Raw genomic sequence first — 115,343 nt, 5'->3', positions numbered from 1 at the left:
GATCCTGGTACATGGGCAATAACAACCGATCCCTCAGAAGGAAATGTTATTATCGACGGACAAAATGTTGTGGATTTCAGCGGGCTTGCAGTCGGGAATTATGAGTTTGCTTATACCACTAATACGGCGGTTCCACCATGTGTAGACCAGACGGTTACAGTAACCATAACGGTAACGGATTGTATTAATGATATTTCTATTGGGGCTGGCGTGACTCTTCTTGAGGGCAATAATGGTACTACGGTCTTTGGTTTTAGTCTAAGCCGTACGGGTGATATATCTGTGGCAGCTACGGTTGACTATGCTGTTACAGGTAGCGGTCAAAATCCTGCAGATGAAGAGGACTTTGTAGGAGGCACATTACCCAGTGGCACTGCAAATTTTATTGCAGGCTCCTCTGTAGGGACTTTGAATATAAATGTAAATGGCGATCTAACTGTAGAACCTGATGAAACTTTTACCGTTACTTTAAGCAATCCCAGCGGTGGAGCAACCCTTGCTACAGCAACCTCACTGGGAACAATAATTAATGATGATGGCACAGGCACGGGTATTGATCTTGAAATTACCAAAAGCGTAGACGTTCAAATTGTCCAGGTTGGGCAGGAAGTTATCTTTACCGTTACTGTAAACAATCTTGCAGACAGCACTGTATCGGATGTACTCATAAGCGATGTATTGCAAAGTGGCTTTGAATATGTATCCGAGACCGCTTCTCTGGGAACATATGACAATACAACCGGAGAATGGGTTATTGATGAATTGCAGCCTTTGGCCAGTGCAACCCTCAATATTACAGCAATAGTTTTAGATCAGGGGATTTATTCCAATACTGCGACACTTATAAGTTCCTTACCAGTGGATAACAATGATGCCAATAACGAGGATACTGTAACGCTAAGTATTGGCGCGCCTGAAGAGGTAAACCTGTTAATTGAAAAAACTGTAGAGAGCGCAAACCCATTAGTGGGAGAAGAAGTTGTATTTACAATTCTAGTTACTAACCAATCCTTAGAGGGAACGGTATCTCAAATTGTGGTTGAAGATATAATACCGGACACTCCGGATACTGAGTTCGAGTATATCTCTCATATTGCTGACATAGGCGCTTACACCCGTGCTAGTGGTTTATGGGAAATACCCAGCTTACAGCTAAACCAGCAGGCGACACTACAGATTACCGTAAGGGTTCCCAGATCAGGTATTTGGGGCAATACCGCAACCATACTTAGTCCTCCTCTGGTGCCAGGAGCGAATCCGGAAGCATTTGTCCGGGTTAATGTAAACGAACCAACCAGCACGGAACCCGGCTTCCTCTTTAATCAGTTTTCGCCCAATGGTGATGGAACAAACGACCTGCTTAAGATTAATAACCTGGAAAATTATCCAAACAATTCCCTTGAGATTTTTAACAGATATGGAAATAAGGTATTTGAAGCTCAGGGCATGACAGATGGGAATACCTGGGATGGAACAAGAAACGGTGAACAGTTATCTGCAGGCACCTATTATTATGTACTGGATTTAGGAGATGGTTCAGAAATTAGAAAAGGCTGGATTCAGCTCATAAGATGATAAAAATAATGACTTGTACCTCAAGCAGATCTTTATATAGCAATGTCTTTCTACTACTTGGCTTTTTACTAGCCATGTGTAGTACGGGGTATTCCCAACAGGAACCTCAGTACACCCAATATATGTATAATATTGGCAGTTTTAATCCTGCCTATGTGGGAACTGTAGAAAATATAGATATTACAGGCCTGTACAGGGCACAATGGATAGATATTGAGGGTGCCCCCAGGACCATTAGGTTTGGCGTTAATTATCCATTGGACAATGACAAAATGGGGCTTGGTTTTAATGTTCAAAGTGATCAGCTGGGACCAACAACAAATACTTTTGTAGATATTTCCTATTCGTACCAACTATCTCTTTCTGCAAATACAAAATTGTCTTTTGGTATGGATGTAGGGGGGTCATTTTTAAATGTCGATTTTTCCAAAGGAGATTTTGAAAACCCTGGAGAGCCTATTTTGGGTAGGCAACAAATCAACGAGTTTTATCCCACTGTTGGGGCGGGGTTATTTTTATATCAGGACAAATGGTACATAGGGGCATCGGCACCTAACTTTTTGCCTGGCGGTCTTTACAACGATGATGTAGCCCAGGTAGTAGATGATGGACTTCAGTTTAATTTTATAGGGGGTTATGTTTTTGATTTATCTGAAAATCTTAAATTTAAACCTGCTTTTTTAGCAAATTTTATTTCGGGAGCACCGGCAACTGCAAATTTATCAGCTAACTTTCTAATTAATGATGTGTTAACTGCCGGGGCCTCTTATAGGTTTGATAATGCAATAAGTGGGTTGGTAGGATTTCAGATATCCAACAGCATGTTTGCTGGATATTCTTACGATTATAACACGAATCCAATAGGTCAATATAATAGTGGTTCACACGAAATAATACTCAAGTTTTATGTTGGAAGAGGCGCTAAAACTAAAGTAGATAAAAACGAAAATCTAAAGGGCAAACCAAAACAAATAGATTCACCAAGGTTTTTCTAAACGTAAAGGCAATGAAATATAAATTCTTAATTCTGATAGCTTTTTTGTTGGTTAGCAGCTTTTCTTTTGCCCAGGATAAAAAATCAAAAGGCGATGACTTCTTTTTTGAGTACAAATATCCCCAGGCAATTATTGAATATAAAAAGGAAAAAAACGAAAAACCCTTAAGTAAAAGACAAATACTCAATTTAGCAGATTCTTATTTGCGCACGAACAATTATAAAAATGCAATGGATACGTATCTTTCAATATATAAGGAGGATACTGAAATATCTACCTATCACTTTAATAATATGTTGCAGGCCATGGCAAAAACTTCCGGCCAGGACAGAGTGAAGGCGTTTCTTGCAACAAAGACAGATGTTTTATCCAACGAGCTACTGGAAAACGCGGAATTTAATTATGAACTTCAGGATTCTGAAATTGCCAATGACCTCAATTATCAAATTTTTAATATCAATTCCAATGGTCCGGCCTCTGATTTTTCACCATCTTTTTACAAGGATGATAAATTACTTTTTACCAGTACCAGAAGTCTTAAAGCCAATACTAAAAAAGGAAACAAGGAAAAAGAATACCTGGAAATATTTGTAGCCAAAGTTGGGGTTGATGGTCAGATTCTCAATCCCAATCCGTTTTTAGGTGTCCCTGAGTCAGATTTTCATCAGGCAACACCGTTCTATTCAGAAACCAAGGATGCTGTTTTTTATGTGAGTTCAAATACTCAGGAGGGTCAGCTGATTTTTGATGAAAACGGAAAAAATAGCCTGGCCGTTATGATGGCTGCCGGGGAAGAATCTGCACAATATCTCTTAAGAGATCCAAGTACATCTTTTTATTATCCGTTCTATGATGCAAACACCAGCAGACTTTACTTTGCAGCTAATTTCCCTGAAGGATTTGGGGGCACAGATCTTTATTATGTAGATACTAACGAAGGAAAGATCATGTCTGCACCCATAAATTTGGGGTCAAGGATAAATACTCCGGGCAATGAGGTCTCACCTTTTGTCTTTGAAAATAGCCTTTATTTTGCATCGGATATCTTTTATGGCCTGGGAGGCATGGATATTTATAAATCAGAAATGCAAGGCGATGAATCTTTTAGCATCCCGGTTAATTTGGGTTTAGGTCTTAATTCTGCGGAGGATGATTTTGGGTTCATTATTAAAAATAATAAAACCGAGGGGCTTACGGGTTATTTTTCATCAAACAGGGCTGAAGGTAAAGGCAAAGATGATATTTATGGATTTAATGTAGATGAGAAACCAGGTCTTAAAACATTGGTGTTAAGGGGACAGGTAACTAATTCTGGCTCTAAAGAAGGAGTTTCTAAGGCAGCAGTTAGAATTTACGATACAGAGCAAAACTTAATTAAAGAAATTTATTCCAATGAAGATGGCACCTACAGATTGGAAATTCCCTGGAGAGATTCTGTTGTACTTGAGGTTTCCAAAGAACGATATTCTTCACAAATCAAGTCTTTTGATGAAGCTGCAATCGAAAACCTTGAGGAGAATGGTTCCGTTGATATGGACCTTCTTTTTCTGGATGACCTTGTAGAAGAAAAGGAGGATCAGACGGTACTCAAATTGAAGAAGTTCTATTTTCAAAAAGGCAGGTCCGTTATAACTCCTGAGGTTGCTGCTGAGCTGGACAAAGCCGTACTCGTGGTTAAAAGTTTTCCTCAATTACAATTACGAATAGAATCTCATACCGATAGTCGTGGTGGAGGTGCTACAAATTTTAGATTATCACAGCAGCGGGCAGATGCCATAAAGGACTATTTAGAACAGCATGGTGTTTCAACTTCAAATATTCTGTACGCAATTGGTTACGGAGAGGATAAAATAATCAATTCTTGTAAGAATGGAGTATTCTGTCTGGAGCAATTACATAACCAGAATGAGCGGCAATTGATAGTTGTCTTAAATTATGACCTCATTTATTAGGTTCTGACGATTCCTACAGGGAATCTCCTTAACATTCCACAATGATTCCATAAAAGCATATGTCGCCATAATCGGTAAAATAGCTCCATGCGGGCAAACCAAAATTTTGCTCCGGCATACCTTTTAATTATTTGGAATACTTATATTTAAAGAAATAAATTTTATATGAGTCGCGATTCTAGAGCTAAGGGATATTGGAAAAAAAACCTGCAATACCTTTCTATTTTGTTAGGTATTTGGTTTTTAGTATCCTATGGTTTTGGAATTCTGTTCAAGGAAACCTTGGATACTATTTCCCTGGGGGGATTTAAGCTCGGTTTTTGGTTTGCACAGCAGGGATCCATTTATGTCTTTGTTGTGCTCATATTCATATATGTCATATTGATGAACCGCCTTGATAAGAAATACGGGTTCGACGAATAAATTAAACCAACCAAACTTTTACAGTGCATGGATGTACAAACCTGGACACTAACCATTGTTGTCTTTACTTTTTTACTTTATATAGGAATAGCCATCTGGTCCAGGGCCAGTTCTACCAAAGATTTTTATGTTGCCGGGGGCCACGTTCCTGCCTGGGCGAATGGATTAGCTACAGCCGCAGACTGGATGTCGGCTGCGTCTTTTTTGGGAATGGCCGGATTAATATCATTTGACGGTTATGACGGTTCTGTATATTTAATGGGATGGACCGGCGGATATGTGCTTCTGGCACTTCTGCTGGCACCCTATCTTAGAAAATTTGGACAATTTACCGTGCCAGATTTTATAGGCGATCGCTACTATTCCAATATAGCGCGTTCAGTGGCTGTTGTATGTGCCCTTATGGTTTCATTTACCTATGTGGCAGGTCAAATGCGGGGGGTAGGCCTCGTTTTTTCCAGATTTCTGGAAGTTCCTATAAATACAGGTGTAATTATTGGTATGATCATCGTATTGTTTTATGCCGTTTTGGGGGGCATGAAGGGTATTACCTATACCCAGGTGGCCCAGTATTGCGTATTGATTTTTGCTTTTATGGTGCCTGCTATATTTATTTCCATTCAGATGACCGGTAATTCAATTCCTCAATTAGGAATGGGTAGTAATGTAATTGGTGAAAGTGTTTCCTTGCTGGACAAGTTAGACGGATTATCGACGGAGCTTGGATTTGATGAATACACTAAGGGCTCCAAGCCTATGATTGACGTATTTTTTATTACTGCGGCTTTAATGGTAGGAACTGCAGGATTACCTCATGTCATTGTCAGGTTTTTTACGGTACCTAAAGTAAAGGATGCCCGAAAATCTGCGGGTTATGCCCTGTTTTTTATAGCCATCTTGTATACCACGGCCCCTGCGATTGCCGTTTTTGCCAGAACAAATTTAATTGAGACCGTAAGCAATAAAAATTATGCTGAGATGCCCGCGTGGTTCTCTAAATGGGAATCCACCGGCCTCTTAAAATTTGATGATAAAAATTCCGATGGGATTATTCAGTATGTAGCGGACCCCATGATTAATGAATTGGAAGTAGATAAGGATATTATTGTACTCGCTAACCCTGAGATAGCTAATTTGCCCAATTGGGTAATTGCATTGGTAGCGGCCGGAGGATTGGCAGCTGCACTTTCTACTGCGGCAGGTTTGTTATTGGTTATCTCCACGTCAATCTCACATGATCTGATTAAAAAACAATTCAAACCAGATATTTCAGATAAAAATGAATTGGTAATTGCAAGGATGTCGGCCGTTGTAGCAGTTTGTATCGCTGGGTATTTCGGGATAAACCCTCCGGATTTTGTTGCGGCTACGGTTGCCCTTGCATTTGGTTTAGCCGCTGCCTCTTTTTTCCCTGCCATAGTAATGGGTATTTTTTATAAAAAAATGAATAAAGAGGGCGCGGTGGCCGGTATGATTGCCGGTATGGTAGCCATGTTGTTTTATATGTTAAAATTTAAATTCGATATGTTTGGAGGTGGGACATCGAAAGATTGGTGGTTTGGAATTTCTCCCGAAGGCTTTGGAACTGTAGCTATGTTGCTTAACTTTATGGTATCTATAATTATATCCTTATTTACACCCGATCCTCCAAAGGAGGTGCAGGAAATTGTGGAGAATATTCGAATACCTAGCGGTGTTATGGAAGCAAATTCGCATTAAAAAAATAGTTGGCATGAGTAATTATCACATTAAACATTTAGAAGAATATTTTCAGGTATATCGTAAGTCTGTTCAAAATCCTGAAGCTTTTTGGGAAGAAATAGCAGAAGAGCATTTTGTTTGGCGTTCAAAATGGGATAGAGTGCTAAGTTGGGATTTTACAAAACCCGAAATTAAATGGTTTGAAGGTGCGGAGCTTAACATAACGGAAAACTGTCTTGACAGGCACCTGCCAACTAAACGCAATAATACTGCAATCATTTTCGAACCTAATGATCCTAAAGAAGAAGCACAGCATATTACCTATGGACAATTGCATGAAAGCGTATGCAGAATGGCTAATGTACTCAAGGAAAACGGAATAAAAAAAGGGGACCGTGTTTGTGTATACCTCCCCATGATTCCAGAATTGGCCTATACAGTATTAGCCTGCGCCAGGGTTGGTGCCATACATTCTGTTGTTTTTGCAGGATTTTCTTCAAATGCACTGGCTACCAGGATAAATGATTGTGATTGTAAAATGGTGGTAACTTCTGATGGATCCTTCAGGGGTAATAAAACCATAGACCTAAAAGGTATTGTTGATGTGGCTCTGGAAGAATGCCCGGGCGTGGAGAAGGTTTTGGTGGTTGAGCGTACCGGAGGAAAGGTAAAGATGAAGAAGAACCGGGATTTGTGGTTAAAACCATTATTGGAAAATGCCTATGCAGATAGTGATGCCGAACGTATGAATTCTGAAGACCCCCTTTTTATTCTCTATACATCGGGGTCAACAGGCAAGCCAAAGGGTATGGTACATACCTGTGCAGGCTATATGGTATATACAGCTTATACCTTTAAAAATATATTTCAATACAGGGATGGTGATGTGTATTGGTGTACCGCTGATATTGGTTGGATTACAGGTCATTCCTATATTATTTATGGACCCCTGGCAAACGGGGCAACTACGGTTATGTTTGAAGGGGTGCCCTCATATCCGGATTATGGACGATTTTGGGAGGTTGTTGAAAAGCATAAAGTAAATCAGTTTTATACTGCTCCTACTGCAATAAGGGCATTGGCAAAGGAAAACCTGGATTATGTTGAAAAATATGATCTCTCTTCCCTTAAAGTTTTAGGATCTGTTGGCGAGCCAATTAACGAAGAAGCCTGGCATTGGTATAATAATAATATTGGACACGGTAAAAGCCCCATTGTAGACACCTGGTGGCAGACAGAGACCGGCGGAATAATGATATCGCCTATACCCTATGTTACCCCAACAACCCCAACATATGCAACCTTACCCTTTATAGGAATACAACCTGCACTCATGGACGAAGAAGGTCATGAAATTATGGGAATTCAGGTAGACGGACGGTTGTGTATCAAGTTTCCGTGGCCTTCAATGGCCAGAACCATATGGGGAGATCATGACAGGTACAGGGATACTTATTTTACTGCCTATAAAAACAAATATTTTACAGGTGATGGTGCCCTCAGGGACGAAGTAGGATATTACAGGATAACCGGTCGGGTTGATGATGTGATCATTGTTTCAGGTCATAATCTGGGGACTGCTCCAATTGAAGATGCAATAAACGAACATCCCGCTGTGGCTGAATCTGCCATTGTTGGTTTCCCGCATGATATTAAAGGGAATGCACTTTATGGCTTTGTGATTCTAAAGGAAATTGGGGAAGCCAGGGACAGAGATAACCTTAGGAAAGAAATAAACCAGCAAATCACCGAACATATTGGTCCAATTGCTAAGTTAGACAAGATACAGTTTGTTTCCGGTTTACCTAAAACACGAAGTGGCAAGATCATGAGACGTATTTTACGAAAGATCGCTTCTAAAGACACTGAAAATCTTGGAGACATTAGTACGCTATTAAATCCTGAAGTGGTAAAAGAGGTTATGGATAACGCTTTATAGGCTTGAGTTGCTATCTTAAAAAAGGACCATCCAGCAATAATAAATTGCAAATAGCGACAGAAATATTATTCCGGCGAAAGTCAGGACTTGTAACCCCTTACTGGGATGAAAATGGTTAGGAAGGTCATGACTCATTACATTTTTTAGATTCATATAACCGACTATCGGAGCTAGAACAAAAGAGACAAAAGTTGCAAGAGCTACCAGGGCCCCCATATTTGCTCCAAAGGCTGTGATTACGATAAAATTAACGAGGGCTAAAAGTATAACCCCTGAGGCGTAATACTTTCTACCTGAAAAATCTTTATTCTTAGGGGTAAGCAAACCAACTATGTCAATACTTACCCTTGATATAGCGTCATGAGCCGTCATACAAGTGCTAAACATGGTGGCAAAGGCAGATACTGCAATAAAGATATATGCCCATTCACCAATATGTGTAGTAAACAATTGCACCACCTGATCTGCAAAAGTGATAGCATTACCACTCAATTCTGTATTTGTACCATAAAGGGTCAACCATCCGATGACTAAAAAGAAAATAGCCAAGACGGCGGTCATCAAATACCCGGAATTAAATTCCTGTAATGCTTCTTTTAATGTAGGTTTTGCCTTATTTAATTTATATTTTTCCAGACTCCAAAGGCTGATCCAACTCGAAGCTTCAACGGCTGTGGGCATCCAACCAATTAACCCAATTAAAAACAGGATACCCACCTCATTAAATATTGGAGGTCTTACAAAACCGGAAACCGGTTCTACCTGCCCTTTATAAATCACTAATAATGTGGTAACAAGTAAAGCCACAAATAAAATGGAGATGACGAATTTTAAGGAGGTCTCCAGAAAGCGGTAGCGTCCAATGATTAACAGGGTACTAATAAATACAAATAAACCAAGGGCAACCATGGCAACAGAAAGCTTCTCAACATTAAACAGGTTTATAAACAATCCGGCAGTAACTACATAAAGTGCAGCCAGGATTGTAAAGGTGGTTACTAAGGTAATAAACGCATAAAGCCATAAATAACCTTTACCCCGATTGAGATACCCTTCGATCAGGGTTTTGTTGGTTACGTTGGTATATCGTATTCCGAATTCGAAAAAAGGGTATTTTAAAATATTGGCAAGGATGATGGGTATCACCATAACCCAGCCGTACTGCGCACCTGCTTTGGTTGACAATACCAAATGTGATGTGCCTATCGCCATACTTGCAAACAACAACCCCGGACCAAGGTTTTTAAGTAGTGTTTTAAACTTTGACATGTGTGGTTGGCTTAACTTTCAGTGACTAAAATAGGTTATTTTATACAAAAAGAGGAGACTCCTATTTTATCTCAATTTTTTCGCCGTAAAAGCGGGGTTGTGTATTTAAAAGTAAATCTATAAATACTTTTACTCTTGCAAAATATTCACGAAACTGAACTTTAATGCCTTCTTTCCCGGAAATCCCCTTTGCATTAAAACCTATAGCCATAAGGCCTTTTTTCTCAGCCAGATAAATTGCGCGTTCATTGTGAAATTGCTGAGAGATTACGGTAACACTATCAAGGCCAAAAATAAATTTAGCTCTTACCATAGAGTCTAAAGTGCGGAAACCGGCATAATCAAGAAAAATTTTATCGCCCGGGATACCTCTTTTTACCAGATCTTTTTTAATCGTAGTAGGTTCATTGTAGTATATGCTCCCATTATCTCCACTTACCAGAACATATTCTATTTTACCTGCTTTATAAAGGTTAATGGTTGCATTGATACGATGGGCATAATATGGATTTACACCGCCCTCTACAAGCATTCTTGAAGTGCCAAGTACCAAGCCGACTTTATTTTTTGGAATAACTGCCGGATCATTAAAGGTTTTGCCTCTGGCTGAAATTTCAATAGTAAAATTGGAAATCACTACTACGAGAAGCGATAAGAGCAGCAGTATAGCCGCTAAAAAACGATATTTCCTTTTAATGGATATTTTCATTTCAATTTTAAAGGTAAGGAAACGGTGGCTATCTTTTTGGGCATAGAGACAAAAACAAAAAAAATCGATTTGAAGCTAAAAAAATAGACTTATATATTATCAATTAGTTAATTTTAATACTCCAATCATTACCAATTGATTGACATTTTAATACTCATTTCCTGAGTATTAGGATTTTTTAGTAGTTCACATACTTAAATTCAATTATGACATTATTTATAGACATGGATGAGGTAATAGCGGATACCTACAGGGCACATATTTCACTTTATAACAAAGAGTTCGGAGAAAACCTTAGCGTAGAGGATTGTAGAGGAGGCGAAGTATGGCAAAGTGTCCCTGAAAATCGAAGAAGCCATATTCACGGGCACTGTCACGAAGAAGGTTTTTTTCGTGCCCTGCCTCCTATTGAAGGCAGTAAAGAGGTAATCAGGGAATTAACCAAAGTTTACGACGTTTTTATTGCTTCAGCGGCTATGCAATTTCCAAATTCATTAATTGAAAAACACTATTGGTTAGATGAGCACTTTCCTTTTATTGATTGGAAACGGCGAATATTATGCGGGGATAAGCACATTCTTAGGGGAGATATCCTTATAGACGACCGGAAATACAACCTCGAAAATTTTACGGGGAGGTCAATTATGTTTAGCTCTCCTCATAATGTAAATACAAATGGGTTTGAGCGGGTAAATTCCTGGCAGGATGTACGACAAATATTATTGTAATACCAAATAGATGTTCATGCCCTTATATTTGCTTTTGAATGAATTCAAAAATCAGTAAAATGCCTTGGTTCAATGATTGTATACTGCAAATTTTCGGGAGATGCTAGCTGCAGGTATTCCTCCTTTTAATACACTAAAGTAATTACCATTCCCAGCCAAACGCCAGTTTCCAGTAATAATCCGAATCACTTGCCCCGGCCGTGGGCTGATTATCATAATTCAGTGTAATACCGGTTTTTACATAAAAGTCAAGTGGCAGGTCATATTTCATATCAAAATTCCAATCTACACGCCAACGACCGCTCTCGCTAAGACTGGGGTATGTTATTAAACGTGTAATTATACTTAGATCTTCAATGTCAAACATATTGAGTTCAGTCCCTATTATTCCTTCCAAACTCGACCTGTCTTGTGCGTCATTGGAAAATTGTTCATTGTTATAGGACAAGCCCGTTAATACGCCCCAATACATTTTATTGGTATTTACTATGTAATTTCCAATCCCCATGGAAACTATAGTTCGCAAATCTAAAAGTTGTTCTGTATTAGACAGCAAGGATACCTGAGGAGAAAGATACCAGTCTTTCGGGAGAAAGTAATTAAAGACAAAAGAGGCATCTTCCCTTCTGATATCCTCTGCATTGTCCTGAGAAGAACGCAACATATTTGCATTGATAAGTGCTGACCATTTATCCTCAGTATACTTTAGGTTGGTTCCAAAGGTGAACTGTTTTAAGTTATTGGCTTTAGTAAAACTTATTCCAAAATCAACAGCGGCATCAAGCCTGCTCCAAAAGCCTTTATTAAGTGGCTGAAGAAAAACTATTTCAGGTATCTGTACTTCTCTTTCAATAACCCCTTCCCTATTGGTAATAATAAGGGTGTTATCCTCACTGGATTTTAGACTACCCACAATACGGCTCCCGTCTGTTAAGCTTGTCAAAAAAACTGATTGGGTATAGATTTTTTTTATCTTAAGCCATTCAATGGTAAAATCAGAGTCACTGTAATTGGTTTCTATGGTAAGGACTCCCCTGGTCATAGATTTAACTTCCCCCACAATGATAGTATTCGTATCCAGGAGTAGTGTGTCTATTTGAGAAAAGCCGGTCGCATAGGCTATGATCATAAATACTAAACTAATTCTAAGTCTTTGAAGCATACCATATTATTTTAAGGGGATAAAAATAGCAAAAATTTTATTTTAAGTTATTTACCGGTCATTAGTTATGAATAAAACCTGATTTAAGGTTTAAAAAGATGAGGATTTAGTGGTTCTAATTCGAGTTTTTTGACTTTTTTTTCTTAACCGGTTTTTCTTCTTTTTCGGTTTTCACAGACTCGTGTTTCCCGGTAGGGACCAGGGCATTTACTATTCCTGATTGTATGGATTTCCATAAGTAATTGCCAATTCCTTTATAGGGAACCCTTTCAAAATGCATAGTAGAAACTGTAGTCTTTCCACTTTTAGATGGGTTGGAACTTTTTACCAGTGTATTGGCTATCCATGACAAGGCTTTATTTTCTGAATTATCCTTTTTAAATAATTCAACCTCCAAATCTGTGTATAACATTGTAAAACTGCCGTCCATTGCTGTAGAATTGCCAATTGCTTCCCAGCTTAACCCATTTAAACGCCCACCTACGAGTTTTACGCCTATGGCTGGTAAAATAGTTGAGTTGAAAAAGGTGAAATTTGTAGCACCAAGGGAATTGCCGGAAAAATAAAACCGGCCATCAGACGAATTATAGGGCATTTTAATATAGGTTTCAATTGGCGTGGATAATAATTTCGCCTTAAAATCAATGGTTAAATCTTTATCGATCGAAACATAGTCTTTTAGAGAAGATATATTAAGGATGGTTGCATTTATCTCAGACATATCTAAATTCAAAAGGTCTTTTGGTGCTTTATCCTGTTCAGAGTAATTCAAAAAAGAATTGGTAATACTAATTGAATTTATCTGCAGGGGCTGGTTAGTCTTTTTAAGCCCTTGAACAGGCAATAAGACACGTTTGTCTTCATAAAATGGCTTGCTTTTATCTTTGGCAATAAGGGTGGTCATGCTATCAATAGCTATCTGATCAATGTATAGTACCCCGGAATGAATGAAGGGGTCTAAATCAAAACCAGCTATGGAAATGTTTTTAATGGCAATATCATATACTTCAGAAGAATATTTAGAGGTACTCATCACCTCAGCATTACTTAACCGGGGCTTAAAATTTAGTCCATCTATGGAAATATGTTCATCTCCAAAAGTATAGAGAAAATTTTCAAAACTTAGGACATATAATCCGCCGGAAAGGTTGAATTCTTGTTTTTGAAGTTGAATTTCCAATGCACTATTGTCCAAATGAAAATAACCTATTTTGTCTTCAACTGGCTCCAAATCTATACCATCAATAATCAGCTCATTACCTTTGTAAGCCGATATGGTGTCCATGTTGGAGGCATCAATTATATGAAATCCATAATTTTCAATTTTCACTTCAGTCAAAGAGATCTTTTTTACTCCGGATATATAAATGGAGTCTATAGAAAAAGAAGATTCCTTTTCTTTGTCCACCATCTTTACCTGGTAATTTTTTTGTGGCCTGTATAGATTGAAGTTAAGTTGGTCAATAATTATTTTCTTAACATCTATTTGTTTTTTGGTAAGATAACTTAGGAAAGTCCAACCGGAAAAAGTGACTTTAGAAGCTGATATAGCCTTTAATGTACGCTCTTTTGTAGTGCCATTTACTAAGCTGTCAAGAAATTCCTCCTTTGGTTTTATACTTAGGCCTTCAATGTTAATTCGACCTAGAAAAATATTTATGTTAAAATCTTCTACACTAAGGATGTATTCTTTTTCCTCATTAATTTTGGTAATTTCCTGATTGAGGTAAGGGCTGGCAATAGATTTAAGGATGACATTTGCAAAAATGACTAGTAATACCCCCAATAAAAGTATGCCCAACACAATTCGAATGGACTTTTTTATTTTCATGAATTAAAGATTGGCTCTGTTTGATGTTAAATGATACATTTAATAAAAAAAGCCTGTTGGATAATAACAAGCTTTTTTTATTAAAGAAAATATTTTAACTGAAGGTGTTTAATCTACTTTTTTAAACCCTCCTTCTTTAAAACGAAATCTTGCCATTATTCCCCAATTGTTGGTGTAAAAATCAAAATCATTGGTAACCGCAAAACCAGGTCTCCAATCAAATCCAATGGTCAAGGGAAATTTAAATGAATATTCTACTCCAAAATTCCCGGCAATATTAAAATCAAAATCGTTTTCGAAGAAAAATTCAGGTCCGACACCGGGGTAAAATTTTAGTCCTGATGGTCCGTCAGTAAGCGCAAACATCCAGTCAAAATAAGTACCTATACCAAAATTTTCCAAATATACAGTAGGGTGAAGTCTTGGTGAGATGCCGAGTGGTATGGTAGCATCTATACCGGTATTATCACCAAATCGAACACCAGCTTCAATATTGGCTTGACTATACATAGTTGTACTAAATGCTAAACATAAAATGATAATTGCGAATAGAGTTTTTAGTTTTTTCATTACTTATGGTTTTAGTTATAAGTATTAAATTAATAATAGTTAAAATTAGTTAAAAAACCCTTATAAATAAAGGTATTTTAAAGAACTTTTTGTGTTTTGAATTTTCTTTTAGGAGGTGTATAATTTCGTTTTAATTGATAATTATTAATCAATTCCGGTATCTGTGTTCTGTTCGGGAATTAGGATTTTTAAACGTTAACAAAAACCTTTGATGCATTGAGAAAAAACAAAGGCAAACCAGCTATCCAATATGCTCAAACTACACAAGAGGAGGTACAGTTTAATTATTGATATAATTCTGTAATTCTGCAATTTTCTCAGGAGAATTAAAAGCTCCTCCGTAAAATGAGGTAACAGTAGCCGATGTATTATCTTTAATCCCTCTCGAGGAAACACATAAATGTTTTGCGTCAATAATTACTGCCACATCATGGGTATTAAGTGTGGTTTGCAATTCCACTGCTATTTGGTTGGTTAGTCGCTCCTGTACCTGTGGTCTCTTGGCATAATATTGAACTATTCGGTTTAATTTTGAGAGGCCAATAACTTTCCCTGAAGATATATACGCCACATGTGCTTTACCAATAATAGGCACAAAATGATGTTCGCAATTGGAATAGAAGGTAATATCTTTTTCTACCAACATCTGATTGTACTGATACTTATTATCAAATAGGGCCACTTTGGGTTTGTTTTGTGGATTTAACCCGGAAAAGATTTCATCTATATACATTTTAGCCACACGTTTGGGAGTACCTCTAAGTGAATCATCATTCAGGTCCAGACCCATAACATCCATAATTTGAGCAAATAATTGTGCAATACGTTCCTTTTTTGCTTCATCACTGATTGCAAAGGCGTTTGGCTTCATTGGAGTTTCTAACCCGGTGAAGAGGTGATCATCGCCTATTTCTTCATGCGAATACCCGTTTAATAATTCTTCTGATTCAATTAGTGTATTTAATAGCAAATCCTGATCTTTCATTTGGTGGTATTATTAAATAATTTCATTATCCGTTTTTTAAACGAAAATTTAGTTCTAAATGAGGGATTTATTTTTTCAGAAACACCTTCACTTCAGAAGGGTAAAGATAGAATTAATGTTTAATAAAAAATGTTAAAGAATAAACAAAAAAATATCTCGAATAGAAGAGGAAGTTTAGAATAAGAGATCTAAACAATAAATTACCGGATTGATAAGTTAATATGTTTAATAAACTCGCACAAAACATAAACATATAATGCTTTTGTGCTACTAGAGCAACAGTATCCAGTAATTGTTGTTTTTTCAAAAAATCCATGCTATGTTCGGAATCTTTAAAAAGAAAACTCAAAAGCAATTACTTCAGGAAAAATATCTAAAATTGATGGAAGATGCACATCGCATATCAAAATCGAATCGTAAGTTGAGTGATGACAAGGTTTTCGAGGCAGAAGAAGTAATGAAGGAAATAGAGAAGCTATTAGGATAATTTGATACTTCTTTTATTAATGCAGCCAAATTAATCATATTTAGCTCGCAGAATGTATCACAGAACAAATTGGGCCACTATCTTTTTCTTTTTACCTTTTTAAAAAGGTATTTATTCAATGTAAAGATATAATATAATCAGCCCCTAGCGCTTCAAGATAAATCCGCTTTGAGTTTCTTTGGAGATGTTCTGAAATAAGATTTAAAAGTTAGACCCTCTTTGCTTTTTTATTTCTTTTAGCTTCTTTTTTTTCTTTTGCAGTTAAGAGCGGTTCCTTTTTGACGTTTTTCTTTGAGTCTTTACCTTTTGACATAATTAAAGTTTCTTTTAATTATAAAGTTAGGGATAATTATCAAGCAGAGTCAAACTTTATTTTGCGTCTATGCAGGTTCTATTTTCCTCCATACAATTTGTATACTTCTGAACCGGCACTTAAAAACGCTCCGGTTCCATATACTTCAGTCTTATCTGCCCAGGCCTTGCCGGGAGCTGCTCCAATGGGTTGGACAAAGCCTAGCATCCCATCTTTTGTTACATAGCTAACCATAGCTTCCCATCCTTTTTTTACGGCTGAGCCATAAGTCTCTCTATCTAAAATTCCCTTGTTTATACCCCACGCCAGACCATAGGTATAAAATGAAGAACCGCTTGTTTCAGGTGTAGGATAAAACTCCTGCCCCAATAAACTCATTGCCCAATGACCTGCCGGTGTTTGAATTTGGAGTATCTTTTTTGCCATTTTTCTATAAATCCCAAGGAAATACTTGTACTCCTCACTGTTAGGATTCAACTCATTCATTATATTCGTTAGTCCGGCAAATACCCAGCCATTACCTCGAGACCAAAATATTTTGGTACCATTGTCCAATTTGCCCATATAACTTTCATCCCGGTAGTACAAGTTCTCCTTTTTATCAAATAGAAAGTCCGTTGTGGCTTTATATTCAGCCATCATAAAATCGAGATATTTTTGTTCTCCGGTAATCTTGAAAAGCTTTGCCCATACCGGAGGTGCCATAAACAAGGCATCGCACCAATTCCAGCGATCCTGGTGATACGGGGTATTCCACTTTAATGAAGTTTTTGCGGGATGAAGCATAATAAAGTTGAACTGTTCTTTTGTTGGTTCAATCATATTTGGATCCTTATACTTGCGATAGAGTTCAAGATACATCTGACCCACAGTATGGTCATCAGCAAAGTATTTGCGAAAGTGCAATTTCCACTCATATTTTTCCCCGATATCCACAAGCCAATTGTAATACTTTTCATTTTCAGCCATTGCGGCCCATTTTACCATCCCAACGTATAATGCACCGTTCGTCCAATCCAATGGGTGATGGGGTTCTTCAGATCCGCTGTATAAATCGGTGAAATGTGCTATTTGCCAATCGGCTACCTGTTCCATGATTTTTTTTACCTCATCGGGCTTTATTTCCTGAGCCTGACACAGGTAGGTCATTGTAAACAAAGCAAGGATTACAAATTTTTTTAATGTTTTCATTTATCATTATTTTTCTCTTCTTTAATTCTTTGAACTTCTTTTAACAGTAGCGGAAATGCCGGTTCGGTCATGCTATGCCCATAACCATCTAACTCATATAGTGTGGTCTCTTTATGCCCTGCAATTTTCATCATGCGCATCAGGTAGGCATTTTCCTCATACCTCCCTAAAAGTTCTAACTCCCTGTCTCCTGTAATTAGCAATAAGGGAGGTGCATCAGGACGAACGTGATAGAGGGGTGCTAAACTGTCAACTATAGGCTGGGTTCCGGGGATACCTCTTTCTTCCCTGATAGTAAAATGCGTGATGGTGTGTCCGCTAAAAGGGATTAGGCCGGCAATTTTATCTGCATCAATATCATATTTGTTTAACCAGGACTTATCCAACCCAATCATACTGGCCAAATAACCTCCCGCAGAATGACCGGATACAAAAATCAGTGAAGGGTCCCCGCCCAAATCAGCTACATTCTTAAAGACCCAACTTACAGCCGCGGCCGCATCATCAATATATATGGGGGCCTTCACTTTTGGAGACAATCGATAATTGACAGCTACTATACAAACGCCTTTGCCCATAAGCTGTTCAGGAATTTCTTTCTCACCACCGGTTAATCCGCCTCCATGGAACCATACGATTGTTGGAAAATCCTTTGTATTCTTCGGGTAATAAATATCTAAGACACAACGCTCATTTATGTACTCATCAGCCAGGTTTATCGAAGCATTGTAATAAGGAATGTTCTGCTTGGTTTCATATTGAATTTCCTGTGAATAAGTGGTCAGAACTAATCCGAAAGCTAAAATTGATACTAACTTTAACTTTTTTTTAATGGCTGTTTTAACAAAATGAAACATTTTAAACTTTTATAATAACGATCCTTCTAAGATAAAAAATCTTAGGTGTCTTTAGTATTTTTAATAATTCTAAGATTAAATGTCACGATTTTATCCATAATAGATATGGAAATCTACCGGACTTTTAATTTAAAAAATTTATATCAGGACGAATATTAGATAAATAAATATACCCATTGGGACAAGAAATTAGAGGTTCCGTCACTTTCTGCTTGGTTTTTACTCAAATTAAAACTAGAATAGCATACTGCTGAATATATCTTTCTGATTTAAAATAATTCACTATATTCAGTTGATCCTGGAGTATGTTCTATGTGTGTGATATCTTACTAAAACTCACGCCAATCTAAAATTACATTTCAATGAATCTGGTAGTTCTTAATTATGTAAACGTTTTAGTAAAAACCTTTTATACTTTACAAACTAACGAGGCTCCAATTGAGCGTTATTTCAATTATGAAGGACTTAGTGAATTGGTAACTTTACTACTGCTTTTATGTATTACACTGATTGTTGTAGTTACTCCCCTGTTCTTAATATTATGCTGGATTTACTATTCTAAGGAATATGTGAAAAAATTCAGGTACGACAAAGATTTAAGCGGGTCTTTAACCAATAATAAACTTCCTAATAATAATGAATTAATAAAATCTTATAAAGTTGCGTATAGCAAAACATATAGTAGAATGTTTGGGTTTGGTTTGAGTATTATAGCCTATGGAATTTCCAGCAATGTCTATATGTTCCTTACATTTAGTGAATTCAAGGATGCTCTGATTAATTATTTTAGTTTTCCTTTTAGAGTTTTCAGAAGCTTAAAGATCTTGGAAAAAATTCCTGCGAACAATATACCACTTACTGAGGTGTGGAGTGCAATGCTGCTTATTGTAGGCATATCTGCTGCTGTATTTGTCATTGGATATTTTATTGGTAAAATAATTGTAACCATACGATTTGGTAAGGAAGCACAGGTAGTTTAATACTTTTCCGTTCAATTTAAGGGTTCCTCTGCATCACTCTATTTTTTCGTAGCTATTTGAGTTAACCAAAACATTCAAAAACCCCATTCCAGTTATCTTTTTTCCTTCTTTCAACTTTGCTCACAGTACATGGTTACTTAGTTGCTTCAATTTCGGAGGGGGACTAATTTTGTAATCAGGTATAATTCATTCCTGATGACCTTTATCATTTTAAACTTCTGACATCCGGGAGATATTTGTATTTAAATACGTATTGGTAATAGCCGTCCTGAAAAGTTGTAATTAAAAGCGTTTCTCAGCTTTATAAGATCAGTGTTATTTGGGAAAAGAAGATTACCACAACTATATAGATCACTACCATGAAAAAGCAGGAAAGTTTTTCAAACTCCTTATCTGATGAGCCCCAAATTCCGTTGGCTTTTTTAAGGAATAAAAAAAGCGCTTATAGCAACGGTGTAATTTTAGCGGCAGATATTGGAGCAACAAAAACAAATCTGGCACTTTTTGAAATCCATAAAGGACTACTTACATTAATAAAGGAGAAATCGTATCACACAAAGAATTACAATGCTTTTACGGAGATGGTGCGTTCGTTTCACAGCGATAAGTTACCTATCATAAATGGAATCTGCCTGGGCGTAGCCGGCCCTGTAACCAGGGGCAAAGTAAAAGGGACAAATTTTCCGTGGGAAATAGATAGTGAAGAAATTAGCAGGGAACTCCAGGTTCATTCGGTTACCCTCATCAATGATATGGAAGCCAATGCCTTTGGCCTGGTGGCGCTTCGGAACAAGGACTTTGAAATTCTAAAAGAAGGATCAAATATCCCCGGGAACGCTGTCATCATTTCGCCGGGCACAGGTCTTGGAGAGGCCGGACTGTATTGGGATGGGACCCATTATCATCCCTATGCTACAGAAGGGGGACATTGCGATTTTAGTCCTCGTAACGATCTGGATTGGGAATTATGGAAATACCTGCATCAAAAGTTTGGACATGTGAGTTGGGAACGAGTCGTATCCGGCCCCGGAATTTGTAGTATTTATAAATTTTTAAGAGGTTTCAGGGGAAACGCGGAACCCAAATGGCTAGAAGATAAAATCCAACAGGAAGATGCGGCAGCTGTGATTACCGCTGTTGCCCACGAAAAAAGCGACCCTGTTTGTATAGAAACCCTGGATTTATTTGTGCGCTATCTGGCTATAGAAGCTGCCCAGTTTGCCTTAAAGACCAAGGCTACAGGAGGGGTTTATTTAGGAGGTGGGATTGTTCCAAAAATCATCGGGATAATAAACCGGGAGATTTTTACTGAAAACTTTGTTGCGGCTGGCCGTATGAAACCCCTGCTTCAACTAATGCCGGTACAGGTAGTTCTAAATGATAAAACGCCTCTCTTGGGAGCCGCTTATTACGGGGCAACTCATTTAGGATGATTAATCAATTCCATAGGATTTTCTTTCGAAACAGTTCTAAGTACTGAACAAATAGGTAAAAAAAGCCAGGCTCATCTCTTGATTATTCAGCAGGCACCAAACTTATAGCAGCTCCACCTCCCGGTGCCAGTTGGAGTGTTAGTGTAGTTGTATGATCTACCTCCTGCTCCTCAATTTCCAGTTCCAGGGGATTATCGTTCCAGTGTGCATTTTCCCCATCGGTGTACAAAATGGCTTTATACTTCTTAGATGGTGATAAAAAATCCAGATTGATAGTTACCTCACGCGCATTTTCATCGGTAATGGATCCGACAAACCATTTTTCGGTTCCCCTTTCCTGACGGGCTATGGTCACAAAGTCACCTATTTCCCCATCCAATACCTTGCTCTGTTCCCAGTCCACGCCTACATCCCGTATGAACTGAAAGGCAGCCTGCCCTTCATAATTTTCAGGGAGATCTGCAGCCATCTGTACAGGGCCATAGATGACCACATATAAGGCGAGTTGTTGTGCCAGGGTAGTGTTTATTTGGTTATCCGGTTTATCCGGCGCCAGTTTTATTTTAAAAATACCGGGGGTAAAGTCAACTGGTCCTGCAAGCATGCGCGTAAAAGCGACTATAGGTAAATGTTCCGGTGGATTCCCCCCATCTGTTGCCCAGGCATTAAATTCCTGGCCCCGCAAGCCCTCGCGCGCAATGGCATTAGGGTAGGTTCTCCGTATCCCGGTAGCCTTAATAGGCTCATGTGCGTTGATGGCCACCTGGTGTTCTGCTCCCTTTAATATTGCCCTTCTGTAATGGTTCACCATCCATTGCCCGTGGTGGTATTCCCCTTTCGGGATCAGTTTACCCACATAGCCGGTTTTGACGGCATGGATGCCTAATGATTCCATTAACTTATATGCTTCATCCATTTGCTGATCATAAGTTCTTGGCGCTGCGGATGTTTCATGATGCATGATTAAATCAACTCCCTTTTCTTTTCCGTAACGTACTACCTCTTTTAAGTCATAGTCCGGATATTGGGTGACAAAATCAAATACGCCTTCTCTGTCTTCAAACCCTATCCAATGCTCCCATCCCGTATTCCAGCCTTCTACCAACAGTCCTTTAAGCCCATTAGCGGCAGCAAAATCAATATATCTTTTGGCGTTGGCGGTAGTTGCCCCGTGTTTACCTGTGGGTTTCGCATTTGCAAGATTTTCCCAGCTATTCATATCCTGTGTCCCGGCGTAATCCCATGTACTCCTGCCAAGGTGCATATCCCACCAGATACCCACATATTTCATGGGTTTTATCCAGGAAACATCACCCAATGCATTGGGTTCATTCAGATTTACAATCAATTTTGACTCAATGAGGTCACCGGCTCTGTCGGCAATTTGAATGGTGCGCCAGGGGGTACTGAATGGGGTTTCCCTTTTTACCTTGTATCCGGTGATGTCCGATCCTACCAGTTCACTTTGCATCGAAAGATTCAAGGTATCAACTTTTAACGTCATACCGGCATAATCAGTAAGGTTGGCTTCATGAAAACTCAGGTATAATCCATTTTCCGTTTTCATGGTTACAGGTGTATTCACCGCATTTTCAGGAATATAGGTGGCCGCCAGATTGGGATGATTCCGTTTACTGGTTGCATCAATCTTATTGAATGGCGTGGTGCTATACAGTTGCTCATAAATGTCCCAATCTCCGGGTATCCACCAAACCATAGGATTACCGGTAAGCTGAAACTGCGTATTTTCATCTGTAATGATGACTTCTGAGAGTGTTTCCTGCTTCGGAAAATGATACCGGAAGCCAAGCCCATCATCATAGACTTTGAAAATCAGATCAAATTTTCTTTTTGGTGCTTCTTTTTCTTCAAGATGAATCGTCACCTGGTTATAATTGTTTACCACTTCACGTTGCTCACCCCAGGGCATCTCCCATGTTTCATTTTGAGAAGTGCTTTCTGAACTAACTATCTTAAGTCCTTTAGCTAAGGCAGGCTGCTCTTTAAAGTCGAAGCCCATATATGAAGTATCAATTATGAACTCACCATTGTGAAGAACCTGATAATACATACTGCCCTGGTCGTCCAAAACTATCTGAACTTCATTGTTATCTGAGGGTGATGTTACTGATATTAATGTTGTTGATTGTTGGCATCCATAAATGGCAGCCAGTAAAAGCAAAATGCTTACGAAGTTGATTTTTCTGGTCATACCGCAAGTTAATATTTTATAGTTTTCAATCAAAGTGTCCCAATTTCCTTTCGAAATATATAGAGAAGCCGAATTTCCATACACTATTCTAGCTATACGCTTTTAGAAAGAAGAATTTCATGAATATTTCAATGTATTCTCCTTGTATCCACTAACTTTTTTGCTAGTTTAGGGTAATTAAACCTTATTCCTATGACAAAGCTTTTCTCAATATTTTTATTGGTATTCCTTAACTTCAATCTTTGGGCACAGGACCGGCTCACAGGGGAAACCTTTACCACCCGTTCTGAAATCCTCGCCCGCAACGGCATGGCCGCCACGAGTCAGCCTTTAGCAACACAGGTTGCCCTGGATATTCTTAAAAAAGGTGGAAGTGCCATGGATGCCGCAATTGCAGCGAATGCAATGCTTGGTTTGGTAGAGCCTGCCAGTTGCGGAATCGGTGGCGATATCTTTGCGATTGTCTGGGACGCAAAGGAAGAAAAACTCTATGGCTTTAACGGTAGTGGCCGTGTACCAAAGTCCCTCTCTATCGAATACTTTATGGATCGGGGAATGAAATATGTTCCCTTACACGGACCCCTTCCGGTATCTGTGCCGGGTTGCGTAGATGGCTGGTTTGCCTTGCATCAGAAATTTGGAAAATTACCTATAACAGAATTATTACAACCGGCTATTAACTATGGCCGGGAAGGTTTCCCCGTATCGGAAGTCATTGCTTATGAAATGGGCTACGGTTCTGAAGGTATGGAAGACTTGCCGGGATTTGCCACTACCTATTTGCCCAATGGTCGGGCACCAAAAAAAGGCGAAGTTTTTAAAAACGAGGACCTCTCCAATACGTACGAAATGATTGCCAAAGGTGGGAGGGATGCTTTTTATAAGGGCGACATTGCCCGCACTATTGATGCCTATATGAAAAAACACAGTGGCTTCCTTTCTTATGAAGACCTGGCCTCCCACAACTCAAATTGGGTGGAACCGGTAAGCATTAACTACCGGGGTTACGACATCTGGGAACTGCCCCCTAACGGACAAGGCACAGCAGCCCTGCAGATGCTGAATATTTTAGAGGGTTATGACATTGCATCCATGGGTTTTGGAAGTGCAGCTTACCTGCATGTACTTACTGAGGCTAAAAAGCTGGCCTTTGAAGACCGGGCTAAATTCTACGCAGACCCCGACTTTAATAAAATCCCTCTAGACCAACTTTTGTCTAAGGAATACGCTGCCCGGAGGCGCGAGCTAATCAATCCGGATAAAGCAGCAAGTACTTACCCGGCAGGAGACCTTGAGATCGAGACCGGGAATACTACCTATTTAACCGTTGCAGATAAAGATGGGAACATGGTGTCACTCATCCAGAGTATCTATTCGGAGTTTGCCTCCGGGATGGTGCCTGACGGACTGGGTTTTGTCTTGCAGAACCGCGGACAGATGTTTAATGTACAAGATAAGAACCATGCCAATGCTCTGGAACCGGGGAAGCGGCCTTTTCATACCATAATTCCTGCCTTTATTACAAAGGATGGAAAACCCTTTTTAAGCTTCGGGCTTATGGGCGGAGCAGTGCAACCCCAGGGGCATACTCAGATAGTAGTGAATCTGATCGACTTTGGGATGAATCTTCAGGAAGCCGGTGATGCCCCCCGGATGAGGCATCAGGGGAGCTCTCAGCCTACCGGCTCGGTAATGAGCAATGGTGGCACCCTGAATCTGGAGAGCGACTTTGATTATAAGACCATTCGGGAATTACGAAAAAAAGATCATCGGATCTCTTTTAGTGTTGGGATTTATGGTGGTTATCAGGCCATTGGGGTAGATTTGGAAAACAAGGTCTATACCGGGGCTTCGGAATCCCGTAAGGACGGGCAGGCAGCTGGTTACTAAGCGTGGTTTACTGATTAATAATTTTAAAACTTCAATGAAGACCATCTTACGGGAACAATTTGGTATAAATGCCCTAAAAGTTGAAAGACTAAGTGGATTGGATAATGCCAACTACCTTGTTGAAACGAAAAATGAGCGTTATATTTTCAAAACTTACCCATATACCCGGGATATACTGACATTGGTAGAAGCTGAAAATGATGCGCTACTATTTCTTCAGAATGAGGATCAGAAGGGTACACAAAGACCCATTCCGTTGAAAGATCGAAATTACACGGTACTGGATATCAATGGACAAAAATGTATCTGCAGAATGTTATCCTATCTGGATGGAGTGTTTCTGGCAGATGTTCCTCATACGGAAAAATTGTTTCAATCTCTCGGCAGGTTTCTGGCACATTTAGACCTGAAACTTCAAAGTTTTGTGAATTACAGGATAGAAGCCAGGAAACTCAAATGGGACATTCTGCACCTGGATATGAGCAAACAATACCTTGAACATATTCCCGATAAAAAAGACAGAAGTATTGTTTACCATTATTTTAAGCAATATGTGGAAAATATAGTGCCTTCTCTCCCGGAGTTAAGAACGTCCATAATTCACAACGATGCCAATGAATGGAATGTCCTCGTTGCCGACGAAGAAGTTTCGGGAATTATAGATTTTGGTGATATGGCACATACATTACTGATTAATGAATTGGCAATTGCCATTACCTATTCGTGCTATGACAAAGAAAATTCATTGGAATGGGCTTCAATACTTATAAAAGCCTATCATGAAATATTGCCTTTACAGAAGAAAGAACTAGAGGTGCTTTACTATCTCATTGCAGCCAGACTTTGTATAAGTGTCTGTAATTCTGCCAATGCAAGAGCTGAAAATGGTGATAATGAATATGCCTTTGTAAGCGAAAAATATGCCTGGCAGATGCTATATCGCTGGTTGGCTATAAATCCGATTGCGGCGGAAACAAGTTTTCGCACGGCAGCGGGTTTTCCTGCTAAAAACCCATTACCTGTTGAAAAGATGCTGTCAAAAAGATATGAGCATATGAGTTCCATACTTTCGGTTAGTTATGACAAGCCTATTTACATGAAAGGAGCTGCATTTCAATACATGTATGATGCCTACGGGAATACCTTTTTGGATGCTTACAATAACATTCCCCATGTAGGGCATAGCCATCCTAAAGTAGTGGAGGCGGGACAACGGCAGATGGCAAAACTGAATACGAACACCAGATATCTTTACGATTCTTTAAATGAATATGCTGAAAAGCTATTGGCAAAATTTCCCGACTCGTTAAACAAGGTGTTTTTTGTAAACTCAGGAAGTGCGGCTACAGATCTGGCACTCCGTATGGCTGGTATCCATAGCGGTCATGAAAATATAATGGTCATGGAACACGGTTATCATGGTAACACACGGGCAGCCATAGACGTGAGCTACTATAAGTTTAGTAATCCGAAAGGACGAGGAAAAAAAGAACACATCTTAGTAGCGCCTATTCCTGATACTTATAGGGGTAAGTATACGAATGATAATGGAAGTGCCGGAAAAAGTTATGCGGAAGAAGCCATTGACTTGATTGAAAATTCGGAGACACCCATAGGGGCATTTATAGGTGAGCCTGTAATAGGTTGCGGAGGTCAGGTGCCTTTGGCAAAAGGGTATTTAAAACACCTGTATCCCGTAATAAGAAAGCAGGGAGGTGTTTGTATAGATGATGAGGTACAAACAGGATTTGGTCGTTTGGGGGATCATTTTTGGGGATATGAAGCTCAGGAAGTTGTTCCGGATATGGTAATTCTTGGAAAACCCATGGCGAACGGCCATCCTATGGGAGCCGTAGTCTGCACTTCAGAAATTGCCGCATCTTTTGAAAAAGGCGTGGAATTCTTCAGTTCATTTGGAGGGAATCCTGTGTCGTGTGCTATTGCTTTGTCGGTTCTTGAAGTTATTGAAGAAGAAAATTTACAGGAAAATGCAAAAATTACAGGCGATTATTACAAATCATTACTCGCGGCGCTTCAAAAAAAGTATCCTTGTATTGGGGATGTGAGAGGTTCCGGCTTATATCTTGGGGTAGAAATTGTAAAGGATAATACGAAGGAGCACGATACAGAGTTGGCACATCATATTAAAAACAAACTGAGGAACAGACACATCCTTATCAGTACAGATGGTCCGCATGACAGTGTTTTGAAAACAAAGCCTCCTTTATGTTTTTCCAAAGAAGATGCGTTTAAAACTGTAGAACAAATAGATGACATATTGAAAACACACTATAAAACTAAGTTATTATGAAAGTAGCAGTTTCAGGGGCAATGGGCCGTTTGGGCAGTGTAATTGCACATGGTATTTCAAACACAAACGAACTGCAGCTTAGCGGGGCTTATGCGCCGGGTCATGCCGGTAAAACTGTGGCTGGGGTAGGGGTAGATGATGTTATAGAAAATATAGATGCTCAAATACTAGTAGAATGTGCCCATCCCGGGGTAGTGATGGAAAACCTTAAAAAGTGGCATGCAAAAGGGATGAGTGTTGTTGTGGGAACCTCCGGTTTTACAGAAGATAGGATAGCAGAGTTAAAATCTTTCTGGGGCGAAGATGATCCCGGTTGTTTGATAGTTCCTAATTTCTCAATAGGAGCAGTACTGATGATGCGTTTTGCGGAAATGGCTTCACCTTATTTTGATTCTGCCGAGGTCATTGAGCGGCATGAAGATACCAAACCAGATGCTCCTTCAGGTACGGCATTGGCCACAGCCATGCGAATGGGAAAGCACAGAAGTCCATCAGAACAGAAAGACAGCACGGAGGTAGTTAGAGGAGCACGAGGCGGATTAATCTCAGGGGTTCGTGTGCACTCACTGAGAATGAAGGGTATGCTGTCTGACCAGGAAGTTGCATTTAGCAATAATGGAGAGATTTTTTCAATACATCACAGCAGTACTTCCTATGAGTCTTTTGTCAATGGTGCCTTACTAGCCATTCGTTATGTAAAAACAATAAAAGGGGTGGAAATAGGGTTGGATACTGCTCTGGATTTTGACGCAAAAAATATTTAAGGCACTTTGATTGGAATTGGAAAAACACAGGTGGATACTCCACCATTCCTTAAATTTCCTTCATACTTCCCGGATTAGCTCCAATGCCAAACAGTTTTCTGACGAAACAGCGCGAGAATCTGCATCATTCCTAATCTCAAAGGATAATACCCACTCTAAAATCAAGGAAATTAGCTACATGACCGTGTGCTTTCAGATTGATACCTGCGTTTAGGGTTTTGTTGATTCTGAAAACCAGCCCGTATCTTTGATACACATCTGAGTGCATGGGATTAGGATTATTGAGATAGACTCCAAATTGCTGGCTGAAAAAAAACTTCCCTAATAAGAATTCATGACCAATAGCCATTCCGGCCTTCACTGGACTAGCTTCATCTCCGTTCTGTTCAAGTACGTAGCCGGTACCATTATCATAGATAACCTCCCCTCCAAGGGTGTAGGCATTTACCCTGGCAAACTGCCTGCTCCATTTGATTTCTAGTCCGGGGGAAATCAGGAATAGATTATCTCTCGGTTCTTCATAGGCAATAAAAAAAGTAAAATCCAACCTTTTTTGGGGCGGGGCAATATCTCTCCAGTTGTTTACAGCTCTTTTCTTAAACTCAAACTCTTTTAAATAATATGCGAGACCAACTCCAATCGAGGGCCAGTTAATACCCTTATTTGGTTGCCTGATACCCCCATTTGAAAAGTGGTTATACATCAGACTTCCATTCAATAACCACCGGGATTTTATTCTGAAATGTACTGTTCCTCCCAGTTGCAAGGGAAATGCCAGAGAGGTACTGTAACTTAAGTTGTCGGGATTTAATATGGAATCATACGGAGTGTTCTGATAAGATAAACCTAAACCCGCCCGAATGGAATAGTTCACTCTTCCCTTAGTGTTAAAAACGGGTTCGATGTAAAAGAGTCCTGTTATTCCCTGGCCGAGCACTTCCTTATTATCGTATTCCCAGTAGGTGAGTGCAATACCGAGTTTCGGATAACACATGCATGACTCCCAGGCGTTTTGGGATATTTTGTGCCAGGCCAAATCAAATTCGATTCCGGCAGGGTAGGAATCTTTAATAGGTCTGAGCTCACGGCTATGAATAAGTACAGATCCTTTGTGAACTTTGAGCCCAACCAGCTTCACTGAATTAAGTGAGTCACTTGTATTCTGAGAGAAAGAAAATTCTGTTGAGGAAAGGAAAACTCCAATAAGTAAACAACAAATTCTCAAACTTAATCTCATCCGAAATTAATAATTGGTGTCTGAATGTATCTTCAGCTAATTTACGATCCAATTACCTTTTTTTGGATGATAATCTTATGAATTTGCAACTATTCTTTGCAGCTTCCTTAGTTATTAGTTCATCCTGAATGCCTATTTTTAGTGACGTCAACAATCAATCAAAGCTATTGTTTAATGATTTCCTACGGGTTTTCGGAAATAACAATGCCTGCAGTGGAAGTGCGTTTCTCCAGGCGAAAAAGAGCCTGTAACGATATTTGCAACTGCCTTTTTTGGTCAGAGCAAAAAAATTCTAACTAGACAAATTCCTTTATTTCTCTAATGCTTCTACTTTAGAGATGTAATCCCGTATTAACTTTTCCCAGTTCACCAGGGGTGTCATGGTATCACGGTGCATGTGTGTCGATAATCCCGGGAGGGGGGAAAAACACACCGAACTGGTCCGGAAACCAAAACCTAATTTTCCGAATAACCTTCTACTGATCTTTCGATCGGCATTGCCCATACTTCCTTCTCTGGCTTTAAATGAGGCTTTTTTGAATAGTGCGTTATGTTTTCTAATTGTGGAAGATTTTGTAAGAAATGTGAGGGTAATATTGCTCACCTCCCTCCAATGGCAATCACTTGAAAATAAAATTAAAGAGGATTTTCGGTTTCCCGGGTCATAACGATCCGGATAATCCGGTGGAAAAATAAAAAGGTCTTTATCTTTTAAATTAACTTCGCGGAATAGGTTAAAGAACTTCTTTTTTTGTTTAAAAAGTGTTTCTCGTTCATCCAGAAAATGATCTATAAATTCAAAGGCATGAGGAACATGCAGGTAATCATCTTCACAGAAGTAGATCCATTCATCATTCGGTATTGTACTTGCTATTTTTAGTGTTTCTCTGAAGGAGGCATCATTTCCAAAGTTTCCAAGATACAATTCAACTTCGAAACGGTTAAAAAAGGCGATCATTTCTTCAGAGAGCTTATCACCCAGAACGATAATCTTAAAATCTAAATCTTTTAAGGATTCAACCAAACTAAGAAAACATAGTTTTATCAACTGCGCCTTTTCCAAATTAAAAGGTCTGGGGTTCTTGTTTACGGCATTGACAATATCGCAAGCCCTAAAGATGATGTTGTATTTTCTTTCAGAGTTCATGACTGATTGAATTATAGTAACATTTAGCAGTTTTTATAAAAATAGAGTTTTAGGAGTTATAATTTCGATTTTTTCATTCGTTTTGCATCGAGATAAAATGAAGAGAAGTAATTCTTAGAATTATTACTGCGTGCAGGAAATTTTAATGGCGGGAATTCCTCGGCACAGTACCTTGCGAGTCCCGACCGAACATTTTGAGAATGGAAATGTGACATTTTTTCATATAGGATCCCGGATTAACAGCCAGGAAAAATCCTTTTTCCGTGGTGTAGAGCAGCTTGGTGTAAAGAATTATCCGAGTTCATATTCATTTTTAATGGGTTGGTAGTTCCGGTTACACTGCCACTCCAATTCTTAAAAACATATTCGCCTGATGCTTTAGCAGTTATAGAAACTTCTTCTCCCGAAACATAAGAGCCACTAGATGGACTTACACTTCCTCCTTCTGTAGGTCTGGCATAAGTTGTTAATTCGTATATTTTAATATCCTCTTTAGAACATGAATCAATTAGGATGAATAAAAGAAATACAAATACTACAGCTAATCTTTTTTTCATTTCAAATAATTGAGGTCAAACTACAATCATCGCTTAGTAAGTAAAGTAGATATGGAGAAAAAACAGTTGCGGGAATCCCCAAAAAACTTATTACAATGATTTCCTTGGGGAACTCTTAATAATCCGCTAACAATAGTAGGTAGTATGAGTTTAAAGTAAAACGAATATTTTTTGATTTATGTAACGAGTCTTACGATTTCAACCAAAACGAATTAGCAATATTTAATAATTCATTACCTTAGAAAGGACAACCAACCACTAACCAATGATAAAATTATTTAGAAAAATTAGACAGCGATTACTGACCGAAAACAAGTTCAGTAAATATTTAATGTATGCTATTGGAGAAATAATTCTTGTCGTTATTGGGATTTTAATTGCACTTCAGATTAATAATTGGAACGAACAGAGGAAAGAACGCATTCAAGAAAAAATATTCCTTAAGCGTTTTGAAGTTGAGTTAAACACCAATCTAGAAAACATTTTGACCGCTATTTCTTTAAATAAAAGCCGTATTCATCGTGCTGAATTTTTGTTGAGGACGATAGATAAACCACAGCTGGCCATAGATTCTTCCAGTTACTTTATGAAAAGTATCGAACATGCTAATTATACCAACATACCACTTATTTCCGACAATGCATTTGAAGAACTTAAATCCAGTGGAAATCTTTCTCTAATTAGTAATGAGGCTCTCAGGGCAGCACTTCAAAAATACTACTCTTGGACATCATCCGAAGGGCAATATAATTTTATCCAACAAGACATTCAGCTTAATTATGCTCACCTTAAACAGGGCATTTTTACAACAAGTCAAGTTATAGACATGGGCGATTATTATATTACCAAAAATTATAGTGCGATTGAGGCAAAAGAAACATTTGAACGCATGTTGAACAAACCCAAATTTTTGGAGTTCATACCCTATGTTATTCAAAACAAGTTGGGGGCTGAAAACAGTTATGACAATATCTATAATCAGGCCAAAGCCTTAAAAATATTGCTTAAAGCAGAATTAGACAAACTAAATGATGATTAAAATCTTCAGCAAAAGCCAATGATAAAATTCTTTAGAAAAATTCGCTACGACCTTATGGAAAAAAATAAAACAGGCAAATACCTAAAATATGCTATTGGTGAAATAATTTTGGTCATGATTGGAATTTTGTTGGCACTTCAAGTTAATAACTGGAACGAAACGCGCAAACAGAAAGCAACGCTGTCTGATTATACAGAATCCTTAATTAAGGATTTAGAACAAGACACAATAATTTTGAATGAACAGATTAGGTTTACCAATGAGGACAATAGAATACTAGAAAATTTAATAGGAAGATTATCTCATCCCAATGCTAATAATGATACTCTAATTAAGATAACAAGATATGAATTACCTTCTCTTTACTTATATCAAAGACCTCTAAACACTAATACATTACTTGCTATTCAATCCAACGGAACGTTAGAATACTTTGATGATAAGACTTATAATTATTTAATTGAGTTACAAACAATTCAAAATATTAAAGGTACTATTCTAAATGGGCAAATAGAGGGTCATACTATTCAATATCGGGCAATAAATTCAAAATATACCATAGGTGAATATAAAGCACTCAGTGGTCCATTAACAGAAGAAGCATGGACAAATGTAGATACTGATGATTTGTACCGAACAGTAGAGGGTTTTATTGCGTCAAGGAAATGGATGAATGTCAAGGGAGGTATTAATAGAAATGAAATTCTGACTGCAACCGAAAAAGTACTCAATCGATTAATTGCCATTCAAAAAGACATGACTGGCAAAAAGTAATTTAGGCTTTATGATTTAGAACTAAACCAGTAATTAACGAAAGCACAACAACGCATAAAATAAATACAAGTACTAATTTTTTACGAAACCGTTAGCCTTCATTATGACCCTCTACGAATACAAAATGCTTTCAGAAGATGAGCAGTACGACACCGTATTTAGAAAAGGTAAGTCCTTCTTTTGTCCTTAACTCAACGAATATATTCCAGAATACTATTCTATTAACAAAAGTTCTATGCTTTCCGCTATTTCATATAAAACACCAAATTCAACATCAATAGGTGTAGATTCATAATCATTATATCCTTCATTGGTTATTTTTAGAACATACGAATTTGTCATCAGTCCTTGAAATGAAAAATCTCCATTTATATCCGTAGTTGTTTTGGTTATCACATTGACGAGGTCGTTAGAAGCAAATATTTCAATAGTCACATTTTCCAATGCGATAGGGTTTTCATCATCCACCGTTAATTTCCCTACAACATTCCCTTTTATAGAATCAGATAGCAATAGTTCAATGCTTTCTCCTAATACATTAACTACACCAACTTCAACAACAATTGGAGTATCTTGAGGAGTTTCATAGTCTTGATATCCTAAATTCATAATTTTAAAGATATAAGAACCTCCTGCAAGACCTAAAAATGTAAAGTCTCCATTTACATCCGTTTGAGTGGAACTAACAGAATTATCTAAATCATTAACAGAAAAAACACCTACTGTAACATTTTCAAGAGCAACGGCATCAGCTTCGCTAATACTCAACTTTCCAATAACGTTTCCTTTAACCGTTCCAGAATTAACTTCAGCAATCACATTAATAACAGGTTTTAAATTATATTTACCTGAATTGCCTGCTTTCACAATTGATTTATCAACATCCCAGTCTAGTATAAAAGTATATGAAAAACCAGGTTCTAACTCTGTGTCTAATTTTAATTTCAAACCAGACTGTTGTGCGCTAGGAGTGTCAAGGTCAATAGGTTCAGGCTCTCCCTCAATAACAATATTGTTGTTATCGCTTAAGACTAATCTTATTTGTTTTAACATACCTGAAGGAATAATTTCATCTGACAATAAAAGGGTATTATCAGCAATTAGTTCTGTTAGATCAACATTAATAGGATATTCACGGTCAAAACTTTTCCACCCTCCATCATCTTCTGAACTATTATATTGAATATCTACAATCTCAACATTTACCTCCATATAGTCTCCAGGAGCATCAACTAAGACTAATCGAACTCTTGAAGTTTGGCTTTCTGAACTTAATTCCTCTGTAGGAGAAATACTTTCACTACAACTTTGAATGCTTGCTAATGAAAAAATAGCAAAACAAATGAGCACTAAGGTTCTTAAACTCTTTAAAGTCATTTTATTTTATTAAATGGTTATTAAAATAATATAATATTAATCCAAGGATTAATATTATATACATGTTGTTATATATAACAGTTTCATAAACAAAAACCCTACCTTAAGTTTAATAAATATAAAGACTGTCTTATCTATACATTCTTTTTTATTTAATATTTACTACAATATTAGAGATTTTAAACTCTGATCTAAACAAAGCGTTAAATATTAGATTATGTGTAGATTAATGAGGATTAAAGGTTATTTAGGGTATTAACCAGTATTTAATACCACTACTATAACTTAGAGTTGTTTATCTTATTCTTTCTTAAGCTATCCTCTAAAGGTTATTTTTTGACATAAATAAGACCTCTATTTTCTGACCGTACATATTTACCTATTGGAAAATCTTGAAATTTGATATCAGGCCCTTATACCTTCCTTGGAGGTAAGCTCCTAAACACTCCCCTATATTATTTAAATTGCTTGGCACCCCTGCCAAAATCTATAGAAATAGAAGGTAATTCTAAATATGTCCTTTATGATATAAATAAGTTCTTTGTTGAGGTAATTTGGGATATAGAACAGGATGAGATCATAGGTAAAGGACAGTTTATCGAAGGAAAAAGTCTGGATAAGTACACTAATGTTCCTAAGGAGATTTGATTAATCAAGTTTTTTCAATCTTGAATAATCAAGATTTTTTCAAGAAATCTACCTATTCTTGTTACTATAATAATAAAACCCTCAAAATCAAATGATTAAGAGGGTTTATAAGTACTCGAGGCGGGAGGTTATTCTTTGAAACGCGTTAAACTTCGTTGATTCGAAAATCATAATAAATATAGGCTTTTCTAGCAAATGTCATTCAATGATGTTCATATAAATTTATTAATATTTAGGATATGTTGGCTAAATGTTGGCTAGAATTGTTAAATTTAAAATCTACGAGTGATTTCTATGGCATCAATAAAATATCTTCTTCAAAGTGGTGCCGAGCAAGCAAATATATATCTCCGGCTTTCATTAGGAAGGGGAAAGGATTTTAAACGTAAAACCGGGTTAACAATTAACCCAAAGAATTGGAGTAATTCAAAAGGTTTACCAATTGGCAAAGATGCTGACTTAAAAAATCTAAAATCATCTTTACAAGAACTTTCATTTAAACTTGAAAAGAGATTAAACGAAGCTGTTATAAACGGGGTAGGCATAGACGGTGTTTGGTTAGAAAATGAAGTTGATCTGTACAATAATAAAAAACCGGTATTTAGACTTGACTGGTTGACAAACTACATTCAACATATTATTGAAACAGCAGATAAAAGATCAAATCAAAAGGGTAGCCTTGGACTTTCTATAAGAAGGATTAAAGGATACATTACTTTTAAAGGAATGATACTTAAGTATGAAAAAGAAAGCCGAAAAGGGAAATCTATATTAATTAAAGAAGTGGATTTGAGTTTTGCTGAGGATTTTAAATCTTGGCTTTTTTCAAAAAATTATTCTATTAATTATGCAGGAAAAAATATTGATAATTTAAAGGCAGTATGTAATGATGCCAGGATGAATGGCATTGAAACCTCATCTACATTACAGAATATTAGAAGTTTTTCTGAACAGAAGTCAAATGAAGCTATAATCTATTTATCAGTACAGGAGCAGCAAACCATATCAGAGTTATCATTAAAGCGGGAGGCTTTAATAAACGCCCGTAAATGGCTTTTACTTGGTTGTTTGATTGGACAAAGAGGCAGTGATCTGTTAGCCATTTCAAATAATAATATTAAACAATTAGAAGGAACTAGAATTGTCGAGATTAGGCAAAACAAAACCGGAAAATTAGTTGCTGTTCCATTACTTCCTCAAGCGGAGGAAATATTACAAGATGGTTTTCCATATCAAATATCTTTGCAAAATTTTAATGCATATTTAAAGGAGATTTGCAAATTAGGGGGATTGGATACTCCGACTCCTGGACTTAAAAGGTCAAGCGGAAAAGGGATCATGCCAAGTGTGAAAGGGATATATCCTAAATATGAATTAATAGGATCACATGTCTGCAGGCGTTCATTCGCAACAAATTTCTATGGTAAGATTCCTACGCCTATACTAATTAACATTACCGGTCACGGCACTGAAAAGATGTTCCTAAAATATATTGGAAAAACAACCTATGATAATGCCTATCAAATGATAGAATATTTTGAAAAACTAAAATCTTAATTAACCGAACACCGTAAACATGGAACTACCCTACAAGGAAGATATAATCATTACGCATTATGGTTGTGCCGATTTTGAGAATGAAAAACATGAAATTTATTGGATAGGAGCAATTTATTTCAAAGACAATGTTAAGGAATATTATTTTGCTGATAAGGATGAAATCGATGTGATTAAATCTTTTGAAACCTTAATAAATGCTAACCCTTCTAAAACTGTTGTTCATTGGTCCATGAATAGTCCTAAGTTTGGTTTCAAGGCAATAACGAATCGTTATTTGAAGTTAGCGGAGGAAGGTATCAATATAATTCCAAAGAATGAATTAGATCTTTCTGAATACTTAAAAGAAAAGTACGGAATAAACTATATATCAAGAAAAGGCGGCCGATTAAATAATTTGGCAACTTTAAATGGGTTCTCAGGATATAAAGATTCAAATATGGTTCGCGACTTAAATATGGGTTCAGATAGACTTGAACTTTTGTTTTCCATAGTACAAGCAGAATGGCAAGGAGAATTGAAGATCGACAAACTAGAAGCCAGGGATTACGGGACTTTTGATAAAAACCATTTTAGTGAAAAAGGGTTCCGTCTTTACTCATTTCTTCATGAAAACTACAATTATCAATTTAAGACAAAGTATCATAATTTATACTATTTCTTAAAAAAAGATAACCCTGATAGTCAGTTGTATAGATTTAATTTCACAAAGAAACAATATACGGAGTTTGTAAAAACAAACTTTAATGTTCAACTAACTACTTTCAAAACTTCAACATATAAGTATGAAGATTCTGAAAGGATAAAATTGCAGGAATTGGCAAACAGTTATAAGGAAAAATAAAGCTAGATTCAAAAACCCTATAAAAACCCTTTTTTAACCCTTTTAGTACTTTTTTTAAACCTCTTTCAATTAGGTACTTGCGGCCATATAAAACAAAAAGATATGGACGAAAAACTTATTATTTTACAAGGTGTCTCAGAAAAAAGCCTTGTAAGTAAAATCACTGATTCTATTAATGAGATATTAACTGCAAATTCAGAAAAATCGAATTTCTCAGAACAATTGCTTACAATAAATGAGGTTTGCGATTTGCTAAAAATAACCAAAACGACACTATGGTCTTATACTAAAAAGGGAAAACTACAAAGCTATGGAATAGGCAATCGTGTTCTTTACAAAAGGTCAGAAGTTGAAAATTCCTTAACACCCCTAAAAAAATAAGGCCATGGATTCTAACAGAAAACAAAGCCTTAAACCGTTGGAGAGCGGACAGGGCAAAGATAAGCATAAAGGCACGGAGTTAAAAATCATTTGCACTTTGTTAGGGGGGGTATTGCCTATTTACGAATTACAGTATCAGAATAGGAGAATTACCGGAGTGTTTTGTCGATCAATTTGGGGAGATAAAAATGGCATAATAAAAATGGCAAGGCAAGTACTTGAGGAAGCGAATATCCATAAACCGTTTGTGATAGTATGAAATATATTGCAGGATATAGGTCCATAATTGAGGACTGGAAAGATGATTTTACATCGCGTATAAGGAGTGTTTCACAAAAAGGAAAAGGTAGTTTTACATTTAAGGATGCAGTGAATAGTTTAGAGAATTACACTAATTCGTACGATAAATCATTTCTGATATATCATAGGTTTATAGAGGGGAATCCATTAAGGCATAACGACTACTACAAATATGTTGATTCTTATATCAATGGCAAGGAGTTGAATATTAAGTTTTTTCGTCATGATATTGATAAATTAAAACGGTATTATAAGAATGCTGACGAGGCCGGATATGATCCCTTTAATATGGAATCCTATAAGAGATATGTTCTGTTTATGATATTGAAACTAAATGGACATTACAAAGAGGAATTTAACCCTTTATTCAATGTAAAGAAGCAAGGGCATAGAGAATACAATCCTTTAACCGGAATACCCAGCGTCCTTCGAGGTGAATTGCCTATAGAGGTTAAAGAATATGACATTAAGAGGGCTTATCCCACATTTATCGATTCACAGCTAGGTATTGAGCGAATCAATGATGTATATGACATTATTGACAAAAAGAAGTTTAATACCCTAATAAATACTCATTCTGGTGTAGGGGGGGGGTCTATTGAGGCCATAAGGAGGGAATTGAAGGTGGTTTATGGTGAAAGGGTGGATGAGGTTATTACAGAGGAACGTTTTAACACTAAGGGAGGTGTTTTTAGAGATTTAGTATCATTAGAAGAAAATGCTATAAAGGGTTTCGTAGAAAACAATGGATTAAAGAATTACGCGCGTCTACATGATGGTGTGTTTGTTCTTAAAAATGTTGAATGTTCTAACCTCAATATTGATGGCGTTCAGTTTGCAATTAAAGAATGTATTAAGCCTGTAGTTCTAAACGAAAAAGAGAACTTTTACAAATTCAATTCTGAGGGCAAATTACAGACAAGTCCGAAGCAGTATGCTGATTTCTTATCGGATGAAAACTTTATAAGAGTTACCGAAAAGGATAATGATAAAGTTACCATCTTTAAGGATTCAAACAATGTAGTAGCACCATTTAATCATAGAACAGATACCGTTCCCTTTTTTAAAGAAAATATTAATGAAAATTATGTTGATGAGGTAGAAAACAGAATAGCCAGGGAGGTGAATACGGCGATTAATCAAGCTTTCTTTTTAATGGATCCGAAACCATTAAAATATTACTCTGATACTCGTGATTGCTTTGGATTGCCCTTTAAAAATGGATTTTATAAATATACAAAAGGGGCAGAGGCACTTGAGAGATTGGAGTATAGTGCAGTAGATGGTTTCTTTCCTCCGCATGATATACAGGGTCGTATATTCGATTATAAGGAAAGTGATCCAGGTATGTTTGAACAATTTCTAATCATGGCCTCTACAGGAAAAGACCCAAGAAAGTATGATTTAAGTGAGAAGGAAGTGATGGATTTTGATGCTTTTTGCTGTATGATAGGCTATTTATGTCACTCGTACAAGAGGTTCTCATTCTCCCCTGCTATTATTCTATCTGACACGGGGGCTAATGACCTCAACCGTATGGGTGGTAGAGGAAAGACTATAATTGCTAGGGCAATAGGGCATGCCCAAAAGACCATGCTAAAAGGAGGGGACGAGTTCAAACCGAGTTATATCCACAATTTTGCCGACCTTACGAAAGATGTGAATGTTTACGTTATTGATGATGTTCCGGCAGGATTTAATTATGATGCTCTTTATACAAACATTTTGGGAGACATAAGCTGTCAAAGGAAAGGAACGGCTGCGCAAACAATCTCGTTTATAGAAGCTCCTAAATTTCTTATCACAACAAATTGGGCGGTAAGGTACGATGAAACCAATGTATCTACTAATCGACGCTTTATAGAGTTTAAACTGACTGATTTTTTTAACATGAAGAACAAGGTTGATGAACTCTTTGGTTGCACATTTTTTGAGGAATGGGATAAACGGGAGTGGGATAAGTTCTATTCTTTTATTTTTTCTTGTGTAGGACTTTATTTAGAATTCGGTATTACACCTATTAACTACGACAAAGATGAGGATAACTTTCTTGCAAATTTTAACGGCGATTCCGTTCTTGACGAATTTGAGAGAATTTTTGAGAAAGTTAAGCTTGAAGACTTTACTGTGAAAAGATTTCTTGAAATATATCAGGCCTATGATAATCCTATGAAAGTGGAGAAATATTTTCACAAGAATAATGTCAAAAAGATGATAAATATTTATATAAAACATAAAAAACTACCTTTTGAATATGTACAGCGTGAAAGGAAATGGAAGTGCTTAGATGTTGAGCCTACTGATTTTTAAGGTTTAGTTGTAACGGTTGTAACGGATGCACAACCGTGTTACAACCAATCGATGTCTAGGAAGCCTTTATTTTATAGATGTTTTGGTTAGTTGTTACAACCATTACGGTTAATATAAAGTATCGCGGGGGAAAGGAAAAAATGTAAATAATAATAGTCAATATATAAAATTACTTAAAATAGGTTGTAACAACCGTAACAGAGATTGTAACTATATGATTACCAATAAAATAAGTCTATAAATGGGTGTAAAAGAGGTTGTAACGGGGTTGTAACAGTAATAACCAACTTAAAAAATAGTACTACAGAGAATTAAAAGAAGTAATTAAAAAACCTTTATAGACGTGTTTTTGTCGTTTTAAATTCTCAAAATTTCTCATAATTTAAAAAGCACGCAAAAAGAATGAATTTGTCATATGTACAATCACAATCAAGTATGTGCTATAATATTCATTATGTCAAGTAGAGCCATAAATAATTGATAATCAGTATGCATAATATAGGATAGAAGCCTTAAATTGCGGAATAGTTGTTAAATTTAGGTTACTCACTGATAATAATGTAATTGGAACCAGCAAAAATTAGACCCCACCCCCTCAGAGGAGAATACTCACTTTAGACTATGTATTCCATCTAAATAATTTTTCTGAAATGAAAGCTGAAAAAAGTCTGATTTAGTAATACAGATTCACTCCTCTCCAAAAAAACCAGGACAGTTTTCGCAATCTTCGGTAAATCGGTATTAGCTTGTACAAACCGCAAGGTATCCTGACAACGATGTACGGGAAATAGTCGTATCCCTTTTCTAAAAAACGGGTTGCTTTGAACGATTTTATAATGCATAAATTTTTAAAGGTTTATGCAACAGAATTTAAATATGGACGGAATGGAATTATTTATTTTGACTGAATGTCCACATACGAAACCACCGTGGCTTTTTTGCTCGGTTGGTACGCTCAATAGCGTTCCTGATGCATTACAAATATAGAAAATACTTTTTGAATTTTCAATTTGGGATTCTTAAAATCAAATAAATTCAGAATTATATTGTTGTAGGTTTATTACAAAAAATATAGACAAAAATTATTTCTATGACATATATCACAAATATTCATATTCAACTTAAGTAGATTTATGGCTTGTTTACATATAGATACACACTACAAGTAAAACCATATTTATTTTAAGGTGTTTGTTTGTTCGTATTAAATTAATTACCGGTAACTTCATTATCAAAATTTTTATTCTATTGTTTCATTAAAACCAAAAAAATATTGTCAATTATACTTTTAAATAACTACCCGGTAAATAATCTTGAAACTTCAATAACTAAAAAAGATGGGTCTCCACTTTTTGGAGAAATATGGCTCTATAATCAGTTTTTGAAGTTTAATGAATTTCAATTATTAAATGAAAATGAAACCTGGATTCTTAAACACGACTATAACCTATCAACCCATCCTGCCGGTAAAGGCAAAGTAGAAGGTCAAATAGATTTTCTATTATTATCTAAATATGGAATATTGATTATTGAAGTAAAAGGAGGTGGATTAAGAGTAGATGAGAATGATAATTATTTTTCATTTGATAAATCAGGTGAATATAAAACTCAGAACCCATTTAATCAAGCTAAAGAATATACTCATACATTAAAACAATTATTAGATGAGGGAATTTTTATTTATAGAGCCGTTGTCTTGCCTCATGAAGCTGGTTTTGAATTAAAAGGACCTCAATTAGAAGGCTATAAGAATTTATTTTTTTCTAAGAAGAGCTTTTCTAATTTAAAAGAGGGTGAAGATGATAAGACCATAAATAAAATCTTCTTTGACTTTTTAATTGATTTATCCAAATCTTCAAGGAGTAAAATTTTAAAAGAGTTGAATCCTAGTTGGACAACTGAAAAGGTAAATAATAAAAGGTTTGAAAAGTATCCTGAACTATCTTCAAAGAAGTTAAAATCTTTAAAATCCGAGTTATTTCCGGTTCAATCTTCATATGGATTTAATCCAGAGAGAATCAATTCAGAAATCATACTAAATGAAAATTATGAAACTTTAAAAGGTTTAAGTAGAAATAGAAAGGTAATTATTCAAGGAGGGCCAGGAACAGGAAAGACTGTTTTGGCTAAGAAGTTTCTAGCAGTAAATATTTTGAAGCAACAAAAAGGCATATACTATTGTGCAAATAAATTAATAAAGGCAAAAATCGAACATTCTATTACTAGAGATTACCGAGTAGACGATACATTAATTACATTCAAAGTGTACCATGAAAATTCCATAAATGAAGATTTATCTAATGAAATTGAGTTCGTAATTTTTGATGAAGCTCAGGAATATTTTAATAAAGGATTATTCGAGTTGATTGAACAATTTGAATATAACATGGAACTTCCCAAACTGCTGGTCCTATATGATCCTAAACAAACTATAATCTACAATTTTAATGACATTTCCTTTTATACAGATTTTTATATTGAAAATGGTTTTACACATTATCTATTTGACGAAACATACAGATGTGGACAAAATAAACATATAGTAACTCTCTCTAATGAACTACTTAATAGTAATGTGATTAAACATGATGCAATAGTTTTAGAATTAGTAGAAAAGTTAAAAATAATTAAAGAAATTATTGACGAAACTAAATTCATAAAAACAGAACAAATAATTTTAATTCACAGCTCATTAATTGATTATTTTAAAGAAATAGTTAAAGATTATTTTAAAAATGATTTAGAGGAATTAGTCGAAAGTAACATTAATATTCCATCTTCTAAAATTAGGTTTACAACCCCAATTAAATATAGAGGTCTAGAAAACAAATCTGTGTATTTAATTACAAATAACTTGGATGAAAAGTCTAAGATTCAAAACTATGTAGCAGTTACAAGAGCTATGGATCAGGTTAAAATAGTCTTATGGACAAAATAGAGTTTAAAAAAATCCATAATGTAATTATTGATTTTCTACAAGAAGAAAATAATAATGAATTAGCAGTCATAGGATCTTGGTATTTTCGTTTTCTAGTATCAAATCAAGAAAAGCTTTCGTTGCATTTACCCTATTGTTCTGAGGAACTATTAACGTTATCTTTTAATTATATCAGGGCTTTTACTGTAGTTTTTAATCTGTTAAAAGGGGAAAAACTAACTGAATTTGAAGGCACTTGCCTATTTGATATATTCAATGCATCATCCTGTGAAAAAATGGATGAATTGACTTTAGATTTTATCAAACTAAACGAAAACCACGTTTTATGGGGAGAAAATACGCTTACAAAAGGAGAAAATACGCTTGCAAAATTAGATGCATTTTTACCTGTTTTTAGTAAAGAAGAAATAATAAGGCTTAATAAATCAAAAACAATCAAAAACACTTTTGAATTATTTAAAAGCATCCGAAAAACAGAGGTTTTTGATTTCCCACTACTAATTGAACTAGATGAAACGATGTTATCCTTTAATAATTTAGAAAATATTGATAATGAATTTATTTCTGAAAATCTATTTTTTGTTGATAGCACTTTAGACGATGACTCGGCTATGGAATTAGAGGACCAACTTATGGCTCAAGAATTAAATAATAGTCTCTTAATAAAATATCCATATTCTAAAAAACCACACGATTATTTAATCGATATTGCTAAAAAGAAATTCAAATTAGTTTTTAATAATCGCTTTGCATACAATGACATTTTAAAAAATGATTTGGTTCTATTAAAAGACGAAGCTAATCTAACAACTAAAATAGAGTATACTATAATTGATACAAACCACAGTAAAGATTTATATGAATTGTTTAGATCTTTTAATGAGCAGTGGTTTCAATTAGAATTAAATAAATTCACAACTCCTTTCCCTAAATATTGGTTGCTGTTTTTAAATGCTTCCTTAACCAATGAGGAATGGCTTAAGCAATTTAAAAAAGACTTTCCCGCGGTTGCTGAAAAGCCAATAATAAGAACTATCGAAAAAATTATAGATGAGGTGATTGAATTAAATTGGATTGAAAGTGTATTAACAGATTCAACAATAATCCTATTTCCAGAATTAAAAAGTTTAAGAAAAAAAAGATTAGAGTTTGTATATAATAATTTTAGAAACTATGTCACTTCTCTTAACAAAAATGTTGAATTTATCGATAAAGTCGAATCTCATAATTATAAAAACGTAAAAGTATTTGACTCATTTAATATTATCTATTTAGCAAATTTAAATCAGTTTAATTGTGAGGATACTATTAATGTAATGGTACCTGATTTTTTATATTTTGGATACAAGCCTTTTATTAAATTATATTTATTCAATTATCAATTTACGCCATTATTTATTGGCTTGAGAGAAGCTTTGGATGAGAATTATATTTCTAACAAAGAGGAAATTGAAGAGTTAAAGATAGAGATAAAAAGAGGAATTAAATTGGATTTAAAAAATTATAGAAGCAAATACAAAGATGAAATAGAAGATGAAATAGAAGATGAAAATCCAAATTTGGAAGATTTAGAATTCACAAATGCTGAAGAAATTGAAAACACTGCTTCTGAAGTTAACCACGAGAATAAAATAATTATAATAAATCAATACTTAGAAAATGAACTAGCAATTTCATCAACAGAAAAAGTTCTATTACAAAAGGACACCTTGATATTTGTAAAAGCTTTTAATCTTAAAAAGGGTGATTTTTTTGTAAGAAATATTGATATATCAGAATTGTATAAATCGAATAATTTGTACGATAAATTGGTAAATATACCTCAAGATGTTTTGAAGTATCAAAATCAGTTATTTAAAAAAGAAAATGTTTATCAAACTTTAAAAAATAAAGGTATTTCTTATCAGCATCAAAATTACTTTGATAATAACTATGTCTTAGAAATAAATGAAGAGCATACATTTAGAATTTCAAGAAGAAAAAAAGATTGGGCAATAATTTGCGAGTTCTTAAACATTAACCACTCAGATCAACAACTAGCATTTATTGCATATTATGGAAGAAGCAAGCAGAATGATTTAAAAAAGATGTATAAATCAATTATTGAGTTGTTGTTAGAAAATAATTGGTTAGGCAAAATTGAAGACCCAACTATTATCAATACAGTATCTAAAATTGTTAATAAATACAACAGCATTTTCAATACTACTGATAAAACTGAAATCACAGAAATTTCTGAATCTATAATATCAACAATATTAAGTCAACTCACATTAACTGAAATAAAAACTATTAAAAAATGAATGAGTTCATAGAAAAAAGAAATGGTTTAGAGATTTTTGTTAAGGAACAAATTATAGGCCCAGGAGCATACAATAAAAAATACTTTTTTCTTAAAGATTGGGACAAATCAGAGTATTATAGAAAAGATTTATCTCAGATTCCTGCCTTACAGAACTTTAATGAAATTATCCCAGAGGTTCCTGCTTATCAATACAGTTCCGCCATTTTATTTCCAATAACCACTCAACCCACTCAACCACAAAACAGAAAAGAAGGTCAAGAGGTAATTGATGAAAGTGAAGATATTGAAGAAGAAAGCTCAAATACTTCTGCAGATGATGAAAATATTTCTGAAGACACATCTTCAAATATTGTACTAACACAGCAAAATTATCCTAATACTTTTGGGTTATCATTTGTTTTTGACAAAAACAAAAACATTAATGATGATTTGCTAATTTCACTTTCTTACAGGAAATATAAGCAAGTTTCGAAAAAGACCCTTCTTGAAAACAGAATAGCAATAAACATAAAAGAGTATAAGGCTGAAATAAAACATATCGTAACAAAATATTTAACACAAGATTTTGGAATTGAGGAAAAGGATAATAATCTTTTTGTTTATCCAAAAAGGATTTTTAATCAAGATGATATTTACAGTATTGATTATAATTTATTAAATGCATACGTAAGAGATCAATTCCTATCAGCTTTAATTCAACCTTTTGAGAATAAAATAGTTGAATTAAATATGGTCAAAGGAGTAAAGTATTTTGGTTTAGAGGATGGGAATAAACAGTTTTACTCTATCTCAGATACAAAGTATTCTCATTCCAATGTTTTCACAATTTTCAGTGACGCAATAAGCAGCTTTATTCAAAAAAAATTAGAATGTGGAATCGTTAACTATTCTATATATAAAGATTTAATAAAAGAACTAGAGATTTATAATCAGCTAATTCAAATTACAACAGACCTAAAAACAATTCTAAAAGAAAAGGACTCTTCACCAGTTTGGGAATCTGAAATATCTAGTAGAAAAATTACTTTACCAAAGTTAAAAGGAATAGCAATTCAAAGAGATAAACGAAAAGCAATTGACGAGAAGGATAAAGAAAGTTTGCAATATTATGTTCAATACTTAATTCCTAAAGCGGAGGAGAATGAAGTTTATGTGAAAATATTAATTGAAAACGCTAATAAATATGAGTTAGAACCAAATGAGACTCCTCAATTAAATAAAAAAAACAGAGCAAATAAATTATCATTCTTTGGTGTTGAATTAAAAATTAATGAAACCACTAAAAATTCACTCTTACAATATAACCCTCCTCAATTGTTAGATTTTGATGAAGAAGATAGTTTTAATAAATTAATATACAGGGAATATATAGATTATGGAGAAGGATATAATACATCAGTTAATTGGGGGAAATCAAAGGACAACCTAACCTTCATATCATCTGATTTTCTACCGACACAAGAAACTCCATCGGTTGATTTCAAGCCTAGTGAAATTCAAGGCAACGATATAAAAAATAGGCTTTTAGATGATGGTATTTTATCTATGCGCTATTTGTCTACTTTGAGCAACGCTAAAGACGAAGAAGTTATTGATGGTTTAAATTCATTTATTGATGCCTATGGTAATGAAGGTTCTATTTGTTGGATAAATGACAAACAAGAAAATTTAAATTTAAATAATGAAAAGCTTAATGATAAATCAAAACAACTACTTAACAAACAATTAGAAGCTTGTAGAAAAGATTATAGGCGATTACAGAGAAACATTGCTTTATTAGAAAGAAATAAAGAAGCTATTGCTTCATTTAGAACAATGAACACTGCTATGTTTATGCAGTTACATCATAGTATCAAAACTGATAAAGGGAACAAACTATTTGTGCCTAAAAATAACGATGAGAAGTATTATAAAAATGTCTCATTGGAAAATGATTATAAGTGGCGTTCTTTTCAGTTGGCATTTATTCTTCTTAACATAGATGCTTTTGTAAAACCAAATGAGGAAGATAACACTGTAGAGGATGTATTTGGTTCAGGTTGGCCTGAAAGAAATGAAATTGCAGATTTGGTTTGGTTTCCAACTGGTGGTGGTAAAACTGAGGCATATTTAGGAATAATTGCCTTCGCTATTTCCTTAAGAAGATTTACCAAAGGAGAAAACGGTTATGGCACTACAATTCTAATGCGTTATACTTTGAGAATGCTAACCCTTCAACAGTTTCAAAGGGCTACAATACTAATTTTTGCATTAGATGTAATTAGAAAAGATGAATTTTCTTTACCCGAAAACTTTTCTTTAGGCGATGAACGTATTTCTATTGGTTTATTTGTAGGAGGAGATTCGTTGCCAAACTATTGGAGTCAAGGTGATAAATCTATGATTAAAGAGTTAAAGAAGATTTCTGATTTAATCGAAAATGATCAATCAATTTCCACGAATATTCCTTTTACAAATTGTCCTTGGTGTGGGGGAGCTTTGTTTGTTGATAAGGATTTAAAGAATATAAAACCAAATCACTTTGGGAATTATGGGATTAATGATCAATTAAATATCGCTTGCAATACAACAGGTTGCACTTTTCATAGCAGAAGACCATCTAATACAAAAAGTTTGCCATTTAGATTATTTGATGAGGATATTTATAAATATCCTCCAACCTTATTATTTGGTACGGTAGATAAATTTGCAGCTTTTGCTAATAATGTATCTACAGAAAGTGGCAGAAGAAATAAAGACTCTCAAAGATTAGTGGGCAAAGGATATAATGAAAGGGATGTTTTACCACCGGAATTAATAATTCAAGATGAATTACATCTTTTGTTAGGTCCATTAGGTTCTTCAGTTGGTTTGTTTGAGAAAAGTATAGACTATTTATGTACTTACCATGATGAAAATGGGAACAAAATAAAACCCAAAATAGTCACTTCCACGGCAACAACCAGAAATACCGACAAACAAATTTTTGCCTTGTTTAATAGGAGGTCTGAAATTTTTCCCAAACAAGGAATTACATGTGACGATTCATTTTTTGCATTTTATAAAAGAAAAGTAAATCAAGATAACATATGGGAATATGAATCTAAAAGAAAGTATATTGGAGTATTACCTATAGGAAAAACTCAAGTTTGGATGCAATTACGTATCATATCCATTAGCTTAAGTCATAGGCTAAAATATTTTAAAGAAAAATATACCATTGATGAAGTTTTTGAAACTCCAGAAACTCTTGAAAAGCTTAAAAAGGTATTTGATTATTATCATACTATCCTAGCGTATTATAACAGTTTAAAAGATGTTGGTAAGGCACAATCACAGTTAGACCATTATTTACCTGGAGATATAAACCATGTTATAAAAAACACCATTCCTTGGAGCTTCTTAGATAAGTTAATAAGGAAAGAAAGAATAGAGTATTCCGAACTTACAGGTAGATTATCTGGTGAAGAGGTTAAAACACATTTAGCTGATATTGAAAAAGAATGGACTCTCCTGGAGCCAATAGAGGATTCAGATAAATTGAAATTAAAAAAAATTAGCTCGCCAGAATTCGTTATTTCTACCAATATGATATCTGTAGGTATTGATGTTTCACGGTTTAATACTATTGTGATTAATTCTATGCCTAGAAATATTGCTGAATACATACAGGCCTCAAGTAGGGTAGCAAGAGATGAAGATGGTGTTGTTTTTACAGTGCATCACCCATTCAGGTCGAGAGATATTTCTCATTATCAAAAATTCAAAGAATTTCACGAAAAATTTTATAGCTATGTTGAACCAATATCTGTAACTCCTTTTGCAAGTAAAGCTTTAGATCGCTATTTAGCTATGTATGCAATTGTCATCATTCGCCACAATAAAGATTTGGGATTGATAAATAATGAATCTGCTAGAGATATTGACAACGATAAAATTAAAATTATCAAGGATTTAATAACTTCAGAAGTTCAAGAAGTGTATAATAACGGAAAAAAGTTAGACAAACATTTGCAAACCAGAACAGCAGGAATAACTTCAACTATTGACGGTATAATCACACAAGAAGAAGTTGATGATATTGATTTTAAAGTGAATGAATTACTAGAAAGATGGATAGGGTTAATCGACAACTTGCCACAGCCTGTTGATTTGAATTATAGAAATCATGAAAATAGATTAAAATCATTGTTTATTAATGCAAGTGACGATAACTATCCAAATCATTGGAAAGTTTCATATTCCTTAAGAGAAATAGGAGCTTCTGCAGTTATTAAAACAGTACAACAATAGGTTATGGCAAAAAAAGAACATGTCCAAAATAGCGCTGCAAACGAATCTGTCAGTAAATACAAGTTGCTATCTGCATATGGCGGACCAGGGTCTTTAGTACATACACAATATGGCAGTATCATTATTTCTTGTATTGAAGAGTGGGGATTTCTAAAAAAGGTTTTAGAAATTCATAATGAATTTATTCAAAAAGGAACCGCTGAAGATAAAATCGTTAAAGAAGTTTCTATAGATGCTGGATTGGAAAGAAATGGAAACATAGGAATCTCAAATGACAATAGATTATTAGAATCTTTGCAAATAAGTAAGGAATTGCCAAACTTGAAATACCTCGTGTTAATACCAGATATTGAGTTGGTCACATATAGTAATAAAATAAAAAGTGGCGTTGAATTAGCTATTCCAAGCACCTATATGCCTAAAGTGTTTGCAGATGACAACAAGAACTATAAATCATATAGAAAATGGTATAAAGAATGGACTGAAAGAAGTGATAGTGATGGTAAGAAAACAGATGAATATGGAAAACAGTTTCATCCACCAAAATATGTTGCTAATGAAAAAAAGGGGTGGACAAGTGATTTAAAACAAGACAATATAATATTACTTTGTGAACATGGCCATATAAGTGATTTTCCATGGTCTAAATTTTTAAGATGGCGTAAAGAAGAACCCTTAGCCATATATGTAGAAAATTCTGTAGAAATATTTATTAATCAAGATTGTTGTAATAATCCTCAAATTAAAATAACCTCAAACATAGGGAATGCATCTGGATATGATGGTAAATATCTGCGCTGTAATAATCCTGGTTGTTTAGGAAATAAAGGAACATCACTTAAGGGTTTAATGGGTGTTAAAATTAAATGTCCTGGCCATAAACCTTGGGAATCTTCTACAGCATTAGATGTTCGTTTTCCATATTCTGGAAATATGAATTCCAGAATAAAGGGGCCTCCTTTCGAAACTTGTAATTGTGAAAAACCGATGAAGGTGGCCTTAACAACAGGGAATAACATTTATTATTCAAGAATAAAATCGAGCATATACTTGCATAGTGAATTATTTGAGAGTGACATTGCTTTAGCGATTATGAAATTAGAATCGGAGAAGGAACAGGCCGTTAGTAATGAAAAATACAGTTTAGCTGAAGAGTTAAACAATAAAATTAAAGAGTTAGAAGCTAAACAGCCTGGGGAGGAAAAGACAGTAGTTTTGGATTCAGAGCGTGAAATGATTTATAGATTTAATGAATTCCAAGCGTTTCATAAAGATGAGGCTTTATTAACAAAATACCCTAAAGACTTAAAAGTAAAGGAGGTTACCCAAAATTTAGATGAAGAAACTAAAGGTTATTTCACTCGAGTACTTAGAGTAGATAACATGAAAGTAACATCTGCTCAGCTAGATTTTTCAAGAGTTGTTCCAATAGATCCGGATGCAGAAAATGTACATTCTAAAAATATATTTAGAAGTAATAATGATAAAGTCCAAGTTTACCCCGTAGTGGAGAATTTTGGTGAAGGCATCTTCTTTTCGTTTAAGAATGAGTTGATTGATGAGTTTATTAACAATAATAACATTATAGAAAAATTGCAAATTCAATTAGCTTATTTGCATAAGCAAACAAATTCATTCAATAAAGGTGCTGTTGATTTTGCTAATGTTATGAATTGGCAATTATATTTAGTTCATACATTTTCTCATTTGATAATGCGAGAATTGGAATTTAGATGTGGTTATCCCACGGCCTCTTTGTCAGAAAGAATATATGTATCCAATGAAATAAAACATAAAATGTATGGCTGTTTAATATATACGGCTGAGGGAGCAGAAGGAAGTATGGGAGGATTGATAGCTCAAACTAGACGTCAAAATCTAAATAATTTAATAAAAAGTGCTATAAAAAGAGCTACTATTTGTAATAGCGATCCATTGTGCTGGGAGTCTGAAGGTCAAGGATTATTCGATTTAAATTTTGCTTCTTGCTTTTCCTGTAGTTTAGTAAGTGAAACTTCCTGTGAGCATAGAAATTTATATTTAGACCGAAAATTGCTCGTAGATATGGATAAAGGATTTTTTAAAGATTTGTTAAATGGGTTTTGAAGAACAAAATAAGTATTTTTTACGCCAGCGATTTACATCTGAATTTTATAAATCTTCTATTGATCAAAAAGATATTTTATATAAATCCTTTCGAGATGAATTACTCAAAAGGATAACTCATTATTATAATAACATTTCTGAAAGTGGTCCAGCAGTGATATGTAAATTCTATAAAGAATTAATAGAATTAATTTGGGATTATGACAAGGACTTTATTCTAACAAATCTGTTATTTGAGAAGGATTTTAATTCAGTAATCACCTGTCTTGATAAGAATCAGAGGGTCTTTGAAACAAGACTAAGCTATAATAACGATTTAATGTGGGGGTTAGAATTTTTCTTTAAGAAATTCTTAGATGAAACAGATATTTATTTTTCATCAACCCTAAAAGATTTCTTGAATGATCATTTAAGTTCCTTTACTAGTCTAAGACCAAATAATTGGGAAATTAAACGTAATAATACTACAAATTCCATCAAGGTTGAAGTCATACACATCTATACTAAGTTCCTTATATCTAATATAGAAAATACTGAATATCTCAAAAAGATGATTACTATTCATATTCTTTTTACTAGAGCTTGGCATTTGAACTTTAAGTTTGAAAATATAAATGAGATTAAGATTACAATCCTCTTCCTTGATCAGTTGATCAAGTCTTATAGAGAAAGTTTTTTTAAGGGCAATACTCCAATTTTGCACCAATTTATACTAGCACTTAATCGAAAATATTTGGAGATATTTGCTCAAGGATTTGTCCAGACTCCTCTATTTGATACTGCCAAAAGAAAAGATTATCCAAAAGGTTATCACATTAAGAGAAAAGAATTAGAAGATCTTATCCTTCAAAATGAATTTCTATTAGATTCAACCACACATGAATTAGAATATTATGAACTTTTTAGAATCTATACGAACACTAATTCTGCTGCTGTAATGGAAAAGATTCGAAAGTCATTTAAGGAAAAAATCAATATTTCAATACTTCCACAATCTGAAGAGTTGGATATTATAGAAGACCTATGCCATGAGAATGAAAGTGGAATTGAGTTGTTGCATGATCTTTATAAACACTTCTACCTATTTGAAAGAATGATCTAATGCGAATAATTAAGGTTCAATACCTACTAATACAAGTGGAACTGCTGGCACACCCCTTCCCTGTCTTGCCAGATCATAGAGTGCAGATTCATAGTAGCCTGGACCAGAAGACATTTCAACTTGCATTGATTTCATAGGCAAAATCTCAACGCCCACATCAATTGTATCTCCAATATAAAATGCCAAATGCTTTACAAATAAATCGTATGCAATAAAACTATATTTACCAAACTGAACTTCTACAGCAATTCTATTCTTAACAAAATCTGTTTGATTATAAGAATAGATTGGGGTTCTTTTTGACTCTTCTATAATTGCCTTTTGCTCCTCAGCTTTTAAGTGCATAGTTTTCGTAATCAATTTGTAATCATCCGTAACCCAATAGCTGGTCCTACTTTCAAACCATGCTCTATGTTCAAATTCGACCTTTATCCTACCATTTAAGTCAACCGGGCTAAATAGTTTTTTACCCTTCATGGTTTTTTCCTTACTTATCTTTGTTCTATATTCATCTGCATTAATAGCGTTGATTACCTCTTCGATTTCCATCCATAAGGATTTTTGATGATACTGAATCCATTCGAAACCATTTAGATGGGAATATTGCGCTCCTATTTTCATTTTTTAATATTTTTATTGAATACATACCCTAAAACAATTCCAGAAAGAATCAAACCCTTATTATCAAATAGCTTTGCATTCAAATTGTTCCCAACTATTGAAGTAAATTCTGAATCAGAAATATTCACATTTAATAGGCTTTTCTTCAAATTCAATCCAAACTCAGAAAGCTTATCCAACACATCATAAGGATGAGTGTACTCCTTAGATTTATGGGTCCACCTTTTTTGCAATTGACTAGAACTAACAGTCTTGGAAAAGCTTATTAATTCATTAAGTTCACAGTCAATTCTGACGTCCTGAACTTTCAAAAATTCTATTATTTGCTTATATTTTTTATGTGTAAATAGTACTTGGTTAATTTTCTTTGATGAACCGTAGAAGAATTTTATACTCCAGACACAAATATTCTCTGTACACTTGTTTGAAAGTTCGAATCTAACCCCGCTACCTAATCTGTATTCTGGAATAGCTAATCTAAAAGAACGCACATCTCTATATTTGAACTTTACTTTATCCGGAGGCGTAATAGGGATTTCTTCTGTCGGCGAGTTATGGCGATAAACTTTGACATCATCTATTAAGGTCAATTGCTCAACTGGAACTTCCTTCATACTTTGAAACAAATAATATGTTACTACTGGGGGTATAGCATTTCCAATCATCTTTAATTTAGAGTTGTATGTCTTGCCATAATATTGGTATGTAACAGGAAATCCCATGAGCATACCTCTTTCCCTAACAGTGAGTCTTCTATAGCCAACTCCATTTTTAATGACCAAGCTTTCTCTAGAAACTCTTGTGCAAGTTGAAGTTATGGTTCTAGAAGGTTTATCTAATCTTTCTGGAAAGGACATGCCATTGTAAATTGGGTGGTAAGTTTTTGATTCTCTGTTTAATCTCAATTCCTCTGGATTGAGTGCTTCTTCTATAATATGGTCTGTTATTTCGTTTTTGGGAAGGGAATATTTATAAACTGGGTCAATTACAACATCTTGTTCTAGGGCATTAAGAATATCGCCAAGCGTTCTTTCAACTGTATGTTCTTTATATGATTCAAATAATTTATAAGGGAAATTCCCAGCGATCATTCTTTTCCTTTTCTGCGGAACACCAAAGTCACTTGAATCAACAACTTCCAAATAATTAAATAGTTTCTTGAATCGCTTAAATTTTGAATCTTCGTTTAGAGCTTTTTCCAAGATATTTTTAACCCTTGGCACATTTTCCATAGCCCAATACTTTGGTTTAAGATATTCAACCACACAAAGAAATTGGTACATATCCACCAATCCATCTTGGATATCCCCACCGCCACCTTTATTGGAATAAGAGAATTGTGTGCAAGGTGGACTTCCTACAACAAAATCTATTGTGCCGACTTCTGGCAACGTCTTGAAATCAAGTTTTCTAATATCAATCTCTTCAGTATTCGTTCCAAAATTTATATTATGTGTTTGATTAGAATCCTTATTCCACTCAAAAGACTTAACATGATCAATCCCATTAAGCTTCATCCCTAATGTCCATCCTCCAATACCACTATATAAATCTATACAATTCACAAATCCTATTTATTCTATTATCGTTTCACAAAGATAGTATGTGTTTATGTTTAAATCATATTTAGAATGAATTTCAAGGGTTTGTTTATAAAATTGTGATGCGATAGCAGCACGTTTATCGTTCTTGTTAGGCAATGTTATCAATTTTTTCGCAATTGAATAAATCTTGAGCCAAAAGTCCCACGGTGTTGCCCTTATCAAAAATATCTTTAAAATGAGCCGATGTCTCGTCTTTTAAATTGTAGTGATTTTTGCATAAATATAAGGTCTTTTCGCACTGAAGACCTCTAATATAAAGGTTGATTTGGAAAGGATATATTTTGTCATTGATATATAAAGATAACTAAGATTTGGAAAAATATCCCAATTTGGGCCTAATCAGGGAAGCTATTCCCTTCTTCCTTATAAGACTCAAATTCATTTTTCAGTCCTTAAATAAGCATGCTTGAAATGGGGATAAATGTTAGGTGCTTTTATTAAGTAATATCTTACTTTCGTTCCTTAACTATCTAACAACTGATAAATATGAAAGCAACAGCAATATTATCCATTCTGATTCTCCTTATTAGTTGTGGAGAAGTAGTTAAGAAGTCACCAGAAATGTCTCAAGCCAAAATTGACAGCGTAGAGACTATGATAACTGACCTAGATAGGGAGATAGGGATAATAAGTGATAATGCTGCTGACAGCCATCATCCTATCATCATCAAACTGACTGCTCTTAGGGATAGCCTTGAGGCACTCCTTCCATAAGGCTCTATTTGACATAAACATAGATATAAATAGTATTAAATCATCTTAATCCTGCATTATAGTTGCTCTCAACATACTTAATTTAGGTCTATGACACTCTACGAATACAAAATGCTTTCAGAAGATGAGTAGTACGACACGGTATTTGCCAAAGGCAAGTTCCTAGATTTAGTTATTGAAGGTAATTCTAAATATGTCCTTTATGCTTTGAATATGTTCTTTGTTGAGGTACTATGGGATATAGAAAAGGATGAGATAATAGGCAAGGGAACATTCAAAGAAGGAGATAGTCTGGATCGGTATAGCAATGTTCCTAAGGAGTTTTAATTTAACCGCCCAACCCACTTAAAATAAAGACCCTTATTAGGGGCCTTTAATTTTGTGTGTAAAATTTTTCTGTAATGAGGGTTCAAAAAGGAAAAACGCTGAAAGGAAACACATGATATTAATATAAATGTGTTAGCAATATTTTATATAATTATTACTAATCAATATCAAAATGCAATTATTTTATTTCAAACAGGTATAATTTGCTAAAAGAGAGTCAAAAAAAACAAACAGAATACGAAATCCTTTTGATAATATAGTTTTAATTAATATTTATATTATCATGGGGTTACTTGATTTTCAAAAGCAAAAAATAATTCAAATGGACAGAAAAATTAGAAATGCGTCTATGAACGTAGTGCAAAGTTTCGATCAAACAACTTATTCAGGAACTGCTTCAGATTATATTAAAGAAATAATTATTCCCTCATTGCCAAAAGTAGATGATATTATTTCGTTTACTGAATCGTTGTACAGCTACTTGAATGATGTAAATAAAGTCCGTTATATCAGAAAGTTTAAATCTTACCCCCATCGTGGAAATATTTATAACGAATGGGATAGAACCTTTACCGTCACAGATAATGAGCCTGCTCTATGGTTTTATATGGAATGTTTTGAGGAGAAAATCAGTGATTTCTCTTCTTATGAGGAGAACAAGTCTTTTCCAATTGCATTTGCACTTAAATCTGAAGAAAAAAAGTATTCCAATGATCATTTTAGATATGGGAAAAATTCTCGAGAAAATTTATTTTCTTCTTCTGGTTTAAAGCACTGTCACATTCTTGAGTGCGCACCCCGTGGCGAATCACTTGAAGAATTATCGATAGATTCAAGAATGATAAGATTATTATCTCCAATGAATCATTTTCCCTTTCCTTCACCTAGGAAATATGAAATGAGTTCAGATTTTGGAGAAGATTATATATTCCTAAATCTGGTTAAAAAAATTCTTTACCAAGAGTATTATAAAACATCGATTCAGAAAGAGAAGTTTATTGAGTTTCTTGAAGCAGCAGGGAATAAGATTAAGATAATAAACATAGGGCAAGACATGTTAATTAAATTTTCGTCAAAACTATCAAATCAGCGATTAGTTGTAAAGAAAGTCAAGACGACTAAACAACCAACAACATCAGTTGAGTTTGGTAGCAGTAATAATGATCATAGATCAATTGCTAGTACAATTCTTTCCCATTATAAGATTTCAGAGAAAGATTATGGAAAGGGATTGGTCATAAGAGTTAAGTTCAAACGGGGTAAGTATCAATCTTCAATATTTGAGTATGATCATGATTATACTTATGAAAAAGTTATTGATCATTTAAAAACATTGTCGTGTTGGGAAAAATACAGTAGCTATTATAATACTTCAAATATTCCAGGTTTTGCTAAAAAATATGTCAAGAATATTGAGTAATTGTACAAACAGAATACGAACGAAAATTGATAATTTAATTATTAAATAACCTAACTTGATGATCATGGGACTATTTGATTTTCTTAATCCAGAAAAAAGAAGGACACAAAAAACAATGAGGATTTTAAAGAATTTGTTGGAATCAAGATTTCCAAAAGGAGACAAGGACATTAATGCAGCCGCTAATGAACTACTGTACATTCTGAATAACAGAATTAGCCTAGATGAAGCACAGGAAATAGTAAGATTATCTACTGGAATTAGCCGTATCTCAAGGGATTTTACAAAAGAAAGGCTTAGGCGACATCTTGCGGGATATTGTCTTCATCACTTTACAGATTCTCAAGTCAAAGAATTTCATCGTTATCTTAATGTCTTAAATGACGCAATGATGATCCATGGAAGATCACCATCAGAAATTAGACGTATGGGAGATCTTTATGTATGGTGATTTTTATATTAAAACAATTATCGGGAAATGACCTTTTAGGAATACTTAACGCTTTCTGTTAAGGTGTAGTTTTGTTTAAATGTTAAAAATTCTATCTTTAATAACTTGGGTCATAGATTCAAACATCATGCAAAAAATAAAACTTTTTAATAGCAACAACCAAAGACTATGGTCTATATCTGAAAACTTTGAACATACTCCAAAAAATATTGCAATGGTTATCCTCAAAAGCAAAATGAGTGAACTTGACCGCCCATTTAACGATAGAGGCAAAGTTGATTATATTAATGACTGGGTAAAGGGTTACGCTTATCAATTTGGTGTTAAAAGCATACTTCGAGTAGGAAATATCTGTGATTTAATAGCATTTTCTCTCGTTCATAATGATTCACTTCAAATTTTGGGAGAGAACGATAACGAGGTTGACACTGTGTATAAAAAACAAGTTTATGATTGGATAGAAAAAATACTACAAGACAGTCTTAAAAAGATAAAATCAGAAGCCCTAGGGGAGATTTCAAAATTTAGGGACAAGTATGAGAAACCTCCCCACTGAGTTGTAAAACTTGTCCATCTAATGAAACAGTAGATTGATTATTGAAGATAATTATTAAAACGTATTACGCTAACTATTTAAAAGTATTATCCTTAAAAACATACTTAAATCACTAGGATTCCTTTAGCAATCCACTAGGTTTTTTAGCCTTAATTCCTATAAGTTTAAAAAAGTATATTCAAATGTTAAAATGGATGGTTTGTGCGGTTTTCAACATAATATATAAGCGAAAATTGTTCTTGAATTAATTAAATATGAATGGCTACTTTTTTATGAAATCAGGACAATACTTTTTTTGTGCTACTTTGTCTCTCATCTCTTGATTTAATTCAAAATGTCTTGAAATCGCTGCTATTTTGTCGAAATAATCGCTAGTTCCATCCATTTTTTGATATATGAAAGGTTTTATAAATATGCAATGGGAATGTTCAAATATACTTTTAAGTAAGACTCTATCTGAAATACCACAGGAATGTCCAACCACTAATACATCGAAATGCTTTATATCAATAAAATTCATTAAGCGTTGGTAGTTCTGTGATTCCAAATATTTAAAAGACTTGATGTTTTTTAGACATTCATTTATATTTAAGTTTTCGAGTTCCAAATAACTTTGAATAGTTTCATCGCCATATCCAAATATTATTGGCCCATCAGGTTTTTCTATGTTTCCATGTATATTTATTAATTCTGCTTCTATACGTTGCTTTTTAAAGAGTAACATCAAGGGAGTAAGCGTAGAGGTATAATTGAAGTTTAAAATTAAAAGATTTTCTAATTTAGTTGTTTCAATTTTTTCTAATCTCTTGCTACGAACCTCAGAAGTTTCAAATGGGGCTTTTAGTTTTTGCCATTTAATAGGAAAGATCGACGAATCTATTTCTTTTTGAATCTGGATCAAATATTCGATAAGGAAGATTCTTATCTGTTTCAAACTTCGATTTAGATTCTTCACATTAACCATATCAACATCCTGATCGGTCTTTACTTTTTTAACTGAATAGTTACATAGCAAATCATAATATGTTTGTTCTATATCTACCCAATTTTCTTGCCCATTATTGATACACTTATCAAGAAGTGGCGAGACGCTACTCCTTGAATGTTTTGTATCTACTTCGAGTATTTGTTTAAGACAATTTTTTAAATCGGTTTGGTCAAATTCTTCTTTGGGGAATGGACCATTATTATCTGTTAGGCGAATAAGGTTGTCATCATAAGGTTTCGGCATATAACGGATTCCCGGAATCACTTTTAAATGCAAGTACCACATTAAAAACGATTTATAGGATGATTTTAGTCCAAGAGACAAATCATATCCATTGCCAATGATTACCACCCTATTCATAATATTGTTTTATAATGCTTATTGAGATCTGAGTGTTAGAATAGAATCATAAAAAGTAATAGGTTGACCTTTGATTTATTGACTCAGACTTATATAAGATGACTAAAGGTAAATAAAACAACCTAATTCACCTTAAAGAAATATTTTGGACTAAATATGGGCTTTTATTCAAAGGAAGAAAACGAAACCTATTAACATTTAATTGGTTACGTTTCTATTAAGTGACCTCGACAGGATTCAAAACTATAATCTCTTGAGACTTAATCAAGGGGGTATTTTTTAATAATTATAGATTTGTTGTCTAATAGTTGGCTAGATAGAAATTAAAAACCCTCTAAATCAAATGATTAAGAGGGTTAAAAGTACTCGAGGCGGGACTTGAACCCGCACGGCCTAATGGCCATTGGATTTTAAGTCCAACGTGTCTACCAATTCCACCACTCGAGCCTAACTACCTTGGTAGCGGCTGCCTAAACACGGGCAGCACGTGGAGCTTTCTTTGAGCGAAAAACGGGATTCGAACCCGCGACCTCCACCTTGGCAAGGTGGCGCTCTACCAACTGAGCTATTTTCGCGTTTTTAGAAAATAGGCTTTAAAAGATCGAGTGCTAATTACTAAGGCAATGTGGCGCTCATCTCCCGATAACTATCGGGAAGCTATTTTCGCGTTTTTTAAAGAACGTCGCATCCCAAAAATGGACGCGGACGCAAATTTAATACAATTCTATAAAAAGCAAAGAACTTTTATTTAAAAAGAATCAGGTTAATGACCATTTGGGATGAATTTATTTTAAACCGGAAATTGGTAGTTCAGGAATGGACTTATAAGCACGTTTAAATCAGGAAGAGGCTTTTTTATTTTTGTTGAGCATCCGCTTAATTTCATTAAGCTTCATCAAAGCTTCAACGGGGGTTAAAGTATTGATATCTAAATGCAATAGTTCTTCCTTAATTCGCTCCAGTAAGGGATCATCGAGGTTAAAAAAACTGAGTTGCATTTCATTTTGTACCGCTTGTAAATTATCGGTGAGCTCTTCACTACTATGGGATTTCTCCAGTTTTTTTAAGATCTTTTCGGCTTTGTGGATAACCTGCTGCGGCATCCCTGCCATTTTAGCCACATAGATACCAAAACTGTGTGCGCTTCCCCCCGGTACAAGTTTTCTTAAAAACAAGACCGTGTCCTTAAGCTCTTTAACAGCTACATTATAATTCTTTATCCGCTCAAAGGTCGCGGCCATTTCATTCAGTTCATGATAGTGGGTCGCAAATAAGGTTTTGGCCCTGGCCGGATGTTCATGCAGGTATTCGGAAATAGCCCACGCAATAGAAATACCGTCATAGGTGCTGGTACCCCTGCCAATTTCATCTAGTAGTATCAAACTCCTTTCAGAAAGATTGTTGAGAATGGATGCTGTTTCATTCATTTCAACCATAAAGGTAGATTCACCCAGAGAAATATTATCACTGGCACCAACCCGTGTAAAAATCTTGTCAACATAGCCTATCTGAGCTGCTTCGGCAGGAACAAAACTTCCCATTTGTGCCAGCAAAACAATAAGTGCAGTTTGTCTTAATATAGCCGATTTACCACTCATATTTGGCCCGGTAATCATAATAATTTGCTGTGATTCCCTGTTTAAAACAACATCATTGGGAATATATGATTCGCCTAAAGGGAGTTGCTTTTCTATTACAGGATGCCGGCCATTTTTAATAGATATTTCCGTACTGTCATTTAAAGATGGAGCCACATAGTTATTTTCCATGGCTAATTGCGTAAAACCACAAAGGCAATCGAGTTTAGCAATCTGATAAGCATTTTTTTGTACAGGTAAAATATATTCCTGCAGCCATACAATCAATTGGGAGAACAATTGCTGTTCAAGGCTTAAAATACGTTCCTCAGCCCCCAATATCTTGGATTCGTATTCCTTAAGTTCTTCTGTAATATAGCGTTCTGCGTTTACCAGGGTTTGCTTGCGTATCCATTCTTCAGGCACCTTATCCTTATGTGTATTACGCACTTCAATATAATATCCAAAAACATTGTTAGAAGCAATTTTCAGAGAAGTAATCCCGGTTCGTTGTGTTTCTCTTTTCAGCATCTGATCAAGATGGTCCTTTCCGGTAAAAGCTAAAGCCTTTAGTTCATCCAGTTCTTCAGAATATCCTTTTGCAATAACATTACCTTTAAGAACATTAACAGGGGCATCTTCCTGTAACAGCTTTTTTATTTTTTCACGCACGAGACCACAGGTATCTAACTGATCACCTATTTGGCTTAATGATTTGTTTTTACTTTGTGTTATTAATTGCTTAATAGGAACAATAGCTTCCAAAGAATTTTTTAGCTGTACCGTTTCCCTGGGGTTTACTTTTCCGGTCGCAACTTTGGAAATCAGCCGTTCAAGATCAGCAATATGTTTAATCCCATATTGCAGTTTTTGCAGTGAACCTTCATTCTCAAGGAGATAAGAAATTACCTCATGCCTGCTTCTTATTTTTTCAATATTTTTAAGGGGAAGTGCCAGCCAGCGCTTTAACATCCTGCCTCCCATTGGAGAAATCGTCTTATCAATAACATCTATTAGAGTGACAGCGTTTTCATTATGTGAAGTGTACAATTCCAGGTTATTAATGGTAAACCTGTCCATCCATATATATTCTTCTTCTGCTACTCTTTGTATCTTACTGATATGCTTCAATTGACTGTGCCGGGTATCAGATAGATAATGCATAATGACTCCTGAGGCAATTATACCATACTTCAGCTGAGCTACGCCAAAACCTTTTAAAGTAGCTGTTTTAAAATGGTTGGTAAGCGTTTCAAAAGCGTAATCTTCCTGAAAAATCCAGTCTTCCATAAAGAAGGTATGGAAACGCGTTCCAAAAGCTTCTGTAAAATCTGTCTTGTGCGTTTTGGAAACCAGCACTTCATTGGGAGAGAAATTTTGCAGCAATTTGTCTATTTGTTCCAGATTACCTTCTGCAGTGAGGAATTCACCCGTAGAGATATCAAGAAAGGAAACACCATGAATATTTTTTCCAAAATGGACCGCACAGAGAAAATTATTGGATTTAGCACTTAGAATATCATCGTTTAATGCTACTCCCGGGGTAACCAACTCGGTAACCCCGCGTTTAACTATGGTCTTGGTTAATTTAGGATCTTCTAATTGATCACAAATGGCAACCCGCTGCCCTGCCTTAACCAGTTTAGGGAGATAGGTGTTAAGGGAATGATGCGGAAAACCTGCCAGTTCTGTCTTTTCACCCCCATTGTTTCTATGTGTAAGCACGATCCCTAAAATTCCTGCTGCTTTTACTGCATCCGCTCCAAAAGTTTCGTAAAAATCGCCCACCCTGAATAGCAGAAGTGCATCAGGATATTTGGTCTTGATGGTATTGTACTGCCTCATCAGAGGCGTTTCTTTCTTTATTTTATCGGAATTGGCCAAAGTAGTTTATTCTCCTATTTTTGTGAACTGGAGAGTAAACGAAAATACTATTTTTCCCAGGGATTGTCACACCTTGTTGATATTTTCGGATAACTTAGTTTAGCTTAGTTTAAAGAAGAGCTTTATCGATAGATTTAACTCACCAAAAGCAAAAATTAAATCAAAAATAAGCATTAGGAAATCTCAGTCAGTTTATGCGAAAACTAAAAAACAGTGAATTAGACCGCTTGGACATTGATCAGTTCAAAAGCGCTTCAAAAACACCCCTGGTTCTTATTTTGGACAACATTAGGAGTTTAAACAATATTGGCTCAGTCTTCAGAACCGCAGATGCTTTCCGGATTGAAAAGATTTATTTATGTGGTATAACTGCTGTTCCTCCACACAAGGATATTCACAAAACAGCTTTGGGAGCTACTGAGAGTGTGGCCTGGGAGTATAAAAAGAACACTGTAGATTTAATTGCTGAACTTCAGAAAGACTATTTGTGCCTGGCGGTAGAACAAACAGAAAATGCCACTCCTCTTAATCACTTTATTCCTAAAACTTCAACCAAATACGCTCTGGTTTTTGGCAATGAAGTAAAAGGGGTTTCACAGGAAGTAGTGGATAGTTGTCAGGGTGTTTTAGAAATACCTCAGTTTGGAACTAAGCATTCTTTAAATATATCTGTAAGTGTCGGGGTAGTTGTATGGGACCTTTGGTCCAAACTTCAGCTTCTTTCAAAAAAGAAATAAATTTCATTGGGTATTTCGGCTTGTAACTGCCTGAAAATAAAAACCCTGACAAAAATGTCAGGGTTTTGGATATATAGTTTGAGTTAGTTAGTTTCTCATAAATTGTGGTGCAATAAAGTAATTCCCTTTCAACTATGCAAGAAAATTGCCAAATATATGTTAAAAAAATTATTGCCTTCTACTTAAAATTCGGTCTCAAATAAAGGCCTTAATCTTTAAGTACCTGCTCCAGAATTTTATCTAGTATTAATTCGTAATCTGCTTTATTATCCACAAAATCCAGATCAGCGATATCGATTATCAAACTTTGGCGATGCGGAAAACCCTTTAAAAAATCAAAATAACCCCGATTAATTTTCTCCAGATATTCTCTATTTATTCCTTGCTCATAATCACGTCCCCTTTTTTTAATATTTTCTAACAAGCGGTCGGTACTTTGGTAAAGGAAGATATAGATATCAGGTTTTTTTACTTCTTTGTACATAAAATTGAACATTTTACGATAGAGCTTAAATTCTTCTTTTTGAAGGGTTATTTGGGCAAAAATCAGCGATTTGTAGATATCATAATCACTTACCATAAAATTCTTAAAAAGATCAAGCTGGGTGGTGTCATCTGTAAATTGCTGGTATCTGTCTGCCAAAAAAGACATTTCCAATGGAAAGGCATATCTGCTTTGATCATTGTAGAACTTGGGCAAAAACGGATTATCCGCAAAACGTTCCAATACGAGTTTGGCATTATGATCGCCAGCTATTTTCTTGGCCAGGGTGGTCTTTCCTGCACCAATATTACCTTCAATTGCCACCAAATGAAGTTGAGATAGGAGTAACTCCCTGCTGGCATATAATTTATAATTGGTTTGAATTAAGTTATCCCTGTCCCTACATTCCTGCAATAAATTTCTGGTATCCTTGCCTAATACGGGGTGATAGAATTGGGGTGCAATATCTGCCAGGGGTTTCAGGACAAATCGTCTCAAATGCATTTGAGGATGCGGTACGGTAAGCTCATCTGTTTTAATTATTTCGGAACCATAATACAACAGATCTATATCAATATTTCTGGATTGATAGCCCTCTTCCGTAACCCGTTTCCTGCCCATTTCCTGCTCAACTTTCAGGATAATATGTAAAACTTCCACAGCTGTGCATTGAGTTTCGAGAGACAAACATGCATTCATAAAGTCCTCTCCTTCAAATCCCCAGGAAGGACTCTTATAAACTCCGGATATTTGAAGAATAATTCCCAGCTCTTTTTTTAAAAGGAGGACGGCCCGCTGCAAATTGAAAAGTTTGTTTCCAAGGTTGCTTCCAAGCGAAAGATATATAGTTTTAGCTTCCTTCATATTGTGTAAACAAAGGTAAGCCAGATGATAAATAAATTACAATAAAGGCACTCTATTTATTAAATGCTAATTACTTCTTTTACTTAAGTTGAATTATGATTACCTAAAAAATAACTTAATTACATCATCCTAAGTTTGGTTATCTTTGGTATCTATAAATTATAGAATTGTATGAAATTTTTAAGAAACCTCCTTGCCGCAATCGTCGGCACTTTGATAGCATTTGGTATCATGTTCTTCATGTTCGTCTTTTTTGTAAGTCTTGTTAATACTGAAGAAACCGTAAGCGTTAAGAAGAATTCCGTTTTGGAATTACAAATGAAATACCCCATCAATGACTATACGGGGAATAGTGAAGGGGATCCTTTTGACATTCTTTTTGATAAGTCGCAGGGCTTGGATCAAATTCTTCACGCAATAAAAGTGGCCAAAGAGGATGATAATATTAAGGGGATCAGCATTAATAATAATTATATTACTGCTGGAATTTCCACAACTCAGGCCATAAGGAAAGCCTTGTCTGATTTTAAGGAAAGTGGAAAATTTATATATGCCTACGGGGATTATTATCTTCAAAAAGATTACTATCTGGCCAGTGTTGCAGATAGTGTTTTTCTAAACCCGGTTGGTGCAATGGATTTTAAAGGACTTTCTGCAGAAGTCTTATATTTTAAGGAATTGCAGGAAAAGACGGGAGTTAAGATGGAAGTAATAAGGCATGGTAAATACAAGAGTGCGGTTGAGCCTTTTTTATCCAATGAAATGAGTGAGGCCAACAGAACTCAAATCAAGGAACTTATGGGCTCAATTTGGGGTTCAATTGTTTCTGAAATTGCAGTGGATAGATCAATTACTGAGGAAAACATAAATATTATAGCAGATACTCTGGGGGGCAGAAAACCAGAATATGCTAAAGCTTCTGGATTGCTAGATGACATAGTTTATTTCGACGAATATGAAAATCGTTTAAAACGGGCCTTAGGTATTGGCAAGGAGGATAAACTCAATTCTATCTCACTGGAAGATTATACAAAGATTTCCCGCAAAAAGAAATTGCACAATGGCAAAGATAAAATAGCGGTCATTTTTGCACAGGGGAATATACTCTATGGAGAAGGAGGCCCAAATGTTATTGGGCAGGGAATCATAAATAAGGCTATTATTAAAGCCAGAGATGATAAATCGGTCAAGGCAATTGTTATGCGCGTAAATTCTCCAGGAGGGAGCCCACTTGTATCAGACATTATTTGGCGCGAAATTGAGAAGGCAAAGGAGAAAAAACCAGTAGTCGTATCAATGGGAGATGTTGCAGCCTCAGGAGGTTACTATATTTCGACAGGCGCTGATAAAATATTTGCTGAACCCACCACCATTACCGGATCTATTGGGGTCTTTGGAACCATTCCAAATATTAGTGAACTGGCAGGAAATATCGGAATTAATGCGGAACAGGTGGGAACCAATAAGAATTCTGTTGATTATTCTTTGTTTGAACCTATGACTGATGAATTTAGAGGTTTTGTAAAAGAAGGGATAGAAACCATTTACCAGACTTTTCTAAGTAAAGTATCTGAGGGTCGGAATATAACAATCGCCCAGGCAGATAGTCTTGCCCAGGGGAGAGTTTGGAGTGGCACCGAAGCCAAAAAATTAGGACTGGTAGATGAATTGGGAGGTCTTGAAGATGCAATAGAAGCGGCAGCCTTACTGGCCAATGTGGATTCTTACTCCATTAAAAAATATCCGAAGTATAAAACTAGTTTGGAAAGATTTATGGAAGATTTTGGAGGTGCAAGTATTCTTAATAAAGAACATTTGATCCGGGAAGAAATTGGTGCTGAAGCTTACCGTGTTTTAAAGGAAGTCAAATCGGTAATGGAGCAAAAAGGAATTCAGGCGCGCTTGCCGTTTACCTTAACCATTAAATAGCTTAATGACTCCCAAAAGCAGAAAAGAAGCATATCGTATTTATATATACCTGGGGGCACTTTTTATTACTTCCCTGGTGGTTTCCAATTTAATTTTCCAAAAATTCTTTTTTTGGTACCCTTTTGGAGATGTAACTGTTTTTGGAGCACCTTTATTTGAAATTTCTGTTGGGGTACTACCTTATCCTATCACCTTTTTAATAACGGACCTTATATCAGAAATATATGGAAGAAAAAAAGCGAATCAGATTGTTACGACTGGTATTTTTGCTTCCTTTTTTTCCATGGGAATCATCCTGGTTTCCAATTTGGTTCCGGCAATTTCTTCCTCACCCGTGGGGGATGAAGTTTTTAGTAATGTTTTCGCATTGTCCCCCTTAGCTGTTCTGGCTTCAATGCTGGCCTATCTATGTGCACAGTATGTGGACATTGCTATCTATCATTTTTGGAAACGTTTAACTAAAGGTAAATATTTATGGCTTCGTAACAATTTTTCTACTTTCTTATCGCAGATTATTGACACCACAACTGTGGTGGGACTTCTTTGCATCTTTGGGGTAATTCCCTGGAAGATGTTTCAGGGGTTGATAATTAGTGGTGTTATTTTTAAGATTTTTATCGCTTTTCTGGACACCCCTTTTCTTTATTTGTTCGTATATATCTTCCGAAAGCGATTTAATCTGGCCGTGGGTGAAGAAATAGACCTTGATACCTAGTACAGATTAGTTGTATTGAATCTAAAGTTTGTCCTGTTGATTGACCTGCTTTTTTATTTTTTATCTTTTCGACAAAAGGTATACTAATACTCGCTTTTTTAAGTTTTAATCGGACTGAGCTCCAATATATTATGAAAAAGAAAATTTTAAAAATTACCGGCCTGTTTCTGTTACTCGTACTAGGTATCCTGATCGCTGTGCCTTTTTTCCTCGAGGCTAAGATTGGCGACCTGATTAAAAACAATGTTAATAAGAACATTAACGCGACTTTGGATTTTTCCGAAGTTAACCTGAGTCTGCTGCGGAGCTTTCCCAAGGCCGAACTAAGAATTCAGGATTTGTATTTGTTAACCAAAGATCCGTTTGAAGGTGACACCCTCTTTAAGTCGAAATCTATCTCTTTAGAAATGGGCATTAAAGAACTATTAAAAGGGGCCGGGGAACCAATAACAATAAATACCCTGATTCTTGACAAAGCAGTTTTAAAGCTCAAAACAGATAAGCAGCAAAATGCAAATTATGAGATCGCCAAAGAGGGGGGGGGAAAGTCTGAAATTGATACAGAAGCCGGTGGTTTTACTTTTAGTCTTGAGTCTTTTCAGTTGATGAATTCTGGAATAATCTATGAAGATTTAAGTTCAGGAGTACTCCTGGAGATGACAGACATTGAACATACAGGCAAAGGAGATCTTTCTTTGGAATTGAGTGAATTAGAAACACAAACCAGTGCTCTTGTATCATTTGAATTAGACAGTACCCGCTATCTGGATAACACAAAGGTTAACCTGGATGCGTTAATAGGCGTTGATCTTAAAACGAATACCTATTCCTTTTTAAAGAACGAGGGCTTTATAAACCAACTTCCTCTGGTGTTTGAGGGATTTGTCAGGAATTTTGAAGAAAAACAGGAAGTGGCCATTAAATTTAAAACTCCCTCATCTGAGTTTGATAATTTTTTAGCAGTTATTCCTGAAATTTATTCCCAAAATATAAAGGATGTCCAAACCACAGGAATTTTCAATATAGCCGGAGAGCTAGCCGGTACTATAGATGATGAACATATCCCGGAATTTAATATTCAGATTGATGCCAGGGACGCTTCCATGAAATATCCTGATTTGCCAAAGGCCATAAAGAACATCAATATGGATCTTAGTATTAAAAATACTTCAGGTCTTGCTGAGGATACTTATATTGATATTACGAAGGCATCCTTCGCAATTGAAAATGATCGTTTTGAATTAAGCTCAAAGCTTACAGAATTATTAGGCAATACCAAAGTTCGTTCGCATTTAGTATGCAATATGAATCTTGCTAATATTTCTAAGGCATACCCCATGCCCGAGGCGGTAGATTTAAAAGGTCTGCTCAATGCCGATATAAATACCTCATTTGATATGGAATCCATTGAAAAAAAGAGGTATGAAAATACAGTGCTAAACGGTCATTTAAAGGTAAATGAACTAAGATACAATTCTAATAATTTATCTGGTCCTCTTACAATTCATGAGGCAAGTATGGAATTTTCCCCGGCAAGGGTCCTACTCAACAATATGAATGGACAGCTTGGAAAAACGGATTTTAAAATTGACGGAATCATTAAAAACCTGCTGGGTTTTTTGTTTAACGATGAGAAAGTGACAGGTAGTTTTAAAATGAATTCTGACATTTTTGATTTGGGCGATTTTATGTCACAGGAAGATGTTGCGAAATCGGGAAGTGATAAATCCGAATTAAGGCAGGAAAGCACTGAGCTTAAAACAGAAAAAATACAAATCCCGGCATTCCTTGATTGCACTATTGATGCCAGGGCAAATTCGGTTGTTTATGACAACCTAATTTTGAGAAATGTAAAAGGGCAATTAAAAATTGTTGATCAACAGGCAATCCTTTCCAATTTCCAATCGTCCTTATACAATGGAACCCTTAATTTAAATGGGTATACAAGTACAAAAGGCGAAATACCCAGTTTTTCAATGGAACTGGATATGGGCAGTTTAAATTTAGAAGAGACCTTTAAATCTGTGGAGCTTTTTAGGGTATTGGCTCCTATGGCCGCTGCTCTGGAAGGGAAACTTAATTCCGTTATAAAAATATCTGGAAACCTGAAGGATGATTTTACTCCGGATCTAAAAACAATTTCCGGGAATGTACTTGCTGAAGCATTGGCAGTGAAATTGAATCCTGAAAACGCTAAAATTTTAAACAGCTTAAATTCCCAGCTAAATTTTATTGAAGCGGACAAATTTAATTTAAAGACCTTGAAAACTGCTCTTTCATTCAAAGATGGGATTGTAAATGTTAAACCATTTACGATAAAATATGAGGACATTGCCATTACCGTCGATGGTAGCCATTCATTTGATAAAAAGTTGAATTATAATTTAAATTTTGAGGTCCCCCGAAAGTACTTGGGTAAACAGGTTAATTCACTTATTGCACAGATTGATGAAAACGAACTGGATAATTTAACGCTCCCGGTAAAGGCAACTGTTGGGGGCTTTTATGACGCACCGGAAATAAATACAGACCTAACTACAGGAATAAAGGACCTAACTTCAAGATTAATAGCTGTGCAAAAGCAAAAATTGATTAATAAGGGTACTGAGAAAGCAGGAGAATTACTTGGAGGCCTTTTATCGGCAAATGAGACTAAAAAAGATTCTTTGAGTGATAAGAGCGCAGAAAATGTAAAATTAAATGATGTCTTGGGTGATGTGCTGTCGAACAATACAAAAAACAAAGATACAACCACCACTACTAAGGACTCGTTGGCAAAAGAAGATCCCCTGACTACAACGGCAAAAGGGATTTTAGGTGGAATTTTGGGTGGAAAGAAAAAAAATTCAAATAATTCAAAGAAACAGGAGGATACAATTAACTGACACCGAGAGAAACATACAAACCTTCATTACCTCTAATATTGAACACCGTATTATCCTCAAAAATTAAATATTGTCCCTTTATTCCTTTTAAGACACCCTTAAACTCTCTGGTTTTTTCGAGATTAAGGCTTTTCACTTTTACCGGATATTGCAGAACTGGAAACTCCATATGGGTTTCCTGATTGTTTTCAATATAATATGTAGCAGCTTCTTCGGGGATGTATTTACTTAACTTATTTCGCCATTGAATTAAATCTACGTCTTCAATTGTATTAGTTAGCATTTTACGCCAATTGGTTTTATCGCTGACATGTTCTTTTAAGGCCAGTTCTGTTATACCGGCCAAATAACGATTGGGAACCTCAACAATTTCGATGGCTTCATGTGCACCCTGATCGATCCATCTTGTAGGGATCTGCGATTTCCGTGTAACACCCACCTTAACATTACTGGAATTTGCCAGGTAAACAATATGAGGTTGTAATTGCACTTTTTTTTCATATTCCAAATCCCGGTCTTCTTTGTTTAAATGTGCCACACTAAGTTCTGGTCTCATTATCCAGTCACCCGCGGCAGGAGTTTCAAAAAAACAATTTTGACAATAACCTTGCCTGAAAATTGGCCTGTCTTCATTACAATTCAGGCACTGGTATTTTATAAAATTGAACTGCATTTCTTTGTCCAATACCTGATTGACATTTAAAAAGTCGTCATTAAATATCAAATAATACTGAATGGGTTGCCCCATTTCAGATTGCATCTTACGCAATACACCCTCGTAACCCATGAATGGCGATTTTTATTAAAAATTCATTTGAAAATACTAACTTTAGCAGTTAGGTTTAAACCGCTAAAGATACCCAAAAATGCCAATACCTTTATTTAATTCCATTGCTTCATGGCTTTTAAAAAAGCGCTATCACCAGATAGAACTTTTTCTGAAGTACCCTGGTGAAGTACAGGAGGAAGTATTGTTTCAATTACTGGGAATAGCTGAAGATACAAAGATTGGCAGGGAGCATGAATTTGATTCAATTACAAGCTATAAGACTTTTGCTGAACGTATTCCTATTGTTACCTATGAAGAAATAGAACCTTTAATAGAGCGCACCAGAAGAGGAGAACAAAACATCTTTTGGCCAACTACCATAAAGTGGTTTGCAAAAAGTAGCGGGACAACAAATGCTAAAAGTAAATTTATTCCCGTAAGTGCTGAGGCATTAGAAGATTGCCATTATAAATCAGGAAAGGATTTATTATGCCTCTATTTAAACAATAATGAAAATTCTCAGTTATTTGCAGGTAAAAGTCTTCGCTTAGGAGGTAGCAAGGAGTTATACGAAGATAACGGTACATTTTTTGGGGATCTTTCGGCCATTTTAATAGATAATATGCCATTTTGGGCAGAATTGAGCAGTACACCAAGCAGTAGGGTCTCTCTTATGAGTGAATGGGAAACTAAAATGGATGCTATTATAAAGGAAAGCATACATGAAAATGTCACTAGTTTGGCTGGTGTTCCATCCTGGATGTTAGTTCTGTTAAATCAAGTATTGGAAAAAACAGGTAAGCAGGACTTGTTTGAAATATGGGAAAACCTTGAAGTATATTTCCACGGCGGAGTGAGTTTTAATCCATATCTGGAACAATACCATAATCTACTCCCAAAGAAGAGTTTTAATTATTATGAGATTTACAATGCGTCTGAAGGGTTTTTTGCCATTCAGGACAGGAATAATGCAGATGATTTATTATTAATGCTTGATTATGGGATTTTTTATGAGTTCATTCCTATGGAAACTTATGGAAGCCTGGATCAAAAAGTAATTCCATTATGGGAGGTGGAGGTTCATAAGAATTATGCCATTATAATTACTACCAATTCCGGACTTTGGCGTTATAAAATAGGGGATACTGTTCGTTTTACTTCTACCAATCCTTACAGGATAAAGATTACAGGAAGGACCAAACACCATATTAACGCTTTTGGAGAAGAACTCATTATAGAAAATGCCGAAGAGGCTCTTAGAAGTAGTTGTCAAAAAACCGGCGCGGAAATAATGGATTATACGGCAGCTCCCATTTTTATGTCACGTAATGAAAAAGGAGCGCATGAATGGATTATTGAATTCAGAAAGGCTCCTGAGGAAATTGAATATTTTACAGAAGTATTGGATAATGCCCTTAAATCTATAAATTCTGATTATGAGGCCAAGAGATATAACAGCATGACTTTAAAAATGCCCAAAGTTCATATGGCCAGAAAAAACCTTTTCTACGACTGGTTAAAGTCTAAAGGAAAATTAGGTGGCCAACATAAGATCCCCCGATTGTCTAATGACAGGGTCTATGTAGACGAATTGCTCGAAATGAATAAATAGGAATTACACATAAACCTACCTGTTCTCACTTTAGACTATTGTTTATAATGCTGGTATATCGATGAAATGCATCCAGTGAACAAAAAAATAGTGGAAATGGACAAATAATGATGATTTTGCCACTCTAAACTTAACCAGCTTATTAATTAACTTTATTCTTATGGCAGAACGATTGGTTGTTTTATCCGACATGTGGGGCGCTAAAAAGGGCATATGGATTACTTCGTATCTTGGCTATTTGCAACAATATTTTGATATTGTTTTTTATGATATTCGTCAACTTTCCGATATAAATCCTAAAAGTGATACAGTTGAACATGTCTGCGAAGCGCTTAATAATGGAGGCATGAGAACGGCATTGGCTCAGCTTCTAAGGAAAGAAAGTGAAGAAAGCCATTACCTCACTTTTTGTGCAGGTGGCACTATTGCCTGGAATGCCGGTTTATCTGGGTTGCCAATAAAATCTTTAACGGCAATCTCTCCAATGAATATTCATTTACTAAAAGAACAACCAGACTGTAAGATCAATTTACTTTATGGGGAATATCACGAGGATAAGCCAACACCGGAGTGGTTGTCAGAAATGGATGTGAATATGGAGATTATGCCTAAATTCGGCAGAGAATTATATAGCGACGACAAAGTAATCCAAAAAGTATGTATGGATTTGTTGGATGCCTTATTAAAAAATACGATGAGTTTTAAGAAACGGCCTTTAGTTTCTTAATAGTTTCATAAGATAATTTATTCTCTGCATAAGGTTTAGTTACCTTAAATTCTGTTTCATCGCTGCTGGGCATTTCAAACATTGCATCTGTAAAAACAGCTTCGCATAAGGATCTTAATCCTCTTGCTCCTAACTTATATTCAATGGCCTTTTCCACGAGGTAATCCAATGCCTGTTCAGTAATCTTAAAACTAATGCCATCCATGGCAAATAATTTTTCATACTGTTTAATAATGGCATTTTTGGGTTCTGTTAATATAGCTCTTAATGTTTTTTCATCCAGAGGATTCATATGCGTTAGCACAGGTAACCTTCCAATTATTTCAGGAATAAGCCCAAATTCTTTTAAATCTCTTGGTATTATATATTGAAGTACATTGGTATTATCCAAACTTTCTTCTTTTTTTGCAGCGCTATAGCCAATGGCCTGCATATTCAATCGTTTGGTTATAATCCGCTCTATTCCATCAAAAGCGCCACCTGCGATGAAAAGAATATTTTCAGTATTCACTTCTATAAATTTTTGATCGGGATGTTTTCTCCCACCTTTTGGTGGTACATTTACCATGGTTCCCTCCAATAATTTCAGTAATCCTTGTTGTACACCTTCTCCGGAAACGTCACGTGTAATAGAAGGATTATCACTCTTACGAGCTATTTTATCAAGCTCATCAATAAAAACAATACCTCTCTCGGCCTTTTCTAAATTGTAATCTGCTGCCTGCAAAAGCCGTGTTAGGATACTTTCCACATCTTCGCCTACATATCCGGCCTCCGTTAATACGGTAGCATCCACGATGGCTAGTGGTACATTAAGCATTCTGGCAATAGTTTTAGCCATCAATGTTTTGCCCGTCCCGGTTTGGCCCACCATGACAATATTACTTTTCTGTATCTCTATATCGTCATCTTTGGAATGAGGTTGCAATAGCCTTTTATAGTGATTATAGACCGCCACTGATAATACCCTCTTTGTGCGTTCCTGACCAATGACATATGTATCGAGGAAATCTTTTATCTCTATAGGTTTTTTTAAGATAAGTTCTGAAGACAGATCATCATTCTTAGATTGCTTGGATTCTTCTGCTACTATGCCATGTGCCTGTTCTATACATCTATCACAAATATGAGCGTCCAAACCTGCAATCAAAAGATTGGTCTCAGGTTTTTTTCTTCCACAAAAAGAACATTCCAGATTTTCCTTAGCCATAACTTTAACTAGATTTCTAAACAATAACGAAACAAAAGCAATTTTGGTTCATTAAAATAACCCCATAATACTTTAAATATGGGTATTTCGTCGAAATTAATCCTTATCCCTTTCTAAAATTTCGTCAATCATACCATAATCTTTCGCTTCTTGAGCTTTCATCCAATAATCCCGATCGCTATCTTCATATACTTTATCAAATTTTTGACCAGAGTGTTTAGATATAATTTGGTATAATTCATCCTTAATTTTAAGGACTTCAATAGCAGCAATCTCTATGTCACTTGCCTGCCCCTGGGCTCCGGACATCGGTTGGTGAATCATTACCCGTGAATGTGTCAAACCACTGCGTTTGCCTTTTTCTCCGGCGCATAGAAGAACTGCAGCCATGGAAGCGGCCATTCCTGTGCAAATAGTAGCCACATCCGGTTTAATAAATTGCATGGTATCATAGATGCCCAGGCCTGCATAAACACTACCTCCCGGAGAGTTAATATAAATCTGGATATCTTTTGATGAATCTGCACTGGCCAGAAAAAGTAATTGCGCCTGCACAATATTGGCTACCTGGTCATTAATTCCTGTTCCTAGAAAAATGATACGGTCCATCATAAGTCGCGAGAAAACGTCCATTGCAATGGCGTTCAATTGCCTTTCCTCAATAATGTTTGGGGTCATGTTAACCGGATACATACTACTAATAATACGCTCATAGTACATGCTGTTGATGCCTTGGTCCTTAATGGCATAATTTTGAAATTCTTTTCCGAAATCCATATTTATAATGATATTTTTTTAAAAAAAAAGGTGCCGAAATTACTGCTTTCGGCACCGTAAAGATACTTAATTTATTTTTTAATTTTACCCGTAAACCTCTTTCACGAAATTATCATAAGTAACCTCTTTTTTCTTCAAATTCGCCTTTTCCTTATAAAGGGCAAGAAGTTTTTGACTCATTAGCTGTTCAGATAGTCTTTTTACTTCTTCCTGATTGCCCAAAACTCTGGATGCAATATTGTCCAGTTCTTCTTCTTGTGGATTTAACTGCCCGTATTGTGCCATCTGAGATTTAATAAAACCTTTGGCAAACTCTTTCAATTCATCAAATTGGATTTCAATACCGTTATCCTTAATGATTTTGCCTTCAATTAATTGATAGCGAAGTCCTTTTTCAGACTTTTCATATTCATCATTGGCCTCTTCTTCGGATAGGGATTTTTCCCCTGTGGTCTGAATCCATTTTTTAAGGAATCCGGCTGGAAGATCAAATTTTATAGTTTCAATAAGCCGTTCTGTAACATCATTCAATAATTTCTGATCTGCCTGTTGTTCAAATTGTTTCTCTGAATCTTCTTTAATTCTTTCTCTGAGATCTTTTTCTGAAGTAATAGCATCTTTGCCAAAAAGTTTATCGAACAATTCCTGATCTAAATTCGCAGACTCCCTCTCATTGATTTCCTCTATAGTAAAACTTACTTCTATATTTAGTTTTTCTACCTTTTCCCTTTGAATTCCTAAAGCTCCTGATAATAAATAGTCTTCTTTAAATAGGCCTTTGGTTTTCAAAATTACTGTATCACCTGCTTTTTTTCCCAGAAGACTGTCTATGGCCTTTTTACTTTTCACTTTAGACATTTCAAGGTTGGACTTATGATCTATTTCCTCTTCTTCATTTCTAAAAACACCTGTAAGTTCGTCGTTCTTCCCAGCTTCAGATTTACTAATCAGTTTGCCGTATTGTTTTCTAATACGCTCAACCTGTTCATCTATCATCTTCTTATCAGCTACAATTTTATAATGAATAACCGGTTTTTTTGTCTTTAGAGTTACTTCAAAATTAGGAGCAAGGCCCAATTCAAATTCAAAAGAAAAATCTTCTGCCTCCCAATTAAAATTATCCTGTTGTTTTGGAAGGGGATTTCCAAGGACATCTAATTTTTCTTCGGTGAGATATTTATTAAGGTTATCCTGTAAAAGTTTATTTACTTCGTCAACCAAAACGGCTTTACCGTACTGTTTCTTGATTAATCCCATGGGAACCTGACCTTTCCTGAACCCCGGAATATTTGCCTGTTTTTTATAATCCTTAAGAATTTTATCTACCTTGTCACTATAGTCTTCTTTCGATATAGCTACTTTTACAATGGCATTTAACTCGTCTATCTGCTCTTTCTGAATATTCATTGATATCTCTTATTTGCTTTCTAAAATGGGATGCAAAAATAAGATATTTTATGAACTGGGACAAGTTTTTAAATAGCTGATTATCAAATCTTGAATCAGGAAATTTTATCCTCTTTTAAAAAGGAGAAAAAGAGAGATTCAAGGAAGGTTAACAGAAGACTGAACAACAACGCCCACCAAATAGTATCTACGGTAAACCCGGAGACAAACCTGTCTGCCAGCAATATAATCAGGGCGTTAATAATAAGTAAGAATAAGCCCAATGTTAGTATGGTAATAGGCAAAGTAAGTATTATCAAAATAGGTTTAACAATAAAATTTAAAAGGCCTAATACAATGGCCACTATGATCGCCGTAGTATAGGAATCTACTCCAACACCAGGCAGGATATTTGCCAGTATGACTACTGCCAGGGCACTTAATAAAATTCGAATAATAAGTTTCATTTGATTAGGTCTTTAGCATTAATAAAAAGAGTGTCAAAGTCAATTGGTATCCTTAAAAGTAGTTATTTTTTTTAATATTTATTATTAGGGCCCGCAGAACCCATAGGGTCAAGTCTATGCAGGTTAGCCCCTTTTTTTAAGCATTCAGAAAAACCATAGATTTTTCAATAAACTGTTGCGGGTTTTCGGCATGTAACCAATGCCCTGCATCATCGATTGTTTCAAGCTCGGCTTTCGGAAAATGACGCTTAATTTCAAACAGGTCTTCAGTAGTAATGTACTCTGATCTGCTGCCTCTTAAAAATAAGGTCGGGCCGGCAAAGGACTCTGTATGGCCAAGGGGTTCCCCAATTTCTTCCATTTTTTGTGCCAGGACGTCAAGGTTAAAACGAAAGGCTAATTTTCCTTTTTCCTTCCAATAAAGGTTTTTTAATAAAAACTGCCTTATTCCCCAATCATGAATGTGTTTTGCAAGAAGAAAATCGGCCTGACTTCGAGAGGGAATTTCGTCCATTCGTAGGGTTGTTAAGGCATCAATAATATATTGATGATGAGGAGGATAAAATTTTGGAGCAATGTCGGCAACTATTAGTTTATCAACTGAATCCTGATACTTACAAGCAAAGGTCATTGCCGTTTTACCACCCATAGAATGCCCCAGGATACAAGCACTTGAAAACTTATAATAGTTAAAATAGTGGTATAAATCCTCAGCAAGAATCGTATAATTAAACTCTTCTGACCAGAAGCTCTTACCATGATTTCGTTGATCTATAAGATGAACTTCATAGCCATGTTGTGCATATTGGGTACCCAGCGTTTTCCAATTATCCGACATTCCCAAAAAGCCGTGAAGGATCATTAAAGGTTTACCTTCACCTATGATGTTTGAATGAAGTAATGACATTAGCGTAATTTGTGTAAATACATATTTATAACGTTTTCCAATCCCAGATATAACGACTCACAAATTAGGGCATGCCCAATAGATACTTCAAGCAGATTGGGGATATTATCTTTAAAATACTTAATATTATTGAGACTTAAATCATGTCCGGCATTAATACCCAGACCTAGTTCATGGGCAGCATTAGCGGCATCAATGAAAGGTTGAATCCCAAGTTTGTTGCCTGCTTCATAGCTCTTTGCATACTCTTCGGTATAGAGCTCAATTCTGTCGGTACCAGTTTTGGCAGCACCGGTAATCATACTTATTTCGGGGTCAACAAATATGGAAGTTCGAATATTTTTTTCTTTAAAAATTCCAATAACTTCCTTTAGAAAGTCTTTATGAGTTATAGTGTCCCAGCCGGCATTAGAGGTAATAGCGTTAACTGAGTCGGGAACCAGAGTGACCTGAGCGGGTTGAACTTCGAGGACCAAATCAATAAACTTATCAATTGGATTCCCCTCGATATTCAATTCAGTAGTTACTACCTTCTTGAGCTTACGAGCATCCTCATATTTTATATGTCTTTCGTCTGGTCGCGGATGAATAGTGATTCCTTGCGCACCAAAATCTTCTATATCGGCAACTACTTTTAAGAGATTTGGAACATTTCCACCTCGTGAATTTCTTAGAGTAGCTATTTTGTTAACATTAACACTTAGTTTTGTCATTTTGCGATATTTATATTTTCCAGGGCTCAAAAATACAAATTAGGCATACCTTTTGATGTTTAAAATTAGTATTTTGCGTAAGATTTTAAGCCCATGCAGATTCAATCCCATATAATTGATACAATTCCAGTTTTTAATTTGGAAGGAACGCTTAATGAGGTTATTCATTTTTTTAAGCATACCACCTATTCACATGTGGCTATAGTTGAGGATAATATTTTTTTAGGGGTCTTATCGGAAAATGATCTTGAAACCTTTGAGAGCGAGAAAAAAATTGAAGACTACAAATATAATCTTGAGTCCTTTTTTGCATTAAAAAGTACTTCATGGCTCGATGTCCTTGAACAATTTGCAAGAAATGAATGTAATTTGTTACCGGTGCTGGATGACGAAAAACAGGTAATAGGTTATTATGACCTTAATGATATTGTTGGTGTTTTTATAGATACGCCATTCTTTACAGAACCGGGGGGAATGCTCGTAGTAGCAAAAGGTATAAAAGACTATTCTTTCAGTGAAATATCTCAGATAGTTGAAAGTAATAATACCAAGTTACTCGGAGCATTTATTACTGATATTCGAAATGATATTATTCAGATTACAATAAAAATTAGTACCGGTAATTTTAGTGAAGTGGTCCAAACCTTCCGGCGATACAATTACAATATTCTCTTTGGTAACAAGGATGATCAGTTTATTGAGAATTTAAAGGAAAGATCAGATTATCTCGACAAATACCTTAATGTTTAAATTCTATGCGGGGAAGTGTTCTGAAGAAAAAGATTTTACCCCCATTGGCGTAACTAATTGTAGGCTAATTTCGTAAACCATCCTAATATGAAAATTGCAATATATGGTCAGAGCTACGAGAGCGAGGCCTTAGATTATGTTTTGGAGTTACTGGATGAATGTAAAAATGTTGGCGCTGAAGTATATATTGAATCGGATTTTTATACTCAATTATCCGTTTCAAGACAAATTGAAAATTACAGGACTTTTGATCGCAAAACTGGTTTGGATCCGACTTTTGAAATGTTCGTGAGCTTTGGAGGGGATGGAACTATTTTAAGAGCTATTACGTATATCCGCGATTTGGGAATTCCTATAGTTGGAGTAAATACAGGAAGACTTGGTTTTTTATCCACTTTAAAAAAAGAAGAAGTCAGAAGAGTGGTTACCGAATTTGTTTCCGGGGCTTATTCCATAGTCGAGCGCAGTTTGGTCGAAGTAACTGCCGATTTTGATATTCCTGAATTCAGGGATATGAATTACGCGTTGAACGAAGTATCTGTAAGCAGGAAGGATACTACTTCAATGATAACTGTGGAAACACATCTTAATAATGAATATTTAACCTCTTATTGGGCAGATGGCCTTATAGTAGCAACACCAACAGGATCTACTGGCTATTCTTTGAGTTGTGGAGGCCCCGTTATAATGCCGGGAGTACAATCTCTTGTAATTACCCCAATTGCCCCCCATAACTTAAATGCAAGACCCCTGGTTATCTCAGACGACACCATCATTAGATTAAAAGTATCGGGGCGCGAGGTAAATCATCTTGTTTCATTAGATTCCCGAATCGCTACCATCGAAAATGGTAAAGAAATAATCGTTAAAAAGGCTCCATTTACTATAAAAATGATTGCCTATACTTCCGAGAGCTTTTTGGAAACCATAAGAAACAAATTGCTGTGGGGCCAGGATAAGCGGAATTAGATACTTCCTTAAAACAATAAAAAACGGCAAATACTGTTTATCAAAAGTAAATAGGGGTATAAGATAATAGTTGTAAAATACTATATTAATTATATTTGCAAACTTTTGAATTTAATGAGAGCGTTTATTGTTGTTATTCTTTTACTTGGATTTGGCTTGATAAATGCCCAAACTTATGAAATTGGAGTTTATGCGGGGGGTACCAATAATATTGGAGATGTTGGCAGAACAAACTATATAGCACCTTCGGGTCCGGCGATTGGGGGTATTTTTAAATGGAATAAAAGTAAACGTTATGCTTGGAGAGCCAGCGTGATTTATGGAAAGTTTACTGCCGATGATACAAAATCAAGTATTTCTTCCAGACGCCAAAGGGCCTATAAGATGGATAATTCTGTGATAGAGGCATCAGCAGGACTGGAATTTAATTTTGTGGATTATAATTTGCATAAATTGGGACCTGCGTTTACCCCGTATTTGTATACCGGTATTACGTATTTCCGATATGAGTATAAATATTTTGATGCCGGGCAGGTGCAGGATATAGATCAAAAAGATGGTTCTTTTGCCATTCCAATGACTGTGGGTATGAAGATAAGGTTGTCGCAGTTTTTGATTTTAGGTGCGGAAATAGGAGCTCGCTTGACTTTTACTGACAATTTAGATGGCAGTAATCCGGAAGGATCTAATTTTGAGCAATTTAAATTTGGAAATATTTTTAGTGATGATTGGTACGTTTTCTCAGGAATTACATTAACTTATACCTTTGGTAGAAAACCATGTTCCGATTGTTTTGAGTAACACTTATTATGAACACTATTGATGATATAAAAAACGGGAAACTTCCGAAGCATCTGGCTATTATCATGGATGGTAATGGCAGATGGGCTAAACAAAAGGGACGACTGCGTGTTTTTGGTCATGAACATGGTGTTAAAGCAGTACGCGATGTAGCTGTAAACTCTTCAAAGATTGGAATTAAGTACCTTACCCTATATGCCTTTTCTACAGAAAACTGGAAACGACCTAAAATAGAAGTTGATACCTTAATGAAATTATTGGTATCCTCTTTAAAAAAAGAACTTCCTACTCTAAACGAGAATGATATAAAACTAAATGCCATTGGCAATATTGAATCTCTTCCCGCCAGGGCACTTGCAGAACTTAAAGAAGTAATGGCCAAGACTAGTCAGAATTCAACAATGACCCTGACACTTGCTCTAAGCTATGGTTCAAGAGAAGAGATTAAAAATGCAATTCAAAGCATTAGTGCCAAAGTTAAAAATAATATAATTTCTCCCGAAAATATTGATGAAACCATTATTAATAACCATCTTTACACGCGAAATTTACCAGACGTAGACTTGCTAATCCGAACCAGTGGTGAACACAGGATTAGCAATTTTTTACTTTGGCAGATAGCGTATGCTGAACTATATTTTACCGATGTATTTTGGCCCGATTTTAAAGAGCATCATTTGTTAGAGGCTATAAAGAATTACCAGCACAGAGAACGAAGATTTGGAAAAACTAGCGAACAACTCAACTAGCGATATGAAGAAGTTCATATCACTTGAACTTCTTATTTTATTTTTACTACTCCTTTTTACTACTTTCAGTTCTGCTCAGGAAACTTCCTATGGAAATGGCAAAAAGTATATACTCGGGGGAATTGAAGTTAAAGGCTTGCAAAGTTATAATGAGCAGACTGTCAAAACATTTACCGGACTTAGGGATGGCCAGCCGATTACGGTTCCAGGTGATCAAATTAGTGCGGTAATTAAAAAGCTATGGGATCTTGAATTGTTTAGCGATATTAATTTTTATATCTCAAATATTGAAGGTGATAAGGTTTTCCTGGAACTTAATATAGTGGAAAGACCAACCTTATCTAAGGTAACGGTTTATGGGATTAAGAAGAAAAAAATTGATGAAATAATTAAAGAAACAGACCTTAAAAAAGGAAAAAAGGTAACGGAGAGTTTTATTTCAAATACCAGAAACTATATTGAGAATAAATATAAAAAGGATGGTTATTTAAATGCCAAGGTTACAATTGCTACCGCCGTGGACACATCAGACACCAATGCGGAAAGCATGGTGGTTAATATTAAGACAGGAGATAAGGTTAAGATTAAAAATATCACTATTGACGGGAATAAAATGCTCTCGGACAAGCAGCTTCGAAAAGCACTGAAGAATACCAAAAAACAGCAATTCGGCAGGGTTTGGAAAAAATCGAAATATATTGAAGCTGACTATCAGGAAGATCTTGCAGCAATGGTCGACAAATATGCTGAGAAAGGATACAGGGATGCCAGAGTGATTACAGATTCAATTACCATAATTAATGATAAGAAAATAAATATAGATATTAAAGTTGAGGAGGGTAACAAATACTATTTTGGGGAAATAGATTTTGTAGGGAATTCTGTTTATACTGATGCTCAGCTAAATAAGGTTTTGGGAATTAAAAAAGGAGACACATACAATGGTGTACTCCTGAGAGAACGTATTGCGGATGACTCTAAACCTGATGCTGAAGATATCACAAACCTCTATCAAAATAATGGTTATTTGTTCTCACAAATAAATCCGGTTGAAGTATCTGCTCAGAACGATACGATAAATTTTGAGATAAGGATCATTGAAGGGAAAGAGACTTTTTTAAATCACGTCCTTGTTGAAGGGAATGACAAAACCAATGATCATGTTATTTATAGAGAATTAAGAACTCGTCCCGGGCAGAAATACAGTAAAGACAACATTGTTCGTAGTGTAAGGGAATTGGGGCAACTAGGCTTTTTTGATGCTGAACAAATAAAACCAGATATTTTAAACCCGGATCCTAATGCCGGGACGGTTGATTTGAAGTATAGCCTTGTGGAATCCGGATCGAGTCAGATAGAGTTACAAGGAGGTTATGGCGGCGGCGGATTTATTGGTACCCTTGGCTTGTCTTTTAATAACTTTTCTATAAAAAATATTTTTAATGGTAAGGCTTATAAACCTGTTCCTATGGGAGATGGGCAAACATTTGCATTGCGTTTGCAAGCCAGTAGAACTTTTAGGGTTTATAGTCTTAATTTTTCAGAACCATGGCTTGGTGGCAAAAAGCCGGTAAGGTTTAATATGTCATTTTCCAGGACACAGCAATTCTTGGCCTCTTTTGACAACTCAGGAAGGATTCAGGTAAATAAAGATCAGCAATTTTCCATAACTGGCGTTTCCGTTGGACTGGCAAAAAGATTGCAATGGCCAGATGATTTTTTTACCATATCTCATTCATTGGGTTATCAACTATATGATTTTCAGAATTACAATTCCGGCCTCTTTAGATTTGGTAATGGGACATCTAATTCCCTTGCCTATACTTTAGGCATATCCAGGAGTTCGGCAGGACCTGGAAGAATATTTCCATTATCAGGGTCTATTTTTGAAGTGACCGCCAAGTTAACACCCCCGTATTCTCTTTTTAACGATAAAGACTATAAAGGTTTACAGGACCGAAGCAATGAGCTTAGTGAGATAAATCAACAACGTCCTTTGACCCCGGATGAAATCTCGGAACAGGAGTCAATAGAACAGGAGAGATTTAAGTGGTTAGAGTATTTCAAAATTAAATTTAAGGGAGACTGGTATACACGAATAGTAGGGAAATTAGTACTGCGCACAAATATTGAGTTTGGTTTTCTGGCAAGTTATAACAGCGATGTGGGAACAGTACCATTCGAACGCTTCTTCATGGGAGGAGATGGTCTTGGGGGTAATTTTACATTAGATGGTAGAGAGACCATTCAATTAAGGGGTTATGAGAATAATTCCATTACACCATTAAATCCTGTTACCGGGCAACAGGAAGGTGGAATCATATTTAATAAGTACTCCTTGGAACTTCGATATCCATTAACATTAAAGCCTTCTGCATCTATTTATGCCTTAACTTTTTTAGAAGCTGGAAATAATTTCAACAATTTTCAGGAATATAATCCGTTTCTCTTAAAACGATCGGCCGGAGTGGGTGTCCGGATATTTATGCCGGCCTTTGGTCTATTGGGAATTGACTTTGGTTATGGTTTTGATGAAGATGGCAGACCACAGTCTGCAGGCGCTGGTCCTAGCGGATGGCAAACGCACTTTATTATAGGACAACAGTTCTAATCTAGGAATTTTCCAATAACACTTTAAGTTAATCCACTCATTTTAAAATAATTAGTAATTTTGGCACGATATTTTCTATGTAATAAAATGAATTAAATGATGAAGACAAAAGTTCTTTTAGTAGTTGTGGGTTTATTGCTTTGGTCTAACACATTTTCACAAAGGGGTGTAAGAATAGGTTATGTAGACATGGAGTATATTCTTGAAAATGTTGAAGAATACCGGGATGCAAGCGAGCAGTTGGAAAATAAAGTACAACGATGGAAAATTGAAATAGACCAGAAGCAAAGCGAAGTCGATCAAATGAAGAAGGATTTGATGGCAGAAAAAGTGTTATTGACAAATGAACTTATACTAGAACGGGAGGAAGAAATCCAAATTCTGGAAAAAGAAATGATTGAATACCAGCAAAACCGATTCGGGCCTAATGGTGATTTGGTTCTGCAAAAGAAAAGGTTAATTCAGCCTATACAGGATCAGGTTTTTAATGAGGTGCAAAAAATTGGATCAAATAAAAAATACGATTTTATTTTTGATAAATCGGCGGATGTTGTAATGTTGTACTCCCAAAAAAGACACGACATAAGTGAATTGGTGTTGAGGGGAATAGCGAGGACCAGGAAGGTAAGTGCGCCGAAGGCGAAGGCCAAAAGCCAGTTAGAAACCTTTGAAGGTGACCCGGAAGAAGAGGAAATTAGTGATGCCCTCCTCGAGAGACAAGCAATGGCAAAACAGGCGGAAGAAACAAGAATCAAAACTGCCGAGGAGCGGAGAGAAGAGCAACTTAAAATAAGAGAAGAGCGAAAAAAGGCCTATGAAGAAAGAAGAAAGAAATTATTAGAAGAGCGGGAGGCAAAGAAAAAAGAAAAAGTAGAAGAAAGAAAACAAGTAATTGAAAAGAAGGAAGACACTATAAACTAAAACTCGAAATTAAATTAAATTAACACTCAAAAAGTAAATTCAAAAATCATGAAACAGTTTAAAAAAGTAGCAATAGCCATAGTTTTATTAGTAGCCGCTACTAGTTTTGTAAATGCACAAAGCAAAATCGCGCACATCAATGTAACAGAATTATTGGGCGAGATGCCGGAAATGAAGGCAGCACAGGCAGAATTAAAAAAACTACAGGAAACATACAGGGCAGATATTGAAAGTTCTATGACAGAGCTTAAGAATAAATATACTCAGTATTCCAATGAAGCTACTTCAAAATCTGAAGAAGAGAATCAAAAAAGAGCTCAGGAACTTCAGGGTTTTGAAAAAAATATTGGAGACGCTCAACAAGCTGCACAGCAGGAATTAGCCAAAAAACAAGCAGAATTGTTTGAGCCTATTTCTATAAAGGCAAAAGCCGCTATAGAAAAAGTAGCTGCTGCTCAAGGCTATGATTATGTGATAGATGCTACCCAAGGTGGTGGTTTAATTGTTGCAAAAGGAAAGGATCTTTTAGCCGAAGTAAAACAGGAATTAGGATTTTAATTTTTGTTTTGTTCTAACTTATATTAAAACTGTCCTTTTAAGGGCAGTTTTTTTTGTTTAATTATTTTAAAAGCAACTAGGCTTCAATTCTTTTTAGATCATTAACCAATTAGCAGGCAATATTTTACTAATAGCGTTATCGGGAGAAGGGGTTTTTATAATATCTTTTCAGGTACTGAAGTCTTGTTTTAGGAATGTATAACTTTGTTGTTGAAAATTATTTATAGTAAACCGCATTTTACATGAATGCAAAACCCATAGGTATTTTTGATTCGGGCGTAGGAGGTACTTCCATATGGAAAGAAATACATACGCTGCTGCCTCATGAGGATACTATTTATTTGGCAGATAGTAAGAATGCACCTTATGGTCAAAAAACCAAAGAAGAAATAATTTCTTTAAGTGTTAAGAACACTGAACTTTTGCTCTCAAGAGGCTGTAAACTCATTGTTGTTGCCTGTAATACAGCTACCACCAATGCAATATCATATTTACGAGAAAATTACAAGGTCCCTTTTATAGGTATAGAGCCAGCTATTAAACCGGCGGCACTCAATTCCGGAACAGGAACGGTGGGAGTATTAGCAACAAAGGGCACTTTAAGCAGCAGTCTCTTTTTAAAAACCTCAAAGGATCATGCAGGCGAAATAACCCTTGTTGAACAGGAAGGTGTTGGACTTGTTCCATTAATTGAAAGTGGAAAAATAAATTCTACAGAGACGAAACAATTATTGATTAACTATATTAAGCCTATGCTCGAGGCAAATATGGATCATATGGTTTTAGGTTGTACTCACTACCCCTATTTAATTCCGGTCTTAAGGGAAATATTGCCTCCTCATGTGAACATTATCGATTGCGGTGCTGCTGTGGCCAAGCAAACCCTTGCGGTTCTTAATAAAGAAAATCTCCAAAATCCTAAAAAAGCCCCGGGTAAAATTCAGTTTTTCACAAATAAGGATACAAAGATCTTAACTTCATTTCTGCAAGATGTTGATGAATTAAAACAAATCGAATATCTAAACTTTTGAAACTACTGCCTGCAAAATAAATTATATTTTCAATTTATAATTATTGTTTCTATCAGGGTTGAAAATGAATAATTTAAATTTTTCCTAGGTATTCCGTCTTTGGTAGGTGAGATAAGTAAAGTTGTAATTATGTCTTTCATCACTTGGGTGAAACTCCTCTTTAGTCAGTTTCCATATTTTTTCATCTATTTCCGGAAAATGCGTATCGGCGTCAAAAGATTCATGGACTCTTGTTATTTCCAAGACATCGGCATGGGGCATCCCTAAATCATAGATTTCTCCTCCTCCGATAATATAGGAAAGGGAATCATTCTGTACCAATTTCAAAGCTTCCCCCATTGAATGTACCACAATACATTGGGGTAATTCAAGATTATATTTGAGGTCTCGTGTAATGATTATAGAAGTGCGGTTTGGAAGTGGTTTTGGAAAACTTTCAAATGTTTTCCTGCCCATAATAATTTTATGACCAGTTGTTAATTGTTTAAAACGTTTAAAATCATCCGGAAGATGCCAGAGAAGATCATTATCCTTTCCTAAGGCATTATTCTTTCCAATGGCAGCTATCATAACAATCTTACCCACTAATCTTTTTTTTTATAATTAGTCATCGGAAAATCGATTTCAATTTCGTTTTGAAGTTCCTTTATCCGCTGCCTTTGTTTAGCGATTAATTTTTCACGTTGTGCACGTTCCCAGTCAATTCCCATAAACTTTTGAGTGAAATAGACATTTACTACATGCACAACAAACAAGAACGCCCAGAAAGTAATAGCCCATATAAACCAGTTATATTCCTCACCGTATTTTAGAATTTTGTTTATCAAAATAAGAAATACACTACCTATAAGAAATAGCACAAAATGAACGTATAGGTTTTTTTTTTGCTTAATTCGTTTATGGGCATACTCGAGCTGTTCATGCTGTTCTCTATCTATAATGGATTCACTTTTATTTTTGGAAAACATTCTAATAGTTATCTTTAGGTACAAAGATACAGCAAATCAAAAATTACAATAACTATCAGGGATGCTAAATAATAGAAAATCATATCCTGTACTTAGCCATTGTATTTATGCAAATACTGCGGCATATGGTCTTTTGGGGGATGAACTTTTGGAGTGGCGTCAAAATCACGATTTGGATTACCTGATTGGGGGCAGTTCTATGAAAATTGAGAGTTTAGGCTTTATAAGTGAGGCAAGGGATATGGTTGGAACGTTTTTTAAGTGCAAGAGGGATCTGGTTGCCCTGGTTCCTAATTTTTCTTTAGGTCTGAACATGTTGCTCGAAGGACTAGATAGCAGAGAACGTATTTTATTACTTGAAAATGACTACCCCTCCGTTAATTGGCCTTTTGAAAGTAGAGGTTTTCAAATTTCTTATGCTAAAATAGATGAAAAGTTAGAACAGAATATTTTAGAAAAAGTCAGGACGAATTCTATAACAATACTAGCTCTTAGTTTGGTTCAATGGATAAACGGAATACGTGTAGATCTGGATTTCCTAAAATCTTTAAAAAAAGAATTTCCGCAGCTTATGATCATTGCAGACGGCACACAATTTTGTGGGGCTTTTGAAATTGATTTTGAAAATTCGGGGATCGATGTACTCGGGGCGAGTGGCTATAAATGGCTGTTGGCAGGAACGGGTAATGGGTTTATGCTATTCAAGGATTTAGCCAAAGGAAGATTCACAATTAAAACCACTGGATTCAATTCTGCAAATGCTGTTCTCACAGCAAAGAATACGATACCCTTTAATAAACAGTTTGAACCAGGGCATCTAGATAGTTTAAATTTTGGAAGCCTTAAATGTGCACTGGGCATTCTGAATGATATTGGCATGAAAGAAATTACGGCTCATAACGAGAATTTAAGTAAAAAGGCTTCTAAGGGTTTTAGCGAATTAGGACTGTTAAATAAAGATATTATCCATAGAAATCAGCATAGTACCATTTTTAACATTAAAGGAAATAATGCGTTATTTAACCATTTAAGGGAAGAAAATATAGTCTGTTCCAGACGTGGAGAAGGTATTCGACTTAGTTTTCACCATTATAATACTGTGGAAGATATAGATTCTATTTTAGAGATCATTAGAAAGGTGAGGTAGGAATTACCTACTTGAGAAAAGAACCCGGACCTTTTTATTAAAGTGAACTAAAAGACATGAATATTTTAAGAAATCAATAATTATGATTTTAATCATTGGAAATGAGGAATTTAATGTATTATTTTTGCACCGAAATCACATAAATTAAAAAACATGTCAATCGCAAAACAATATTTGAAAACAAAACCAATATGCAAGGTTACTTTTACAGTACCTGCTGAAGATGCAAAAAAAGTAGCCGTAGTCGGAGATTTCAATAACTGGAATCCCAAAGGAAGCATGTTGAAAAAACTTAAAAACGGAACTTTTAAAGGAACGTTTGATTTGCCAAAAGAGAATACTTACGAGTTTAAATATCTCGTAGATGGGAATTATGTTAATGAGACAGAAGCAGACCGTTACCAGTGGAATGAATTCGCTGGTTCTGAAAATGCTGTATTAGAGCTGTAATTAACAGTTAGTATTAAAGAGACCGGGATGTTCATGGAATATCCCGGTTTTTTTATTCAATAATTTCTACACCCTTCCAAAAAGCTACAGAACCCTTAATTTGTTTTGCCAGTTCACTGATTTCAGGGTAATACCAAGCCGCATCTTTGTTTTCCGTTCCATTAACCTCCAGGGTATAATACGATGCAATACCTTTCCATGGGCATGTAGTATGTGTTGTACTAGGTTTAAAATACTCTTTTTTTATGCTTTCAGAAGGAAAGTAATGATTGTTCTCAACTACAATTGTATCGTTACTTTCGGCTATAATTGTATTATTCCAAATAGCTTTCATTTCTATTTTTTTAAAATATAATTTTTATAAAATTTATTCTCATCACTAAAAATTCTACTTATTTGCATTCCTGCTTTATCCGCTAACCATGTAACTATTTTGTCGTCATATTTTTGCGAAATTTCTGTATGTATGGTTTCCCATGCATCAAAAGTTATGGTAAGATCAAGCCCGTTAATGTGCACTGTTTGATTTTCCTTGGCCACCAGGTAACTTTTGGCAGTACCTGTTTCCGGATCGTATACTTCCCAGTGCAAGAACTTATCGAGATCAAAATTGGCATCCAACTCGCTATTTATTCTTGCTAACAAATTTTTATTAAACCTTTCGGTTATCCCTGCAGCATCATTATAGGCATTTAGAATGGTCTGCGGATCTTTTTTTTGATCAAAACCAATAAACAAAAGATCATCATCAGTCATTAATTTTTGTATACTCATCAAAAATTCCACTGCTTGCGGATGAAGTAAATTACCAATATTTGACCCCAAAAACATAATGACTTTCCTCTTGTGCTGCATTTTGCAGAGCTTTTCAAGGGTTTCAAAATAGGTTCCCTGTAAAGACACCACACTTACTGAAGGAAGTTCATTGTTGATTGACTCCTCAAGTTGAATCAGGGCATTCTCGCTAATATCTATCGGGACGTACTGAAAAGGAATTCCCTCAGCCACAAGATGTCTTAACAGAATTTTAGTTTTCTTTCCATCTCCTGCACCAAGTTCAATAAGGTTAAATTCTTTTGAATCTTTAAAAAATGCTCGGCATATTTCATCTTTAAATTTATCAAGAATTTTAAACTCGCTATTTGTCAGATAGTATTCTGGCATATCCATAATTTCCTGAAACAACTTATCTCCTTTTGCGTCATAGAAATATTTTGAAGATAAATGTTTAGGAAAATCAGTAAGTCCTTTATAGACGTCTTTATGGAATTGAGACGTTGAAATCAATGTTGTTTTTTGTTGCATGCTGATTTTGTCGGAATTATTTGGCCAACCTTAACCCGGTATACTGCCATCTTAGATGGGGGTGAAAAAAATTACGGTATGTGGGGCGCGTATGATTGGATGGCGTGGCGAATGATCCTCCCCGAAGAACTTTCTGACTTACCATAAATTTACCATTATACTCACCTAAGGCCCCTTCTTCTTTCTGATAACCAGGGTAAGGCAGGTATGCACTTTCTGTCCATTCCCATCGGTCGCCCCATGGAAAATATTGCTGCGCTACTTCCCATTCAAATTCAGTAGGCAGGCGGCAACCTCTCCATTGTGCGAAGGCAAAGGCCTCAAAATATGAAAGATGAGAAACCGGAGTATTCGGATTAATTTTTTGTAGTCCTTCAAGAGTATAACTATACCATTCTCCATCAATAATATGCCAGTAGAGGGGGGAAGAAATCTGATTTTTACAAACCCAATCCCATCCTTCGGCGTGCCAGAATTCAAATGAAGTATAACCACCGGCATTAACAAATGCTAAATATTCTTTATTGGTAATAAGTTTATTTGAAATTTCATAAGTATGTAAATACACCTTATGCCTTCCTAATTCATTGTCAAAGCAAAATGTATCTAAGTCATGGCCAATTTCATATATGCCGGCATCAATTGCGACCCAATCCTGTTGGTGACTTTCTTCCTTATGTTCTTTTATTGAATCTGAATAGGCTGGTAAAAGTGGATTATTACCTAAAATGTATTTGATATCTGTTAATAAGAGTTCCTGATGCTGCTTTTCATGATGTATACCAATTTCTAAAAGTTGAAGTAGATTCTCATCCGAGTTTTTATCTAAAAGTATTTTGATGGCATTTGTTACATAATTTCTATAGGCGTATACTTTTTGGACTGATGGTCTTGAAAGATTGCCACGGTCTGCGCGGATGACTCTTTTTCCCACAGTTTCATAATAGCTGTTGAATACAAATGAAAAGTCCTCATCGTAAACCTTATAATCCTTTAAATATGCTTTGAGCAGAAATTCTTCGAAGAACCAGGTCGTATGTCCAAGGTGCCATTTAGGAGGGGAAACATCTTCTATGGGCTGAACCACATAGTCTTCAATTTCCAGAGGGGCACATATGGTTTCACTTTCTTTTCTGGTACTTATGAATGTTTCCAGGAGTGTCTGGGTAAGAAGCATAACGCAGTTTTTCTTTTAAATATAAGAATTTATGCGCGGCGATGAAATTATTTATTAATTACACAGCTACGGCTCCTTTGATATGCGGATACGGATCGTAATACAACAGCTTAAAATCTTCAAATTTAAAATCAAAGATATTTTTGACTTCAGGATTAAGGACCATTTTTGGTAATGATCTGGGCTCTCTGCTGAGTTGGAGCTCTATTTGCTCTAAGTGATTGTTGTATATATGGGCATCGCCAAAAGTATGGATAAATTCACCAGGTGCATAACCGCATACCTGGGCTATCATAAGTGTAAATAAAGCGTATGAGGCAATATTAAAAGGAACCCCTAAAAATATATCTGCACTTCGCTGATACAACTGACATGATAATTTTCCATCTGAAACATAAAACTGAAAAAATGCATGGCAGGGGGGCAATGCCGCTTTTCCGTTTGCCACATTTTCCGAAAAGGATTTTGAAGTATCTGGTAATACACTTGGGTTCCATGCTGTCACCAGCATTCTTCGGCTATCCGGATTTTCTTTTAAGGTTTTGATGACTTCGGTTATCTGATCTATGTGCTCCCCATTCCAATTGCGCCACTGATGGCCATATACTGGACCTAATTCACCATTTTCATCAGCCCATTCGTTCCAGATCCTAACTCCATTTTCCTGCAGGTAATTAATATTGGTATCACCTTTTAAAAACCATAGCAATTCATAAATGATAGATTTCAAATGTAATTTTTTGGTAGTTACCATGGGAAATCCCTCGCTGAGGTCAAATCGCATTTGGTAACCAAATACACTATAGGTGCCGGTTCCGGTCCTGTCTGATTTTTGAGCCCCTGTTTTAAGAACATGCTTTAGTAGATCGTGGTATTGCTTCATAAAAAATAAACTTTCTGAGACGAATTTAATGAAAGATAGATTGGGTTGCTTTTTGAGTTTTAAAAACTTATTAACCAGGCTGGATTTCTAACAGACTATTAAAAAGGATCTAACCCAATATCATCCCTGCGATGGTAGCGGATAGCAGCGAAGCAATAGTTCCGCCTAAAACGGCTCGCATACCAAATTCTGATAGTGTTTTTCTCTGACCGGGTGCTAAGGAGCCTATTCCGCCAATTTGAATTCCTATTGAAGCAAAATTGGCAAAACCACATAACATATAGGTTCCCATGATTATAGATTTACTATAGGCAAAATGAGTGGTATTTAGCATATTCTTCAGGTCTGCCAATTGCAGATATCCCACAAATTCACTGGCAGCCAGTTTAATACCAAGCAATTGCCCCATAAGCATAATATCTTCAGTATTCACTCCTATTAGCCACATTAACGGGGCAAAAATGGTCCCCAAAATGGCTTCAAGAGAAAAAGACTGATAGGAAGAATTGGCAGCGATCCAGTCATTTAAGCTGGTAAAATCTCCTACCCAACCCAAAATACCATTGATCATGGCTATAAAGGCAAGAAATACGAGTAACATGGCACCAACATTTACTGCAAGCTTTAAACCTTCAGTAGTGCCATTTGCAATCGCATCGAGCAGATTGGTTCCTATTTTTTCTGAAGAAATATGAATATCCTTATTAACGGCTTCCGTTTGAGGGTATAAAATTTTAGATACTACTATAGCCCCTGGAGCCGCCATCACAGAAGCAGCTAACAGATGTTTGGCAAACTGAAGTCTTAACAAGGGGTCATCACCCCCTAAAAATCCGATATATGCAGCCAAAACAGCTCCGGCAACAGTGGCCATTCCACCAATCATTACCAGAAGCATTTCAGACCGGTTCATTTTCTCTAAGTACGCTTTGATAAGCAAGGGAGCTTCCGTTTGCCCTAAAAATATATTGCCCGCAACACTCAGACTTTCGGCACCGGATATACCCAAGGATTTAGATAAAAGCCATGCCAGCCCTTTTACCACTTTTTGAATAATTCCCAGGTAAAATAAAACTGATGTCAGGGCGGAAAAGAAAATAATAGTAGGTAACACCTGAAATGCAAAAATAAATCCGAATGTATCCATATCCACTACAAGACCTTCAAACAAAAATTCGCTACCAGCCCTTGTATAATCCAGAATACTTACAAATACTTTCCCAACTGCTTCAAAGGCCGATTGTATAATAGGGACCTGTAAAACACCAATGGCTATTAATAATTGAATAGAAAGTCCAATTCCAGCAGTTCTCCAATTAATTCCCTTTCGGTTTGCACTAAAGATATAGGATATTAATATGAGTATAAACATCCCCAAAGTGCCTCTCCAAAATGAGTTAAATGAGAATCCCTGATTAGGAGTTATGATGTCCATAGTCTGGGTGGAAATGTCATTTATGGTAGGGGTATCTATGGTAATCGACAGAGAATCGGGAATAAGATCTGTCTGAGCTGTTAGAGGAAATGAAAAGGTCAATAAAAATAAAAGAATCCAAAACCTAAGGTTCATAGAAGAGATGCTATATTATCAATTGCGTTTGGATATTTCATCCCTCAGTTTCGCAGCTTTTTCATAGTCTTCGTTGGCCACCGCCTTGGCTAACTCTTTGTTAAGTTCCTCGAGGCTTAATTCTTTATACGGAGTAGTAGTACCCGGATCTATTTCTACGGTTTCACCCTCCTGTAAAATTTCATCAACCACTATACTGTCATCACCCTCTTCTTTATCCTTATCCTTGGATGAAAACTTAAGGAAAATACCCGCTTTGTCCAGAATGGTTTTATAAGTAAAAATGGGTGCGTTAAAACGAAGTGCAAGAGCAATGGCATCACTTGTCCTCGCATCTATTATTTCTTCAATTTTATCACGCTCACAGATAATACTTGAATAAAAGACTCCATCCACCAATTTATGTATGATGACCTGTTTTACTACAATATCAAACCTGTCTGAAAAATTTTTGAAAAGATCATGGGTAAGAGGCCTTGGAGGTTTTATCTCTTTTTCAAGGGCAATGGCAATAGATTGTGCTTCGAAAGCCCCAATGACTATCGGTAATTTTCTATCGCCATCTACTTCATTTAAAATAAGGGCATAAGCCCCATTTTGTGTCTGGCTATAAGAAATACCTTTTATTTTTAACCTTACTAAGCTCATATCTATAAGTAAACCACTCAGGGCTTTTTAAATAAGGGTTATCCAGATATTTAAATAGCCCTTTAGGAGCACAAATTAACAAAAATTAAGCGTTTTGGGCCTTAAATTCTTTTAATTTTTCAATGAGTTCGGGTACTACTTCGAAGGCATCACCCACTATACCATAATCTGCAGCCTTAAAAAATGGTGCTTCGGGATCAGTATTGATTACAACTTTTACTTTAGACGCATTAATTCCGGCAAGATGCTGTATAGCTCCTGAGATACCAATGGCTATATAAAGATTACTGGCAACGGGTTTCCCTGTTTGTCCAACGTGTTCACTATGAGACCGCCAGCCCATATCTGAAACTGGTTTAGAGCATGCTGTGGCAGCTCCGAGAACTTCGGCTAATTCTTCTATCATGCCCCAATTTTCCGGACCTTTCAGTCCTCTTCCTCCGGACACGACTATGTCTGCGTCGGCTATAGTTGCCTTACCAACTACTTTATCAATATTAACTGATTGAACAGAGAAATCGGAATCAGTTAAGTTGGGTTCAAAGTTTTCCACCTCAGGACTCACTTTATTTTCGAATATTCCATAGGCATTACTAGATACCCCAATAATATTTATATCGGTTTTAAACTGCGTATGGGCAAAACCTTTGTTGCTAAAAGCAGTCCTTTTTACCACCAAAGGATTAGTACTTAATGGCGGAGCAACCACATTAGTGCAATATCCCGCTTTTAGTAATCCGGCGAGTATGGATGCCATATATTTCGTGTCTGTACTTGAACTAACAACAATTGTACTAGCTCCTTCATTTTCCACTGCCTGAGCTATAACTGTTGCGACAGCTTTTGCGTTAAAAATGGAAAGTTTATCATTAGTAACTTTCAATATTTTTGAAACTCCATAAGTTCCAATTTCCTCAGAATCAGACGCATTAATAGTTATTGTGGTAACTGAAGTGCTTAATTGTTCCGCTAACTTGTACGCATAAGAGGCAGCCTCAAAGGCATTTTTTTTGAATTTACCGTTATCGGATTCCGTATAAACAAGTACTGACATAATTTTCTTTTAAAGATTAATTTCAAAATTTCGATGAACTTTGAAACCTGATTTAATAATTAGATGACCTTTGCTTCATTGTGTAACAGATCAATTAAATGCGAAATATTATCTGCTTCCACTAATTTCACTGCACCTTTGGCTGCTGGTTTTTCAAATTTAATGTCTTCTGTTCCATGGTTAGTTTCAACCGGTTCCAGAACGTTTAGCTTTTTTTGACGCGCCATCATAATGCCCCTCATATTTGGTATACGAAGGTCGCTTTCCTCTACCAGACCCTTTTGCCCACCAATAATTAAGGGAAGGGTAGTAGAGATATTTTCCTTACCACCGTCAATTTCTCTAATGGCAGTAGCAGTATTTCCTTCAATTTCGAGCCCTATGCAGGTATTTATAAAATTAAAATTTAATATGGCTGAGATCATACCGGGAACCATACCCCCATTATAGTCGATAGATTCTCTGCCAGCAATTATAAGATCATAAGCGCCAGTTTTAATAATTTCGGCAAGCTGCTGTGCAACAAATAGTCCATCTGTTGGTTCTGCATTTATGCGAACAGCTTCATCTGCACCAATGGCCAAAGCTTTTCTAATGGTTGGTTCAACAGCAGGTCCCCCCACGGTTGCTACATGAATAGTTGCGCCCTGTTTTTCTTTAAACCACATGGCACGGGTTAAACCAAATTCATCATTTGGATTAATTACAAATTGTACACCATTGGTATCAAATTTAGTATCTCCTTCAGTAAAATTGATTTTGGAAGTAGTATCCGGTACGTTACTGATACAAACTAATATCTTCATACTTATTTCGCGTTTTGTACATTCAAAAAGTGGCTGCTAAGATAGCTATTAATTTTCAAATTTACTATGCATGCATAGTAAATTTTGTATCTTTTTTTAATACCCTGGCAGGGTTAATTGGTAGATATTTTCCTATTTTTGTGGGCATTTGTAAATGAATTATTTAAAAGGGGGACCACAATTAGATGAAGACCATACAATTTAGGCAGGCAATTGCTGAAGCAATGTCAGAAGAAATGCGAAGAGATGAATCCATTTATTTAATGGGTGAAGAGGTCGCAGAATACAATGGTGCCTATAAGGCATCAAAAGGAATGTTAGACGAATTTGGTCCGGATCGTGTTCTAGATACTCCAATTTCTGAATTAGGTTTTTCAGGAATAGGTGTTGGATCTGCAATGAACGGTAACAGGCCTATCATTGAGTTTATGACCTTTAATTTTGCTTTGGTGGGTATAGATCAGATAATAAATAATGCCGCAAAAATCAGACAGATGTCCGGAGGTCAGTTTAATTGCCCAATTGTATTTCGAGGACCTACAGGTTCTGCTGGTCAATTGGCGGCGACCCATTCGCAGGCATTTGAAAGCTGGTTTGCCAATTGTCCGGGTTTAAAAGTGGTTGTGCCATCTAATCCCAATGATGCTAAAGGACTTTTGAAAACGGCAATTCGCGATGATGACCCTGTAATCTTTATGGAGTCTGAACAAATGTATGGGGACAAGGGTGAAGTTCCTGAAGGAGAGTATACTATTCCCCTTGGAGTAGCTGAAATTAAAAGGGAAGGTAAAGATGTTACTATTGTTTCTTTCGGTAAAATTATAAAAGAAGCTTACAAAGCGGCTGACGAATTGGAGAAGGAAGGTATAAGTTGTGAAATAATTGACCTTCGCACAGTAAAGCCAATGGATCGTGAAGCAATATTGAACTCTGTAAAGAAAACAAACAGATTAGTCATTCTTGAAGAGGCGTGGCCATTTGGAAACGTTGCAACAGAGATTACTTATTTGGTGCAATCAGAGGCTTTTGATTATTTGGACGCACCTGTTGTAAAAATTAACACCGCAGATACGCCTGCACCTTACTCTCCCGTATTGTTGGAAGAATGGATCCCCAATTATAAAGATGTGATTAAGGCTGTTAAGAAAGTGTTATATAAATAAGTTAAATGACTTTGTAAAGGTATCTTAGCTTCGTCAACCAAGGTTGAACGAAGCTTTTTTATAAAAGGAATTCTATTCGAAGTCAATTTACCTTAAACCGTAGCTGCAAATTTTTCATTTTCGATTATTTAGGATCGGGAATTGCAATATGCCATACTAATGAGAAGACTCCTGCTTTTCTTTCTTTTATTAACGCCATTATTTATCTGGTCTCAGACAAAAGCTGGTGGTATTGTGGTAGATGAGGAAGGGGACCCTGTAGCATTTGCTAATGTTATATTTAAAGGCTCTACTGAAGGCGCCATAACTAACGAAGATGGTTTATTCTATTTGGAATCTTCAAAAGAGTACAACTCCCTGATCATATCATTTATTGGTTATAAAACCGAAGAATTGGAATTACCGCAACGGGTAAACTATAATCTCAGAGTTGTCATGTTGCAGGGCGAACAGCTAGATGAGGTTATAGTCTATATGGGGAAACAATCTAAAAAGAATAATCCGGCAATAGATATCCTAAAGAAAATTTGGGCAAAAAAGAAGATCAATGGTCTTCGAATGTTTAAGCAATATCAATATGATAAATATGAAAAGGTGGAATTTGACCTTAATTCTATTGATAGTGCCATGATGAAGAGTAAACTTTTCAAAGGAATGGAATTTGTATTTCAGGATCTGGATACTTCACGAATTACAGGGAAAACCTATTTGCCAATTTTCTTAAATGAAACCTCAAGTAAAGTTTATGGTGATAATATCCTTGCTCAGACCAAAGAGGATGTTTTAGGGAATAAAAATTCCGGATTTAGCAATAATCAGGCTATAATTGGATTTGTAAAAGATCTTTATTCGGAATATGATATCTATGATAAGTATCTAAAGTTTTTTGACAAGAGTTTTCCCAGTCCGGTTTCCGAAGCAGGAATAGATGCTTATAATTACGTGCTTTCAGATAGTGCTTATATAGAGAATAAATGGTGCTACCATATTATTTATTACCCCAGGCGTAAAAATGAACTCACTTTTAAAGGTGATTTTTGGGTAAATGATTCAACGTTCGCCATAAAGAAAATTAACCTGGAGGTTACAAAGAGTGCTAATATAAATTGGGTGAAAGAAATCTATATAGAGCAGGACTTTGAGGTAGTTAATGATTCGGTCTTTTTACTAGAAAGAGATTATATGCTTAGTGATTTTAGCCTCTTTAAAAAAGAGGAGTCCAAGGGGATTTATGGGAAAAGAACTACAGTTTATGGTAATTATAAATTTGATATTGAAAGACCAAAACAGTTTTATAAAAATAAGACAGACCCTTTTGATCCCATAACCTTTGAAAGAGACAGCATATTTTGGGAAAATAATCGACTGGAATCCCTAAACAAGGATGAACAGGGGATATATGACCTCTTAGATACTTTAAAGACTGTACCGCGTTTTAATACAGCTTATGACATTGCAAGTATTTTGGCATCGGGTTATGTGGAAATTGATAAATGGAATATAGATCTTGGAAGCATCTACAGCGGTTTTGGGTATAATGAAGCCGAAGGAATTAGATTAAGAGGGGGGGCAAGAACCTATTTTGGACAAAATGATCCCTGGCGAATTGAAGGATATATGGCTTATGGATTTAAGGATGAAAAATTTAAACATGGTATTTCAGGCAAATGGCTGGTAGATAAAAAAACCAGACTAATACTATCCGGGGGGAACCGCAGAGATATAGAACAATTAGGTCTAAACCTCACTCAAACAACGGATGTACTTGGAAGAAGTGTAGCCTCATCTGCCATTTTTACTGTGGGTTCCAATGACAGGCTTACCAATATTAAGCTGTCCACATTTAATATTGAAATTGAGCCAATTACCAACTTCAGGGTTCGTTTTGGGAGTTCTTATCGTACCTTAAGCTCTGCACTACCTGATGCATTCAGCCTGGATTATATAGATGCTACATCTCCCACGGGGATATCTTCTGAGATTAAACAATTTGAATTAAATACCATTCTATTATTCACACCGGGAAAAAAAACTATCGGCAACGGGGTGGAGCGCAGAGATGTAAATGATAATTATAGCACTCTTTTATTAAATTACACAAAGGGGCTGAAAGGTTTATTTCAAAGTGATTTTGAATTTGATAAAATTCAGTTTTCTTATACAAAACCTTGGCAGATTGGAGGTTTTGGCAGATTGTTAAGTACAGTTGAGGTTGGTAAAACTTTCGGAGCCGTTCCACTTGGACTTTTAAGCGTAATACCAGGAAACCAGACCTTATGGACGATCTATAATACATTTCCAAATTTGAATTTTTACGAGTTTGTAACAGATACTTATGCCACTGTTCATTTGGAACATAATTTTAATGGCCGGTTTTTATCAAGGATTCCAATTATTCGAAATTGGAATTTAAGGGAAATTGTAGGTCTAAGAGGAGCATGGGGTAGTTTAACTGATGAAAATATTACACTTAGCAGCCCAACAAACATCCCGTTAATTGCTCCGTCTGATAGTATTTATTGGGAATATTCTTTTGGTATTGGTAATATCTTTAAAATTTTCAGAATCGACTTTAATTTCAGAGGCAATTACCTGGAGAATCCGGATGCCCGTCCTTTTAGTATTAAGGGAACATTTGGTTTTAGTTTTTAAATCATTCAGGGAAAATATTTAGGCTTTTTTATTCTAATCCATTTTACTACTTTTGCACCCGTTTTAAATAGCTAATAACTAACTAATATGGAATTAATCGTAAACATTTTACCGGCTTTTGGTGTTTTGGCACTGCTTTTTGTATTAATAAAAAATATTTGGGTATCCAAACAGGAAGTAGGCAATGAAAAAATGGCAAGGATAGCCAAAAATATTGCTGATGGAGCAATGTCCTTCTTAAAGGCAGAATACAAAATCTTATCAATCTTTGTCGTCGCTGTGGCCATTTTATTGTATTTCAAGGGGAATGCTGAGGAAGGTTCAAATGGAATGGTGGCCGTTTCTTTTATTGTTGGTGCTATCTGTTCTGCATTGGCAGGATTTATAGGTATGCGCGTTGCTACTAAAGCAAACGTTAGAACAACACAAGCAGCAAGAAAATCCTTAGGTAAGGCTTTGGAAGTAGCTTTTGCAGGTGGTTCTGTAATGGGATTAGGTGTTGTAGGTCTTGGTGTTCTTGGATTGAGTGGGTTGTTTATGATTTACCAAATGATTTGGCCGGGAGCTGAAAATATTCCTATGGTACTAAATGTACTTTCTGGATTCTCCCTGGGAGCATCATCCATAGCATTATTTGCTCGTGTTGGTGGTGGTATTTATACCAAGGCAGCAGATGTTGGTGCCGATTTAGTAGGTAAAGTTGAAGCCGGAATCCCGGAAGATCACCCTTTAAATCCGGCAACCATTGCAGATAACGTTGGTGATAATGTTGGGGATGTTGCAGGAATGGGGGCCGATTTATTTGAATCTTTTGTTGGTTCGATTATCGGTACTATGGTCTTGGGGGCATTTATTTTTACCCCTGAATTTGGGGGATTAGGAGCAGTATATTTACCATTGGTATTAGCTGCAGTAGGTATTGTGATGTCTATTATTGGCACTTTCTTTGTAAAGGTAAAAGACGGTGGAAGCCCACATAAGGCCTTAAACCTGGGCGAATTCGGATCTGGTGCATTAATGATCATTGCCTCATATTTTATTATAACCAATATGTTACCGGAAAATATTGAAGGTTTGCCTTCAGGAGCAATAGGTGTTTTTTGGGCGACACTTGCCGGTTTAGTTGCCGGTTTTGGGGTTGGTAAAATTACAGAGTACTATACAGGTACCGGGACAAAACCTGTTAAATCTATAGTAAGGCAATCTGATACAGGAGCCGCTACTAACATTATAGCGGGTCTGGGTGTTGGCATGATGTCTACAGCAGTACCAATCTTGCTAATAGCTGCAGCTATTTTAGTTTCACATCATTTTGCAGGTTTATACGGTATTGCAATTGCCGCGGTCGGAATGTTAGCAAATACAGGAATTCAATTAGCAGTTGATGCTTATGGTCCTATTTCTGACAATGCCGGTGGTATCGCCGAGATGGCAGAATTGCCTAAGGAAGTTCGTGAACGCACTGATAAATTAGATGCTGTAGGGAATACCACAGCAGCTATTGGAAAAGGTTTTGCTATTGCCTCTGCGGCATTGACTGCTTTGGCATTGTTTGCAGCCTTTATGAAAGTGGCTAATGTTACTGCAATAGACGTTTCAAGACCTCAGATTATGGCTGGTTTATTAGTGGGAGGGATGCTTCCATTTGTATTCTCCGCTTTATCTATGAATGCTGTAGGTCGTGCAGCAATGGCAATGATAGAAGAAGTTCGAAGACAATTTAGAGACATTCCGGAATTACATGCTGCATTGGAAGTGATGCGCAAGTATGATTCAGATATGTCTAAGGCAAGTGTCGAGGATAGAAAAATATTTGATGCCGCCGATGGGTTAGCTGAATACGACAAATGTGTTGATATTTCAACAAAAGCTTCCATCAAGGAAATGGTATTACCAGGATTATTGGCTATAGCAGTACCTGTGGCAGTTGGGTTTATTGGCGGCGCAGAAATGCTTGGAGGCCTTTTAGCAGGAGTAACTACTTGTGGTGTGCTTATGGCGATATTTCAATCTAATGCCGGTGGTGCATGGGATAATGCCAAAAAAATGATCGAAGCTGATGGCGGTAAAGGGACAGATGCTCATAAAGCAGCAGTAGTAGGAGATACCGTTGGAGATCCTTTTAAGGATACTTCAGGTCCTTCATTGAACATCCTTTTAAAACTTATGTCTGTAGTAGCTTTGGTGATAGCACCGAGTATTGCGATTTCTTCAGACACCTTAACTGCGTATGCTGAGCAAAAAGTAATTACAGAGGTCCAGAAGGAAGTACATGTTGAAATGAATAAAAATGATGACGGTCTTGTAAAGGCAGTTGTTACAATAACTAGTATGGAAAACGGCGTGGATAATACCCGTGAGCTTATTTTTGAAGGAAGCGAGGAAGAAGTAAAAGCACAGATAGAGGCATTACCTGAAACCGATAAGAAAGCGAAAATCCGCATAGAAAAGGTTGAAAAGAAGTGACCGAGGAATAGGGAACTCTTTAAAGCAAAAAAAACCCCAAGCTCAGCTTGGGGTTTTTTTTATTTAATAGCTCTAAAAAAGTCCGTGTATTTCAGCATCAATTTTATTAATTACCTCACCTAGATGTTCCGGATTATCAACAAAATCCAATTGGTCTACATCAATTACCAATAAGTTGCCTTTTTCATAACCGTGGGCCCATGCTTCATATCGTTCGTTCAACCGACTTAGGTAATCAATAGATATGGAATTTTCGTAATCCCTGCCTCGTTTGTGAATCTGGTTCACCAAATTAGGGATAGAACTTCTAAGGTAGATTAATAGATCGGGTGGTTGTACCAGGCTTTCCATAAGTTCAAAAAGGCTGGAGTAGTTGCTAAAATCCCTGTTGGTCATTAAGCCCATAGCATGTAAATTAGGCGCAAAAATGTGGGCATCTTCGTAAATGGTCCTGTCCTGGATTATATTTTTACCTGTTTCCCGGATCTTAAGTATTTGTCTGTATCTGCTATTTAAAAAATAAATCTGCAGGTTAAAACTCCACCGTTCCATCTGATTGTAAAAATCATCCAAATAAGGATTGTCAACTACGTCTTCAAAATGTGCCTCCCATCTGTAATGTTTTGCTAAAAGCCTGGTGAGGGTAGTTTTTCCGGCTCCTATATTTCCAGCAACGGCAATATGCATATAGTATTTGAATTTATGGTTGGTGTCTTAAATTTAAGAGCAACACAATATACAAAGTATAACCTTGATGAGAAAAAATAGTTGTTGAAATACCGGAGATAATTATATTTTATCATAATTTTTATTTCAACAGAAATTATGTACTTTTGTTAACATTAAATAAGAGGAGGGATTTGACTGATTGCAACCTCTTATACAGAACCCAATTTTAGTTTAAAATTATTATTCAGGTTCTGCAAAAGAAAAAATGCTAAAGCAGTTTCTACAGATCAAGTTGTCTTGTAAACTTCTTTTCGAGCATCCGTCAAATCAGTTTTAATTTTTAAAAAGTAAAATTTATGGCCTATTTGTTTACTTCGGAATCTGTAAGTGAAGGACATCCGGATAAGATTGCAGATCAGATTAGTGATGCTTTATTAGATAACTTTTTAGCCTTTGATCCAGAAAGTAAGGTCGCTTGTGAAACCTTGGTAACTACGGGTCAGGTTATATTAGCTGGTGAAGTAAAGAGTCATACTTATGTAGATTTACAACAAATTGCAAGAGATGTTATTAATACAATTGGATATACCAATGGGGAATATCAGTTCAGTGGAGATTCATGTGGAGTCATCTCATTGATACACGAACAGTCTAAGGATATAAATCAGGGAGTAGATCGCGAAAAAAAAGAAGAACAGGGTGCCGGTGACCAGGGTATGATGTTTGGTTATGCGACTAACGAAAGTGAAAATTATATGCCAATGGCATTAGATATTTCACATCGAATACTTAAGGAATTATCCCTGTTAAGAAAAGAACATAAAGAGCTAACTTATTTAAGACCTGATTCAAAAGCGCAGGTTACTATTGAGTATTCGGATGATAATATCCCTGTTAGAATTGATACAATCGTAATATCAACCCAGCACGATGAGTTTGATAAGGATGATGAGATAATGCTATCAAAAATAAAACAAGACCTTGTTACTGTTTTAATACCAAGAGTTAAAGCAAAGTTACCGCCGAACACCCAGAGCATGTTTAACGATAAGATTACCTACCATATCAATCCTACCGGTAAATTTGTGATTGGTGGGCCTCATGGGGATACCGGTTTGACCGGAAGAAAAATTATTGTTGATACTTATGGAGGTAAAGGAGCTCACGGGGGAGGTGCTTTCAGCGGAAAGGATCCTAGTAAAGTAGACCGCAGCGCCGCTTATGCCGCGAGACATGCAGCAAAAAATTTGGTTGCAGCAGGTGTTGCCGATGAAATACTGGTACAGGTAAGTTATGCTATTGGATTGGCCGAGCCGACTTCGATTTTTGTAGATACTTACGGAACCTCAAAAGTGGCTTTGAGCGATGGTGAAATAGCCCAGAAAGTTGCAGAACTATTTAAAATGAGGCCTTTTGAAATAGAAGAACGACTTAAATTAAGAAATCCCATTTACCTGGAAACGGCCGCCTATGGACACTTTGGGAAGGAACCAAGAATGGTGTCAAAAGTATTTGAATCCCCATATAACGGTAGGGTTGAAAAAACGGTAGAGTTATTCACATGGGAAAAATTAAATATGGTAGATAAGGTAAAATTGGCCTTTAATTTGTAATTTTTTGTACAAATAATAGGAATTTCAGTTTTTCCATACCTATATTTGCTTTTACTAAGTTCAATCATTTGTTGAAAAGTTATCAAGAAAGGTGGAGGGAATAGACCCTTTGAAGCCTTAGCAACCCTTTGTGTCCAAAGCGAAGAAGGTGCTAAATTCTATCACATAAAAATTGTGACAGATAACAAAAAAGAATTACCTGAGGTAATTTCTCTTTCTTAATAACATTTTAATATTTCCCATTTGCTCGGTGTAGCTCTTAGGCTTGGATTGTGCTGAATTTTATATTTAAGGACGATATAAAGATCGTTTTGAAAACAATTTGTATTAAGAACCAGTATTCATATTGAATACATAGAAACAAACATCATGAGTGAACACAAATTTTCTACCAATGCATTGCATGCAGGACATGACACAACTTTAACGAGCGGTACCCGGGCAGTGCCAATTTATCAAAGTACTGCCTATGTTTTTAACGATTCTGAACACGCGGCTAATTTATTTTCTTTAGCGGAGTTTGGTAATATTTACAGTCGGATTAATAATCCTACGAATGATATTTTAGAACAAAGGCTTGCTGCACTGGAAGGAGGTATTGCTTCAGTGGTTACTTCATCGGGAACAGGAGCTATTAATACGGCTCTTTTAGTTCTGTTGAAGTCAGGAGATCATATTGTGGCTTCCAATAGCCTATATGGGGGGACTTATAATTTGCTGAGTGTTACCCTTCCCCGGTTTGGGATTACCACAACATTTGTTGACCCTTCAGATCCCTCTAATTTTGGGAAAGCCGTAAAGGAGAATACGCGAGCAATTTTTGTAGAGTCACTGGGGAACCCAAAGCTGGATGTTCTCGACTTAAAAGCTATTTCAGCAGAAGCAAAGGCTGCCAAAATTCCTTTTATTGTTGATAACACAGTGGCAACACCTGCCTTGTTAAATCCGATTGAGCATGGAGCGAATATTGTAATTCATTCTCTTACCAAATATATTAATGGCAATGGCACAGCACTTGGTGGTGCCGTAATAGATGCCGGAACCTTTGATTGGGCAAACGGGAAATTTCCTGAATTTACAGAACCTTCGGCAGGATATCACGGTTTAGTATATCACGATGCCTTAGGGCCCGCTGCATTTATTGCCAAGGTGCGGATAGAAGGCTTAAGGGATCACGGCGCTTGCCTGAGTCCATTTAATGCCTTTCAAATAATCCAAGGGCTTGAAACTCTTGAGATACGTATGAAAAAACATAGTGAAAATGCCCTTGAATTGGCCGAATGGCTTGAAGGTAGGGATGAAGTAACATGGGTAAATTATCCAGGCCTAAAAAGCAGTAAATATTTTGCTGAGGCAGAGGCATATTTGCCAAAAGGGAAAAGTGGATTAATAACATTTGGTGTTAAAGGGGGATTTGATTCTGCAAAGAAAATAGCTGACGGAACCCAAATTTTTTCCTTATTGGCTAATATAGGAGATACTAAATCTTTAATAATTCACCCGGCTAGTACTACCCATCAACAATTAGATGATGCTGCACAGGAAGCAACGGGAGTCACTAAGGATTTAATACGTTTATCTGTAGGATTGGAAAATCTGGATGATCTTAAAGCCGACCTTAAACAGGCTTTTGCAACAATTGATAAATCTGTTCTGGCATAGTTATCAAAACAATACTGATATAAGCTGAGTCGAGAATTTAGCTCTAATAAGAAGCACATCTACTCAGCTTTAATTGACATCACTTGCATGAAAGACCTGAATACAACACTTAAAAAAATAGAAATCCCTCAGTATAAAACGTATAGCGGCGTTGTGCAAGATATGGAGTTGTCTTATCAACTGTTTGGCAAAAAGTTGCACTCTGCACCCATTGTAGTAGTAAATCATGCCCTTACGGGAAATTCAAATGTTGCAGGGCAAGATGGGTGGTGGGCTTCATTAATTGGAGATGGTAAATGTATTGACACAAACAAATATACCGTGCTGGCCTTCAACATCCCCGGTAACGGTTATGATGGATTTGTTGTTGACAATTATAAAGATTTTGTGGCTGGTGATATTGCCAGAATATTTCTTCAAGGATTGAAAGAGCTCAATATAGATCGTGTTTATGCGCTTATTGGTGGTTCATTAGGAGGCGGAATTGCCTGGGAAATGGCAGCGCTAAATCCATTGCTAACGGAACATTTGATCCCTGTGGCTGCTGATTGGAAGTCAACAGATTGGCTCATTGCGAATTGTCAGATTCAGGAACAATTTCTTGTAAATTCCAGGCAGCCTGTCCATGATGCCAGGATGCATGCTATGTTGTGTTACAGAACTCCCCAGTCTTTTAAAGCAAGGTTTCAAAGAAGCACGAATGAGGAATTACAGGTTTTTAATGTGGAAAGCTGGCTAACGCATCATGGAAAAAAATTGAATGAAAGGTTTCAACTTTCAGCTTACAAATTAGCCAATCAATTATTAAAAACGATTGATATCACAAGAGAAGGAGAAGATGCATTTATCAATCTTCAAAACAGTAAAACCAATATTCATATTATAGGGGTAGATTCTGATCTTTTTTTTACAGCAAATGAGAATAAGGATACCTTTAAACAGTTGGCTCAGGCTAAAAGTAATGTAACTTATGGTGAAATTCAATCGTTGCATGGTCATGATGCATTTTTGATTGAATTTGAACAAATGCAGCAATTGCTCAAAGGAGTTTTTGATGCTAATGGAAAATCTGCGAGAATAAAAATTTTGAAGTTTGGCGGGAAGTCACTTTCCAATGGAGAAGGCTTGGGAAGGGTATTGGAAATTATAACCAATAAAGTCAAAAATGGAGAAAATATTGCAGTGGTTTTATCAGCTCGTGAAAAGGCCACAGATCAATTGGAAGCTATATTAAATAAAGCCGCAAAGGGATTAGATTATCGGGAAGATTTTGAAAATTTTGAAAGATATCAGAAACATACTTTTAAAAATATAAATCTTTCAGAGGAATTTCAGGAATTGGTGAAATTATTTGAAGGAGTTACTTTGCTTGGAGATTATAGTGCTAAAATAAAAGACCAGGTTTTGGCTTATGGTGAGCTAATATCGGGTAAGTTGATCACAAAATTGCTTATTGGAGAAGGAATCAAAGCAAAATTACTTGATAGTCGCCGACTCATAAAAACAGATGATTCTTACGGAGATGCCAAATTGCTGGAAGATGTATCCAGGGAAAATGTAATTCATGAATTTTCGAATTTAAAACCAGATGAGGTACCATTGATAACAGGTTTTATAGCTTCTACTGAGACAGATGAAACAACAACTCTTGGGCGTAATGGCAGTAATTATACGGCTTCTCTTATTGCAAACTTTTTGGACGCGGAAGAATTGGAAAATTATACTCATGTAGATGGTATTTTCACAGCAAACCCGGAATTTGTTTCTGAAGCACAAAGAATAGATCAATTGTCATATAGTGAGGCGAATGAACTTGCAAATTTTGGGGCAACCATTTTACACGCAAAGACTATTATTCCCCTAATCGAAAAGAATATCCCACTTAGGGTACTCAATACTTTTAATAATGAAAATGAAGGTACACTTATCAGTGCTAAATCTAGTAAAGAAGGAATAAAATCATTATCTGTTATTGAAAATGAAGCTTTAATTAACCTCGAGGGGAGAGGATTGTTAGGGAAAGTGGGAATTGATGCCCGTATTTTCAGGACCCTAAGCCAAAATAATATAAGCGTAAGTATCATCTCCCAGGGTTCTTCTGAGAGAGGAATTGGATTGGTAGTTAATTCGGAAAAGGCACATTTGGCAAAAAGGGCTTTGGAAATGGAGTTTGAGAGCGATTTTCAATCACGTGATATTAATACAATAACTATTGTAAGCGAAGTATCAGTCATCTCTATAGTGGGGCAGGACCTTAGCACTTTTCATAAACCTTATAATGCCCTAATCAAGAATCAAATAGTTCCTTTATTGTTTAATAATACGATTTCAGGTAAGAATGTAAGCTTGGTGGTTAAAAAAACAGACCTTCACAAAGCGCTGAACGTAATGCATGGACAAATTTTTGGAATTAGCAAAAAAGTGAATCTGGCTATATTTGGACATGGGAATGTAGGGGGCACTTTGGTAGATCAGATTTTAGCTTCGAGGAAGGGGATTGAGGAAAGAAAAGGCATTAATCTTAATGTATTTGCCTTAGCTAATTCGAAAAAATTACTCTTAAACAAAGACGGTATTTCTAAAAAATGGGAGGAAGATATTAATGAAAAGGGCATTCCTTATACTGTTGAACATATTTTTGAGTATGCCAAAATACATCATCTTGAAAACCTAATTGCCATAGATAATACTGCAAGTCAGGATTTTGTGGCCAATTATTTTGATTTTATTGAAAATGGCTTTGATCTGGTGTCCTCAAATAAGATAGCTAATACCCTGGGATTTGACTACTACAGATTGATTAGGGATGAGTTGGCAAAAAAACAGAAACAATACCTATATGAAACTAATGTAGGTGCCGGCTTACCATTAATAGATACTATAAAGCTTTTGCATTTATCCGGCGAAAATATTACACGGATTAAAGGTGTTTTTTCTGGGTCTTTGAGTTATATTTTTAATACTTTTTCCGAAAAAGACATTTCTTTTTCTGCGGTTTTAAAAACCGCTATTTCAAATGGATATACAGAACCCGATCCAAGAGAGGATTTATCTGGTAACGATGTGGGCAGAAAATTGCTGATATTAGCTCGCGAACTGGAACTCGAAAATGAATTTGATGATATTTCAATCCAAAATCTTATACCGGTATCTCTCCGAAATGGAAATGTGCAGGAATTCTTGAATGAACTTGAAGTCCTTGATGATTATTTTAGTAAAATAAAGGACAGCCAGGAGCCGAATCATGTACTCCGTTATGTTGGCGATTTGTATGGCGATTTACAGAAAGAGAAAGGAGAACTTGAAGTAAAACTGGTTTCAGTGCCTAAGGAAAGTGCCTTGGGACAGGTTAAAGGCTCGGACTCCATTATTGAGATTTATACGGAGTCATATGGCGAACATCCATTGGTAATTCAAGGTGCAGGAGCTGGTGCAGCCGTAACTGCTCGAGGGGTTTTTGGGGATATTTTACGTATAGCAGAAAAAATATGATAATCTTTTGAATAATCCTGCTAATAGAAAAAGATGAATAAAAAAAAGTTTGAAACTGAAGCGATACGGACCCAAATAGAACGTTCAAAATTTTTAGAACATTCAAGTCCAATATACCTTACATCCAGTTTTGTTTTTGAGGATAGTGAAGATATGAGGGCTTCCTTTGCTGAAGAAAAAGAGCGAAATATCTATTCGAGATATTCTAACCCTAATTCATCAGAGTTTATAGAAAAAGTATGTAAAATGGAAGGCGCAGAGGATGGATTTGCATTCTCCTCGGGGATGTCGGCTGTTTTTTCAACCTTTGCCGCTTTGTTAAACAGCGGTGATCATATTATTTCAGCACGAAGTATTTTTGGTTCAACCCACAGCCTTTTCACTCAGGTCTTTCCAAAATGGAATATTAGCCATAGCTATTTTAAAATTGGGGAATTAGAAAATTTGGAAAAACTAATTACACCAAAAACCAAAATACTCTTTGCTGAGTCCCCAACAAATCCGGGTGTTGATATTTTGGACCTTGAAGCACTGGGAAGGTTTGCAAAAAAACATAAACTAATAATGATTGTGGATAATTGCTTTGCTACTCCTTATTTGCAAAAACCCATAAAATTTGGGGCAGATCTGGTAATTCATTCGGGCACAAAACTCATGGATGGACAGGGTAGGGTATTGGCTGGTATTACGGTTGGTAAAAGAGATCTAATAGATCAGATTTACCGGTATTCAAGAATAACAGGCCCTGCATTATCTCCCTTTAATGCATGGGTTCTGTCTAAAAGTCTTGAAACTTTGGGGGTAAGAGTAGACAGGCATTGTGAAAATGCACTAAAGGTTGCCGAATTTTTGGAAGGCAATAAAAGTGTTAATTGGGTCAAATATCCTTTCTTAAAATCCCACCCTCAATTCAAGCTTGCCAAAAAACAGATGAAGGCCGGAGGATGTGTGGTCGCATTCGAGATAAAAGGAGGAATTGATGCAGGAAAGAAATTTTTTGATTCTATTGGCCTATTATCTCTATCAGCCAATTTGGGCGATACTCGAAGTATAGTTACGCATCCCGCATCTACCACCCACAGCAAGTTATCTGTGGAAGAAAGATTGGAATGTGGAATAACTGATGGTATGGTGCGAGTCTCTGTTGGCCTGGAACACGTTGATGATATCATTGGTGATATAGAACAAGCGTTGGATAAGATATGAGAAATGGGAATATTCCTATTTTAGCTATCTTCGCATCATGCTTTCTAAAAAGACAAAATACGGATTAAAGGCCCTTACTTATTTGGCATTACAAAGTAAAAGAGAGCCAGTTCAGATTTCCGAAATTGCGGAACATGAGAACATTTCTCAAAAATTTTTAGAAAGTATTTTGCTGACTTTGCGTAACACAGGCTTTTTAGGATCAAAAAAGGGAAAAGGAGGCGGTTATTATTTGCTAAAGGACCCCAGTGAAATTCATATGACGACTGTTATTCGTGTGTTGGAAGGACCAATTGCCATGGTCCCTTGTGTAAGCCTTAACTTTTATGAAAAGTGTGACGACTGCCCGGATGAAAATAAATGCGCTGTCCACAAATTAATGCTTCAGGTACGTGACAGTGTTCTGGAAGTATATAGAAATAATACCCTCGCTGATCTTATATCGGAATAAAAATTTTTCAAAATCTTTGATATACTACTGAATCATTCGCAATAATTATCTGGTTTTTTAACAAATCTACTAAAACTATAGACTTAAAGTAATATTTGAAAATAATTAACATATTACTTAGAAATATTATTCTATTTTTGATTACTCTATTAAATCGATAGGATAATAGAAATTAAATGATTGCAGACCAATTTTTAATTAATAATGAAGCGGCCAGCAGCAGCTATAAAACAGATAGCGCTTCTGAACAACCAAAACGAAGCATTGCAAAGTCTATTAGCTGGCGTGTTATCGGAACATTAGATTTCAGAATAATATCATGGATTATTACAGGTAAACTTTCTCTGCATTTTCTATTGGATTAGTAGAATTGGTCACAAAGATGGTCCTGTATTTTTTACATGAACGCTTGTGGAACACTATTAAATGGGGGAGGTAATTTTAACTTTAAAAAATAAGATATGGGTTTGTCTACGCAGGATATAGAACATTTAAATAATCATTTTAGAGGAATACCTCCTGAAGAGATTATTTCTTGGGCGATTCTTTATGGTTCCAAATCTGTAGTTACTACCAACTTCAGACCGTATGAAGTGGCCATATTAAACGCGGTTACTGAGGTTAAATCGGATATTCCGGTTATATGGTGCGATACCGGATATAATACACCCAATACATACAAACACGCAGAAGAATTGATCTCTGGTTTGAATTTAAATATTAAATTGTTTGTTCCCAGGCAGACCACTGCACATAGAGATGCGGTAATGGGGATACCGGATATTGATGACCCGAAGCATAAAGAATTTACAGCACAGGTGAAACTGGAACCTTTCCGAAGAGCAATGGCAGAACACAAACCAGATGTGTGGTTTACGAACCTTAGAAAAGGCCAGACAGCTTTAAGAGATACATTAAATATTTTAAGCTTAAGTAAGGAAGGAGTCCTTAAGGTAAGTCCGTTTTATCATTGGAATGACACACGCCTGGATGCCTATTTAAATGAACGAGGGCTGCCAAACGAACACAACTACTTTGATCCGACAAAAGTTTTAGAAAACAGGGAGTGCGGTTTACACACCTAGAACACTAAAAAGAAAAGCTTACTACCGGTCTACAGAGTAATTGGAACATATTATTAAGACCATTTGGTTTAGTTTAATCTATAAAATATATAGGAAATATAGGTAATAATATTATGCAAAGTTTTAGAACCGAAATAGAAAATCCCGTTGTAGAGAAGGACATCATTGAACTCGAGAAAAAAATAAGGGAGTTCAAAGGAGGTTCTATTGATGAGGAAAAATTCCGAAGTCTGCGCCTGGCCCGTGGTGTATATGGACAAAGACAACCGGGAGTTCAGATGATACGTATCAAATTACCCTATGGTAAGGTAAGCTCCAGGCAATTACGCAGGATTTCAGATGTTGCAGATGAGTATTCTACAGGAAGACTGCACATTACAACCCGGCAGGACCTTCAAATTCATTATGTAGACCTGGAACGCACCCCGGAACTTTGGGCACAACTGGAAAAGGATTCCGTAACACTTAGGGAAGCATGTGGTAATACTGTCCGGAATGTTACGGCTAGTGAAACAGCCGGAATTGACAGGGATGAACCATTTGATGTTTCACCTTATGCTCAGGCCGTTTTTGAATATTTTTTAAGAAACCCAATAGGTCAGGAAATGGGCCGTAAGTTTAAGGTTTCCTT

General features: G+C 35.9%; 92 protein-coding genes, 2 tRNA genes, 1 pseudogene and 2 riboswitches (2 of these 97 running past the window's edge). Of the genes and pseudogenes, 57 read left to right on the top strand and 38 right to left on the bottom strand.

The genetic code is table 11. The features are described 5' to 3' along the window. From Q0874_RS14670 to acs, 6 genes are all read left to right on the top strand, one after another. On the top strand, positions 1-1,575 hold part of the coding region annotated (locus Q0874_RS14670) for a gliding motility-associated C-terminal domain-containing protein (protein ID WP_299164267.1) (this coding region is incomplete at its 5' end). 1,278 nt of the annotated region lie to the left of the window's left edge; 1,575 of 2,853 annotated nt are visible. Between the two features lie 8 nt (positions 1,576-1,583). After that, a complete protein-coding gene (locus Q0874_RS14665; RefSeq protein WP_299164266.1) occupies positions 1,584-2,570 on the top strand; it encodes a type IX secretion system membrane protein PorP/SprF in 987 nt (328 codons plus the stop codon). An 11-nt stretch (positions 2,571-2,581) separates the two neighbouring features. Then, entirely contained in the window at positions 2,582-4,522 is a 1,941-nt protein-coding gene (locus Q0874_RS14660) for an OmpA family protein (RefSeq protein ID WP_299164265.1), read from the top strand. 165 nt (positions 4,523-4,687) lie between these two features. Beyond that, on the top strand, positions 4,688-4,945 hold the full coding sequence (locus tag Q0874_RS14655) for a DUF4212 domain-containing protein (protein WP_299164264.1): 258 nt from the start codon (positions 4,688-4,690) through the stop codon (positions 4,943-4,945). Positions 4,946-4,972: 27 nt separating this feature from the next. Continuing rightward, positions 4,973-6,664 (top strand): sodium:solute symporter family protein, encoded by a 1,692-nt coding sequence (locus Q0874_RS14650; protein WP_299164263.1) that lies wholly within the window; start codon positions 4,973-4,975, stop codon positions 6,662-6,664. 13 nt (positions 6,665-6,677) lie between these two features. After that, a complete protein-coding gene (gene acs, locus Q0874_RS14645) occupies positions 6,678-8,585 on the top strand; it encodes an acetate--CoA ligase (protein WP_299164262.1) in 1,908 nt (635 codons plus the stop codon). Between the two features lie 15 nt (positions 8,586-8,600). On the opposite strand, the gene Q0874_RS14640 is transcribed toward acs, so the two are convergent. Both Q0874_RS14640 and Q0874_RS14635 read right to left on the bottom strand, forming a co-directional pair. Beyond that, entirely contained in the window at positions 8,601-9,854 is a 1,254-nt protein-coding gene (locus Q0874_RS14640; RefSeq protein WP_299164261.1) for an NRAMP family divalent metal transporter, read from the bottom strand. 61 nt (positions 9,855-9,915) lie between these two features. Beyond that, on the bottom strand, positions 9,916-10,563 hold the full coding sequence (locus Q0874_RS14635) for an ElyC/SanA/YdcF family protein (RefSeq protein ID WP_299164260.1): 648 nt from the start codon (positions 10,561-10,563) through the stop codon (positions 9,916-9,918). A gap of 206 nt (positions 10,564-10,769) precedes the next feature. Here Q0874_RS14635 and Q0874_RS14630 point away from each other — a divergent pair, with 206 nt between their 5' ends. Further along, entirely contained in the window at positions 10,770-11,291 is a 522-nt protein-coding gene (locus tag Q0874_RS14630) for a 5'(3')-deoxyribonucleotidase (protein ID WP_299164259.1), read from the top strand. Between the two features lie 142 nt (positions 11,292-11,433). Here the strand turns inward: Q0874_RS14630 and Q0874_RS14625 are convergent, their stop codons facing one another. The 4 genes from Q0874_RS14625 to folE form a co-directional block, all read right to left on the bottom strand. Continuing rightward, the gene (locus tag Q0874_RS14625; RefSeq protein ID WP_299164258.1) at positions 11,434-12,453 is read right to left on the bottom strand and encodes a DUF481 domain-containing protein; all 1,020 of its coding nucleotides are present in this window, start codon (positions 12,451-12,453) and stop codon (positions 11,434-11,436) included. A 115-nt stretch (positions 12,454-12,568) separates the two neighbouring features. Further along, complete coding sequence (locus tag Q0874_RS14620) at positions 12,569-14,284, bottom strand: hypothetical protein (RefSeq protein WP_299164257.1); 1,716 nt, start codon at positions 14,282-14,284, stop codon at positions 12,569-12,571. Between the two features lie 108 nt (positions 14,285-14,392). Then, positions 14,393-14,854: a hypothetical protein gene (locus Q0874_RS14615; RefSeq protein ID WP_299164256.1), complete on the bottom strand. Its 462-nt coding sequence runs from the start codon at positions 14,852-14,854 to the stop codon at positions 14,393-14,395. A gap of 280 nt (positions 14,855-15,134) precedes the next feature. Further along, positions 15,135-15,839: a GTP cyclohydrolase I FolE gene (gene folE, locus Q0874_RS14610; protein WP_299164255.1), complete on the bottom strand. Its 705-nt coding sequence runs from the start codon at positions 15,837-15,839 to the stop codon at positions 15,135-15,137. 319 nt (positions 15,840-16,158) lie between these two features. Here folE and Q0874_RS14605 point away from each other — a divergent pair, with 319 nt between their 5' ends. Next, positions 16,159-16,326, top strand: coding sequence for a Lacal_2735 family protein (locus tag Q0874_RS14605; RefSeq protein ID WP_299164254.1), 168 nt, complete (start codon positions 16,159-16,161; stop codon positions 16,324-16,326). Between the two features lie 391 nt (positions 16,327-16,717). On the opposite strand, the gene Q0874_RS14600 is transcribed toward Q0874_RS14605, so the two are convergent. Further along, positions 16,718-17,830 carry a glycoside hydrolase family 88 protein gene (locus tag Q0874_RS14600; RefSeq protein WP_299164253.1) on the bottom strand — a complete coding sequence of 371 codons (1,113 nt, stop codon included), beginning with the start codon at positions 17,828-17,830 and terminating at the stop codon, positions 16,718-16,720. Then, the gene (locus Q0874_RS14595) at positions 17,827-18,687 is read right to left on the bottom strand and encodes an alpha/beta hydrolase (RefSeq protein WP_299164252.1); all 861 of its coding nucleotides are present in this window, start codon (positions 18,685-18,687) and stop codon (positions 17,827-17,829) included. Before Q0874_RS14595 ends, Q0874_RS14600 begins: the two co-directional genes overlap by 4 nt. A gap of 362 nt (positions 18,688-19,049) precedes the next feature. Here Q0874_RS14595 and Q0874_RS14590 point away from each other — a divergent pair, with 362 nt between their 5' ends. Beyond that, entirely contained in the window at positions 19,050-19,667 is a 618-nt protein-coding gene (locus tag Q0874_RS14590) for a hypothetical protein (protein ID WP_299164251.1), read from the top strand. 359 nt (positions 19,668-20,026) lie between these two features. Then, the gene (gene glk / locus Q0874_RS14585) at positions 20,027-21,100 is read left to right on the top strand and encodes a glucokinase (protein ID WP_299164250.1); all 1,074 of its coding nucleotides are present in this window, start codon (positions 20,027-20,029) and stop codon (positions 21,098-21,100) included. Positions 21,101-21,182: 82 nt separating this feature from the next. Here the strand turns inward: glk and Q0874_RS14580 are convergent, their stop codons facing one another. Further along, entirely contained in the window at positions 21,183-23,312 is a 2,130-nt protein-coding gene (locus tag Q0874_RS14580) for a glycoside hydrolase family 97 protein (RefSeq protein ID WP_299164249.1), read from the bottom strand. A 192-nt stretch (positions 23,313-23,504) separates the two neighbouring features. Here Q0874_RS14580 and ggt point away from each other — a divergent pair, with 192 nt between their 5' ends. From ggt to dapB, 3 genes are read left to right on the top strand one after another with little or no spacing between them, the layout of a single operon-like run. Then, positions 23,505-25,202: a gamma-glutamyltransferase gene (gene ggt / locus Q0874_RS14575; RefSeq protein ID WP_299164247.1), complete on the top strand. Its 1,698-nt coding sequence runs from the start codon at positions 23,505-23,507 to the stop codon at positions 25,200-25,202. Positions 25,203-25,236: 34 nt separating this feature from the next. Further along, positions 25,237-27,513 carry an aminotransferase class III-fold pyridoxal phosphate-dependent enzyme gene (locus Q0874_RS14570; protein WP_299164246.1) on the top strand — a complete coding sequence of 759 codons (2,277 nt, stop codon included), beginning with the start codon at positions 25,237-25,239 and terminating at the stop codon, positions 27,511-27,513. Further along, positions 27,510-28,277 (top strand): 4-hydroxy-tetrahydrodipicolinate reductase, encoded by a 768-nt coding sequence (dapB, locus tag Q0874_RS14565; protein WP_299164244.1) that lies wholly within the window; start codon positions 27,510-27,512, stop codon positions 28,275-28,277. The genes Q0874_RS14570 and dapB overlap by 4 nt, the downstream gene beginning before the upstream one ends. A gap of 136 nt (positions 28,278-28,413) precedes the next feature. On the opposite strand, the gene Q0874_RS14560 is transcribed toward dapB, so the two are convergent. The 3 genes from Q0874_RS14560 to Q0874_RS14550 form a co-directional block, all read right to left on the bottom strand. After that, the gene (locus Q0874_RS14560) at positions 28,414-29,514 is read right to left on the bottom strand and encodes an acyloxyacyl hydrolase (RefSeq protein ID WP_299164243.1); all 1,101 of its coding nucleotides are present in this window, start codon (positions 29,512-29,514) and stop codon (positions 28,414-28,416) included. A 310-nt stretch (positions 29,515-29,824) separates the two neighbouring features. Beyond that, positions 29,825-30,661, bottom strand: a complete 837-nt coding sequence (locus Q0874_RS14555; protein WP_299164242.1) for a hypothetical protein — start codon at positions 30,659-30,661, stop codon at positions 29,825-29,827. A gap of 236 nt (positions 30,662-30,897) precedes the next feature. After that, a complete protein-coding gene (locus tag Q0874_RS14550; RefSeq protein WP_299164241.1) occupies positions 30,898-31,218 on the bottom strand; it encodes a hypothetical protein in 321 nt (106 codons plus the stop codon). A 265-nt stretch (positions 31,219-31,483) separates the two neighbouring features. Between Q0874_RS14550 and Q0874_RS14545 the strand changes: the two genes are divergently transcribed. Together Q0874_RS14545 and Q0874_RS14540 are read left to right on the top strand one after the other, a co-directional pair. Then, positions 31,484-32,257 (top strand): DUF6090 family protein, encoded by a 774-nt coding sequence (locus tag Q0874_RS14545; protein WP_299164240.1) that lies wholly within the window; start codon positions 31,484-31,486, stop codon positions 32,255-32,257. A 54-nt stretch (positions 32,258-32,311) separates the two neighbouring features. Beyond that, positions 32,312-33,031 carry a DUF6090 family protein gene (locus Q0874_RS14540; RefSeq protein ID WP_299164238.1) on the top strand — a complete coding sequence of 240 codons (720 nt, stop codon included), beginning with the start codon at positions 32,312-32,314 and terminating at the stop codon, positions 33,029-33,031. 213 nt (positions 33,032-33,244) lie between these two features. Here the strand turns inward: Q0874_RS14540 and Q0874_RS14535 are convergent, their stop codons facing one another. Continuing rightward, complete coding sequence (locus Q0874_RS14535) at positions 33,245-34,408, bottom strand: DUF4382 domain-containing protein (RefSeq protein WP_299164237.1); 1,164 nt, start codon at positions 34,406-34,408, stop codon at positions 33,245-33,247. Between the two features lie 468 nt (positions 34,409-34,876). Here Q0874_RS14535 and Q0874_RS14530 point away from each other — a divergent pair, with 468 nt between their 5' ends. The 11 genes from Q0874_RS14530 (at position 34,877) to Q0874_RS14480 (ending at position 53,171) form a co-directional block, all read left to right on the top strand. Beyond that, a complete protein-coding gene (locus tag Q0874_RS14530; RefSeq protein WP_299164236.1) occupies positions 34,877-35,056 on the top strand; it encodes a hypothetical protein in 180 nt (59 codons plus the stop codon). Positions 35,057-35,350: 294 nt separating this feature from the next. After that, on the top strand, positions 35,351-36,613 hold the full coding sequence (locus tag Q0874_RS14525) for a phage integrase SAM-like domain-containing protein (RefSeq protein ID WP_299164235.1): 1,263 nt from the start codon (positions 35,351-35,353) through the stop codon (positions 36,611-36,613). Between the two features lie 19 nt (positions 36,614-36,632). Continuing rightward, complete coding sequence (locus Q0874_RS14520) at positions 36,633-37,457, top strand: hypothetical protein (RefSeq protein ID WP_299164234.1); 825 nt, start codon at positions 36,633-36,635, stop codon at positions 37,455-37,457. Between the two features lie 102 nt (positions 37,458-37,559). Further along, positions 37,560-37,838: a helix-turn-helix domain-containing protein gene (locus Q0874_RS14515; protein WP_299164233.1), complete on the top strand. Its 279-nt coding sequence runs from the start codon at positions 37,560-37,562 to the stop codon at positions 37,836-37,838. Positions 37,839-37,842: 4 nt separating this feature from the next. Further along, on the top strand, positions 37,843-38,097 hold the full coding sequence (locus tag Q0874_RS14510) for a hypothetical protein (protein WP_299164232.1): 255 nt from the start codon (positions 37,843-37,845) through the stop codon (positions 38,095-38,097). Further along, positions 38,094-40,448 carry a hypothetical protein gene (locus Q0874_RS14505; protein ID WP_299164231.1) on the top strand — a complete coding sequence of 785 codons (2,355 nt, stop codon included), beginning with the start codon at positions 38,094-38,096 and terminating at the stop codon, positions 40,446-40,448. The genes Q0874_RS14510 and Q0874_RS14505 overlap by 4 nt, the downstream gene beginning before the upstream one ends. An 885-nt stretch (positions 40,449-41,333) precedes the next feature. Beyond that, positions 41,334-41,427, bottom strand: a riboswitch (SAM-I-IV-variant riboswitch). 294 nt (positions 41,428-41,721) lie between these two features. After that, positions 41,722-43,386: an NERD domain-containing protein gene (locus Q0874_RS14500; RefSeq protein WP_299164230.1), complete on the top strand. Its 1,665-nt coding sequence runs from the start codon at positions 41,722-41,724 to the stop codon at positions 43,384-43,386. Beyond that, complete coding sequence (locus tag Q0874_RS14495) at positions 43,374-45,689, top strand: hypothetical protein (protein ID WP_299164229.1); 2,316 nt, start codon at positions 43,374-43,376, stop codon at positions 45,687-45,689. Before Q0874_RS14500 ends, Q0874_RS14495 begins: the two co-directional genes overlap by 13 nt. Next, a complete protein-coding gene (locus Q0874_RS14490; RefSeq protein WP_299164228.1) occupies positions 45,686-49,963 on the top strand; it encodes a helicase-related protein in 4,278 nt (1,425 codons plus the stop codon). The genes Q0874_RS14495 and Q0874_RS14490 overlap by 4 nt, the downstream gene beginning before the upstream one ends. A gap of 3 nt (positions 49,964-49,966) precedes the next feature. After that, a complete protein-coding gene (drmB, locus tag Q0874_RS14485; protein WP_299164227.1) occupies positions 49,967-52,069 on the top strand; it encodes a DUF1998 domain-containing protein in 2,103 nt (700 codons plus the stop codon). Then, entirely contained in the window at positions 52,059-53,171 is a 1,113-nt protein-coding gene (locus Q0874_RS14480; protein ID WP_299164226.1) for a hypothetical protein, read from the top strand. Before drmB ends, Q0874_RS14480 begins: the two co-directional genes overlap by 11 nt. A gap of 9 nt (positions 53,172-53,180) precedes the next feature. On the opposite strand, the gene Q0874_RS14475 is transcribed toward Q0874_RS14480, so the two are convergent. Both Q0874_RS14475 and Q0874_RS14470 read right to left on the bottom strand, forming a co-directional pair. Then, positions 53,181-53,792, bottom strand: a complete 612-nt coding sequence (locus Q0874_RS14475) for a BglII/BstYI family type II restriction endonuclease (RefSeq protein WP_299164225.1) — start codon at positions 53,790-53,792, stop codon at positions 53,181-53,183. Next, positions 53,789-55,357, bottom strand: a complete 1,569-nt coding sequence (locus Q0874_RS14470) for a DNA cytosine methyltransferase (protein WP_299164224.1) — start codon at positions 55,355-55,357, stop codon at positions 53,789-53,791. The genes Q0874_RS14475 and Q0874_RS14470 overlap by 4 nt, the downstream gene beginning before the upstream one ends. 525 nt (positions 55,358-55,882) lie before the next feature. Here Q0874_RS14470 and Q0874_RS14465 point away from each other — a divergent pair. The 4 genes from Q0874_RS14465 to Q0874_RS14450 all read left to right on the top strand — a co-directional run bounded on the left by Q0874_RS14465 (position 55,883) and on the right by Q0874_RS14450 (position 58,864). Further along, a complete protein-coding gene (locus Q0874_RS14465; RefSeq protein ID WP_299164223.1) occupies positions 55,883-56,110 on the top strand; it encodes a hypothetical protein in 228 nt (75 codons plus the stop codon). A 649-nt stretch (positions 56,111-56,759) separates the two neighbouring features. After that, entirely contained in the window at positions 56,760-57,857 is a 1,098-nt protein-coding gene (locus Q0874_RS14460) for a hypothetical protein (protein WP_299164221.1), read from the top strand. Positions 57,858-57,921: 64 nt separating this feature from the next. Beyond that, positions 57,922-58,308: a hypothetical protein gene (locus tag Q0874_RS14455; protein WP_299164219.1), complete on the top strand. Its 387-nt coding sequence runs from the start codon at positions 57,922-57,924 to the stop codon at positions 58,306-58,308. Between the two features lie 127 nt (positions 58,309-58,435). Next, positions 58,436-58,864 carry a hypothetical protein gene (locus Q0874_RS14450; protein WP_299164217.1) on the top strand — a complete coding sequence of 143 codons (429 nt, stop codon included), beginning with the start codon at positions 58,436-58,438 and terminating at the stop codon, positions 58,862-58,864. Between the two features lie 262 nt (positions 58,865-59,126). On the opposite strand, the gene Q0874_RS14445 is transcribed toward Q0874_RS14450, so the two are convergent. The 4 genes from Q0874_RS14445 to mutS all read right to left on the bottom strand — a co-directional run bounded on the left by Q0874_RS14445 (position 59,127) and on the right by mutS (position 63,634). After that, positions 59,127-60,212 (bottom strand): AbiH family protein, encoded by a 1,086-nt coding sequence (locus Q0874_RS14445; RefSeq protein WP_299164215.1) that lies wholly within the window; start codon positions 60,210-60,212, stop codon positions 59,127-59,129. 363 nt (positions 60,213-60,575) lie between these two features. Beyond that, positions 60,576-60,659 (bottom strand) — tRNA-Leu (locus Q0874_RS14440). Positions 60,660-60,714: 55 nt separating this feature from the next. Beyond that, positions 60,715-60,787 (bottom strand) — tRNA-Gly (locus Q0874_RS14435). A 264-nt stretch (positions 60,788-61,051) separates the two neighbouring features. Continuing rightward, positions 61,052-63,634, bottom strand: a complete 2,583-nt coding sequence (mutS, locus tag Q0874_RS14430) for a DNA mismatch repair protein MutS (protein ID WP_299164214.1) — start codon at positions 63,632-63,634, stop codon at positions 61,052-61,054. A gap of 233 nt (positions 63,635-63,867) precedes the next feature. On the opposite strand from mutS, the gene Q0874_RS14425 reads away from it, so the two are divergent. Continuing rightward, a complete protein-coding gene (locus Q0874_RS14425; protein ID WP_299164212.1) occupies positions 63,868-64,410 on the top strand; it encodes an RNA methyltransferase in 543 nt (180 codons plus the stop codon). Positions 64,411-64,618: 208 nt separating this feature from the next. On the opposite strand, the gene folK is transcribed toward Q0874_RS14425, so the two are convergent. Continuing rightward, positions 64,619-65,758, bottom strand: a complete 1,140-nt coding sequence (gene folK / locus Q0874_RS14420; RefSeq protein WP_299164211.1) for a 2-amino-4-hydroxy-6-hydroxymethyldihydropteridine diphosphokinase — start codon at positions 65,756-65,758, stop codon at positions 64,619-64,621. Positions 65,759-65,929: 171 nt separating this feature from the next. Between folK and sppA the strand changes: the two genes are divergently transcribed. From sppA to Q0874_RS14405, 3 genes are all read left to right on the top strand, one after another. After that, positions 65,930-67,687, top strand: a complete 1,758-nt coding sequence (gene sppA, locus Q0874_RS14415; protein ID WP_299164210.1) for a signal peptide peptidase SppA — start codon at positions 65,930-65,932, stop codon at positions 67,685-67,687. Between the two features lie 4 nt (positions 67,688-67,691). After that, positions 67,692-68,402 carry a queuosine precursor transporter gene (locus tag Q0874_RS14410; protein WP_299164209.1) on the top strand — a complete coding sequence of 237 codons (711 nt, stop codon included), beginning with the start codon at positions 67,692-67,694 and terminating at the stop codon, positions 68,400-68,402. A 131-nt stretch (positions 68,403-68,533) separates the two neighbouring features. Next, positions 68,534-71,287, top strand: coding sequence for an AsmA-like C-terminal region-containing protein (locus Q0874_RS14405; RefSeq protein ID WP_299164208.1), 2,754 nt, complete (start codon positions 68,534-68,536; stop codon positions 71,285-71,287). On the opposite strand, the gene Q0874_RS14400 is transcribed toward Q0874_RS14405, so the two are convergent. Then, entirely contained in the window at positions 71,280-72,074 is a 795-nt protein-coding gene (locus Q0874_RS14400) for a DUF2797 domain-containing protein (RefSeq protein WP_299164206.1), read from the bottom strand. The two genes, Q0874_RS14405 and Q0874_RS14400, sit on opposite strands and share 8 nt — an antisense overlap. 79 nt (positions 72,075-72,153) lie before the next feature. On the opposite strand from Q0874_RS14400, the gene Q0874_RS14395 reads away from it, so the two are divergent. Both Q0874_RS14395 and Q0874_RS14390 read left to right on the top strand, forming a co-directional pair. Continuing rightward, positions 72,154-73,668: a GH3 auxin-responsive promoter family protein gene (locus tag Q0874_RS14395; RefSeq protein ID WP_299164205.1), complete on the top strand. Its 1,515-nt coding sequence runs from the start codon at positions 72,154-72,156 to the stop codon at positions 73,666-73,668. A 160-nt stretch (positions 73,669-73,828) separates the two neighbouring features. Next, entirely contained in the window at positions 73,829-74,395 is a 567-nt protein-coding gene (locus tag Q0874_RS14390; protein WP_299164203.1) for a hypothetical protein, read from the top strand. On the opposite strand, the gene clpX is transcribed toward Q0874_RS14390, so the two are convergent. From clpX to Q0874_RS14360, 6 genes are all read right to left on the bottom strand, one after another. Continuing rightward, a complete protein-coding gene (gene clpX / locus Q0874_RS14385) occupies positions 74,370-75,605 on the bottom strand; it encodes an ATP-dependent Clp protease ATP-binding subunit ClpX (RefSeq protein WP_299164201.1) in 1,236 nt (411 codons plus the stop codon). The two genes, Q0874_RS14390 and clpX, sit on opposite strands and share 26 nt — an antisense overlap. 96 nt (positions 75,606-75,701) lie before the next feature. After that, a complete protein-coding gene (clpP, locus tag Q0874_RS14380) occupies positions 75,702-76,382 on the bottom strand; it encodes an ATP-dependent Clp endopeptidase proteolytic subunit ClpP (protein WP_299164200.1) in 681 nt (226 codons plus the stop codon). Positions 76,383-76,466: 84 nt separating this feature from the next. After that, a complete protein-coding gene (gene tig, locus Q0874_RS14375) occupies positions 76,467-77,789 on the bottom strand; it encodes a trigger factor (RefSeq protein WP_299164199.1) in 1,323 nt (440 codons plus the stop codon). Positions 77,790-77,884: 95 nt separating this feature from the next. Then, on the bottom strand, positions 77,885-78,235 hold the full coding sequence (locus Q0874_RS14370) for a phage holin family protein (protein WP_299164198.1): 351 nt from the start codon (positions 78,233-78,235) through the stop codon (positions 77,885-77,887). A gap of 136 nt (positions 78,236-78,371) precedes the next feature. Further along, positions 78,372-79,142, bottom strand: coding sequence for an alpha/beta fold hydrolase (locus tag Q0874_RS14365; protein WP_299164197.1), 771 nt, complete (start codon positions 79,140-79,142; stop codon positions 78,372-78,374). Next, positions 79,142-79,855 carry a pyridoxine 5'-phosphate synthase gene (locus Q0874_RS14360; RefSeq protein WP_299164196.1) on the bottom strand — a complete coding sequence of 238 codons (714 nt, stop codon included), beginning with the start codon at positions 79,853-79,855 and terminating at the stop codon, positions 79,142-79,144. Before Q0874_RS14360 ends, Q0874_RS14365 begins: the two co-directional genes overlap by 1 nt. A 93-nt stretch (positions 79,856-79,948) precedes the next feature. Here Q0874_RS14360 and Q0874_RS14355 point away from each other — a divergent pair, with 93 nt between their 5' ends. From Q0874_RS14355 to murI, 8 genes are all read left to right on the top strand, one after another. After that, positions 79,949-80,605 (top strand): CBS domain-containing protein, encoded by a 657-nt coding sequence (locus tag Q0874_RS14355; RefSeq protein ID WP_299164194.1) that lies wholly within the window; start codon positions 79,949-79,951, stop codon positions 80,603-80,605. A gap of 87 nt (positions 80,606-80,692) precedes the next feature. Further along, on the top strand, positions 80,693-81,574 hold the full coding sequence (locus Q0874_RS14350) for an NAD kinase (protein ID WP_299164193.1): 882 nt from the start codon (positions 80,693-80,695) through the stop codon (positions 81,572-81,574). 114 nt (positions 81,575-81,688) lie between these two features. Continuing rightward, positions 81,689-82,375 carry a DUF6089 family protein gene (locus tag Q0874_RS14345; RefSeq protein ID WP_299164192.1) on the top strand — a complete coding sequence of 229 codons (687 nt, stop codon included), beginning with the start codon at positions 81,689-81,691 and terminating at the stop codon, positions 82,373-82,375. A gap of 8 nt (positions 82,376-82,383) precedes the next feature. After that, positions 82,384-83,124 (top strand): isoprenyl transferase, encoded by a 741-nt coding sequence (locus tag Q0874_RS14340; RefSeq protein WP_299164191.1) that lies wholly within the window; start codon positions 82,384-82,386, stop codon positions 83,122-83,124. 4 nt (positions 83,125-83,128) lie between these two features. After that, positions 83,129-85,735 carry a POTRA domain-containing protein gene (locus Q0874_RS14335; protein WP_299164189.1) on the top strand — a complete coding sequence of 869 codons (2,607 nt, stop codon included), beginning with the start codon at positions 83,129-83,131 and terminating at the stop codon, positions 85,733-85,735. Between the two features lie 99 nt (positions 85,736-85,834). Beyond that, positions 85,835-86,656 (top strand): OmpH family outer membrane protein, encoded by an 822-nt coding sequence (locus Q0874_RS14330; protein ID WP_299164270.1) that lies wholly within the window; start codon positions 85,835-85,837, stop codon positions 86,654-86,656. A 48-nt stretch (positions 86,657-86,704) separates the two neighbouring features. Continuing rightward, the gene (locus Q0874_RS14325; protein WP_299164187.1) at positions 86,705-87,214 is read left to right on the top strand and encodes an OmpH family outer membrane protein; all 510 of its coding nucleotides are present in this window, start codon (positions 86,705-86,707) and stop codon (positions 87,212-87,214) included. A 242-nt stretch (positions 87,215-87,456) separates the two neighbouring features. Continuing rightward, a complete protein-coding gene (gene murI / locus Q0874_RS14320) occupies positions 87,457-88,245 on the top strand; it encodes a glutamate racemase (RefSeq protein WP_299164185.1) in 789 nt (262 codons plus the stop codon). A gap of 84 nt (positions 88,246-88,329) precedes the next feature. Here murI and Q0874_RS14315 read toward each other — a convergent pair whose 3' ends face one another. After that, positions 88,330-88,830, bottom strand: a complete 501-nt coding sequence (locus Q0874_RS14315; protein WP_299164183.1) for a dihydrofolate reductase — start codon at positions 88,828-88,830, stop codon at positions 88,330-88,332. Next, positions 88,830-89,213, bottom strand: coding sequence for a 2TM domain-containing protein (locus Q0874_RS14310; protein WP_299164180.1), 384 nt, complete (start codon positions 89,211-89,213; stop codon positions 88,830-88,832). Before Q0874_RS14310 ends, Q0874_RS14315 begins: the two co-directional genes overlap by 1 nt. 61 nt (positions 89,214-89,274) lie before the next feature. Between Q0874_RS14310 and Q0874_RS14305 the strand changes: the two genes are divergently transcribed. Both Q0874_RS14305 and Q0874_RS14300 read left to right on the top strand, forming a co-directional pair. Next, positions 89,275-90,360 carry an aminotransferase class V-fold PLP-dependent enzyme gene (locus tag Q0874_RS14305; protein ID WP_299164178.1) on the top strand — a complete coding sequence of 362 codons (1,086 nt, stop codon included), beginning with the start codon at positions 89,275-89,277 and terminating at the stop codon, positions 90,358-90,360. Between the two features lie 153 nt (positions 90,361-90,513). Beyond that, the gene (locus Q0874_RS14300; protein WP_299164176.1) at positions 90,514-90,810 is read left to right on the top strand and encodes an isoamylase early set domain-containing protein; all 297 of its coding nucleotides are present in this window, start codon (positions 90,514-90,516) and stop codon (positions 90,808-90,810) included. Positions 90,811-90,862: 52 nt separating this feature from the next. Here the strand turns inward: Q0874_RS14300 and Q0874_RS14295 are convergent, their stop codons facing one another. The 8 genes from Q0874_RS14295 to Q0874_RS14260 all read right to left on the bottom strand — a co-directional run bounded on the left by Q0874_RS14295 (position 90,863) and on the right by Q0874_RS14260 (position 98,253). Then, the gene (locus Q0874_RS14295) at positions 90,863-91,144 is read right to left on the bottom strand and encodes a DUF427 domain-containing protein (RefSeq protein WP_299164174.1); all 282 of its coding nucleotides are present in this window, start codon (positions 91,142-91,144) and stop codon (positions 90,863-90,865) included. 2 nt (positions 91,145-91,146) lie between these two features. Next, entirely contained in the window at positions 91,147-92,115 is a 969-nt protein-coding gene (egtD, locus tag Q0874_RS14290; protein ID WP_299164173.1) for an L-histidine N(alpha)-methyltransferase, read from the bottom strand. Positions 92,116-92,131: 16 nt separating this feature from the next. After that, complete coding sequence (gene egtB / locus Q0874_RS14285; protein ID WP_299164171.1) at positions 92,132-93,292, bottom strand: ergothioneine biosynthesis protein EgtB; 1,161 nt, start codon at positions 93,290-93,292, stop codon at positions 92,132-92,134. Positions 93,293-93,350: 58 nt separating this feature from the next. Then, a complete protein-coding gene (locus Q0874_RS14280; RefSeq protein ID WP_299164169.1) occupies positions 93,351-94,175 on the bottom strand; it encodes a thymidylate synthase in 825 nt (274 codons plus the stop codon). Positions 94,176-94,284: 109 nt separating this feature from the next. Continuing rightward, positions 94,285-95,745: a nucleoside transporter C-terminal domain-containing protein gene (locus Q0874_RS14275; RefSeq protein WP_299164167.1), complete on the bottom strand. Its 1,461-nt coding sequence runs from the start codon at positions 95,743-95,745 to the stop codon at positions 94,285-94,287. A gap of 18 nt (positions 95,746-95,763) precedes the next feature. After that, entirely contained in the window at positions 95,764-96,393 is a 630-nt protein-coding gene (locus Q0874_RS14270) for a bifunctional nuclease family protein (protein WP_299164165.1), read from the bottom strand. An 85-nt stretch (positions 96,394-96,478) separates the two neighbouring features. Continuing rightward, positions 96,479-97,447: an electron transfer flavoprotein subunit alpha/FixB family protein gene (locus Q0874_RS14265; protein WP_299164163.1), complete on the bottom strand. Its 969-nt coding sequence runs from the start codon at positions 97,445-97,447 to the stop codon at positions 96,479-96,481. 59 nt (positions 97,448-97,506) lie between these two features. Beyond that, entirely contained in the window at positions 97,507-98,253 is a 747-nt protein-coding gene (locus Q0874_RS14260; protein ID WP_299164161.1) for an electron transfer flavoprotein subunit beta/FixA family protein, read from the bottom strand. A 185-nt stretch (positions 98,254-98,438) separates the two neighbouring features. Between Q0874_RS14260 and Q0874_RS14255 the strand changes: the two genes are divergently transcribed. From Q0874_RS14255 to Q0874_RS14245, 3 genes are all read left to right on the top strand, one after another. After that, positions 98,439-99,416 (top strand): pyruvate dehydrogenase complex E1 component subunit beta, encoded by a 978-nt coding sequence (locus tag Q0874_RS14255; protein WP_299164159.1) that lies wholly within the window; start codon positions 98,439-98,441, stop codon positions 99,414-99,416. A 159-nt stretch (positions 99,417-99,575) separates the two neighbouring features. Continuing rightward, positions 99,576-102,068 (top strand): DUF5686 family protein, encoded by a 2,493-nt coding sequence (locus Q0874_RS14250; RefSeq protein ID WP_299164157.1) that lies wholly within the window; start codon positions 99,576-99,578, stop codon positions 102,066-102,068. An 87-nt stretch (positions 102,069-102,155) separates the two neighbouring features. Continuing rightward, complete coding sequence (locus Q0874_RS14245) at positions 102,156-104,534, top strand: sodium-translocating pyrophosphatase (RefSeq protein ID WP_299164156.1); 2,379 nt, start codon at positions 102,156-102,158, stop codon at positions 104,532-104,534. Positions 104,535-104,606: 72 nt separating this feature from the next. On the opposite strand, the gene Q0874_RS14240 is transcribed toward Q0874_RS14245, so the two are convergent. Further along, positions 104,607-105,221 (bottom strand): deoxynucleoside kinase, encoded by a 615-nt coding sequence (locus Q0874_RS14240; RefSeq protein ID WP_299164154.1) that lies wholly within the window; start codon positions 105,219-105,221, stop codon positions 104,607-104,609. A gap of 338 nt (positions 105,222-105,559) precedes the next feature. On the opposite strand from Q0874_RS14240, the gene metK reads away from it, so the two are divergent. The 8 genes and pseudogenes from metK to Q0874_RS14200 all read left to right on the top strand — a co-directional run. Continuing rightward, positions 105,560-106,816: a methionine adenosyltransferase gene (gene metK, locus Q0874_RS14235; RefSeq protein ID WP_299164153.1), complete on the top strand. Its 1,257-nt coding sequence runs from the start codon at positions 105,560-105,562 to the stop codon at positions 106,814-106,816. Between the two features lie 76 nt (positions 106,817-106,892). Continuing rightward, a riboswitch (SAM riboswitch) is annotated at positions 106,893-107,004 on the top strand. Positions 107,005-107,185: 181 nt separating this feature from the next. After that, complete coding sequence (locus Q0874_RS14230; RefSeq protein ID WP_299164151.1) at positions 107,186-108,478, top strand: O-acetylhomoserine aminocarboxypropyltransferase/cysteine synthase family protein; 1,293 nt, start codon at positions 107,186-107,188, stop codon at positions 108,476-108,478. A gap of 87 nt (positions 108,479-108,565) precedes the next feature. Next, positions 108,566-111,970, top strand: a complete 3,405-nt coding sequence (gene thrA / locus Q0874_RS14225) for a bifunctional aspartate kinase/homoserine dehydrogenase I (protein WP_299164149.1) — start codon at positions 108,566-108,568, stop codon at positions 111,968-111,970. A 33-nt stretch (positions 111,971-112,003) separates the two neighbouring features. Further along, entirely contained in the window at positions 112,004-113,176 is a 1,173-nt protein-coding gene (locus tag Q0874_RS14220) for an aminotransferase class I/II-fold pyridoxal phosphate-dependent enzyme (protein WP_299164147.1), read from the top strand. Between the two features lie 37 nt (positions 113,177-113,213). After that, positions 113,214-113,627, top strand: coding sequence for an Rrf2 family transcriptional regulator (locus Q0874_RS14215; RefSeq protein WP_299164146.1), 414 nt, complete (start codon positions 113,214-113,216; stop codon positions 113,625-113,627). A 176-nt stretch (positions 113,628-113,803) separates the two neighbouring features. After that, positions 113,804-114,066, top strand: a pseudogene (locus Q0874_RS14210) (DUF2061 domain-containing protein). A gap of 22 nt (positions 114,067-114,088) precedes the next feature. Continuing rightward, positions 114,089-114,712, top strand: a complete 624-nt coding sequence (locus Q0874_RS14205) for a phosphoadenosine phosphosulfate reductase family protein (protein WP_299164145.1) — start codon at positions 114,089-114,091, stop codon at positions 114,710-114,712. A gap of 113 nt (positions 114,713-114,825) precedes the next feature. Then, positions 114,826-115,343, top strand: the start of a protein-coding gene (locus Q0874_RS14200; protein ID WP_299164143.1) for a nitrite/sulfite reductase. 1,573 nt of this gene lie beyond the right edge of the window; the window shows 518 of its 2,091 coding nt (coding positions 1-518); it begins with the start codon at positions 114,826-114,828; its stop codon lies off the right edge, out of view.

Origin of the sequence: uncultured Eudoraea sp. (assembly GCF_947490415.1) — a bacterium.
In the GTDB taxonomy this organism is placed as follows: Bacteria; Bacteroidota; Bacteroidia; order Flavobacteriales; family Flavobacteriaceae; genus Eudoraea.
The sequence above is the reverse complement of the archived record's forward strand: the minus strand, read 5'-3'. Positions and strand labels throughout refer to the sequence as shown.

Bases quoted from the DNA above. Each gene is read 5' to 3' on its own strand.
- Q0874_RS14665 (WP_299164266.1), top strand. From the start codon at position 1,584: ATGACTTGTACCTCAAGCAGATCTTTATATAGCAATGTCTTTCTACTA.
- Q0874_RS14660 (WP_299164265.1), top strand. From the start codon at position 2,582: ATGAAATATAAATTCTTAATTCTGATAGCTTTTTTGTTGGTTAGCAGC.
- Q0874_RS14655 (WP_299164264.1), top strand. From the start codon at position 4,688: ATGAGTCGCGATTCTAGAGCTAAGGGATATTGGAAAAAAAACCTGCAA.
- Q0874_RS14650 (WP_299164263.1), top strand. From the start codon at position 4,973: ATGGATGTACAAACCTGGACACTAACCATTGTTGTCTTTACTTTTTTA.
- acs (WP_299164262.1), top strand. From the start codon at position 6,678: ATGAGTAATTATCACATTAAACATTTAGAAGAATATTTTCAGGTATAT.
- Q0874_RS14640 (WP_299164261.1), bottom strand. From the start codon at position 9,854: ATGTCAAAGTTTAAAACACTACTTAAAAACCTTGGTCCGGGGTTGTTG.
- Q0874_RS14635 (WP_299164260.1), bottom strand. From the start codon at position 10,563: ATGAAAATATCCATTAAAAGGAAATATCGTTTTTTAGCGGCTATACTG.
- Q0874_RS14630 (WP_299164259.1), top strand. From the start codon at position 10,770: ATGACATTATTTATAGACATGGATGAGGTAATAGCGGATACCTACAGG.
- Q0874_RS14625 (WP_299164258.1), bottom strand. From the start codon at position 12,453: ATGCTTCAAAGACTTAGAATTAGTTTAGTATTTATGATCATAGCCTAT.
- Q0874_RS14620 (WP_299164257.1), bottom strand. From the start codon at position 14,284: ATGAAAATAAAAAAGTCCATTCGAATTGTGTTGGGCATACTTTTATTG.
- Q0874_RS14615 (WP_299164256.1), bottom strand. From the start codon at position 14,854: ATGAAAAAACTAAAAACTCTATTCGCAATTATCATTTTATGTTTAGCA.
- folE (WP_299164255.1), bottom strand. From the start codon at position 15,839: ATGAAAGATCAGGATTTGCTATTAAATACACTAATTGAATCAGAAGAA.
- Q0874_RS14605 (WP_299164254.1), top strand. From the start codon at position 16,159: ATGTTCGGAATCTTTAAAAAGAAAACTCAAAAGCAATTACTTCAGGAA.
- Q0874_RS14600 (WP_299164253.1), bottom strand. From the start codon at position 17,830: ATGAAAACATTAAAAAAATTTGTAATCCTTGCTTTGTTTACAATGACC.
- Q0874_RS14595 (WP_299164252.1), bottom strand. From the start codon at position 18,687: ATGTTTCATTTTGTTAAAACAGCCATTAAAAAAAAGTTAAAGTTAGTA.
- Q0874_RS14590 (WP_299164251.1), top strand. From the start codon at position 19,050: ATGAATCTGGTAGTTCTTAATTATGTAAACGTTTTAGTAAAAACCTTT.
- glk (WP_299164250.1), top strand. From the start codon at position 20,027: ATGAAAAAGCAGGAAAGTTTTTCAAACTCCTTATCTGATGAGCCCCAA.
- Q0874_RS14580 (WP_299164249.1), bottom strand. From the start codon at position 23,312: ATGACCAGAAAAATCAACTTCGTAAGCATTTTGCTTTTACTGGCTGCC.
- ggt (WP_299164247.1), top strand. From the start codon at position 23,505: ATGACAAAGCTTTTCTCAATATTTTTATTGGTATTCCTTAACTTCAAT.
- Q0874_RS14570 (WP_299164246.1), top strand. From the start codon at position 25,237: ATGAAGACCATCTTACGGGAACAATTTGGTATAAATGCCCTAAAAGTT.
- dapB (WP_299164244.1), top strand. From the start codon at position 27,510: ATGAAAGTAGCAGTTTCAGGGGCAATGGGCCGTTTGGGCAGTGTAATT.
- Q0874_RS14560 (WP_299164243.1), bottom strand. From the start codon at position 29,514: ATGAGATTAAGTTTGAGAATTTGTTGTTTACTTATTGGAGTTTTCCTT.
- Q0874_RS14555 (WP_299164242.1), bottom strand. From the start codon at position 30,661: ATGAACTCTGAAAGAAAATACAACATCATCTTTAGGGCTTGCGATATT.
- Q0874_RS14550 (WP_299164241.1), bottom strand. From the start codon at position 31,218: ATGAAAAAAAGATTAGCTGTAGTATTTGTATTTCTTTTATTCATCCTA.
- Q0874_RS14545 (WP_299164240.1), top strand. From the start codon at position 31,484: ATGATAAAATTATTTAGAAAAATTAGACAGCGATTACTGACCGAAAAC.
- Q0874_RS14540 (WP_299164238.1), top strand. From the start codon at position 32,312: ATGGAAAAAAATAAAACAGGCAAATACCTAAAATATGCTATTGGTGAA.
- Q0874_RS14535 (WP_299164237.1), bottom strand. From the start codon at position 34,408: ATGACTTTAAAGAGTTTAAGAACCTTAGTGCTCATTTGTTTTGCTATT.
- Q0874_RS14525 (WP_299164235.1), top strand. From the start codon at position 35,351: ATGGCATCAATAAAATATCTTCTTCAAAGTGGTGCCGAGCAAGCAAAT.
- Q0874_RS14520 (WP_299164234.1), top strand. From the start codon at position 36,633: ATGGAACTACCCTACAAGGAAGATATAATCATTACGCATTATGGTTGT.
- Q0874_RS14515 (WP_299164233.1), top strand. From the start codon at position 37,560: ATGGACGAAAAACTTATTATTTTACAAGGTGTCTCAGAAAAAAGCCTT.
- Q0874_RS14510 (WP_299164232.1), top strand. From the start codon at position 37,843: ATGGATTCTAACAGAAAACAAAGCCTTAAACCGTTGGAGAGCGGACAG.
- Q0874_RS14505 (WP_299164231.1), top strand. From the start codon at position 38,094: ATGAAATATATTGCAGGATATAGGTCCATAATTGAGGACTGGAAAGAT.
- Q0874_RS14495 (WP_299164229.1), top strand. From the start codon at position 43,374: ATGGACAAAATAGAGTTTAAAAAAATCCATAATGTAATTATTGATTTT.
- Q0874_RS14490 (WP_299164228.1), top strand. From the start codon at position 45,686: ATGAATGAGTTCATAGAAAAAAGAAATGGTTTAGAGATTTTTGTTAAG.
- drmB (WP_299164227.1), top strand. From the start codon at position 49,967: ATGGCAAAAAAAGAACATGTCCAAAATAGCGCTGCAAACGAATCTGTC.
- Q0874_RS14480 (WP_299164226.1), top strand. From the start codon at position 52,059: ATGGGTTTTGAAGAACAAAATAAGTATTTTTTACGCCAGCGATTTACA.
- Q0874_RS14475 (WP_299164225.1), bottom strand. From the start codon at position 53,792: ATGAAAATAGGAGCGCAATATTCCCATCTAAATGGTTTCGAATGGATT.
- Q0874_RS14465 (WP_299164223.1), top strand. From the start codon at position 55,883: ATGAAAGCAACAGCAATATTATCCATTCTGATTCTCCTTATTAGTTGT.
- Q0874_RS14460 (WP_299164221.1), top strand. From the start codon at position 56,760: ATGGACAGAAAAATTAGAAATGCGTCTATGAACGTAGTGCAAAGTTTC.
- Q0874_RS14455 (WP_299164219.1), top strand. From the start codon at position 57,922: ATGGGACTATTTGATTTTCTTAATCCAGAAAAAAGAAGGACACAAAAA.
- Q0874_RS14450 (WP_299164217.1), top strand. From the start codon at position 58,436: ATGCAAAAAATAAAACTTTTTAATAGCAACAACCAAAGACTATGGTCT.
- Q0874_RS14445 (WP_299164215.1), bottom strand. From the start codon at position 60,212: ATGAATAGGGTGGTAATCATTGGCAATGGATATGATTTGTCTCTTGGA.
- mutS (WP_299164214.1), bottom strand. From the start codon at position 63,634: ATGAGGCAGTACAATACCATCAAGACCAAATATCCTGATGCACTTCTG.
- Q0874_RS14425 (WP_299164212.1), top strand. From the start codon at position 63,868: ATGCGAAAACTAAAAAACAGTGAATTAGACCGCTTGGACATTGATCAG.
- folK (WP_299164211.1), bottom strand. From the start codon at position 65,758: ATGAAGGAAGCTAAAACTATATATCTTTCGCTTGGAAGCAACCTTGGA.
- sppA (WP_299164210.1), top strand. From the start codon at position 65,930: ATGAAATTTTTAAGAAACCTCCTTGCCGCAATCGTCGGCACTTTGATA.
- Q0874_RS14410 (WP_299164209.1), top strand. From the start codon at position 67,692: ATGACTCCCAAAAGCAGAAAAGAAGCATATCGTATTTATATATACCTG.
- Q0874_RS14405 (WP_299164208.1), top strand. From the start codon at position 68,534: ATGAAAAAGAAAATTTTAAAAATTACCGGCCTGTTTCTGTTACTCGTA.
- Q0874_RS14400 (WP_299164206.1), bottom strand. From the start codon at position 72,074: ATGGGTTACGAGGGTGTATTGCGTAAGATGCAATCTGAAATGGGGCAA.
- Q0874_RS14395 (WP_299164205.1), top strand. From the start codon at position 72,154: ATGCCAATACCTTTATTTAATTCCATTGCTTCATGGCTTTTAAAAAAG.
- Q0874_RS14390 (WP_299164203.1), top strand. From the start codon at position 73,829: ATGGCAGAACGATTGGTTGTTTTATCCGACATGTGGGGCGCTAAAAAG.
- clpX (WP_299164201.1), bottom strand. From the start codon at position 75,605: ATGGCTAAGGAAAATCTGGAATGTTCTTTTTGTGGAAGAAAAAAACCT.
- clpP (WP_299164200.1), bottom strand. From the start codon at position 76,382: ATGGATTTCGGAAAAGAATTTCAAAATTATGCCATTAAGGACCAAGGC.
- tig (WP_299164199.1), bottom strand. From the start codon at position 77,789: ATGAATATTCAGAAAGAGCAGATAGACGAGTTAAATGCCATTGTAAAA.
- Q0874_RS14370 (WP_299164198.1), bottom strand. From the start codon at position 78,235: ATGAAACTTATTATTCGAATTTTATTAAGTGCCCTGGCAGTAGTCATA.
- Q0874_RS14365 (WP_299164197.1), bottom strand. From the start codon at position 79,142: ATGTCATTACTTCATTCAAACATCATAGGTGAAGGTAAACCTTTAATG.
- Q0874_RS14360 (WP_299164196.1), bottom strand. From the start codon at position 79,855: ATGACAAAACTAAGTGTTAATGTTAACAAAATAGCTACTCTAAGAAAT.
- Q0874_RS14355 (WP_299164194.1), top strand. From the start codon at position 79,949: ATGCAGATTCAATCCCATATAATTGATACAATTCCAGTTTTTAATTTG.
- Q0874_RS14350 (WP_299164193.1), top strand. From the start codon at position 80,693: ATGAAAATTGCAATATATGGTCAGAGCTACGAGAGCGAGGCCTTAGAT.
- Q0874_RS14345 (WP_299164192.1), top strand. From the start codon at position 81,689: ATGAGAGCGTTTATTGTTGTTATTCTTTTACTTGGATTTGGCTTGATA.
- Q0874_RS14340 (WP_299164191.1), top strand. From the start codon at position 82,384: ATGAACACTATTGATGATATAAAAAACGGGAAACTTCCGAAGCATCTG.
- Q0874_RS14335 (WP_299164189.1), top strand. From the start codon at position 83,129: ATGAAGAAGTTCATATCACTTGAACTTCTTATTTTATTTTTACTACTC.
- Q0874_RS14330 (WP_299164270.1), top strand. From the start codon at position 85,835: ATGAAGACAAAAGTTCTTTTAGTAGTTGTGGGTTTATTGCTTTGGTCT.
- Q0874_RS14325 (WP_299164187.1), top strand. From the start codon at position 86,705: ATGAAACAGTTTAAAAAAGTAGCAATAGCCATAGTTTTATTAGTAGCC.
- murI (WP_299164185.1), top strand. From the start codon at position 87,457: ATGAATGCAAAACCCATAGGTATTTTTGATTCGGGCGTAGGAGGTACT.
- Q0874_RS14310 (WP_299164180.1), bottom strand. From the start codon at position 89,213: ATGTTTTCCAAAAATAAAAGTGAATCCATTATAGATAGAGAACAGCAT.
- Q0874_RS14305 (WP_299164178.1), top strand. From the start codon at position 89,275: ATGCTAAATAATAGAAAATCATATCCTGTACTTAGCCATTGTATTTAT.
- Q0874_RS14300 (WP_299164176.1), top strand. From the start codon at position 90,514: ATGTCAATCGCAAAACAATATTTGAAAACAAAACCAATATGCAAGGTT.
- Q0874_RS14295 (WP_299164174.1), bottom strand. From the start codon at position 91,144: ATGAAAGCTATTTGGAATAATACAATTATAGCCGAAAGTAACGATACA.
- egtD (WP_299164173.1), bottom strand. From the start codon at position 92,115: ATGCAACAAAAAACAACATTGATTTCAACGTCTCAATTCCATAAAGAC.
- egtB (WP_299164171.1), bottom strand. From the start codon at position 93,292: ATGCTTCTTACCCAGACACTCCTGGAAACATTCATAAGTACCAGAAAA.
- Q0874_RS14280 (WP_299164169.1), bottom strand. From the start codon at position 94,175: ATGAAGCAATACCACGATCTACTAAAGCATGTTCTTAAAACAGGGGCT.
- Q0874_RS14275 (WP_299164167.1), bottom strand. From the start codon at position 95,745: ATGAACCTTAGGTTTTGGATTCTTTTATTTTTATTGACCTTTTCATTT.
- Q0874_RS14270 (WP_299164165.1), bottom strand. From the start codon at position 96,393: ATGAGCTTAGTAAGGTTAAAAATAAAAGGTATTTCTTATAGCCAGACA.
- Q0874_RS14265 (WP_299164163.1), bottom strand. From the start codon at position 97,447: ATGTCAGTACTTGTTTATACGGAATCCGATAACGGTAAATTCAAAAAA.
- Q0874_RS14260 (WP_299164161.1), bottom strand. From the start codon at position 98,253: ATGAAGATATTAGTTTGTATCAGTAACGTACCGGATACTACTTCCAAA.
- Q0874_RS14255 (WP_299164159.1), top strand. From the start codon at position 98,439: ATGAAGACCATACAATTTAGGCAGGCAATTGCTGAAGCAATGTCAGAA.
- Q0874_RS14250 (WP_299164157.1), top strand. From the start codon at position 99,576: ATGAGAAGACTCCTGCTTTTCTTTCTTTTATTAACGCCATTATTTATC.
- Q0874_RS14245 (WP_299164156.1), top strand. From the start codon at position 102,156: ATGGAATTAATCGTAAACATTTTACCGGCTTTTGGTGTTTTGGCACTG.
- Q0874_RS14240 (WP_299164154.1), bottom strand. From the start codon at position 105,221: ATGCATATTGCCGTTGCTGGAAATATAGGAGCCGGAAAAACTACCCTC.
- metK (WP_299164153.1), top strand. From the start codon at position 105,560: ATGGCCTATTTGTTTACTTCGGAATCTGTAAGTGAAGGACATCCGGAT.
- Q0874_RS14230 (WP_299164151.1), top strand. From the start codon at position 107,186: ATGAGTGAACACAAATTTTCTACCAATGCATTGCATGCAGGACATGAC.
- thrA (WP_299164149.1), top strand. From the start codon at position 108,566: ATGAAAGACCTGAATACAACACTTAAAAAAATAGAAATCCCTCAGTAT.
- Q0874_RS14220 (WP_299164147.1), top strand. From the start codon at position 112,004: ATGAATAAAAAAAAGTTTGAAACTGAAGCGATACGGACCCAAATAGAA.
- Q0874_RS14215 (WP_299164146.1), top strand. From the start codon at position 113,214: ATGCTTTCTAAAAAGACAAAATACGGATTAAAGGCCCTTACTTATTTG.
- Q0874_RS14205 (WP_299164145.1), top strand. From the start codon at position 114,089: ATGGGTTTGTCTACGCAGGATATAGAACATTTAAATAATCATTTTAGA.